Annotated in this window: 101 protein-coding genes and 4 tRNA genes (1 of these 105 running past the window's edge); 44 read left to right on the plus strand and 61 right to left on the minus strand. The window is 54.8% G+C overall.

Annotated features, from left to right (window positions below; all coding sequences use genetic code 11):
• Positions 1–233 precede the first annotated feature (233 nt).
• The 6 genes from thpR to TH5_RS10600 all read right to left on the minus strand — a co-directional run bounded on the left by thpR (position 234) and on the right by TH5_RS10600 (position 6,567).
• Positions 234–779: an RNA 2',3'-cyclic phosphodiesterase gene (gene thpR / locus TH5_RS10575; protein ID WP_114121844.1), complete on the minus strand. Its 546-nt coding sequence runs from the start codon at positions 777–779 to the stop codon at positions 234–236.
• A gap of 61 nt (positions 780–840) precedes the next feature.
• The gene (locus TH5_RS10580; protein WP_114121845.1) at positions 841–1,707 is read right to left on the minus strand and encodes a pirin family protein; all 867 of its coding nucleotides are present in this window, start codon (positions 1,705–1,707) and stop codon (positions 841–843) included.
• 50 nt (positions 1,708–1,757) lie between these two features.
• Positions 1,758–2,798 (minus strand): NADP(H)-dependent aldo-keto reductase, encoded by a 1,041-nt coding sequence (locus tag TH5_RS10585; RefSeq protein WP_114121846.1) that lies wholly within the window; start codon positions 2,796–2,798, stop codon positions 1,758–1,760.
• A gap of 144 nt (positions 2,799–2,942) precedes the next feature.
• A complete protein-coding gene (locus TH5_RS10590) occupies positions 2,943–4,061 on the minus strand; it encodes an FIST signal transduction protein (protein ID WP_062950973.1) in 1,119 nt (372 codons plus the stop codon).
• Positions 4,062–4,214: 153 nt separating this feature from the next.
• Positions 4,215–4,916 carry a J domain-containing protein gene (locus TH5_RS10595; protein WP_062950972.1) on the minus strand — a complete coding sequence of 234 codons (702 nt, stop codon included), beginning with the start codon at positions 4,914–4,916 and terminating at the stop codon, positions 4,215–4,217.
• A 904-nt stretch (positions 4,917–5,820) separates the two neighbouring features.
• Complete coding sequence (locus tag TH5_RS10600) at positions 5,821–6,567, minus strand: arylesterase (RefSeq protein WP_244204877.1); 747 nt, start codon at positions 6,565–6,567, stop codon at positions 5,821–5,823.
• 184 nt (positions 6,568–6,751) lie between these two features.
• Between TH5_RS10600 and TH5_RS10605 the strand changes: the two genes are divergently transcribed.
• Together TH5_RS10605 and TH5_RS10610 are read left to right on the plus strand one after the other, a co-directional pair.
• Positions 6,752–7,498, plus strand: coding sequence for an ABC transporter ATP-binding protein (locus TH5_RS10605; RefSeq protein WP_244204878.1), 747 nt, complete (start codon positions 6,752–6,754; stop codon positions 7,496–7,498).
• Positions 7,495–10,077, plus strand: coding sequence for an ABC transporter permease (locus TH5_RS10610; protein WP_114121848.1), 2,583 nt, complete (start codon positions 7,495–7,497; stop codon positions 10,075–10,077). Before TH5_RS10605 ends, TH5_RS10610 begins: the two co-directional genes overlap by 4 nt.
• A gap of 77 nt (positions 10,078–10,154) precedes the next feature.
• Here the strand turns inward: TH5_RS10610 and TH5_RS10615 are convergent, their stop codons facing one another.
• Together TH5_RS10615 and TH5_RS10620 are read right to left on the minus strand one after the other, a co-directional pair.
• Positions 10,155–11,771, minus strand: coding sequence for an acyl-CoA synthetase (locus TH5_RS10615; protein ID WP_114121849.1), 1,617 nt, complete (start codon positions 11,769–11,771; stop codon positions 10,155–10,157).
• Between the two features lie 163 nt (positions 11,772–11,934).
• Positions 11,935–13,467 carry a hypothetical protein gene (locus TH5_RS10620; RefSeq protein ID WP_114121850.1) on the minus strand — a complete coding sequence of 511 codons (1,533 nt, stop codon included), beginning with the start codon at positions 13,465–13,467 and terminating at the stop codon, positions 11,935–11,937.
• A gap of 252 nt (positions 13,468–13,719) precedes the next feature.
• On the opposite strand from TH5_RS10620, the gene TH5_RS10625 reads away from it, so the two are divergent.
• The gene (locus TH5_RS10625; protein ID WP_062950961.1) at positions 13,720–14,439 is read left to right on the plus strand and encodes a Bax inhibitor-1/YccA family protein; all 720 of its coding nucleotides are present in this window, start codon (positions 13,720–13,722) and stop codon (positions 14,437–14,439) included.
• A gap of 91 nt (positions 14,440–14,530) precedes the next feature.
• Here TH5_RS10625 and TH5_RS10630 read toward each other — a convergent pair whose 3' ends face one another.
• The 6 genes from TH5_RS10630 to TH5_RS10655 all read right to left on the minus strand — a co-directional run bounded on the left by TH5_RS10630 (position 14,531) and on the right by TH5_RS10655 (position 27,686).
• Complete coding sequence (locus TH5_RS10630) at positions 14,531–16,108, minus strand: hypothetical protein (RefSeq protein WP_114121851.1); 1,578 nt, start codon at positions 16,106–16,108, stop codon at positions 14,531–14,533.
• A 189-nt stretch (positions 16,109–16,297) separates the two neighbouring features.
• On the minus strand, positions 16,298–17,239 hold the full coding sequence (htpX, locus tag TH5_RS10635) for a zinc metalloprotease HtpX (RefSeq protein WP_114121852.1): 942 nt from the start codon (positions 17,237–17,239) through the stop codon (positions 16,298–16,300).
• 164 nt (positions 17,240–17,403) lie between these two features.
• The gene (locus TH5_RS10640) at positions 17,404–20,583 is read right to left on the minus strand and encodes an efflux RND transporter permease subunit (protein WP_114121853.1); all 3,180 of its coding nucleotides are present in this window, start codon (positions 20,581–20,583) and stop codon (positions 17,404–17,406) included.
• A 38-nt stretch (positions 20,584–20,621) separates the two neighbouring features.
• Positions 20,622–21,788 (minus strand): efflux RND transporter periplasmic adaptor subunit, encoded by a 1,167-nt coding sequence (locus tag TH5_RS10645; RefSeq protein ID WP_167443522.1) that lies wholly within the window; start codon positions 21,786–21,788, stop codon positions 20,622–20,624.
• A gap of 123 nt (positions 21,789–21,911) precedes the next feature.
• The gene (locus tag TH5_RS10650) at positions 21,912–22,565 is read right to left on the minus strand and encodes a TetR/AcrR family transcriptional regulator (RefSeq protein ID WP_114121854.1); all 654 of its coding nucleotides are present in this window, start codon (positions 22,563–22,565) and stop codon (positions 21,912–21,914) included.
• Positions 22,566–22,850: 285 nt separating this feature from the next.
• Positions 22,851–27,686 (minus strand): NAD-glutamate dehydrogenase, encoded by a 4,836-nt coding sequence (locus TH5_RS10655; RefSeq protein WP_114121855.1) that lies wholly within the window; start codon positions 27,684–27,686, stop codon positions 22,851–22,853.
• A gap of 371 nt (positions 27,687–28,057) precedes the next feature.
• Here TH5_RS10655 and fabI point away from each other — a divergent pair, with 371 nt between their 5' ends.
• Positions 28,058–28,816 (plus strand): enoyl-ACP reductase FabI, encoded by a 759-nt coding sequence (fabI, locus tag TH5_RS10660; protein WP_114121856.1) that lies wholly within the window; start codon positions 28,058–28,060, stop codon positions 28,814–28,816.
• A gap of 11 nt (positions 28,817–28,827) precedes the next feature.
• On the opposite strand, the gene TH5_RS10665 is transcribed toward fabI, so the two are convergent.
• The 6 genes from TH5_RS10665 to TH5_RS10690 all read right to left on the minus strand — a co-directional run bounded on the left by TH5_RS10665 (position 28,828) and on the right by TH5_RS10690 (position 31,287).
• Positions 28,828–29,985 (minus strand): calcium-binding protein, encoded by a 1,158-nt coding sequence (locus TH5_RS10665; protein WP_114121857.1) that lies wholly within the window; start codon positions 29,983–29,985, stop codon positions 28,828–28,830.
• A gap of 153 nt (positions 29,986–30,138) precedes the next feature.
• Complete coding sequence (locus TH5_RS10670) at positions 30,139–30,795, minus strand: DUF488 domain-containing protein (protein WP_244204879.1); 657 nt, start codon at positions 30,793–30,795, stop codon at positions 30,139–30,141.
• An 87-nt stretch (positions 30,796–30,882) separates the two neighbouring features.
• Positions 30,883–30,957, minus strand: a tRNA-Gly gene (locus tag TH5_RS10675).
• A 35-nt stretch (positions 30,958–30,992) separates the two neighbouring features.
• Positions 30,993–31,067, minus strand: a tRNA-Gly gene (locus tag TH5_RS10680).
• Between the two features lie 35 nt (positions 31,068–31,102).
• Positions 31,103–31,177: transfer RNA gene (locus tag TH5_RS10685), tRNA-Gly, on the minus strand.
• A 35-nt stretch (positions 31,178–31,212) separates the two neighbouring features.
• Positions 31,213–31,287, minus strand: a tRNA-Gly gene (locus tag TH5_RS10690).
• Positions 31,288–31,504: 217 nt separating this feature from the next.
• Here TH5_RS10690 and TH5_RS10695 point away from each other — a divergent pair.
• From TH5_RS10695 to TH5_RS10715, 5 genes are all read left to right on the plus strand, one after another.
• Complete coding sequence (locus TH5_RS10695; RefSeq protein WP_114121859.1) at positions 31,505–32,014, plus strand: prolyl-tRNA synthetase associated domain-containing protein; 510 nt, start codon at positions 31,505–31,507, stop codon at positions 32,012–32,014.
• A 134-nt stretch (positions 32,015–32,148) separates the two neighbouring features.
• Positions 32,149–33,075: a thioredoxin gene (gene trxA, locus TH5_RS10700; RefSeq protein ID WP_114121860.1), complete on the plus strand. Its 927-nt coding sequence runs from the start codon at positions 32,149–32,151 to the stop codon at positions 33,073–33,075.
• Positions 33,072–33,755: an LON peptidase substrate-binding domain-containing protein gene (locus TH5_RS10705; protein WP_114121861.1), complete on the plus strand. Its 684-nt coding sequence runs from the start codon at positions 33,072–33,074 to the stop codon at positions 33,753–33,755. Before trxA (TH5_RS10700) ends, TH5_RS10705 begins: the two co-directional genes overlap by 4 nt.
• A gap of 23 nt (positions 33,756–33,778) precedes the next feature.
• Positions 33,779–33,967: a Trm112 family protein gene (locus TH5_RS10710; protein ID WP_114121862.1), complete on the plus strand. Its 189-nt coding sequence runs from the start codon at positions 33,779–33,781 to the stop codon at positions 33,965–33,967.
• A gap of 14 nt (positions 33,968–33,981) precedes the next feature.
• Positions 33,982–34,368, plus strand: coding sequence for a gamma-butyrobetaine hydroxylase family protein (locus TH5_RS10715; RefSeq protein WP_114121863.1), 387 nt, complete (start codon positions 33,982–33,984; stop codon positions 34,366–34,368).
• A gap of 109 nt (positions 34,369–34,477) precedes the next feature.
• Here the strand turns inward: TH5_RS10715 and TH5_RS10720 are convergent, their stop codons facing one another.
• Complete coding sequence (locus TH5_RS10720; RefSeq protein WP_114121934.1) at positions 34,478–35,143, minus strand: OmpW/AlkL family protein; 666 nt, start codon at positions 35,141–35,143, stop codon at positions 34,478–34,480.
• 204 nt (positions 35,144–35,347) lie between these two features.
• A complete protein-coding gene (locus tag TH5_RS10725) occupies positions 35,348–36,505 on the minus strand; it encodes a UbiH/UbiF/VisC/COQ6 family ubiquinone biosynthesis hydroxylase (RefSeq protein ID WP_244204880.1) in 1,158 nt (385 codons plus the stop codon).
• On the opposite strand from TH5_RS10725, the gene TH5_RS25310 reads away from it, so the two are divergent.
• The 7 genes from TH5_RS25310 (at position 36,485) to TH5_RS10755 (ending at position 46,241) form a co-directional block, all read left to right on the plus strand.
• The gene (locus TH5_RS25310; protein ID WP_147250093.1) at positions 36,485–36,937 is read left to right on the plus strand and encodes a hypothetical protein; all 453 of its coding nucleotides are present in this window, start codon (positions 36,485–36,487) and stop codon (positions 36,935–36,937) included. The two genes, TH5_RS10725 and TH5_RS25310, sit on opposite strands and share 21 nt — an antisense overlap.
• Before the next feature lie 152 nt (positions 36,938–37,089).
• The gene (locus TH5_RS10730) at positions 37,090–37,428 is read left to right on the plus strand and encodes a P-II family nitrogen regulator (RefSeq protein WP_007088725.1); all 339 of its coding nucleotides are present in this window, start codon (positions 37,090–37,092) and stop codon (positions 37,426–37,428) included.
• 23 nt (positions 37,429–37,451) lie between these two features.
• Complete coding sequence (locus TH5_RS10735) at positions 37,452–38,780, plus strand: ammonium transporter family protein (protein ID WP_062950926.1); 1,329 nt, start codon at positions 37,452–37,454, stop codon at positions 38,778–38,780.
• A 345-nt stretch (positions 38,781–39,125) separates the two neighbouring features.
• Positions 39,126–40,364, plus strand: coding sequence for an ammonium transporter (locus tag TH5_RS10740; RefSeq protein WP_114121865.1), 1,239 nt, complete (start codon positions 39,126–39,128; stop codon positions 40,362–40,364).
• A gap of 190 nt (positions 40,365–40,554) precedes the next feature.
• Positions 40,555–41,763: an aminotransferase class I/II-fold pyridoxal phosphate-dependent enzyme gene (locus TH5_RS10745; protein ID WP_114121935.1), complete on the plus strand. Its 1,209-nt coding sequence runs from the start codon at positions 40,555–40,557 to the stop codon at positions 41,761–41,763.
• 47 nt (positions 41,764–41,810) lie between these two features.
• Complete coding sequence (locus TH5_RS10750; RefSeq protein ID WP_114121866.1) at positions 41,811–44,291, plus strand: DNA translocase FtsK; 2,481 nt, start codon at positions 41,811–41,813, stop codon at positions 44,289–44,291.
• 264 nt (positions 44,292–44,555) lie between these two features.
• Positions 44,556–46,241 (plus strand): methyl-accepting chemotaxis protein, encoded by a 1,686-nt coding sequence (locus TH5_RS10755; RefSeq protein ID WP_114121867.1) that lies wholly within the window; start codon positions 44,556–44,558, stop codon positions 46,239–46,241.
• Positions 46,242–46,325: 84 nt separating this feature from the next.
• On the opposite strand, the gene trxA (TH5_RS10760) is transcribed toward TH5_RS10755, so the two are convergent.
• From trxA (TH5_RS10760) to tsaE, 6 genes are all read right to left on the minus strand, one after another.
• Positions 46,326–46,646 carry a thioredoxin TrxA gene (trxA, locus tag TH5_RS10760; RefSeq protein ID WP_007088718.1) on the minus strand — a complete coding sequence of 107 codons (321 nt, stop codon included), beginning with the start codon at positions 46,644–46,646 and terminating at the stop codon, positions 46,326–46,328.
• A gap of 104 nt (positions 46,647–46,750) precedes the next feature.
• Positions 46,751–50,212: a double-strand break repair helicase AddA gene (addA, locus tag TH5_RS10765; RefSeq protein ID WP_114121868.1), complete on the minus strand. Its 3,462-nt coding sequence runs from the start codon at positions 50,210–50,212 to the stop codon at positions 46,751–46,753.
• Positions 50,209–53,343 carry a double-strand break repair protein AddB gene (addB, locus tag TH5_RS10770; RefSeq protein ID WP_114121869.1) on the minus strand — a complete coding sequence of 1,045 codons (3,135 nt, stop codon included), beginning with the start codon at positions 53,341–53,343 and terminating at the stop codon, positions 50,209–50,211. The genes addA and addB overlap by 4 nt, the downstream gene beginning before the upstream one ends.
• Positions 53,343–54,116 (minus strand): nucleotidyltransferase family protein, encoded by a 774-nt coding sequence (locus TH5_RS10775; RefSeq protein ID WP_114121870.1) that lies wholly within the window; start codon positions 54,114–54,116, stop codon positions 53,343–53,345. Before TH5_RS10775 ends, addB begins: the two co-directional genes overlap by 1 nt.
• Positions 54,116–55,213, minus strand: a complete 1,098-nt coding sequence (locus TH5_RS10780; RefSeq protein WP_114121871.1) for an aminoglycoside phosphotransferase family protein — start codon at positions 55,211–55,213, stop codon at positions 54,116–54,118. The genes TH5_RS10775 and TH5_RS10780 overlap by 1 nt, the downstream gene beginning before the upstream one ends.
• Positions 55,210–55,686, minus strand: coding sequence for a tRNA (adenosine(37)-N6)-threonylcarbamoyltransferase complex ATPase subunit type 1 TsaE (gene tsaE, locus TH5_RS10785; protein ID WP_114121936.1), 477 nt, complete (start codon positions 55,684–55,686; stop codon positions 55,210–55,212). Before tsaE ends, TH5_RS10780 begins: the two co-directional genes overlap by 4 nt.
• Before the next feature lie 230 nt (positions 55,687–55,916).
• Between tsaE and TH5_RS10790 the strand changes: the two genes are divergently transcribed.
• Both TH5_RS10790 and TH5_RS10795 read left to right on the plus strand, forming a co-directional pair.
• Complete coding sequence (locus TH5_RS10790; RefSeq protein WP_208638439.1) at positions 55,917–56,939, plus strand: NAD(P)/FAD-dependent oxidoreductase; 1,023 nt, start codon at positions 55,917–55,919, stop codon at positions 56,937–56,939.
• Positions 56,940–56,966: 27 nt separating this feature from the next.
• Positions 56,967–57,380 carry a GFA family protein gene (locus TH5_RS10795; RefSeq protein WP_114121873.1) on the plus strand — a complete coding sequence of 138 codons (414 nt, stop codon included), beginning with the start codon at positions 56,967–56,969 and terminating at the stop codon, positions 57,378–57,380.
• 20 nt (positions 57,381–57,400) lie between these two features.
• On the opposite strand, the gene TH5_RS10800 is transcribed toward TH5_RS10795, so the two are convergent.
• The gene (locus TH5_RS10800; RefSeq protein ID WP_114121874.1) at positions 57,401–58,195 is read right to left on the minus strand and encodes an SDR family oxidoreductase; all 795 of its coding nucleotides are present in this window, start codon (positions 58,193–58,195) and stop codon (positions 57,401–57,403) included.
• 50 nt (positions 58,196–58,245) lie between these two features.
• Positions 58,246–58,563 (minus strand): nuclear transport factor 2 family protein, encoded by a 318-nt coding sequence (locus tag TH5_RS10805; protein ID WP_147250094.1) that lies wholly within the window; start codon positions 58,561–58,563, stop codon positions 58,246–58,248.
• Positions 58,564–58,666: 103 nt separating this feature from the next.
• Here TH5_RS10805 and TH5_RS10810 point away from each other — a divergent pair, with 103 nt between their 5' ends.
• Complete coding sequence (locus tag TH5_RS10810) at positions 58,667–59,023, plus strand: winged helix-turn-helix transcriptional regulator (RefSeq protein WP_114121876.1); 357 nt, start codon at positions 58,667–58,669, stop codon at positions 59,021–59,023.
• Between the two features lie 26 nt (positions 59,024–59,049).
• Here the strand turns inward: TH5_RS10810 and TH5_RS10815 are convergent, their stop codons facing one another.
• Together TH5_RS10815 and lepA are read right to left on the minus strand one after the other, a co-directional pair.
• A complete protein-coding gene (locus TH5_RS10815) occupies positions 59,050–59,508 on the minus strand; it encodes a heme-degrading domain-containing protein (RefSeq protein ID WP_114121877.1) in 459 nt (152 codons plus the stop codon).
• A gap of 130 nt (positions 59,509–59,638) precedes the next feature.
• Positions 59,639–61,444 (minus strand): translation elongation factor 4, encoded by a 1,806-nt coding sequence (gene lepA / locus TH5_RS10820; RefSeq protein WP_114121878.1) that lies wholly within the window; start codon positions 61,442–61,444, stop codon positions 59,639–59,641.
• A gap of 534 nt (positions 61,445–61,978) precedes the next feature.
• Between lepA and TH5_RS10830 the strand changes: the two genes are divergently transcribed.
• Positions 61,979–64,021, plus strand: a complete 2,043-nt coding sequence (locus TH5_RS10830) for a sensor histidine kinase (RefSeq protein ID WP_114121880.1) — start codon at positions 61,979–61,981, stop codon at positions 64,019–64,021.
• Positions 64,022–64,142: 121 nt separating this feature from the next.
• On the plus strand, positions 64,143–64,598 hold the full coding sequence (locus TH5_RS10835; RefSeq protein ID WP_114121937.1) for a hypothetical protein: 456 nt from the start codon (positions 64,143–64,145) through the stop codon (positions 64,596–64,598).
• Positions 64,599–64,679: 81 nt separating this feature from the next.
• Here the strand turns inward: TH5_RS10835 and pheT are convergent, their stop codons facing one another.
• From pheT to TH5_RS10875, 8 genes are all read right to left on the minus strand, one after another.
• Complete coding sequence (pheT, locus tag TH5_RS10840; RefSeq protein ID WP_114121881.1) at positions 64,680–67,088, minus strand: phenylalanine--tRNA ligase subunit beta; 2,409 nt, start codon at positions 67,086–67,088, stop codon at positions 64,680–64,682.
• Positions 67,089–67,092: 4 nt separating this feature from the next.
• Entirely contained in the window at positions 67,093–68,163 is a 1,071-nt protein-coding gene (gene pheS, locus TH5_RS10845) for a phenylalanine--tRNA ligase subunit alpha (protein WP_114121882.1), read from the minus strand.
• 117 nt (positions 68,164–68,280) lie between these two features.
• Positions 68,281–68,637 carry a 50S ribosomal protein L20 gene (rplT, locus tag TH5_RS10850; RefSeq protein ID WP_062950441.1) on the minus strand — a complete coding sequence of 119 codons (357 nt, stop codon included), beginning with the start codon at positions 68,635–68,637 and terminating at the stop codon, positions 68,281–68,283.
• Between the two features lie 16 nt (positions 68,638–68,653).
• Positions 68,654–68,851 carry a 50S ribosomal protein L35 gene (gene rpmI / locus TH5_RS10855; RefSeq protein WP_007088699.1) on the minus strand — a complete coding sequence of 66 codons (198 nt, stop codon included), beginning with the start codon at positions 68,849–68,851 and terminating at the stop codon, positions 68,654–68,656.
• 248 nt (positions 68,852–69,099) lie between these two features.
• Positions 69,100–69,504, minus strand: coding sequence for a response regulator (locus TH5_RS10860; RefSeq protein WP_062950438.1), 405 nt, complete (start codon positions 69,502–69,504; stop codon positions 69,100–69,102).
• Positions 69,505–69,542: 38 nt separating this feature from the next.
• Positions 69,543–70,058: a translation initiation factor IF-3 gene (gene infC, locus TH5_RS10865; RefSeq protein ID WP_062950436.1), complete on the minus strand. Its 516-nt coding sequence runs from the start codon at positions 70,056–70,058 to the stop codon at positions 69,543–69,545.
• A 247-nt stretch (positions 70,059–70,305) separates the two neighbouring features.
• The gene (locus TH5_RS10870) at positions 70,306–71,322 is read right to left on the minus strand and encodes a glycosyltransferase family 9 protein (protein WP_114121883.1); all 1,017 of its coding nucleotides are present in this window, start codon (positions 71,320–71,322) and stop codon (positions 70,306–70,308) included.
• On the minus strand, positions 71,319–72,551 hold the full coding sequence (locus TH5_RS10875) for a glycosyltransferase family 4 protein (protein ID WP_114121884.1): 1,233 nt from the start codon (positions 72,549–72,551) through the stop codon (positions 71,319–71,321). The genes TH5_RS10870 and TH5_RS10875 overlap by 4 nt, the downstream gene beginning before the upstream one ends.
• 39 nt (positions 72,552–72,590) lie before the next feature.
• Here TH5_RS10875 and TH5_RS10880 point away from each other — a divergent pair, with 39 nt between their 5' ends.
• Positions 72,591–73,388: an alpha/beta fold hydrolase gene (locus TH5_RS10880; protein ID WP_244204881.1), complete on the plus strand. Its 798-nt coding sequence runs from the start codon at positions 72,591–72,593 to the stop codon at positions 73,386–73,388.
• 23 nt (positions 73,389–73,411) lie between these two features.
• Here the strand turns inward: TH5_RS10880 and TH5_RS10885 are convergent, their stop codons facing one another.
• The 5 genes from TH5_RS10885 to tsaD all read right to left on the minus strand — a co-directional run bounded on the left by TH5_RS10885 (position 73,412) and on the right by tsaD (position 76,676).
• On the minus strand, positions 73,412–73,762 hold the full coding sequence (locus TH5_RS10885; protein ID WP_114121886.1) for a Rieske (2Fe-2S) protein: 351 nt from the start codon (positions 73,760–73,762) through the stop codon (positions 73,412–73,414).
• Positions 73,759–74,172 (minus strand): EVE domain-containing protein, encoded by a 414-nt coding sequence (locus TH5_RS10890; protein WP_062950428.1) that lies wholly within the window; start codon positions 74,170–74,172, stop codon positions 73,759–73,761. The genes TH5_RS10885 and TH5_RS10890 overlap by 4 nt, the downstream gene beginning before the upstream one ends.
• Before the next feature lie 3 nt (positions 74,173–74,175).
• Complete coding sequence (locus TH5_RS10895) at positions 74,176–74,454, minus strand: YciI family protein (RefSeq protein WP_062950426.1); 279 nt, start codon at positions 74,452–74,454, stop codon at positions 74,176–74,178.
• A 101-nt stretch (positions 74,455–74,555) separates the two neighbouring features.
• Positions 74,556–75,563: an NAD(P)H-dependent glycerol-3-phosphate dehydrogenase gene (locus TH5_RS10900; RefSeq protein ID WP_114121887.1), complete on the minus strand. Its 1,008-nt coding sequence runs from the start codon at positions 75,561–75,563 to the stop codon at positions 74,556–74,558.
• Between the two features lie 54 nt (positions 75,564–75,617).
• A complete protein-coding gene (gene tsaD, locus TH5_RS10905) occupies positions 75,618–76,676 on the minus strand; it encodes a tRNA (adenosine(37)-N6)-threonylcarbamoyltransferase complex transferase subunit TsaD (RefSeq protein ID WP_114121888.1) in 1,059 nt (352 codons plus the stop codon).
• A 263-nt stretch (positions 76,677–76,939) separates the two neighbouring features.
• Here tsaD and hemC point away from each other — a divergent pair, with 263 nt between their 5' ends.
• Both hemC and TH5_RS10915 read left to right on the plus strand, forming a co-directional pair.
• The gene (gene hemC, locus TH5_RS10910; protein ID WP_114121889.1) at positions 76,940–77,893 is read left to right on the plus strand and encodes a hydroxymethylbilane synthase; all 954 of its coding nucleotides are present in this window, start codon (positions 76,940–76,942) and stop codon (positions 77,891–77,893) included.
• Positions 77,841–78,656 (plus strand): uroporphyrinogen-III synthase, encoded by an 816-nt coding sequence (locus TH5_RS10915; protein WP_244204882.1) that lies wholly within the window; start codon positions 77,841–77,843, stop codon positions 78,654–78,656. The genes hemC and TH5_RS10915 overlap by 53 nt, the downstream gene beginning before the upstream one ends.
• Positions 78,657–78,834: 178 nt before the next feature.
• Here the strand turns inward: TH5_RS10915 and TH5_RS25990 are convergent, their stop codons facing one another.
• Entirely contained in the window at positions 78,835–78,981 is a 147-nt protein-coding gene (locus TH5_RS25990; RefSeq protein ID WP_244204883.1) for a hypothetical protein, read from the minus strand.
• A 163-nt stretch (positions 78,982–79,144) separates the two neighbouring features.
• Between TH5_RS25990 and TH5_RS10920 the strand changes: the two genes are divergently transcribed.
• Together TH5_RS10920 and TH5_RS10925 are read left to right on the plus strand one after the other, a co-directional pair.
• Positions 79,145–80,245: a COG4223 family protein gene (locus tag TH5_RS10920; RefSeq protein WP_244204884.1), complete on the plus strand. Its 1,101-nt coding sequence runs from the start codon at positions 79,145–79,147 to the stop codon at positions 80,243–80,245.
• Positions 80,242–81,672 (plus strand): heme biosynthesis protein HemY, encoded by a 1,431-nt coding sequence (locus TH5_RS10925; RefSeq protein ID WP_114121891.1) that lies wholly within the window; start codon positions 80,242–80,244, stop codon positions 81,670–81,672. Before TH5_RS10920 ends, TH5_RS10925 begins: the two co-directional genes overlap by 4 nt.
• 90 nt (positions 81,673–81,762) lie before the next feature.
• Here the strand turns inward: TH5_RS10925 and purH are convergent, their stop codons facing one another.
• A complete protein-coding gene (gene purH / locus TH5_RS10930; RefSeq protein ID WP_114121892.1) occupies positions 81,763–83,340 on the minus strand; it encodes a bifunctional phosphoribosylaminoimidazolecarboxamide formyltransferase/IMP cyclohydrolase in 1,578 nt (525 codons plus the stop codon).
• 287 nt (positions 83,341–83,627) lie between these two features.
• Entirely contained in the window at positions 83,628–85,586 is a 1,959-nt protein-coding gene (locus TH5_RS10935) for a polysaccharide biosynthesis protein (RefSeq protein ID WP_114121893.1), read from the minus strand.
• 370 nt (positions 85,587–85,956) lie between these two features.
• On the opposite strand from TH5_RS10935, the gene TH5_RS10940 reads away from it, so the two are divergent.
• The 4 genes from TH5_RS10940 to TH5_RS10955 all read left to right on the plus strand — a co-directional run bounded on the left by TH5_RS10940 (position 85,957) and on the right by TH5_RS10955 (position 90,887).
• Positions 85,957–87,294 carry an RsmB/NOP family class I SAM-dependent RNA methyltransferase gene (locus tag TH5_RS10940; RefSeq protein WP_114121894.1) on the plus strand — a complete coding sequence of 446 codons (1,338 nt, stop codon included), beginning with the start codon at positions 85,957–85,959 and terminating at the stop codon, positions 87,292–87,294.
• A 126-nt stretch (positions 87,295–87,420) separates the two neighbouring features.
• Entirely contained in the window at positions 87,421–88,089 is a 669-nt protein-coding gene (rpe, locus tag TH5_RS10945) for a ribulose-phosphate 3-epimerase (RefSeq protein WP_114121939.1), read from the plus strand.
• A 177-nt stretch (positions 88,090–88,266) separates the two neighbouring features.
• Positions 88,267–90,579 carry an FdhF/YdeP family oxidoreductase gene (locus TH5_RS10950; protein WP_114121895.1) on the plus strand — a complete coding sequence of 771 codons (2,313 nt, stop codon included), beginning with the start codon at positions 88,267–88,269 and terminating at the stop codon, positions 90,577–90,579.
• Positions 90,576–90,887 (plus strand): hypothetical protein, encoded by a 312-nt coding sequence (locus tag TH5_RS10955; protein WP_114121896.1) that lies wholly within the window; start codon positions 90,576–90,578, stop codon positions 90,885–90,887. The genes TH5_RS10950 and TH5_RS10955 overlap by 4 nt, the downstream gene beginning before the upstream one ends.
• Before the next feature lie 8 nt (positions 90,888–90,895).
• Here TH5_RS10955 and TH5_RS25790 read toward each other — a convergent pair whose 3' ends face one another.
• Both TH5_RS25790 and TH5_RS25490 read right to left on the minus strand, forming a co-directional pair.
• Positions 90,896–91,156 (minus strand): DUF1674 domain-containing protein, encoded by a 261-nt coding sequence (locus tag TH5_RS25790; RefSeq protein ID WP_062950403.1) that lies wholly within the window; start codon positions 91,154–91,156, stop codon positions 90,896–90,898.
• Between the two features lie 77 nt (positions 91,157–91,233).
• Entirely contained in the window at positions 91,234–91,407 is a 174-nt protein-coding gene (locus tag TH5_RS25490) for a hypothetical protein (protein ID WP_167443524.1), read from the minus strand.
• On the opposite strand from TH5_RS25490, the gene TH5_RS10965 reads away from it, so the two are divergent.
• Both TH5_RS10965 and TH5_RS10970 read left to right on the plus strand, forming a co-directional pair.
• Positions 91,406–93,775, plus strand: a complete 2,370-nt coding sequence (locus TH5_RS10965; RefSeq protein WP_114121897.1) for a Tex family protein — start codon at positions 91,406–91,408, stop codon at positions 93,773–93,775. The genes TH5_RS25490 and TH5_RS10965 overlap by 2 nt on opposite strands.
• 187 nt (positions 93,776–93,962) lie before the next feature.
• Positions 93,963–94,268, plus strand: coding sequence for a hypothetical protein (locus TH5_RS10970; protein WP_062950398.1), 306 nt, complete (start codon positions 93,963–93,965; stop codon positions 94,266–94,268).
• Here the strand turns inward: TH5_RS10970 and TH5_RS10975 are convergent.
• Complete coding sequence (locus TH5_RS10975; protein WP_114121898.1) at positions 94,256–94,600, minus strand: hypothetical protein; 345 nt, start codon at positions 94,598–94,600, stop codon at positions 94,256–94,258. The two genes, TH5_RS10970 and TH5_RS10975, sit on opposite strands and share 13 nt — an antisense overlap.
• Positions 94,601–94,651: 51 nt before the next feature.
• Between TH5_RS10975 and TH5_RS10980 the strand changes: the two genes are divergently transcribed.
• The gene (locus TH5_RS10980; protein WP_007088675.1) at positions 94,652–95,257 is read left to right on the plus strand and encodes a superoxide dismutase; all 606 of its coding nucleotides are present in this window, start codon (positions 94,652–94,654) and stop codon (positions 95,255–95,257) included.
• A gap of 59 nt (positions 95,258–95,316) precedes the next feature.
• Here TH5_RS10980 and TH5_RS10985 read toward each other — a convergent pair whose 3' ends face one another.
• The 6 genes from TH5_RS10985 to TH5_RS11010 form a co-directional block, all read right to left on the minus strand.
• On the minus strand, positions 95,317–95,601 hold the full coding sequence (locus TH5_RS10985; protein ID WP_114121899.1) for a type II toxin-antitoxin system RelE/ParE family toxin: 285 nt from the start codon (positions 95,599–95,601) through the stop codon (positions 95,317–95,319).
• 5 nt (positions 95,602–95,606) lie between these two features.
• Positions 95,607–95,855 (minus strand): CopG family ribbon-helix-helix protein, encoded by a 249-nt coding sequence (locus TH5_RS10990; RefSeq protein WP_114121900.1) that lies wholly within the window; start codon positions 95,853–95,855, stop codon positions 95,607–95,609.
• Positions 95,856–95,967: 112 nt separating this feature from the next.
• Positions 95,968–97,467: an L-piperidine-6-carboxylate dehydrogenase gene (gene amaB, locus TH5_RS10995; protein WP_114121940.1), complete on the minus strand. Its 1,500-nt coding sequence runs from the start codon at positions 97,465–97,467 to the stop codon at positions 95,968–95,970.
• Positions 97,468–97,501: 34 nt separating this feature from the next.
• On the minus strand, positions 97,502–98,845 hold the full coding sequence (locus tag TH5_RS11000; protein WP_114121901.1) for an aspartate aminotransferase family protein: 1,344 nt from the start codon (positions 98,843–98,845) through the stop codon (positions 97,502–97,504).
• A 62-nt stretch (positions 98,846–98,907) separates the two neighbouring features.
• Complete coding sequence (locus TH5_RS11005; protein WP_114121902.1) at positions 98,908–100,095, minus strand: NAD(P)/FAD-dependent oxidoreductase; 1,188 nt, start codon at positions 100,093–100,095, stop codon at positions 98,908–98,910.
• A 77-nt stretch (positions 100,096–100,172) separates the two neighbouring features.
• On the minus strand, positions 100,173–101,234 hold the full coding sequence (locus tag TH5_RS11010) for a DUF1338 domain-containing protein (RefSeq protein WP_114121941.1): 1,062 nt from the start codon (positions 101,232–101,234) through the stop codon (positions 100,173–100,175).
• 179 nt (positions 101,235–101,413) lie between these two features.
• On the opposite strand from TH5_RS11010, the gene gcvA reads away from it, so the two are divergent.
• A complete protein-coding gene (gene gcvA / locus TH5_RS11015) occupies positions 101,414–102,331 on the plus strand; it encodes a transcriptional regulator GcvA (protein ID WP_114121903.1) in 918 nt (305 codons plus the stop codon).
• Between the two features lie 126 nt (positions 102,332–102,457).
• Entirely contained in the window at positions 102,458–104,173 is a 1,716-nt protein-coding gene (locus tag TH5_RS11020) for a methyl-accepting chemotaxis protein (RefSeq protein ID WP_167443525.1), read from the plus strand.
• A gap of 77 nt (positions 104,174–104,250) precedes the next feature.
• On the opposite strand, the gene TH5_RS11025 is transcribed toward TH5_RS11020, so the two are convergent.
• The 3 genes from TH5_RS11025 to TH5_RS25495 form a co-directional block, all read right to left on the minus strand.
• On the minus strand, positions 104,251–105,525 hold the full coding sequence (locus TH5_RS11025; protein WP_114121905.1) for a CynX/NimT family MFS transporter: 1,275 nt from the start codon (positions 105,523–105,525) through the stop codon (positions 104,251–104,253).
• A 318-nt stretch (positions 105,526–105,843) separates the two neighbouring features.
• Positions 105,844–106,749 carry a PhzF family phenazine biosynthesis protein gene (locus tag TH5_RS11030; protein ID WP_114121906.1) on the minus strand — a complete coding sequence of 302 codons (906 nt, stop codon included), beginning with the start codon at positions 106,747–106,749 and terminating at the stop codon, positions 105,844–105,846.
• Entirely contained in the window at positions 106,703–106,909 is a 207-nt protein-coding gene (locus TH5_RS25495; RefSeq protein WP_167443526.1) for a hypothetical protein, read from the minus strand. The genes TH5_RS11030 and TH5_RS25495 overlap by 47 nt, the downstream gene beginning before the upstream one ends.
• A gap of 137 nt (positions 106,910–107,046) precedes the next feature.
• Between TH5_RS25495 and TH5_RS11035 the strand changes: the two genes are divergently transcribed.
• Positions 107,047–107,943: a LysR substrate-binding domain-containing protein gene (locus tag TH5_RS11035; protein WP_062960495.1), complete on the plus strand. Its 897-nt coding sequence runs from the start codon at positions 107,047–107,049 to the stop codon at positions 107,941–107,943.
• A gap of 24 nt (positions 107,944–107,967) precedes the next feature.
• Here the strand turns inward: TH5_RS11035 and TH5_RS11040 are convergent, their stop codons facing one another.
• Positions 107,968–108,600, minus strand: a complete 633-nt coding sequence (locus TH5_RS11040) for a LysE family translocator (RefSeq protein ID WP_062950376.1) — start codon at positions 108,598–108,600, stop codon at positions 107,968–107,970.
• A gap of 198 nt (positions 108,601–108,798) precedes the next feature.
• Between TH5_RS11040 and TH5_RS25315 the strand changes: the two genes are divergently transcribed.
• From TH5_RS25315 to TH5_RS11075, 8 genes are all read left to right on the plus strand, one after another.
• Complete coding sequence (locus TH5_RS25315; protein ID WP_147250095.1) at positions 108,799–109,131, plus strand: hypothetical protein; 333 nt, start codon at positions 108,799–108,801, stop codon at positions 109,129–109,131.
• The gene (locus tag TH5_RS11045; RefSeq protein ID WP_114121907.1) at positions 109,128–109,739 is read left to right on the plus strand and encodes an RT0821/Lpp0805 family surface protein; all 612 of its coding nucleotides are present in this window, start codon (positions 109,128–109,130) and stop codon (positions 109,737–109,739) included. Before TH5_RS25315 ends, TH5_RS11045 begins: the two co-directional genes overlap by 4 nt.
• Positions 109,740–109,979: 240 nt before the next feature.
• Positions 109,980–110,276 carry an SCP2 sterol-binding domain-containing protein gene (locus TH5_RS11050; RefSeq protein WP_062950372.1) on the plus strand — a complete coding sequence of 99 codons (297 nt, stop codon included), beginning with the start codon at positions 109,980–109,982 and terminating at the stop codon, positions 110,274–110,276.
• Positions 110,277–110,299: 23 nt separating this feature from the next.
• Positions 110,300–110,971 (plus strand): DUF6134 family protein, encoded by a 672-nt coding sequence (locus TH5_RS11055; RefSeq protein WP_114121908.1) that lies wholly within the window; start codon positions 110,300–110,302, stop codon positions 110,969–110,971.
• Between the two features lie 54 nt (positions 110,972–111,025).
• The gene (locus tag TH5_RS11060; protein ID WP_114121909.1) at positions 111,026–112,333 is read left to right on the plus strand and encodes an OmpP1/FadL family transporter; all 1,308 of its coding nucleotides are present in this window, start codon (positions 111,026–111,028) and stop codon (positions 112,331–112,333) included.
• A 98-nt stretch (positions 112,334–112,431) separates the two neighbouring features.
• On the plus strand, positions 112,432–114,123 hold the full coding sequence (locus TH5_RS11065; RefSeq protein WP_114121942.1) for a long-chain-fatty-acid--CoA ligase: 1,692 nt from the start codon (positions 112,432–112,434) through the stop codon (positions 114,121–114,123).
• A 104-nt stretch (positions 114,124–114,227) separates the two neighbouring features.
• Complete coding sequence (locus TH5_RS11070) at positions 114,228–114,632, plus strand: MerR family transcriptional regulator (RefSeq protein ID WP_114121910.1); 405 nt, start codon at positions 114,228–114,230, stop codon at positions 114,630–114,632.
• Positions 114,633–114,679: 47 nt separating this feature from the next.
• Positions 114,680–115,343: the 5' portion of a thiolase family protein gene (locus TH5_RS11075; protein WP_114121911.1), read on the plus strand. The gene runs 473 nt beyond the window's last position; the window shows 664 of its 1,137 coding nt (coding positions 1–664); it begins with the start codon at positions 114,680–114,682; its stop codon lies beyond the right edge, outside the window.

The following is a 115,343-nucleotide window of genomic DNA, read 5'->3' on the forward strand; positions in this document are numbered from 1 at the left end:
AGGCTGGGGGCGTCTCGTGGCTGGTGGAAGCACGGGATTTGTCCGGCGTTGCCCGAAGCCCAGCATCGCTGGAAGTCGCCGTGGCGTGGGCCGTGAGCCTGATGGTCGTCTGTGGGACCCCAGGTTTGTTCGGGCTTCGTCAGTTGCGGGATGTCCGGTTTGGGGTTGGGTATTCTGCTATTGTCGCCATCATGCTTCCGTGGTCATTGGGGGGAAACGGGGCAATGGAAGCATTACCCGTTTGATCCGTTATAAGCCGCGACCACCCGGAATTCGGGGCCATCGACGGTTGAGTGGCTTTCGTAGAGGCAGAAGCGGTCGATGGTGAAGCTGCGGGAGGTCAGGCCGATATTGTCGGCCACCGCCTGTTCGACGGTCGCACGGGCGGCGTCGCGGTTACGACCAAGGGTGATGTGCGGGTTGAATTTGCGCATATCCATGTCCGGGCATTCTTCGAGCCGTAGCAATGCCTTTTCCACGCGGTTTGCAAGACTGTGCAATGCCGGTTGATCGGCGACACCGGCCCAGAAAATGCGCAGTTTGCGGGCGGATGCGAAGATGCCAAGGCCCTGCACGCGAAGATCGAAGGGTTCGAACGGGAGTTCGGACAGGGCCGCATCGATTTCTTTGGCCAGACCGGGATCGACATTGCCGATGAATTTCAGCGTGATGTGCATGTTTTCCGGGGTCTGAGCATCAAGCCCCCGGATCCCGCGCGCCAACGGGTAAAGATCGTCGGCAATATCAGCCGGGATTTCGACGCCAACAAACAAACGCATATTCGGAACTCACGCACGACAATCTGGCAGATGGGGATTTGAGTGGGCGACCGCCTGGTATTTATCCGGTCGAACGGCCCGGAAGCGGGATGATGTCATCCTCGCCCGGGATTTGCGGGAAGCGGCCCGCGGCCCAGTCCGCCTTGGCCTTATCAATCCGTTCCTTGGAACTGGAAACGAAGTTCCACCAGATATGGCGATAGCCGACCGGCAATCCGCCGAGCAGCATCACGCGGCAATCGGATTGGGCGACGATATCGGGAATTTCTTCGGGCGGGACATAAATGAAGTTTTCCGGTTCATACAGGTCGCCGTCGATGCGCAGGTTGCCGGAAACAACATAAAGGGCGGCTTCCTGATTTTCACCGGGCAGCAGAAGCTGCGCGCCGGCATCCATGCGGACATCAAGATAAAACAGCTTGGACTTGACCGGAACCGGCGCGGTTTTGCCAAATGCCTCGCCCGCGATCAGGCGCATATGCAAACCGGCATCATCAATGACCGGCAGGTCATCCCTGGCGATATGGAAAAATTCCGGATCGGATTCTTCTTCGTCTTCGGGGAGGGCTGCCCACAATTGCAGGCCATCGAGTTTATGATGGCTGTTGCGCACCGCATCGGTTTCGCGTTCGGAATGGGTGATGCCGCGCCCGGCACTCATCCAGTTCAGATCGCCCGGCTGGATTTCAAGAAGGCTTCCAAGGCTGTCATGATGGCGGATCGCACCTTCGAAAAGATAGGTGACGGTGGCAAGGCCGACATGGGGATGCGGGGCAACGTCAACACCCTGCCCCGGTTCGAACGATGCCGGTCCCATGCGATCAAAAAACACAAACGGACCGACAGACCGGACATCCCGATGTGGCAGGACGCGGCGCACGGACAGGGGACCAAGATTGGCTTCCTTGCCTGAGATCAAGATGGACATGCGCCGCCTCCTTCTAAATGTTCTTCAGACTAATCTGGTTTCTTCCTGCCTTACGGGCAAGGGTTCGGCCAGGTGGTCTGGATTTTCTCGATCTCGGCCAGAACGTCGTCGGACAGTTCGACATAGGCAGAGCCGATATTGGATTTGAGCTGTTCCATGCTGGTCGCGCCAATGATGTTGGCGGTCAGGAACGGGCGGGTATTGACGTAAGCCAGTGCCATCTGTGCGGGATCAAGCCCGTTATCCTTGGCGAGTTTGACATAGGCCATTGTGGCCTTGATGCCATTTTCCGTCAGGTAACGGCCGAAATATTGCGGCCAGATGGTTGTCCGCGCGCCTTTCGGGCGGGCCCCGCCAATATATTTGCCCGACAATGCCCCACCGCCCAACGGCGAATACGCCAGAAGACCGGCATCTTCGCGGATCGAGCATTCGGCCAGACCGACTTCATAGGTGCGGTTCAAAAGCCCATATGGGTTCTGCACCGAAACCACACGCGGCCAGCCTTTTTTCTCGGCCAGTTCAAGGAACTTCATCAAGCCCCACGGGGTTTCGTTCGACAGGCCGATATGGCGGATTTTGCCCGCCTGTACGAGGTCATGCAGGGCTTCGAGGGATTCCTCGATCGGGGTGAATTCCTCGTTCGCGTCATGGACGTAACCGAGTTTGCCAAAGAAGTTGGAATTCCGGTCCGGCCAATGGAGCTGATAGATATCGACATAGTCGGTTTTGAGGCGCTTGAGCGAACCGTCAATCGCCTCGTTGATCTGCGCACGGGTCAGGCGCGGACCACCCCGGACATAGGGAAAACGTTCGGCCGGGCCGACAATCTTGGTGGCGATCACCAAATCATCGCGGCGGCCGCGTTTTTCAAGCCAGTTGCCGATGATGGTTTCGGTTTTGGTGAAGGTTTCTTCCATCGCCGGAACCGGATACATTTCGGCGGTATCGATGAAATTGACTTCGTTACTGGTGGCGTAGTCAAGCTGTTCGAAAGCTTCGTCCTGGCTGTTCTGCTGGCCCCAGGTCATGGTGCCCAGGCAAATGACACTGACATTGATGTCAGTTCGTCCCAATCGACGATATTCCATAGATCAATCCCCTTTTGCGCCCTGATTGGGCGCACTTTATTTTCAATGGTATGAATATATCCCGGTCGCGGAGTGATGAAAGCTTTTAGCGCGAGTTTTCTTGCAACATCATGGAATTGCAATGAATTTTCGACGCATTCGACCCTAGATGAACAGGGTCAGAACCCCGGTATAGCTGTAAAAGCGATCATTGCAGACCTCGCCACTGCCGTAAAATCCGGTGAGCGGCAGATCACCGATTTCATCGCGGATGATCATCATTTCGCGGCTTTCGGTGCCAAACAGATGCGGCCCGCGGGCGACACAACTGCAATAAAGCGCACCACGCGGTTTGCCCGGCAGGCGTTTTTGCAAATCAGCCAGCATGCGGCGCAGATCCTGTTCGGCGGCAACACCGTCACGCCGGACAAAACGGATGGTATCGCCCACCTGCACATCACCACTGATGGCCATCAGATTGTTGTGCGGATCGACCCCCATCAGGTTGCGGACAACAAAATCGCCGGTGTCCGACCCCGGCACCATCAGGGCAACGTGATAGCGGCCCGAGGCGATGGAATGCTCGCTGCCATCGGCTTCCATTTCCGATTTGAAAACGTCGAGTGCCGGGCGGTCATCAAGGGTGGCGATAATTCCTTCGCGTCCCTCGGTCACGCGATGCACCGGCCCGACCGGGGTGCAGGCCTGACTGATGCCGACCTGTACCATTGTTTTGCCGGCAAACAGAACGCCCGACAGACCACCATTGACGACCCTGTCGGCAATTTGCGGGGCACCGCGTTCGCCCGATGCAATACCGCCCACCAGATAGGTTGAGCCCATGCGTGCCAGTTCGGACAGTGTTGCGAGACTTTCCGGGGCCGCCGGATCACCATGGACAAGACCAAAGATCGGTTGCAGGCGATCAATCGCGCGCTGCAATTCCGGCGCGTCAAGATCGGCATCGGTTTTAAGCGGTTCGAAAATATGGAAATCGTCCGGGTCGATCTGGGCGACCATCACGGAGGCCGCCGGAACGCCGAAATAGGCCCGGCCTGATCCGCAGACGCCAATCCCGACGGTGCCAACCCAGTGTTCAAGCGACAGGCGGGAGCGCAGGAAAGTCAGGATGCTGCCGAGATCGGCGGCCAGTGCCTCGGACACATATAAAAAAGCCAGTGCCTGTTGCGGCAATGGCTGTGTTTGCAATTGATCGGCCAGTTCGGTGGCGACTGCTGCCCAATTTTCCCCGCTGGCATGTGCCGCATGAAATTCAGCCGTCATGCATTCTCCCGCTTTTTGAAAACCTGCCTGATGATGTGGCGGTCCGTTTTCTTGGTCTTTTGGTTATCCAAGCTCTATCTAAGCATTCGGGGGGGCCATTCACAATGGGCTGACTAAAGATTTCATTCCCACTTTGGTAAAGCCTGTAACCTGTCAGGCAATATGTCGGCGCAACAGGTCCATGGCGGCATTAAGCTGTGTCATGCGTTGATGCGATCCATAATTGCTGTCGGGGTGGTGGATGGCGGCCAGAACGCGATATTTGGCGCGGATCGACTTTATGTCGGGCCGGGCATTGGGCGCAAAGCCCATGACATGCAGGGCTTCGTTAAAGGTTGTGACCCCGCGATCAAGTGGTTCGAACGCCAGATTATCGACGATGGCGCGCAGACGTTCGAGTTCCTCGCGCGATTGCAGAAGTTCGACCGGTGGCTCGTGCTGCCGCTTTTTCATCGCGTGGGCTTCTTCAAGCGCCTTGCGTTCGGCGGCAAGGATATCGGCCTTTTCAACGCGCATCTTGACCTCGCCCTTGTCAAAATGAAGCGCCATGTTGAGCGCCTTGCGCACCGCGATGATCGAATGCCCCGGTGGCAAACGCAATTGCAGCCTTGGTTTGCGCCGCCAGGGGCGGCCTTCGGCGGGGCCGGATTTCAGGACGATGGTTTCACGATCACCGGGGGGCGGATCACCCGGATCCTCGTAATCCTCAATCGCGCCCTGGGGCACAATCAGCATGACGGAACGCGCCAGATCGGCGGCATTCACACCGCGCTTGGTCGCCAGCGCCAGAACGGCATCACGGAAAACCGATGAACACGGAATGGTATAGGATTGTTTGACGGATTGTGTTGCCATCGCCCCTTATCGCCCCCTGCCCTATTTTTAGATGTAAAATCAGCCTGTTAGATGACGCTTTCAGATATTGCCGCTCGTGAAACTGCCTGTTGAGGCAAAGTGTAGCGGTCGGGGACTCGGCCTGCAACTGCGTTTGTAGGCAAAATTGAATCGCTTCCGATTCATCCACAGGGGAAAATCGGCGGTTTCTGTTTGATATTTTGAGAAGATGACCCAATTCAATACATTGATATTAAATGATATTTTTGGTTTTGCAGAAATTCGCCGGGCGCATCTTTGGTGTTTCATCAGCAAAAATCCGCTACGGCCTTTCGCGCACAAGGGAACGCGGCAATTTTCGGATAATTCATTGTTATAAAACGATTATACTGAATTTCCGGGAGTGCATTGCAGTTGGGTGGGCTCCCGGCATTTTCATCCATCCGGTGTGCCGGTCTGCTGTGTCGCGGTCATGCCAAAGCGTGTTACCTACGAATGCAGTTGCAGGTGGCAATATTCGAAACATAACCGAAAGTAAATGGTGTGTTAATTTCACACCTGATCAGGTGTTTTGAGCGGTTTTTGCCCGTTTTCGGGTCCGTTTTGATGATTTTGAACCCTCGTCCGCAACACATTAAATAATTGATTTAATTTGATTAAATTCGAATTTTCAGTTTCATCGCAATTGATCACGGCTATGGCGACAGTATCGTTTCGGTTTGTTTTCTAATTCTATCTACGAATGTAGTTTTTTGGTTGGATTTCGACGAAATTGCCGTGCCTGCGGGGTGGTTCCACACCCGTCCGGGTGCATTTTGGGCCCCATTACCACATTGTTATTGAACGATTTTTCAGAAATTCGTCCAAAAACGACAAAGGCTGTGACGGGCGTCACAGCCTTTGGATCGTCAGATGATCTGCAAAATCAGGAATCGGCTTCCAGCACGTTAATCACCTGGGGCAGGATGCGTTCAACGATCACCTTGACCCCATCGGCATTGGGATGGATGCCGTCATCCTGATTAAGGCTGGAATCGGCGGCGACCCCATCAAGGAAGAAGGGATAGAAGGCGAGCTGATATTCTGCCGCCAGTTCGGGGTAGATTTCATTGAATTCAGCCCCGTATTCCTTGCCCATATTGGGCGGCGCCATCATTCCGGCCAGCAGAACGGCAACATCGCGATCGCGCAGTTTTCCAATGATGGCATCAAGGTTTTCGCGGGTCTGGGACGGTTCGACCCCGCGCAGCGCGTCATTGGCACCCAGTTCAAGCAACACCACATCGGGATCATCGACCAGCGCCCATTCAAGGCGCGAAAGACCCGCAGCCGTCGTATCGCCGGAAACCGAACTGTTAACGACCTTGACGTTATGCCCGGCATCGCGAAGGGCGGCTTCAAGCCTAGGGGCAAAGCCATCCTCGTGCGACAGGCCATACCCCGCCATCAGGCTGTCGCCATAAAGCATCAGGGTTTGCGGGGCATTGTCGGCGGCATTGTCCGCTGCCTGGGCATCATGGATGCCAAGCAGGCTCATCGTGCCCATCAGAATGCCAAAGGCCAAACCCGCCGGGCGAAACAGATTCCGTGAAAGACGCCGAAACAGACCGGGCTTTTCCCGGGAAGTGAACTGGTTAACAGCCGGGTCTTGCCCGAACAGCGTATATGCCACAAATCTCACCTTATGTTTTGTCATCTTGCACAATCGGTTACCCCTTGGTTACCTGTTGGTCACCCATTGGTTACCTTGAGATAAACAAGTTTGAACTCAACTTTGAACCGTCGATACTTAATTCCGTACAGTTATTTAACCCGTTTGCCTAACCTTGCAATGCCTTAGCCCGATTGGACCTGTAATGAGTGTTACCGAAACTGCCACTATCGCGGATAAAACCACGGCCACGACCAAGGCCGGGCGTCAGCGCACCGTCGATGTTTCCGGGCTTAAGCTGAGCCTTAAGGGACCGGCGGGGATCGTTGATATCCTCAAAGGGGTCGATATCCAGATTGATGCCGGCGAACGTGTCAGCCTTGTCGGACCATCGGGGTCCGGCAAAACGTCGCTTTTGATGGTGATTGCCGGGCTGGAGCAGGCGCAGGAAGGCACGATCAATATCTGTGGCGAGGATTTGCGCAAGCTTGATGAAGATGGTCTGGCCCTTTATCGCCGCCATCATGTCGGCATCGTGTTTCAGGACTTCCACCTTGTGCCGACCATGACCGCCCTTGAAAACGTGGCCCTTCCGATGGAGTTCGCAGGACGCAAGGATGCGTTTGAACGCGCCGAGGCGGAGCTTAAGGCCGTCGGGCTTGGTCATCGCATCGGGCATTATCCGGGGCAGTTGAGTGGTGGCGAGCAGCAGCGCGTGGCATTGGCACGTGCGCTTGCGACCGACCCGGAACTGCTTCTGGCGGACGAGCCGACCGGCAATCTTGACGGGGCCACGGGTGAAACGATCATCGAATTGCTGTTTGATCTGGCGAAACGCAAGGGTTCGACTTTGCTTCTGATTACGCATGATCCGGGGCTGGCATCGCGGTGCGACCGGTCGATCATGCTGCGCGACGGGGAAATCGTTACGCAACAGGATACCGGGGCATGAGCAGTATTTCCCAATCCACCAACGGGGCGGAAAAGCTGTGGTCGATTGCCTGGCGGGTCTGCCGACGGGAATTGCGCGGCGGGTTTTCGGGCTTTCGCATTTTTCTGGCCTGTCTGGCACTTGGCGTTGGTTCAATCGCCGCGGTCGGAAACGTTTCGGAATCCGTTTTAAATGCGCTTGAGCGCGATGGCCGCACCCTTCTGGGCGGGGATGTCGAGCTTCGCCTTGTGCATATGCCCGCCAGCGAGGAACAGCAGACCTGGCTTTCGGAGAATACCGAACGGATGGGCGAGCTTGCGACCATGCGCGCCACCGCCTATGGCCCGGAGCAGCGCAGGCTGGTCGAGCTTAAGGCGGTTGATGATGTCTATCCCCTGTTTGGCGAGATGGAACTTGCCGACGGTATTCCGTTTGACGGTGCGCTTTCCAAAAAGGACGGTGTCTGGGGCGGTGTTGCCGAGGCCGGGCTTCTGGAACGGCTTAAGATCAATGTCGGTGATACGGTGCGCCTTGGCGATATCAATATCCAGGTGCGCGGCGTGATCGCGACCGAGCCCGACAAGGCCGTCGGCTTTTTCAATTTCGGGCCGCGTTTGATGGTGTCGATGGATGCCCTTGCGGATACCGGGCTGGTACAGCCCGGCAGCCCGATCAATTTACAGCCCGGCAGCCTGATCAATTATTATTACGCTTTGGATCTGAATGATGCGGAAACGCCAAAGGTGTTTCGCGACCGGCTTGATGCACAGTTTGAAGATGCCGGGTGGCGCGTGCGCGATGTGTCGGATGCCAATCCGGGCCTGCGGCGGTTTATTGAGCGGCTGACGCTGTTCCTGACGCTGGTGGGGCTTTCGGCCCTGCTGGTCGGCGGGATTGGGGTTGCCAATGCGGTGCGCAGCCATATCGAAAGCAAAACATCCGTTATCGCGACGCTTAAATCCATCGGGGCGTCGCATGGGCTGGTGCTTCGGATTTACTTCCTGCAAATCCTGATGCTGTCGCTTGTCGGGATTGGCATCGGGCTTCTGATCGGGGCGGTCACACCGGCGATCATTGCACCGCTTCTGGCCGGGCGTTTGCCGATTGATGTGACATTGGGTCCGGCATTGCCGTCGCTTCTGATTGCAACCGCATTTGGTGTTCTGACCACACTGGTCTTTGCCATGCCGTCGCTTTTGCGCGCGCGTGAAATTCCGGCAGCACGGCTTTTCCGCGCCAGCGCGGGATTGATGAATGGCAGTGCGCTTCGCAAGCGTGACCTGCCTTATGTTGGTGTGCCGCTTATCCTGTTGCTGCTGCTTACGGTCTTTACCGCGACGGATCGCGAGATCGCGCTTGGCTTTATCGCCGGGTCGCTTCTGGCGATTGCGGTTTTTGCCGCGGCGGGCAAGGCAATTGTATCGCTTTCAAAACGGATGACCGGCGGGCGGAATGCCTTTAGCCGACTGGCGCTGGCGAACCTGCACCGGCCGGGTGCGAGCACGGTGCCGGTTGCGCTGTCGCTTGGGCTTGGCCTGACGCTTCTGGTGACGATTTCGGGGATCGAGGGCAACCTTGATCACGAGATCAACGAGAATTTGCCGGACTCCGCCCCGGCGTTCTTCTTCCTTGATATCCAGCCTGATCAGATGGATCAGTTCAAAACGCAACTTCTTGAAAAAGATAACGTTTCGGATATCGAACAAACACCGATGCTGCGTGGGCGCGTGGTTGCGATTGACGGGGTCGATGCCAATGATGTTGGGCCGGGGGATGATCGCTGGTTCCTGCGCGGTGACCGTGGCCTGACCTTTGCGGCAAGCCCGCCGCCGGAAACCCAGATCGTGCGCGGTGAATGGTGGCCAGCCGATTATGACGATGCCGCCAAGCCGCTTGTTTCCATCTCGCGCGATATTGGCGAGGCATTTTCGCTGGAGCCCGGTGATACATTGACCGTCAATTTGCTGGGCCGGGATATCACCGCCGAGATTGCCAACTGGCGCGAAATCGAATGGCAGAGCCTTCGGATGAATTTCGCCATGGTGTTTTCGCCGGGCCTGATCGACAAGGCACCCTATAGCCTGATTGCGACGGCGCATATGCCGCGCGAGATGGAAGAACCGGTTGACCGCATGATCGGCATTGATTTCCCCAATGTGTCGGCGATCCGGGTGCGCGAGGCGCTTGAGGCCGCCAATGCCATTCTGGCCGGGATTGGAACGGCGCTTAACGCGACCAGTTCGATTGCGATTGTCGCCGGTGTTCTGGTCCTTGCAGGCGCAGTTGCCGCCGGGCGGCGCAAGCGGATTTATGATGCGGTTGTCCTTAAGACCCTTGGAGCGACACGCGGCAATATCCTTTATGCCTATGCGCTGGAATACGGGATTTTGGGCCTTGCGACCGGGGTGATTGCCGCCCTGTTTGGCAGTCTTGCGGCCTGGTCGGTTCTGGTGCTGATCATGGAAGCATCATGGACGTTCCTGCCGATGACGATCTTTGGCCCGATTGCGATTGGCCTGTTTGCGACCCTGTCGGCGGGCTTTATCGGAACCTGGCAGGCGTTGCGCAGCCCTGCGGCACCGCTTTTGCGCAACGAATAGTGCGCCGTACATAACAACGAAAAGGGCCGGTTCATTGCAAACCGGCCCTTTTCATTTTGATCTGGTATCGGCTGGAATTATGCCAGATCGCGAAGCGCACGACGAACGACCTTGCCGGTTGTCGTCATCGGCAATTGGTCCATAAAGGCGATTTCACGCGGATATTCATGTGCCGCCAGGCGGGTTTTGACGAAATCACGGATATCGGCTTCAAGCTCCGGACTTTGGGCAAAGCCATCGGCCAGCACGACGAAGGCCTTGACGATCTGGCCGCGCTGTTCGTCGGGCTTGCCGATCACACCGGCCATGCGCACGGCGGGATGGCCGATCAGGCAATCCTCGATCTCACCCGGGCCGATGCGATAACCGGCCGAACTGATCAGATCATCATCACGCCCAACAAAGCGGATATAGCCATCCGCATCCAGTTCACCCATATCGCCGGTCAGAAGCCATTCGCCGATGAATTTATCGCGGGTGGCTTCGGGATTGCGCCAATATTCCAGAAACATCACCGGATCGGGTGACCGAACCGCAATCCGGCCCATTTCCCCAGCAGGCAGCACATTCCCCGCCATATCGATCACCGCAACATCATGCCCCGGCACGGGGCGGCCCATGACGCCGGGTTTGGGTTCCATGATCGACTGACAGGAACTGACCACCATGTTGCATTCGGTCTGGCCATAAAACTCGTTGATGGTGACGCCAAACACCCGACGCCCCCAATCAAGAAGTTCCGCACCCAAAGTTTCCCCACCGCTTGCGATGGATCGAATATTGCATTTGAACTTTGCCGCCACATCATCCCCGGCGGCGCGCATCATCTTGAGCGCGGTTGGCGGCAGGAAGGTATTGCGCACGCCATATTCGGCAATCAGGCCAAAGGCGGCCTCGGCACTGAATTTTTCAAAACGATGGGCCACGACCGGCTTGCCGTGATGCCAAGCTGGCAGCAGGACATCCAGCAACCCGCCGATCCATGCCCAGTCGGCCGGGGTCCACATGACATCGCCATCCTGCGGAAAGAAATCATGCGACATTTCGACACCGGGCAAATGACCCAGCAGCACGCGATGGGCATGCAATGCGCCTTTTGGCTGGCCGGTGGTGCCGGATGTATAAATGATCAGGGCCGGTTCATCGGCCCGCGTCTTGACCGGTTCGAAATCGTCGCTGGCCTCGGCCGAGAGTGCCTTGAAATCAAAACAGCATTCAGGCGCGCCATCAATGACATAGACATATTCAAGCGCTGGCAAAAGATCGCGGATTTCAGCAATTTTACGCGCCCCTTCCCGATCGGTCACCAATGCCTTGGCGGCACAGTTTCCAAGCCGGTATTCAAGGGCCTCGACCCCGAACAGGGTAAAGAGCGGCACGGCAATGCCGCCCATTTTATAGGTGGCGATATGGGCAACGGCGGTTTCGGGGCTTTGTGGCAACAGAATACCAACCCGATCCCCGCGCCGGATGCCGTGACGGCGCATGACATTGGCGAAACGGTTCGACAGACGTTTGAGCTGGGCAAAGCTGTAATCGCGGCGTGAACCATCGCGCCTGCGATACATCAGCGCAAGACGATCCGGATCGTCTGCCCACTTGTCGCAAACATCGACACCAATGTTGAAATGGGTGGGTACGTTCCAGACAAAATCCGAACGCACCGACGCGTAATCCGCACGAACCGGCAGCATGTTTCCTCCCTGTATCCGCCACGTCTTTTTGATTTTTTGATTTCACGACGTTTTGGTCGGCGACATGCTAGTCGATGCATCCGCAAATATGAACCATTTTGTCATGCGCCATCAGGCACAGCCCGGTGTCATACCGAACGGTTCAATCTAAACGGAAAGGGCTCTAGCGTGCCGGATCAAGCAGGAAGGTAAAATTGGCCGGTTGGCCAGCATCGGTAAAGGCCGTGGCATGACAGCCAAGGCAGGTGCCATCGGCCTGATGCTGGATAAAGCTTTCGAGCGCGGTATTGGTCAGAAAACGCGGAATTTCCCCGACGCCAAACGGGGCACCACCACCATTACCGATCCATTGGGTTCCGAGCAGAAAATAGTTCTGCAAGACACTGCCTTCGAGTTTGCGCTGCCAGACAAAATTGGCTTCGGCCGTGCCGGAAAACAGCCGCCAGCATCGGACAATATCGGGGGCAGCAACCCCGTTCCCATCGGGGGCACGGGCATAGGGTGGCTGATCGGCCCAGCGCAGATCGGACCTGATGATCCCGTTTGCCGCACGATCCGTTTTACCTTCCAGCTCACCCCCACCATAGAAGATGTAATCGCGGTCGGTTTTTTCGGGTGCCAGACAGCCATCGGGGAAAAGATCATTGGCGATGATGCTGTTGGGGCGTCGGGCATTGTCGGCCAGCGGTGCATTGTCAGCATGTTCGAAGCTTGACCAGATCCAGCGATCCCCGTTACCGCTTTTGACCCGCTGGACAATATGCAACCCGACCAGTCCGACCGTGACATCAAGGCATCTGGCGGTGCCATCAAGCGTATCATCGGCAGCAAGTGCAATCCGGGCCGGGCGGGTATAGTAACGATCCTGATCCGCGGGGCTGGTAATGATCCGCCATGCGAATTTCGTCAGTTGCGCACCGGGTGTCAGCCAGGTCTTGTCACTGGCAAGCAATTCCGAATTATCGGCGACCTTTCCGCCAGCCGACAGGGTCAGCATCGGGAATTCCACCGACTGGCCGCTTTGGGCAAAGGTCAGACGCCCCTGCGCCGTCCCAAGACCATTCCAGCGGATATAATCAGCCGCAACATCATTGATCCGCGTGTCATAGAGGATGAAATTGCCCGACTGATCAATCAGGATATCGCCCGATGACTGGATAAATGCCGACAGCAGCAGATGCCCGTCAGGCAACCCGGCGCGGCAAGAGGCATTGGTCTTTGCGACATCACCAAACACATCATTCTTGGTGGCATAACTTTCCCAAAGCCCATGCCCCGCATCAGGTTGGCGATATCCGGTTGCAATCGGCGCACCGGCATCATCATGGGGCCATAGCAGCGAAACAAAGGATTGCCATGAAAAACGGTCAAAAGGACGCTGTGCCTCGTAAGCGACGAAGCGATAGATGAAATTGGCATCGAATTCGGGCACGTCGACCGGCATGGCGGCACAAAGTCCGCCCACGCCGGTTGTCGCGCAAAATTCATCTTCGGGATAAACCGCGTTGAAAACCGGTATCTCGTTGGCCTTTTTCGATGCGACAAAATTGGGATTCTGGGCGGATGCCGCAGACAGGGTGACAAGCAGAACGATGCTGGCAACCAGCAATCCGACAACAAGCCGCAGCAAAGTCACCGGTAAAGACCGATCCGGGTTTCCTGACATATCATTGATATCGAAAAACTTTTTTCGCATGCCCGATCAATCCGTAATCACAGCCGGCAGAAAAGCACGGTTCGTGAAACCTGATACGTGATTATAGGCCGAATTGACCAGAAAGTCGCGAGAGCACATCCCGCGCAGCCAAGTGAACAAGATCACAATATCGTCAGTCCGAAACGAAAGGTCATCGGCCAAACCGTTGCTTTTCACGGAAATCCTGCCATATTTTCAGCATCGCAGAGTTCTATGAACATTCTGCCCGTTATGGATCAAAGAGGGATTTCAATGGCTTTTGAAACGCGTCAACGCGGCTATGACGTCTCGGTTGGCCGGTCGGCGGCCGAGATTGATGAAGGTCTCCGCGCCTATATGCTGCGTGTCTACAACTATATGGCATCCGCACTTGCCCTGACCGGTATCGTCGCGATGGCTGTGTCGACCAGCCCTACCCTGATGCAGGCGATTTTCGGAACCGGCTTGCACTGGATCGTGATGCTGGCCCCGATCGGCCTCGTCCTGTTCCTGAGCTTCCGCATCCACAAGATGAGCTTTGGCGCTGCACAAACCACATTCTGGATTTATGCGGCTCTGATGGGTCTGTCGCTGTCGTCGATCTTCCTCGTTTACACGGGTGAAAGCATCGCACGGACCTTCTTCATCACCGCAGGCACCTTTGCCGCGATGAGCCTTTATGGCTACACGACGAAGAAAGACCTGTCGGGTTGGGGAAGCTTCCTGTTCATGGGCCTGATCGGGATTATCCTGGCCAGTGTCGTGAACATCTTCCTTGGCAGCACGATGCTTCAGTTCGTGATCTCTGGTGCTGGCGTTCTAATCTTTACCGGTCTGACCGCCTATGACACCCAGCGGATCAAGGAAAGCTATCATGCGCACGATGATCAGGCGACCGCAGGCAAAAAAGCCATCTTTGGCGCCCTGCAGCTCTATCTGGACTTCGTGAACCTGTTCGTAATGCTGCTTCAGTTCTTCGGTAATCGCGAATAGAACTGATCCCCGGCATTCGCAGTCGGAAAACCCCGCATCCGAAAGGCTGCGGGGTTTTCTTTTGCCTGCTTGGAACGTGACAGGAACCGGATTACGATGCCTTGGCTTCGCTGGTGCCACCGGTTGCATCAATCACCGATTGGCGCTGAGCGAGTTGGTGAAGCATGTTTTCAGCGCGGGTAAAGCTGCCCGAAGCCGCGCGCGCCGCACCACGTGCAGCGGCCTCGTCAAATGCCTCGTAGGCCTGCGAGAAATTCATCCGTGCCTGGGATATCAGCTTGATATCCTTTTCCGCGGCACCGGTCGAAAACTGGACACTGCCAAGCGCAAACATGGCCCGCCCCCAGAGATAGGGATGATCCCGTCTGGAGCAAAACTTGAGTGCGGCCTGAAAAACGGGGATCACCTGTTCGGCGGGGACGCCGATGCTGCCAATAGAGGACTGGGCGACAACGGATTCGGCCAGGCCATAAGCGATCTGCGCGTATAGCACCGTATGCGCCTTTGCATTCACCAGCCCCAGCGCCCGACGGTAATGGCCGCTGGCGGTTTGCGCCATTTCGATATCTTCGGTTTCCTTGGCGTGGATCATCATGGCCTCGCCCAGTTTGCCAATGGCAATTGCGCGGGAAACGGGCGTACCGGCCATCAGTTCAAAGCGACGTTCGAGAAGCTTCCACAGGCCAATGGCCGTCGCACCCGAACGCGCGTTCATGTTGCTTACCATCGACCAGTTCAGAAGCGTGCCATACAGAGCCAGAACGGCTGAGCGTTCAGGATTGATCAGGGCCAGATCACCGATCCCGCGCAGCATGTCTTCGGTTTTGATGACAGTTTCAACGACCTGTTGCTGGGTGACACGTTCATGCAAAAGACCGGCTGGCTGCTTGGCCTTTTTGACGTCTTTTGGTGGCTCTGCCGCCATGATCAAAAATTCGCGGACGATTGGTTCGATGGCGCGAATGGCGCTGACGCAATAGCTGCGTTCCCCGGTTTCAGCCAGCATGACAGCACCAAAGGCATAGGCGGTTGCCACCCCCTGCCCGACATCGGCAAAGTTTTCGCCGTTATTGATCCGTTCCTGAAGGTCTGCGAGGTGCGACGTAAGGCGTGCAACCTGCAAGGCGCGCTGATCATGGCCGCGCGCACGTGCCAGCAATTCGCAGGTCAGCAGGATATGCAGAGCGGCTGCGGTATCCTTATGCTGTGGCTGACGGAAGGTGTGAACCAGTGGCAGCAGCAATTCATAAAGCGGGGATGCCAGCAAATCGTTGCTGAAATGAACATCAAGCCCGCCGGTGTCCGGATTGGTCTGCCCCCAGAACACCGCCTGGGCATCCTGACGCCGGGCCAGATTTAACACACCGGTATGGGCTTCGCGCACGGCCTGAAAAGCATCGGCGATATCGGTACTGATTGCGACATGCCGGCCCAGCATCAATGCAGCGGTATCGGGAATATCGGAAAGGGTTCGTTTCAGCCAGTCACCGGCCTGATCGGGCAAAGGCGTTCCGGACGGATCTTCGGGAACGAAATGGGCAATGGCATAAAGGCATGGCTCGACACGTTCACCCGGCATATCGGCCGGAAGAGAACCGTCTTCAACCATTTCCCCGGTTGTAAAGATGGACTTGAAAACAAGCCCGACCATCGACCAGAAGCCCGCCATTTATCCCCTTCTCAAACGCCCTTCATCATCCGTGGCCGGAGGTTGACTTAGATGATCGTGATATAATCACTTGCGGCGACGGCGGCGTCAATAATACGCCACCCCCTTTCACACCATACCGAAGGATAAAATCCGACCGTGATGTATAGGGTTGGATGGGGAAATCCTGAAATTTTTTAGTATCTTAGATTAGTTCCAGGGACGACGACGCACCCGGCGATCCTTTGCCACCCCGGACCACGGACCGGACTTTGCCGGTGCAGTCGTTCCCGATTGTGGCGCTCCGGCCATTTCACGCAGTTTGGCGATACGGTTGGACATGCTCGGATGGGTTGAGAACAGACTGTCGACACCTTTGCCCGAAAGCGGGTTGGCGATATACATATGCGCGGTCGCCGGGTTGCGTTCGGCATCCATGTTCGGAATGGCATGAACGCCCTTATCAAGTTTGTTGAGCGCGGAGGCCAGCCACATCGGATGGCGGCAGATTTCAGCGCCGATCTTGTCGGCTTCGTATTCGCGGGTACGCGAGATTGCCATTTGCACCAGCATCGCACCTAGCGGTGCCAGAATGGCGACAAGGATCATCCCCACCCCGCCCAGCGGATTGTTGTTATCGTTTCGCCCGCCGCCGAACATCCCGGCAAACATGGCAAAGTTCGCCAAGGCGGAAATCGCCCCGGCGATGGTGGCGGTGATGGTCATGGTCAGGGTATCGCGGTTTTTGATATGGGCCAGTTCATGGGCCATCACACCGGCAATTTCATTGCGATCCAGCAACTGCATCAAGCCGCTGGTTGCGGCGACGGCTGCGTTTTCGGGATTGCGCCCGGTGGCAAACGCATTGGGCTGGGGATTGTCGATCACATAGACCTTGGGCATCGGCAGCCCGGCATTCTGTGCCAGTTCGCGCACCATCGATACCAGTTCGGGTGCCGCGTGGTCATCAACCTGTTTTGCACCGCGCATGCGCAGCAACATGGAATCCGCATTCCAATAGGCAAACACATTCATCGCGGCAGCAAACAGCAATGCGATGATCATGCCCTGCTGTCCACCGATCATCATGCCAACCACACCAAACAGTGCAGTCAAACCGGCCAGCAGCAAACCTGTACGCACATAATTCATGATCGACACTTCCTTTGACGAATACTTCGGCCAGAAGATAGGGAGAAAGTACGCCAAGGCAAGCATGACCGGAATGTGATGAGATCAATTTCACAGAAGAAAGAAACAGCCGGACCACGGGGTCGGGGGAACTTTATGGTCCGGCTGTTGTGCAACGGTTTTCGTTACTCCGCGGGCTGCTGCGCGTCAGCCCCTTCAAGTGAACGAACCTCGTTGCGTCGGCCCATCTTGCGCACCAGCACGTAGAACACCGGTGTCAGGATCAGACCGAAGATGGTCACACCCAGCATCCCCGAGAAGACGGCGATGCCGATGGCCTGGCGCATTTCAGAACCCGCACCGCTTGAAATCACCAGCGGGACAACGCCCATGATGAAAGCAAGCGACGTCATCAGGATCGGCCGCAGGCGCAGACGGCTGGCTTCAATTGCCGCCTGAACGGTTGTCCGGCCCTGATGTTCAAGTTCGCGGGCGAACTCGACAATCAGGATGGCGTTCTTTGATGCCAGTCCGGCCAGAACGAACAGACTGATCTGGGTGAAGATGTTGTTGTCACCTCCAAACAGATAGACACCAAAGGCAGCCGACAGCGTGCTCATCGGGACGATCAGGATGACCGCCAGCGGCAGGGTCAGGCTTTCGTACTGAGCCGCCAGAACAAGGAAGACCAGCAGAATACAAATCGGGAAGATGAAGATTGCCGTGTTACCCGCCAGAATCTGCTGATAGGTCAGGTCCGTCCATTCATAGGACATCCCCGGTGGCAATGTTTCTTCGAGGATTTTTGTAATCGCGGCCTCGGCCTCGCCACTGGAATAACCCGGTGCGGCGTTGCCGTTCAGATCAGCCGAACGGAAAGCGTTGTAGCGCATGGCGGTGTCCGGACCGAATGTTTCGGATACGGAAATCACACTGCCAAGCGGCACCATATCGCCATCCGCATTGCGCGTTTGCAGACGCAGGATGTCTTCCGGACTGGACCGATAGGGTTTGTCCGCCTGAGCGATCACCTGATAGGTGCGACCGAACTGGTTGAAGTCGTTGACATACATCGAGCCCAGATAAATCTGCATGGTCCGGAAGATTTCATCGACCGGAATGCCGAGCTGCTGGACCTTTGTACGGTCAAGATTGGCCTGCAATTGCGGGACATTGATATTGTAGCTTGAGAAGACACCGGTCAGTTCAGGTGCTGCCCATGCCTTGGCCAGTACCTGTTTCATGGCGTCATCAAGCGCACGATATCCCTGATCGCTGCGATCCTGTACCTGCAGTTTGAAACCGCCCACCGTGCCAAGACCCTGAACCGGGGGTGGCGGGAAGATGGCGACGAAGGCCTCGTCAAGGGCGGCGTATTTCTGTTGCAGCTTTCCGGCAATTGCCAGCCCCGAAAGATCATCGGATTTGCGTTCGGCAAAGTCGGTCAAAGCTACAAAGACGATGCCGGCACTTGAACTGTTCACAAAGCCGTTGATCGACAGGCCAGGGAAGGCCACGGCACTTTCGACACCGGGTTCCGCCAATGCGATTTCAGACATTTCGCGAATGACTTCTTCGGTACGGTCCAGTGTCGCGCCCTGCGGCAATTGTGCAAAGCTGACCAGATATTGCTTGTCCTGCAACGGGATGAAGCCGGACGGCAAAATCTGGAAACCCTGCCAGGTCAGAACCAGCAATCCGGCGTAAACCGCCATCATGATGGTTTTCATCCCCAGCAACCGTTTGACACCACCGCCATACAGTTCCGTACTGCGATTGAAGAACCGGTTGAACCAGCGGAAGAACCAGCCAAAGACAAAGTCCATGGCACGGGTCAGCCAGTCCTTTGGCGCATCATGCGGTTTTAGCAGAAGTGCCGACAGAGCCGGGCTGAGCGTCAGGGAGTTGATGGTTGAAATGATCGTTGCAATGGCGATCGTCAGGGCGAACTGCTGATAGAACTGCCCGGTCAGGCCACTGATGAAGGCAATCGGAACGAAGACGCCGGTGATCACAAGCGAGGTCGCAATGATCGGCCCGGTGACTTCGCGCATCGCAGCAACGGTTGCATCGCGCGGCGAAAGACCGCGTTCGATATTACGTTCGACGTTTTCGACCACCACGATGGCATCATCGACCACGATCCCGATTGCCAGAATAAGACCGAACAACGACAGCACGTTGATCGAGAACCCCAGCAACAGCATCAGGGCAAATGTCCCGATAATCGACACCGGCACGGCCAGCAGCGGAATGATCGAGGCACGCCATGTCTGCAGGAAGATTGTCACCACCACAACAACAAGGGCGACGGCTTCGAGCAGGGTTTTGATCACCGACTTGATCGAGCTTCGAACAAAGACGGTCGGATCGTAAACGATGCTGTATTCAAGACCTTCGGGGAAGTTTTCCTTAAGCTCCGCCATGGTTGCGCGAACGTTGCTTGAAATTTCAAGCGCGTTGGAACCCGGCGATGCAAAGATCGGAAGGGCGACGGCCGATTTGTTATCAAGCAGGGAACGCAGCGCATATTGCTGGGCTTCCAGCTCGATGCGTGCAACATCGCCAAGACGGGTTACGGTACCGTTTTCATCGCGATTGACGATGATTTCGCCAAATTCCTCGGGCGTTTCAAGGCGACCGTGGACATTGATTGGCAACTGGAACTGCACACCGGTATCATACGGCGCACCGCCAATGGTGCCGGCCGCGACCTGCACGTTCTGACTTTGAATGGCCGATACAACATCGCCCGCGGTCAGGCCACGTTCGGCAACCTTGTCCGGGTTAAGCCAGATGCGCATCGCGTAATCACCCGACCCGAACAGACCGACCTGCCCGACGCCCTTGATGCGCGCCAGCTGATCCTTGACGTTCAGGGTCGCGTAGTTGCGCAGATAAAGCATGTCATAGCGGTCATTTGGCGAGAGCAGATGCACCACCATCGTCAAATCCGGGGACTGCTTGGACACCGTCACGCCAAGCTGACGGACGATATCGGGCAGACGCGGTTCGGCCTGCGATACCCTGTTCTGGACTTTCTGCTGTGCCAGATCGGGATCGGTCCCGATTTCAAAGGTCACCGTCAGGCTAAGGCGACCATCGGTCGTTGCCAGCGAGTTGACGTAAAGCATCCCCTCGACCCCGTTGATCTGTTCTTCAAGCGGGGATGCGACGGTTTGCGCAATTTCGGCCGGGTTTGCACCGGGGAATTGCGCTTCGACCACGACGGTCGGCGGCACGACTTCCGGATATTCGGAAATCGGCAAATTCAGCATGGCAATTAAACCTGATAACAATATCAGGACGGATAGAACGCCAGCGAAAATCGGGCGATCCACAAAGAATCTGGATATATTCTGCATAACGGTCAGCCTAGTCTTTGCGCGCAGTCAAGCATCCGTCAGGATGCCGAGGCCTGCAGAATTTCAGGAGCAACAGGCATGCCGGGTCGAACTTTCATGATCCCGTTCACAATCACCATGTCACCGGGCTCCAGCCCGGATGTCACGATGCGGCGCCCGTCAACTTCGGAACCCAACGTCACCTGACGATAGGCAACCGTGTTGTCCGACTGGACCACGTAAACGAATTTACGGTCCTGATCGGTGCTGATTGCTTCTGGTGAAATCAGGATGACATCCTTTTGACCCGGCGTACCAAGCTGCAGGCTGGCGAAGCTTCCGGGCAGCAAGGCACCGTTGCTGTTTTCAAACAGGGCACGGGTGCGGATGGTACCGGTACGGGTATCAATCCGGTTATCGAAGCTGTGCACAAAACCGGAAATGGTTTCGCCACCGGCAACAGTCAGGCGAACCGGGATTTGCTGTGCGGCACCACTGACTTTATTGGCGTCATAGATGCTGGCGAAATAGGTTTGTTCGTCCAGATCGAAATCGGCATAGATTTTACCGGTCGAGACAATCGTGGTCAGTACCGGTGCGTTCGGGCCGGCATTCACCTGATTGCCGACGGTCAGTTCCACACGGCTGACGCGGCCATCAATCGGTGCCTTGACGAAGGCATGATCGAACTCGATTTCGGCAAGTTCAAGCTGTGCCAAGGCACGGTTAACCTGGCTTTGGGCGACCTGATGGGTATTGACGCGTTCATCAAAGACACGTTTGGAAACGGTGCCATTGGCCACCAGTTTTTCCGCACGTTCCTTTTCCTTGGCGGCAAGCGACAGGGTTTGGCGGGCAGCGGCCAGTTCGGCCTTGGCTTCGTCAACGGCTGCCTTGTATGTGCGGGGATCAATGACTGCGAGAATATCGCCTTCCTTGACGATCTGGCCGTCTTCGAAGCGGATATCGACAATCGCACCACTGACCTGCGGGCGAAGCTGAACTTCTTCAACCGCACTCAGCCGACCGGAAAAATTGTTCCAAAGCCGGACAGACTGGCTGCGAACATTCTGAACAGTAACAGGGGTGATTTGTGGTTCGGCCTGTGCGACGGCTTCGTCGGCACCGGCGGAACCTATGGTGCTAAGCCCGTAACCACCGGCAGCAATCGCAACGATTGCAGCTGTGGCTGGCAGCAACATTCTCAGTTTGGATCGTGATTGCATCTTTCCATTTCCCAATAGCGTGACCCGCGCATTCGCGGACAGAATAACGGGAAGATGCGTACCGATCGGTTTGTTTGCAAGTGCGAAATTGAAAAAATTTGCAGTCGTTCTAAATTTCGCGGATTATTCGGCGGCTGACAACGAGGCTTCTTTCGCCTTCATATCCCTGAATTCACAGCGCAAATCAAGGATTCGGCAGATGCCGACACGCAAATCAGACCGAACAGTATCTGCACTGTTAAAAACTTTGCCGTATGTCAGCAAACCGTGCACATACTGGAAAACAAGCCGCGCCAGTGTTGTAACATCGGCATCGCCCGAAAGCATGCCTTCACCCTTCAGGCCACGGATCATCGAGGCAAGATACTTGATCTGTTCCTCGGCAAGTTCGCGTGAACAGTCCTGAATTTCGATGTCTTCGGGGCCGACCTGGCCACCGGCGGTAAAGATGGGACAGACACAAACCTCTGTATCGCCCGGAATACCCTGCTTTTTCTGCTTGTTCATGATCAGGTCGATATAACGGTTCAACTGATCAAGCGGGGCAATTTCAGGGGAAAAGATGGATCTGAGTTCATCCTTGCCCTTATCCCAGTGATGACGGGCAGAGGCGGCAAACAGGGCGGCCTTGCTGTCAAAATGGTGATAGAATGCGCCCTTGGTGACCCCTGCATGCTTGCAGACATCACTGACACCAATATCGTGATAACTGCTGGTCCATAGCAATTGTATGGCGGTCTCCAGCAGCTTTGTCCGGGTCTCGGCAGCGTTCCTCATTTTCACACCATTCTTTTCGTTTTCTGTATTCAATATACGTACCGGTTGGTATTTTTCAAGGGTTTCCCTAGCTTCATTTGGTTTTCATCATATAAAAACGGCAGGAGGATGGCAGTAAATTAAATCGATTCAATCACTTCGCGGCCTGAGCCCTCTTTAAAAAAGTTGCCAACCAACTGGCATACGGGGGCTCCTGACATTCCGGGAGATATCCACACCCCGGTCGAAGACAAAAAAAGAGGGCGTCGAAGCGCCCCCTTTTGCAGAATGTGTTGCGAATATCGGTCAGCCGCCGATCATGGCCCTGATCTGACGGTTGGCAACCGTGATCATTGACAGGTCGATCTGCCCTGCGGCACGCAATTCGTCGATGAGCTGATCACACCGCGAACAGCCACGCTGATGATCATCAACCCATTTCCGGACCAGATCACCACCCACCGTGCCGTTCTTGCCAGAAGAAAGCACGACACGGGTCAGTTCGCGCTGATGACCGAACAGATCATCAATCGCGGCTGCACGGGCCAGTTTCTGCCAATGGGTTTCGGCTTCGATGGACTCGGCTGCTGCGCGCAGCAGGCCAAGCTGGAAGCGTGCACCGATGGCAAAATAGGTTGCCCCGACATCGATCACATCACGCCCGGTTGCCTCGGCGATGCGGACGATATCGCAAACCGCGACCATCTGCTGCATCGCGGCCACACGGCGCGCCAGATCTTCGGGCACACCCCGATCGATCAGGGATTGCGATTTCTGATCCAGGGTCGTGCGGAAGGCCGCATCGGCAGGAACGATATCGTCAAAGGCCTCGATCACCTTGGCAACCGCCGGACGGAACAGTTCGATCTTTGCCCCGACATTCAATTCCTCGCAATTGCGCAGGAACCACAGGGTCACATCTTCGACCATGCGGTTGATGTGGGAAAACATCGCGATCTGGACCTTGGCATCGACCTTGTTGTCGAGGGCTTCGATACCCGACCACAGTTTTCGCAGGCCAAACACCGCACGGGTAATCAGATAACCGCGCGAAACATCCACCGCCGAAAGCCCGGTTGCTTCCATCATGTCATGGACAAAGGTGCCGCCAACGCGGTTGACCAGACTGTTGGTGCCCACGGTTGCGATGATTTCGCGTTTCAGACGATGGTTGGAAATCGCCGCGCTGTATTTTTTACGTACAGCGGTCGGGAAATAACGCACCAGTTCTTCAACAAGGATCGGATCATCGGGCAGATCGGATTTAAGCACCTCGTCATACAGCCAGAGTTTGGCATACGGCATCAGAACCGAAATTTCCGGACGGGTCAGCCCCTGATGGGCGGCCGTGCGACGTGCGAGTTCCTCGTCATCGGGAAGATATTCGATTTCCCGGTTCAGACGACCTTCGCGTTCGAGCATCCGGATCAGGCGAACCTGCGCATCAAGCGCATCCCCGCCCCCGGCAAAGGCGTTCGAGATCGCCTGACTTTGCAGATAGTTGTCACGCAGCACCAGATCACCGACCTCGTCGGTCATCTCGACCAGCAGTTTGTTACGCTGCTTTTCGGTCATGTCGCCGGCGGCCACCACCTCGCCCACGAGGATCTTGATATTGACCTCGTGATCCGAGCAGTTCACACCGGCAGCATTGTCGATGGCGTCTGTATTCAAACGTCCACCGGCATGGGCATACTCGATACGGCCACGCTGTGTGCAGCCCAGGTTGGCACCTTCGCCAATGACCTTTGCCCGGATATCCTTGCCATTGATGCGAATGGCATCATTGGCACGATCCCCGGCATCGGCATTCGATTCCGCCGAGGATTTGATATAGGTCCCGATCCCGCCGAACCACAGAAGTTCGACATCGGATTTCAGGATGGCCTTCATCATATCGGCAGGCGTCACCTTGCCGGTGCCAAGATCAAGCAGCTTGCGGACCTCAGGTGAGGGATCAAGCGTCTTGGCCTTGCGGTCAAAGATTTCGCCGCCCTTCGAGAGGACCTTGGTGTCGTAGTCGGTCCAGCTTGAGCGCGGCATGTCAAACAGGCGCTTGCGCTCGGCAAAGCTTTTCGCCAGATCCGGGTCGGGATCGACAAAAATATGCATGTGGTTGAAGGCGGCAACCAGCTTGATCTGTTCGGACAACAGCATGCCGTTGCCAAACACGTCACCCGACATGTCGCCAACACCGGCAACGGTGAAGGGTTCTTTCTGGATGTCCTTGCCGATTTCGCGGAAATGACGTTTGACCGATTCCCACGCACCGCGTGCGGTGATGCCCATTTTCTTGTGATCATAGCCCTGCGAACCGCCCGATGCGAACGCATCGTCGAGCCAGAAGCCATAATCACGGGCAACGCCATTGGCGATATCGGAGAAGGTCGCAGTCCCTTTATCCGCAGCCACAACCAGATAGGGATCATCATCATCAAGACGACGGACACGTTCCGGCGGAATGATGTCGCCCCCGACAATATTGTCGGTGATATCAAGCATCCCCGACATCAGTGTTTTGTAACACGCAATGCCTTCTTCGAGGAATGCTTCGCGACCGCCATCCACCGGGGGCCGTTTAACAACAAAGCCACCCTTGGAGCCGACCGGCACGATGACCGCGTTCTTGACCATCTGGGCCTTTACCAGACCGAGAATTTCGGTCCGGAAATCTTCCTGACGATCCGACCAGCGGATACCACCGCGCGCCACCGGACCACCACGCAGATGGACAGCTTCGACCCGCGGTGAGTAGACAAATATTTCGCGCCAAGGACGCGGAAGCGGCAGATCTTCGACCATACCGGAGTTGAATTTTACCGACAGATAGGGTTTCGGATTGCCGTCCTTGCCATACTGGAAATAGTTGGTGCGAAGCGTTGATTGAACGAGGTTGAGGAACGCGCGCAGAATGCGGTCCTCGTCCGGGTTCATCACGTCTTCAAGACGGGTGATGATGTCACCTTCGATGGCCTCGGCTTCGGCGGCCACCCCCGGATCACGATCCGGGTCAAAACGCGCAATGAACAGATCAACAATCGTTGCCGCCAGACCGGCATTATTAGCCAGCGTTTTGGCCATGTAATCCTGCGAGAAGGCCGATCCCATCTGACGCATATAGCGTGCATAGGTCCGCAGGATGACGACTTCGCGCCAATGCAACCCGCCCAGCAGAACAAGACGGTTAAAGGCGTCGTTTTCAACTTCGCCATGCCACATGCGAATGAAAAGTTCCTGGAACTTGTCACGCACATCATGCAGATGGAATTCGCCGTCAACCAGCACCCCGAAATCGTGAATGCGGACATTCACATCGGTATCGCGTGGTTCGACCTTGAACGGGTTTTCGGTAATGACCTTGAGCCCCATATTTTCCAGCATCGGCAATACGTCGGAAAGCGGCACCGGCGCACCGGGATTGTATATCTTGAAGCGCAGTTCATTCTCGGCTGCTTCGATCGGACGATACAGGTTCACCCGCAAGTCCGATAATTTGATCACGTCCTCGATACGGTCGATATCAAGAGCCGCGGTCTCGACACCGAACCGATCACGATAGTCGCCCGTGAAGCTCTCGCCGTAACGACGATAAAGGGTCAAACCGCGTTCTTCGCCCATTTCACGCACCAGCACCTGACGGAGCGTATCAGCCCAGTCACGCGCGGTTTCGACAAGCTGACGTTCGATATCGGCGACATTGTATTCCGGCAGTTCACCCGGCGTGGTCTTGACCAGAAGGTGCAACCGCGCAAGGGGGCTATCGCCGATCAGGGTGTAATGTGCCGTGACCTTGCCATCAAAGGCCGCCTCGATCACTGACTGGAACTTCATGCGAAGCTTGGTCGAGAACCGGTCCCGCGGGCAGAAGACCTGACAGGATACAAAGCGTTCAAAGGCATCACGACGCACGAACAGTGCAATCCGCTGGCGTTCCTGCAGATGCAGGATGCCCATGCAGATATGATACAGATCATCAAGCTCGATCTGGAACAGCTCGTCACGCGGGAAGGTTTCAAGGATGTTGACCAATGCCTTGGCATCGTGGCTGGCAGGCGGGAAGCCGGCGCGCTTGATGGTTTCGGCAAGCTTCATGCGCAAAAGCGGAATGAGGCGCGGGCTGAGGTTATAGGCAACCGAGGTAAACAGGCCGACAAACAGATGCTGGCCGATGACCTTGCCATCGTCATCGAACTGTTTGACGACAATGGTATCAAGATGCACCGGACGGTGCACGGTTGACTGTTTGTTGGCCTTGGTCACCATCAGAAGGCTTGGCTGGGCGACAAATGCCTGCACCTCGGTCGACAGATTGCCGATCTGGCGCAGTTCGTCAAAGATATGGGTCCCTTCGCGGCGCAGAATCCCGAGCTGGCTTTGGGGATTCACGTCCACCTTGGCTTTCTTGCCCGTACCGCTGAACTTGTATTCGCGATAGCCAAGGAAGGTGAAATGGTCGTTATGGACCCAGCCAAGGAAATCCTGGGCTTCTTTCTGATCTTCTGCGGAAATGCCGGTTGGTGCGGTTCTGATGCCTTCCAGAACTTCGGCGACTTTTGACAGCATCGCCTGCCAATCCTCGACCGACAGACTGACATCGGTCAGAACATCTTCCAGACGGTCACGGATTTTCTGCAGAACGGCTTCGTCGGTCTGTTCGTCAATTTCAAGATGCATCACGGATTCACGCGGCGCATCCGAATTCTCGACCGCTTCGACTGACTGCAATTCACCACGATCATCACGCGCGATACGCATGATCGGGTGGATTACCAGATGAACTGTCAGGTCGAATTCGTGAAGGGCAGACGTCACGGAATCCACAAGGAACGGCATATCCGTGTTGATCATCTCGATCACGGTGTGATCGGATTTCCAGCCATGCTCTTCAAGATCGGGGTTATAGACCCGGATCTTGGCGGCATTGGCCGATGGGCGCTTTTGCGCAAATTTGTATAAAGTCAGTGCCGCGCCATAAAGCGAGTCGACGGATCGACCTGCCATGTCGTCAGGCGGTACATCCTTGTAAAAAAGGCGAACGAATGCTTCTGCATCCTTCGCCATCTTACCGGTCAAGCGTTGCTGGATCTGTTCGACAACCTTGTCGATGACTTCCCGTTTCGGGTCGTCGCTTCGGGCTTTCATGTCCAATTTCCCTTTTTATCGGTTCTGTTTGCCAGAACCGAAGTGCCGACCTTTGCGGGCGGCACTACACACCTCGGATGTCACATGTATTTGGGAAGACAACCTGAAGTTCCCCACACCCGGAAATGACGGAAAACTGCAGCTTCCTTCCAAGGCTACACATAGCGGATCATCTGCCTAAAAACTATGCTTCTGCACAAAAAAAAATCGTTCGCTCAATAGCTTCCGATCAACGGAACCCTGTATTCCAATTGGGGATTGTCACAGAATTTTACACTTTGCTGCGTCGCAAAATAATCTAAGCTTGGCTGGTGGCGCGAATCAGAAGGCCATTTCGCATTCGCAAAAATATTTTGGATCGGAGATGTCCCATGCTCGCAGGAAAGAAGGGCCTTGTTGTCGGAATCGCCAATGACAAGTCAATCGCCTATGGCTGTGCCCGAATTTTCAACCGCGAGGGTGCAGAGCTGGCAATTACCTATCTGAATGACAAAGCAGAAAATCATGTCCGGCCTTTGGCGGAGGGACTCGGTGCCCCGATCATCACCCCGCTTGATGTTCAGAACGAAGATCAGATGGATCGGCTTTTCGATGCGATTTCATCCCACTGGGGGAAACTGGATTTCGTCCTGCATTCCATCGCATTTGCCCCCGGCGATGACCTGCATGGCAGGGTGATAGACTGTTCACGCGACGGCTTTCTGACCGCGATGGATATTTCGTGTCATTCGTTTCAGCGACTGGCAAAACGTGCCGAACCATTGATGAAAGATGGCGGGGCACTGTTGACCGTCACCTATATGGGCTCGGAACGGGTTATTGATCATTATGGGGTTATGGGCCCGGTCAAAGCCGCGCTTGAGAGCGTGACCCGGTATATGGCTTCCGAACTGGGACCGAAAAACATTCAGGTCCATGCGATTTCACCCGGCCCCCTTCTGACACGCGCCGCATCAGGCATTGCCGAGTTTAACTCCCTGATGAACACGGCCCAAAGCCGATCACCCGGACGCAGGCTTGTCACCATCGACGAGATCGGCGAACTGGCAGCGTTTCTGGCCAGCGACCGGTCTCGTGGGATCACGGGCGATGTCATCCATATCGATGGTGGCTATAACATCATGGGCTAAGGTCAGGGCCCTTAACCGATCATGCTGTCCTCAAACACGATATTGTCCTCGGTGAAATCGGCAAGATCTGTATTTTCAATCAGGACACCATAATCGTAATGCCGCCCATCACTAAAATCGACATACAACCCGGCGTCCGTTTCCTCTGCATGCTCTAGAAAATCAGCAAAGTCATGGATGCCGCTTTTTTCCTGAAACTCGCTTCCGAGCTGAAGCCTGTCACCGTTGGAACCTGTTTCAAAATCGGCAATCCGGTCGCGTTCGGCACCACCTTCAAACACCCGCCACAAAAACGTGTCCGGACCATCGTCTTGCGGATATCTGTCGCTGTTGCCACGTAGGAAATCGTTGCCATCGCCGCCCTCGATGATGTCATGCCCATTTCCACCGTGCAGGACATCATGCCCGTCGCCACCACGCAGAACATCATCGCCGAAATGCCCCTGCAGAACATTCCGACCAGCATCGCCGATCAGCAGGTCATCATGGATTGTGCCGTATAGGTTTTCGATATCATAGACAACGTCGCCTTCAGCTTCGCCGCCCTGAAAAACACTGGTTTCAAGGTTAATTGAAACACCGCTATCGCCATTGTAGCGCAATGTGTCGCTTCCTGCGCCACCATCAACGTAATCAGCATCGGCACCGGGGCTTAGCATATCATCCCCGTCGCCACCCAGAAGGGTATCCTCGCCCTCGCGCCCGATGATGGTATCGCTCCCCCTGCCGCCCAGAAGGGTGTCATTGCCCGGATCATTGCCAAGATAATCGCCGTATAGATAATCATCCCCGTCACCGCCCAGCAGCAAATCGCTGCCACCGCGCCCCCAAAGCACATTGCTTGCAGCATCGCCGATCAAAGTATCGTCGAACGGACTTCCTTCAAGCACCTCGACACCAACAAGCCGGTCACCTTGCGCCTCGCCCCCATGGCCTGTTCCATCCTGCAGATCAACAATGACGCCTTGTGTTGCGGTATCGGTATCGTAGTTGGCGCTATCACGTCCGCCGGGACCACCGTCAAGCAAATCCGCCCCCGGTCCGCCTGTCAGCTCGTCGTCCCTGCCAGCTCCGTAAAGCTGGTCATCGCCCGCCAGCCCATAAATCGTGTCATTATCACTTGATCCGACAAGGCTATCATTGCCTTCTGTTCCGGTAACGAGTGCCATAACGCCCTCCTGCAACTGACAACATCAACTGCAGATTTAAATACATATTCCCGCACGTATCAATATTCGTAAAATAGAACGAAATATAAACTTCAATTATACAAAATGACCATTTTCAATAAATCGCCATAACGCGTTTTAAGACATGAAATATTAGAAATTATTTTGCCGTTTTCCGGATTTTATTGCGTCATCTGCAAGCGGAGCTGCTTTTACAATTTGCTTCTGAAGCGCCAGAACCAGTTCTGCATCGGGGTCCGGTGCGCTGGCCGCAAACAGATCTGCCGTGTCGCCGCCATTGATCGCAATCATGCGCTTTTCCGTTTCGGCCTGGGTTTCAACACGCCCATCTGAAACCAAGTGCCGCAAATCAAATCCAGCGGCCTTGAGCGCCGGCGCGATCAGCAATGTGCGATGGCAATCCAGCGGATCCTTTTCTGCGCACATCAGGCAGATGCGGTATTTGCCTGCGCCCGAAAGCAGACGATCAATCCCGGCTTTGAATTCCGGGCGCGCTGCCATCAGGTCGTAGTTCAGCCGACCGTCGGGATACAATGACGGGTCCTGCGGCTTTCCGCCCAGAACATCCCCCATGAAAACGTAAGCAATGCCGTTCTCGCGCAGGAACGGGCCAAAGGTATCGGCATCAAACGCCTTCCAGTAATTCGATCCCCGGAAAGTCCGGATATCGGCCACCGCCGTAATGCCCTGCCCCTTTAAAAGGGCAAGCAAACTGTCCCGGTCATGCCCGGCATAACCGACGGTCCAGATAATGTTGGCAGGGTCATTATTGTCTTGCTTGTCGTTCATTTTTCCAAAAAACGACATCTCACAGGGAACCGCAAGCCCGAAACAAAAAAGGCTGCCCCGAAGGACAGCCTTTTTGAACTTTCATCATGGAGCGGGCGAAGAGATTCGAACTCTCGACCCTAACCTTGGCAAGGTTATGCTCTACCCCTGAGCTACGCCCGCATCATCATGAAAGCATGATGAAGGAAACCACCTGATGGAGCGGGCGAAGAGATTCGAACTCTCGACCCTAACCTTGGCAAGGTTATGCTCTACCCCTGAGCTACGCCCGCATCATCATGAAAGCATGATGAAGGAAACCACCTGATGGAGCGGGCGAAGAGATTCGAACTCTCGACCCTAACCTTGGCAAGGTTATGCTCTACCCCTGAGCTACGCCCGCATCATCATGAAAGCATGATGAAGGAAGCCACCTGATGGAGCGGGCGAAGAGATTCGAACTCTCGACCCTAACCTTGGCAAGGTTATGCTCTACCCCTGAGCTACGCCCGCATTCATCAGTATTTCCTGCCCCTGTGGAGCGGCGCGGATAATAGCCCAACAAAACGTGATTGCAACCCTTTTTTCCATCAAATCGCCGCCACATCCAGAATGGCGGTTTTCCTTGACTTTTTACCCTTAAAACGGGGAAATCACGCCAACATGCTGCAATTTGCGTCCTAATTGCAATCTGACCATCTTCGCGCGACCCAGCCAGAAGGAAAACAGGATGAGTGATCCATCAACCGCACTTTTCGATTATCTCGAAAATCTTGGTATCGAAACCCGCACGCACGAGCATGTGCCGCTGTTTACGGTTGAGGATTCGCAAAAGCTGCGCGGGGATCTGCCGGGCCTTCATTCCAAGAACCTTTTTGTCAAAGACAAGAAGGATGCCCTGTGGCTTGTCGTGGCTGAGGAAAATACCGAAATCCGGATGAACCACCTGCACAAGACACTGGGCTGCGCGCGCCTTTCGTTTGGCAAACCGGAACTGCTGCTTGAAACGCTTGGCGTCATTCCGGGATCGGTCACACCCTTTGCCCTGATCAACGATCATGCGCGAAAGATCAACTTCGCTCTGGATGAGAAGCTGGCCAAAGGTGACATTCTTAACTTCCACCCCTTGCGGAATGACAGAACCACGACAATTCAGTCTGATGACCTGCTTCGATTTGTCACCAGTCTTGGCTACGAAATCAGAATTATCGATTTTAAAGAGAAAATAGATTCGTTCTGATTCCGCACAAATGCTCATAAAGCCTTTTACCGCGAAACATTAAACTATAAGATTTTCCTAATGTTATGCAGAAGCCTCTTGTCGAACGGCGGTTGAGGCATCATCTAGAATTCAGAATTAGTGAGTAAACGATAATGTCTATCATTCTTGACGCCACCGCCCCGAATGCCGCCCCCACCGCTGGACAGGACAAAGACCTGATCAAGGACAGCGGCATTGAAACCTTTGTCCAGGACGTCATCGAACCCTCGATGGAAGTCCCGGTTGTCGTCGATTTCTGGGCCCCCTGGTGCGGCCCGTGCAAAAGCCTGACGCCAACCATCGAAAAGGTGACACGCGAGGCTGGCGGGCGCGTAAAGTTGGTCAAGGTCAATATCGATGAAAACCAGGAACTGGCGATGCAATTGCGCATCCAATCGGTTCCGACGGTCTATGCCTTCAAAGGCGGCCGTCCGGTTGACGGTTTTCAGGGCGCGCAGCCAGAAAGCGAAGTCCGTGCCTTTTACGAGCGTCTTGCAGGCGGCCCGATCGAAAGCCCGATTGCTGCAATTCTGGATCAGGCGGCTGCCGCGCTGGCGGATGACGACCATGAAACAGCCCATGGCCTTTATGTTGGCGTACTTGAACGTGAACCCCAGAATGAAACAGCGATTGGCGGCATGATCCGCTGCATGGTCGCGATGGGAGAAGTTGAAGAAACCCGCCATTTTGTGGACAACATGGCCGAAGCAGATCGACTGAAGGCACCGATTGCATCTGCGATCAGCGCGCTTGAGCTGGCGGAAACCGGTTACAGCAAGGAAGACCTTGATGTCGCACGTGCCAAAGTCGCCGCCAATCCGGATGACCTGCAGGCGCAGTTTGATTTGGGCATGGCTTGCTTTGCCACCAACAAGCGCGAAGAAGCCGTCAACGCCATGATTGCGATCATTCGCAAAGATCGCAGCTGGAACGACGATGCCGGTCGCACCCAACTGATCAAGTTTTTCGAGGCATGGGGCCCAATGGACCCGGCCAGCGTTGCGGGGCGCCGCGCACTCTCGACGGTTTTATTTTCATGAGCATATGCGGTCCTTTCGATCCCAGTTTTTCGGATCTTCCAGATACATTGCCGGTCTTTCCGCTAAGTGGGGCGCTTCTGCTGCCGCGTGGCCATCTGCCGCTTAATATCTTTGAGCCGCGCTATCTGAACATGATCACCGATGCTCTGGGGCAGGACCGCATGATCGGCATGGTTCAGCCACGCCCGGACGGGCGCAACACCTTTTATATGGATCCGGACAATCCACCGGTCTTCCAGACCGGCTGTGCCGGCCGCATCACGGCATTCAGCGAAACCGATGATGGTCGTTTCCTGATCACCCTGACGGGTGTCTGCCGATTTAACATCGTCGAAGAACTTCCGATGCAGAGCGGTGGTTATCGCGCTGTACGAGGCGATTTTGCCCCATGGAAGGATGATTTGCTGCTGCCATCGGATTTGAAACCGATTGATCGTGACCGTCTCCGACAGGCACTAGAAAGCTATTTTGCCCAGCATTCTTTGCGATCCTGCTGGGATACACTTAGCGATACCGATGATGAAATGCTGGTTACAGCCATCGCAATGGGTTGCCGACTGAGCCCGCTTGAAAAACAGGCTTTGCTCGAATGCGCAAGCCTGTATGATCGCGGCGATATGCTGACAACCTTGCTGGAAATGGCAGCCCATCCGCGAGCACCACAGACCGCCAGCAACTAAACGTAATATGAAGGCCCAGAACAATGACCGCGACTCACAGCCCGGTAGACCCGAAACTGCTTGAAATCCTTGTTTGCCCGGTCACCAAAGAAACACTGGAATATGATCGCGAGCAGAACGAGCTGATCAGCGTCAAGGCCGGTCTTGCCTACCCGATTCGCGACGGCATTCCTATCATGCTGCCCGACGAAGCACGTGTCATCGAAGACTGATTGTGACGGTTTTCATGTCGGAAGACAGCTTTACCCCGCGTTTCAGCCCGGTTGAAATCAACTATCTGCGTGACGAACATATTCTGGAAGTTGTCTGGGATGATGGGCTGACGTCAAAATTCAGCGCCGAACTGCTGCGGGTTGAAAGCCCGTCCGCCGAGGTCCAGGGGCACCATCCATCCGAAAAGAAAATCATCCCCGGACGCCGTCATGTCGGCATCATCGACATTGTTCCGGTCGGAAACTATGCCGTGCGCATCACATTTGATGATCTGCATGATAGCGGCCTGTATAGCTGGCAGTATCTGCGTGACCTGCATGCCAGTCAGGATCAGCTCTGGGCTGATTATCTTCGTGCGCTAGAGATGCGCGGCCTGTCACGCGATCCTGTGCGCCGTTAACGGATTAGGACGCGCTTTTACGGCCCCATAACCAAGAACGGCCCTGCCAAACTGACAGGACCGTTCCTGGGATCAGACAACAAACCGGAAAGTTTGCCGTCGGCAGAGATTAGAAGCGGTAACCGACACCGATACCGAAAATCCATGGATCAAGGTCCACATCAACCTTGGCCGGGGATGCTCCGCCGAGGTCAGCAGTCACCGTTGTGTTCAGGAAAAGCTTCTTGACGTCAAAGTTCAGAGACCACGGACCGGAAATTGCGTAGTCAAAACCGGCCTGGAACGCATAGCCAAAGCCATCATCATACTTGACGGAGTTAGCGGCACCAGATTTCTCGTTATAGAACATGGTGTAGTTCAAACCTGCACCAACATACGGGCTGAAACGCTGATCCGAGAGGAAGTGGTATTGTACCGTCAAAGTTGGCGGAAGCAGATTAACCGAGCCGAGATCAACGTCAGGATTCTGCCATTTGACATCATGCTTGGTCGTTGCTGCGATCAGCTCGAGGGCAATGTTGTCGGTAATGAAGTAAGAAAAATCCACCTCGGGAACGTAATCATTGCTGACCTTGCCTTCCCCGGTAGTAATGTCACTGGTCGAGGTATCTTCGTCCGGCACCACACCAATAACACGGCCGCGAATCAGAATATCGCCCGCCTGTTTGGTTTTAAATGCTGCTTCCTGCGCCTGTGCGCCGGTTGCGGCGATCATCATCGTGCCAACAACAGCACAGCTGGCCACAGTGGCCATCAATTTCCGGGTAAGTGTCATGTTTATCCCCTGCATTCAAAAATACGTCACGGGGACACTGCACCTTCGCAAATGCGAAAAGCTTGACTCAAATCAACATGGACCGACGAAAAGCGACACAATTTTGAATTGTTTTTAACTGCGAGCAAATAACCAAACCAAGAAGCGATCTTTAATTCATAAAAATCGCCTTTTGGCATCGCCCCCCATCTGCATGAGAGAAAATTAAAGCGGCTTACCCTGCATCAGGCGTGGCAGAGTCCCCGCATACCCCATGGCATGAGACATAAAAGTCTTTTTGAGCGGCGGGATTTTCTGCACAACGGCGAGTCCGATATCACGCGCCCAGCTCACCGGTGCAACATCGTTGGAAAACAGCCGATTGGTCAAATCGGTAACCGCCAGCATCACGGTGTTGTCAAACCGGCGCCATCGTTCATATTCAGCCAGAACATCCGAACCACCGATATCGCGGCCAAGGCGGCGGGCTTCGACGAGAATTTCCGCCAGGGCGGCAACATCGCGTATCCCCATATTCAGCCCCTGCCCGGCAATCGGGTGCATGCCATGGGCTGCATCCCCGATCAGGGCAATACGCGGGTCGGTGTAGCGATAGGCATGCTGCAGGCCAAGCGGATAACAGAAACGCGGGCCGATGACTTCAAGATCACCAAGATAACCGTCAAATCGCCGATGCAGTTCATCGACAAAGGTTACCTCGTCAAGATTGACGAGATAATTGGCCAGATCGGTTGTCTCGGTCCAGACGATCGAACAGCGGTCATCGGTCATCGGCAAAATCGCAAACGGTCCGGCGGGCAGGAAATGCTCCACTGCAAGACCGTTATGAGGCACCTTGTGCTTCACCGTACAGACAACGGCACTTTGCTTGTAGCTCCATTCATAGGTCTTGATACCGGCCCATTTGCGCAACATCGAATTGCGCCCTTCGGCCCCGATGGCCAGGGAACCGCGGATAGACCTGCCATCAGCAAGCGTCATCGTCATGCCACCCTGATCACGGGCAATGGTTTCAATACGTGCCGGTGCAACCATTTCGACCAGATCGGTCTCGGTAATGGCGCGATAAAGCGCGCCGCGCGTAATCAGATTTTCGACAATATAACCAAGAGGCCGGTTTCCGACATCCTTGTGATCGTAATGCAGAAATAACGGGCTCGCGCCATCGGCAATCCTGATATCAAGGATCGGCTCGGCCTCGTCAGCCATGTATTTCCACGCACCGATGACATCAAGCACCGACCGGGAAGCCGCGGCAATCGCACAGGTGCGCCCATCATAATTGGCAGAAAGGATGGTTTTCGGGTCAGCCTGATCAATGACAACAGATCGAATACCGCCATGAGCCAAAGCAAGCCCCATCGCAGCACCATTCAGGCCACCACCAAGAATAATGACATCGGTCTGGATCGTTTCCGAAGCATCCATTATGCAAACCCTTACTTTCTTCTGTGGCCGCAGACATCAGAGACCGCCGCAAAGCCAGATCATTTTCCGACAGGTTATACGCAAAAACTGCCGAAAGGTGCTTCTGATTTAACCCGCGGACCTCTTGATCACAAGCCAGAGCGACAAATTGATCATCCAATTGGCGAAAGAACCCAGATTTTATCGGTCCTGATCCCCGATCATGCACCTTGGGTTATCCCGATAAAACCTGCAGACAGCGACATCGCCTTGACTAAAAACGGATTTTCCAGAGCGCCAAGGTTGATTAAAAAATATGCACAAATTTTAAACAGCGCCAAAATCTATGCACATTTTGTATTCTCCGCCCCATTCCGCCTTTGGTGAAAACTCACCCGTTAACCACAGTTAATCATTTTATTTCAATCACTTAAAAGATGAATTTTGAATCTGGCACGATTCTTGGTTTGAAGGTTGCGACTGCGAAATCGTGATTACCACGTCGGTACTCAACGGATATGCCGGGAGGTCGCAATATTATGAAACTCGTTACTGCTGTCATTAAGCCGTTCAAGCTCGATGAAGTTCGTGAAGCGCTTAGCGCGCTTGGCGTTCAGGGCTTGACGGTCACTGAAGTCAAAGGTTTTGGCCGCCAGAAGGGCCAGACCGAGATTTATCGTGGCGCTGAATACATGGTCAGCTTCCTGCCGAAAGTGAAGCTGGAAGTCGCGATCACGGATAATCTGGTTGATCAGGTTGTCGAAGCCATCACCAAAACTGCTCAGACCGGGAAAATCGGGGACGGAAAGATTTTCGTTCTTGATGTGAGCCAGGCGGTACGTATCCGCACGGGTGAAACCGGCGACGACGCCCTGTAAGTCCAGAGACAAGGGGAGACATTATGAACATTCCGATGAAGAAAACCGGCTTTGCCGCTCTTGCCGGGGCCGCTGCGCTGGCAATCACATCACCGGCCTTTGCTCAGGACGCGGGCGTTTCGGCCGAGACCCAATACATCCTCAACACCTTCAGCTTCCTGTTTAGCGGTGCGCTGGTGATGTGGATGGCCGCAGGCTTTGCCATGCTGGAATCCGGCCTGGTTCGTACCAAAAACGTATCGACCATTCTTTTCAAGAATATCGGCCTCTTCGCCGTTGCAGGTATCATGTATTACCTGATCGGCTACAACCTTATGTATATGGACGTTTCCGGCTGGATCGGTTCGCTCAGCCTGTGGAGCGCTGATGACGCTGCTGCACTTGGCGGCGATTTCTCAGGCGGGTATTCGGCGACTTCCGACTGGTTCTTCCAGATGGTGTTCGTTGCAACTGCTGCTTCGATCGTTTCCGGCACCGTTGCCGAACGTATCAAACTGTGGCCGTTCATGATTTTCGTCGTTGTCCTGACCGGCGTTCTGTATCCGATTACCGGTGCATGGACATGGGGCGGTGGCTGGCTGTCGGAAATGGGCTTTGCCGATTTCGCGGGCTCGACCATTGTTCACTCGGTTGGCGGCTGGGCTGCCTTGACCGGCGCAATCATCCTTGGTGCACGTAAAGGCAAATACGGTGCGGACGGTTCGGTTCATCCGATGCCCGGTTCGAACCTGCCGCTGGCAACACTTGGTACCTTCGTTCTGTGGCTCGGCTGGTTCGGCTTCAACGGTGGTTCGCAGCTCGCAATGGGTTCTGCTGCTGACGTCATCGCGATTGCCAACATCTATGGCAACACCTCGATGGCTGCTGCCGGTGGTGTTGTTGCCGCAGCAATCCTGACCCAGATCCTTTACAAAAAGGTCGACCTTACCATGGCACTTAACGGTGCACTGGCTGGTCTGGTCTCGATCACTGCAGGTCCGGACACCCCGACCATCGGTTCCGCCATCATCATCGGCGCCATCGGCGGTATTCTGGTTGTTGTTGCAGTTCCGCTGCTCGACAAACTGAAAATCGACGACGTTGTCGGTGCTGTTTCGGTTCACCTTGTTTGCGGTATCTGGGGCACCATGGCAGTTCCGTTCACCAATGACGGTGCATCGTTTGGTGTTCAGTTGACCGGTGTTGTTGCGATGGGTGCCTTCACCATCATCGCATCGGCAATCGTGTGGCTGATCCTGAAATTCACGGTTGGCATTCGCCTTAGCGAAGAAGACGAAGCACTGGGCAGCGATGCTGTCGAGCTTGGCCTCGAAGCCTATCCGGAATTCGGTAAAGGTTCGCAGCGCTTCTAAGCGATCAGATTTCCTGACGGGTGCCATGCCTGCATGGCACCCTGCCTGTCAGACCGACTGACCCGCCTTGGGATATCCCAGTGGCGGGTCTTTTGTATTCTGCCCATGCTGCCTTTTTAGGCACGATTATGATCACAAGACATGCAAACAGTCCGATCCGGCTGTTACCCCGCTGGATATGAGCGTGATCGATTTTCCCCCGGCAAAGACCCGTTTTCCATCGTCCCGATCAATCAGTTTGCCCTGTTGGCATAGAAATTGATGTTGGGGCCCCTGAACAAGAATCCGGCTGCGCCCCGCAGACCGGACCGTGAGGAAACGCATTTAACAAATGGGGGTTGCCCGATGGAGGCATTCCAGACCGCCTCGGACGTATTTTTCGTCCTGATGGGCGCTATTATGGTGCTCGCCATGCATGCCGGTTTCGCCTTTCTTGAAGTCGGAACCGTACGCAAGAAAAACCAGGTAAACGCACTGGTTAAAATCATCGTCGATTTTGCCGTTTCCACCATTGCCTATTTTTTCATCGGCTATGGCGTTGCCTATGGTGTTGATTTCTTTAGCAATGCCGCGGTTCTTAGCGGATCTGCGATGGTTGACGGACAGCATCTTTTTGCGTCCAGCGGCTATGATCTGGTTAAGTTCTTCTTCCTGCTGACATTTGCGGCCGCAATCCCCGCAATCATTTCCGGTGGCATTGCCGAACGGGCGCGGTTTTATCCGCAGCTGATTGCCACCGCCATTCTGGTTGGCATCTTTTATCCGCTGTTTGAAGGATTGGTCTGGAACAACAATTTCGGCTTCCAGGATATGATTGAGGCCACCTTTGGCGCACCTTTCCACGATTTTGCAGGTTCCATTGTTGTCCACGCGGTTGGTGGCTGGATCGCCCTTGGTGCCGTTGTATCGCTTGGAGTCCGGCGCGGGCGTTACACCAAAACCGGCGGACTGGTTGGTATTCCGCCATCCAACATCCCGTTTCTGGCACTGGGATCATGGGTACTTTGCGTTGGCTGGTTTGGCTTCAACGTCATGTCGGCCCAATCGATTAGCGGCATTACCGGGCTGGTCGCGGTCAACTCGCTGATGGCAATGGTTGGCGGCATTCTGACGGCACTGGTTGCCGGACGTAACGATCCCGGTTTCGTTCACAACGGTGCACTTGCAGGACTGGTTGCCGTTTGCGCCGGGTCGGATGTCATGCACCCGATAGGCGCACTGGTCACTGGCGGTATTGCGGGCGTTCTGTTCGTCTGGGGCTTCAACCAGTGCCAGACCAGATGGAAGATCGACGACGTGCTGGGTGTCTGGCCGTTACATGGCATGTGCGGCCTGATGGGGGGCGTCGCATGTGGCATTTTCGGGCTTGAAGCCCTTGGCGGCATGGGTGGCGTTTCATTCGGCGCCCAGCTTGCCGGATCATTGATCGGAGCAAGCTTTGCCGCAATCTCGGGATTTGTGGTTTACGGCACGATCAAACGGACCATCGGCCTTCGACTGTCCGAAGAAGACGAGTTCGATGGTGCAGATATATCCATCCATAAAATCGGCGCCTATCCCGAGGATGATCTGCGCGCAAGCTGATCTGCCAATTCTTTGCCCATATTTTCTGTCAAAAGCCCGGAAAGCGCATCTTTCCGGGCTTTTTCGTTATTCGAACCCTTGCCCTTAAATCTTTCTTTGTATTTTTGGCATAGGGGTAAAGTCAGGGGAGATTGCCCACATTTTAGAGACATCACATTCTGACGCCTGTCGATATGTGATGGAACCAATCATGACCGGAATGCCGAACGCGATGTTTAACCAGCGCCTTGATCAGTTGCCCGCCTATCCATTTCCGAGGCTTGCCGCCCTGTTAGAGGGGATTGAACCCGGCAAGACGCCCTTGGTGATGTCGATTGGCGAACCGCAGCACGAACCGCCCGCGATGATCACCGAGGCGATGGTGAAATATGCCAGCCTTTGGCATAAATATCCGCCTGGCAATGGCACGCCAGAGCTGCGCAGCGCCATCAAGGGATGGCTTGATCGCCGTTATAACCTGCCCGATGGCATGATTGATCGTGACGCCCATATCCTGCCCGTCGCGGGAACACGCGAAGCCCTTTATCTGATCGCGACCTGCGTCATTCCGCAGGATCAGCCCGGCCCGAAGCCCAAGGTGCTTCTCCCCAATCCGTTCTATCAGGTCTATTGCGGTGCCGCGGTTCTTAATGACGCGGAAATGGTGCCGCTGGCAGCAGATCCGGAAACGGATTTCTTGCCTGACCTTGATCAGATCGATATCGAAACGCTTGAAGCCTGCAGCCTGTTTTTCCTGTGTTCACCAGCCAATCCGCAAGGGTCTGTTGCATCACGGGACTATCTTGAACGTATCATCGCCATGGCACAGGAACATGATTTCGTTCTGGCGATGGATGAATGCTACGCCGATATCTATGATCGCGAGGCCCCGGTTGGCGCACTTGAAATCTGTGCGGCACAGGGTGGCAAAATGGATAATGTGGTTGTTTTCCACAGCCTGTCGAAACGATCCAGCGCGCCGGGGCTCCGTTCCGGCTTCGTCGCCGGCGACCCGGTAATCATCAAACGTTTCAATGCATTGCGCAGCTATTGTTCGGCCACCATTCCGATGCCGATCATGGCCGCATCCGCCGAACTTTGGGCCGATGACGCACATGCATCGCAAAACCGCGACCTTTACCGCGCCAAGATTGATGTGGCGCAGGAAATCTTTGGTAACCGGTTTGGCTTCTATCGTCCGCCGGGGGGCTTTTTCCTGTGGCTTGATGTCGGTGATGATGAAGCTGCCACCCGCAAAATATGGGCAGAGGCAGGCGTGAAAGTCATTCCGGGCAGCTATCTGTCGATCACGGATGCCGATGGCAACAACCCCGGAAAACGCTTTATCCGCATTGCGCTTGTCCATGACCTTGAAACCACCCGCGAAGGGCTTCGGCGTATCGCCGATGCGCTGAGCTGAACCACGATTACCTGACCAATAGCGACGAAACGACAACGGATACCCCGATGAGCAGTCAGTCCAACCTTCTCGCACGCAGCACCGCCTTCATGCCGGGCAGTCTTGTCAATCTGCTGAAACGAAGCGGATTGCAAATCTGCGGGCTTGTCCTGGTTGGTGCGGCAGTTGCCGTTTTCATGATGCTGATCGGCTTCCATCCCGGTGATCCGTCCTTCAACCATGCCGCTGATCGTAATGTGATCTTTAACCCGCTTGGCACATTCGGGGCCTATACCGCTGATCTCTTGCTTCGCACACTCGGTCTGGCTTCTGCCCTGCTGACGGTTCTGCTTCTTGGCTGGGGTTTGCGGCTGATTGCGGTTCGTCCGTTTAACTGGATGTGGGTACGTTTTCTGGTTCTGCCTCTCGCCCTGTTGCTCGTCGCGACGGCGGCTGCGGCCATTCGTCCGGGCATGCATTGGCCTCTCACGGTCGGGTTTGGCGGTTTTGCGGGTGATTTGCTGCTGTCCAAGCTTCAATACGGTTTCGAATTGATTGGTGTGCCAGGTGCGCGTCCGCTGATTGCGCTGATCGCGATGGTACTTGGCCTGTTCCTGACCATGTTCTGCATGGCCTATCATATGTCTGAATGGCAGAAGGTCGGATCGGTCCTGTCGCGTATTGCTGGCGGTATTATTTCAGGAATTGGTCGGGCCATCCCCGGTAATTCGACGGATGATCGCCCGGGTGAACGTACAGCCGCCCGTAATCCGCGGATGCGTCAGGAACCGTCACTTGATAAGGGGAAACCCGGCCTCGGTGCTGCGATCAGTACCCGCCTGCAAGCGGCAACATCGTCAAATAACAACAACGACGATGATGATTTCGATGATGATTACAACGAAGCGGACCACGCCCCGCCGGTTCATATCGTCGCCGCACCGGCAGCAAAATTGCAGCCCGGCGAAAAGGCATCGGCCCAGCGGCAAGCATCGTTCGATCTTGGATCAGACGATTACCGGTTCCCGCCGCTTAGCCTTTTGCATGAACCCGACCCGGCAGACGCACCCCAGATCGATCAGGAAGCGTTGGCACAAAATGCCCGCCTTCTAGAAACCGTTCTTCAGGACTTCGGTGTTAAGGGCGAAATCGTTCAGGTTCGCCCCGGTCCGGTTGTTACGCTTTATGAACTTGAACCGGCAGCAGGCGTTAAGTCATCACGCGTAATCGGTCTGGCTGATGATATCGCGCGCTCCATGAGCGCGATTGCCGCCCGTGTAGCGGTTGTGCCGGGGCGCAATGTGATCGGTATCGAATTGCCGAACGCGCGCCGCGAAACCGTGCATCTGCATGAAATTCTGGCATCCAGCGATTTTGAAAAGAATACCGGCAAGCTCAATATGAGCCTTGGCAAGGATATCGGCGGTACGCCGGTGATTGCCGATCTGGCGAAAATGCCGCACCTGCTGATTGCCGGTACGACCGGTTCGGGCAAGTCGGTTGGTGTGAATGCGATGATCCTGTCGTTGCTTTATCGCCTGAAACCGGAAGAATGCCGTTTCATCATGATCGATCCGAAAATGCTGGAACTGTCGATTTACGACGGTATTCCGCATCTTCTGACGCCGGTTGTGACCGATCCGCACAAGGCGGTTGTGGCCCTTAAATGGGCGGTGCGCGAAATGGAAGATCGTTATCGCGCCATGAGCCAGGTCGGTGTGCGTAACATCGCGGGCTATAACAAACGCATCAAGGAAGCGGCGGCCAAGGGTGAGCAACTGACGCGGCGCGTTCAGACGGGCTTTGATCCGGAAACCGGCAAACCGATCTTTGAAGATCAGGAACTGCCGATGGAGCCGCTGCCGTTTATCGTGGTTATCGTCGACGAAATGGCCGATCTGATGCTGGTGGCGGGTAAGGATGTCGAGGCATCGATCCAGCGCCTGGCACAGATGGCGCGTGCGGCCGGGCTTCATCTGATCATGGCAACCCAGCGCCCATCGGTCGACGTTATTACCGGTACGATCAAGGCGAACTTCCCGACGCGTATTTCCTATTCCGTGACATCGAAAATCGATTCCCGGACCATCCTTGGCGAAATGGGTGCCGAACAGCTTCTGGGTCAGGGGGATATGCTTTATATGGGCCAAGGCGGCCGATTGCAGCGCGTCCACGGTCCGTTTGTATCGGACGAGGAAGTCGAAAGCATCGTTGCCCATCTGCGCGATCAGGGTGACCCGGCCTATCTTGAGACCGTTACCGAAGAACCCGAAGAAGACCCGGTCGCGGCCTATATGGCCGGGGGTGGCGGTTCAGACGGTGGCGGGAATGGATCGGATGATGATCTGTATAATCAGGCTGTCGGCATTGTCCTGCGCGAGAAAAAGGCATCCACGAGCTTCATCCAGCGCAAATTGTCGATCGGCTATAACCGTGCCGCCCGCATCATCGAACAGATGGAAGAAAACGGGATTGTTTCATCCGCCAACCATGTCGGCAAACGCGAAGTCCTGATGGAAAACATGGACGGGTCGCCCTACGAGTACTGATCCGCCTGCAACCAAAAACATCATCAACAAACGAAAGAGGGATGTCATGTGCATCCCTCTTTCGTTTGCGAACCTTGCCTCAGGACTGATTTCACTGAGGATTCTTTATTTTATCACGGGTTTTCTGATTTCGATCAGGAACAAATGGCAAAACTCTTTTTATAAAACCACACATCTGCACAACCTTATGTTGCAGTTATGCTGGTCTGACAGCTTGTGCTGACTGCAGTTTCCCGCCGTTAACATCCAAATACGGAGAACCCGATGAAACTCTCCAATTTCTCGCTTTCCGCCAAATTGCGGATGGTACTGGTAATGACGGCTTTTGCCCTGGGCGGTCTGGCGATCATTGATCTTGTGACCCTGCGATCTGCACTGGTCGAAGAAAAGAAAGCCAATGTCCGGCAAATCGTCGATATGACCCGTTCGACCTTTAGCCATTATGATCAGCTCGCCAAATCCGGTGAGATCACCCTTGAAGAAGCACAAACCCGTGCAACTGAATTCATTCAGAATGCCCGTTACGCCGGCAATAACTATGTGTTTGTACTGGGCCTTGATACCAAGGTCATCCTGCATCCGATCCAGCCAAAACTGAACGGCCAGAACGGCAAACAGGTGATTGACGTCAACGGTGTTCCGATCCTTGATGAAATGGTCAAGGCAGCCCGTAATCCCGAAGGCGGTTTCCTGACCTATGAGTGGAACAAACCGGGGCATGACGGGGTATTTCCCAAACTGGCCTATGCCGAAACATTCAAGCCGTGGGGCTGGGTGGTGACAACCGGCGTTTATATCGACGATGTTGACGGGATTTTCTGGCAGACGGCCATCAATGATATCGCTGTGGCGATTGCCATGCTGATCGTCATCGGAATGGCCGGACTTGCGATTGACAGATCAACAACCCGACCCTTGCGAATGATCACCGAGGCGCTCAACAAACTGGCCCAAGGCGATACCAGCGTCACCACAAACGAAACAGATCGACGTGATGAAATCGGTGCCCTGGCCCGCTCGCTTGACGTTTTCAGATCAAACCGCGAACAGGCCGAAAAGCTTGAACAGGAGCAGAAAGATACACACAAGGTCCAGATTGCCCGCGCAGAAAAGATCGAAAAGCTGATTAAAAGTTTCGAGACCGAAGTCGAAGGCAATCTGTCGACGGTTCACAGCGCGTTGGAGCAATTACGCACCACGGCAACAGGCATGGCCAGCCAGTCCGACGCAACCACCGGGCGCGCGGCAAATGTTGCAGCAGCAACCGAACAGGCGGCGGCCAATGTGGATACCGTTGCCGCCGCCGCAGAACAGCTTGCGGCATCGATAGATGAAATCACGTCACAGGTTTCGCGGAGTTCGGACATCGCCCAATCGGGTGCAACCGAAGCCGATGAGGCAAGCACGATTTTTGCCGAACTGGGAACAGCGTCCGACAAGATCGGCGAGGTGGTTGAACTCATTCAATCAATTGCTGAACAGACAAACCTTCTGGCGCTTAACGCCACCATCGAGGCCGCACGTGCCGGTGATGCCGGCAAGGGCTTTGCGGTTGTGGCCGCCGAGGTCAAAAACCTTGCCAACCAGACCACACGCGCAACCGAAGATATCGCAGGCCAAATCGGTGGCATTCAGGAATCGACGCAGAATGCACTTGGCGCAATCAAGCATCTTTCCGGTCGGATGAAGGAATTGAACGAGGTCGCGGCCAGCATTTCCGCAGCAGTCCGTGAACAGGATGCCGCCACTGCGGAAATCGCCCGTAACGTCGCCGAGGCAGCAACCGGAACCAAGGACGTCGCGCAAAATGTTATCGGTCTGCGCGAGGCGGCCGAGGAAGAACGCGAGGCATCCGGTCAGGTTCTGGCGGCATCCGGCAGCCTGAACAACAAATCACAGAATCTGATGACACAGATAAAGCAGTTCCTGAACGATATCAGGGCAGCGTGATTATTAACGCCAATCTGACAAAAAAGGCGGGCTGTATGACACAGCCCGCCTTTTGATGTTTTAAGATCGTCACCGATCAGATGATCAGATCGACTGATTGATCCAGTCAACCAGAGCGCTTTTCGGCAGCGCGCCAACTTTCATCGCTGCAACTTCGCCGCCCTTGAAGATCATCAGGGTCGGAATACCGCGCACACCGTATTTCGCCGGGGTGTTCGGGTTTTCGTCGATGTTTACCTTGGCAATCTTGAGCTTGCCGCCCAGTTCGCCAGCTATTTCGTCCAGATACGGCGCGATCTGTTTACACGGGCCACACCATTCCGCCCAGAAATCGACGAGAACCGGGTCGTTGGAACCCAGAACGTCGGAATCGAACGAAGTATCGGATACTTTAATCGTGGTCATACTATCAGTTCCTGGTTGTTACGAGGCCAAGTGGGGTAAACCGCTCACCTCGATCCGCTGTATGGAGGCAAAGGTAGGCAGCACTGACGCAAACGTCAAGCGCGTTACAGTCTCATGATGTGTTCGGGCAGCTCTACCATCCATGGTCCATTGGTCCAAAGGATGAAACAGCGAATGCGTTTGTCCGGATACATCTGGCTTAATGCGGCCCGGTAAATCGACATCTGCCGACGATAGGCACGTGGTGTCCCCTCGACATCGCGCGGGGGCGGACGATTTGTTTTAAAATCAACGATCATGACCTCGTTTTCACGCACAACCAGACGGTCAATCTGGGCGGAAACGACGTCCCCGCCGACGATCCCGACCAGCGGCACCTCGGCCTTTGATCCGGCATCAAAAACAGGTGCAAATTCGGGATTTTCAAAAATCGCGATTGTTTCATTGGTGATTTCGCGCTGCTGGTCTGCATCAAGCGCATGAACCGGCTGGGCAAGGAACCGTTCGGTAGCTGCCCGCCTTTTGGCTTCAGGCAGATCCGGCAGCAATTCAAGCAGTTTGTGGATCAGAAGCCCGCGTTTGAAGCTTTGACCCTGATCCCCGCCCAATGGCGATTGCACAGACGGTTCTTCTTCCAGCGGGCGGCTGGGTGCCAGTGGCTTGGGCGGAAAGGCCTCGATCGGGGCGATATCGCGAATCAGGGTCCGTTTGGGCAAATCTGTCGCACCGATTGCGGTTTCGACCTTGTCGGCCCGGGGTGCTTCGCGCTGATCGGTTTCCCATACCCAGCCATCACCGGCCCAGCCGGACCCGGAAAAATCGGAAAAATCAAACGGCTCGGACCGGGCGTAGCCCTCCATCGCCTGCTGGCACAGATTGTACCAGCAATGATCGGGTGCCTTGCGCTTGCCCTGCCAGCCGCAGATATAAAGCCGGTCCTCGGCACGGGTCAGGGCCACATACAGCAGGCGATTATATTCCTGATCGCGCTTGATCGCGATACCATCACGCAGGCGGGACACCACATCGGTTTCCAGTGCCACACGCGGCAGCCAATACATCAGGTCGCGATCTTCCTGCCAGAACAGGTTGGGGGCCTGAGTCGGCACCTGCATGGTATCGGGCAGGAACACGATGGGCGCCTGCAGGCCCTTGGCCCCATGCACCGTCATGATCCGGACCTCGTCACGCCCGCTTTGTTCAAGGTCACGCTTGATTTCGGCATCGCCCGCCATCAGCCAGTGCAGGAACCCCTGCAAGGTCGGGGCGTGATCGGCTTCGTATCCCATCGCGAGGTTAAGGAATTCGTCAATCGGGTCGTTTGCTTCGATCCCGAGCCGCCCGACCAGACGTGCCCGCACCCCACGCGCATCATCACCGCGCCCGCCCAGAAGTTCGGCAAACAGTTCGAACGGACGTTCGTAGTCCACACGTCCCAGCCATTTCGACAGGAATTGATAGGCCGAAAGGAAAGCCGGATCGGCATTATCACTGCCTGCCTTTTCGCGCAAAGCCAGCCAAAGAGTACGCGGACGGTTATGGGCGATTGCAAATAGCTGATCATCGTCAAACCCGATCAGCGGGCTTTTGAGGACCTCGGCCAACGTCAGGTCGTCTTCGGGCATCAAAAGGAACCGGCCAAAGGCGATCAGGTCCATCACGGCAAGCTGATCGGTGATCTGCATGCGGTCAACACCGGCGACCGGGACATTGCGTTCCTTTAACGCCTTGACGACCTCGTCGACAAAGGCGGTACGACGCCGCACCAGGATCATGAAATCACCCGCCCGTACTGGACGATCACGCGATATCAGTTTCTCGCCCGTATCGATGGCATGGCGGATACGCCCGGCAATGACTCGCGCCAGTCTGATTTCCGGGTCTTCAAGGCGCACGATGCGGGTTGGTGGCGTCCATGGGTCTTCGGCGTCACGTTCCTGCGGTTCGACCGCGGGCCATAATTCAATCCGGCCGGCCTGCCCGACGCGGAACGGGCTGTGGCTGACATCAGCACCATCATCGCCGACACCCTGCTTTGCGATCATCCCGGCAAAGACCCGGTCCACCGTGCCCAAAACCGCATCGGTCGAACGGAAGGATATGTTCATCGGGACTTCGCGCCATTCGGCTTCGATTTCGCGTGCCCGTTCGCGGAAATAGGCCCGCATCTGGGTGAATTTTTCGGGATCTGCGCGCTGGAAGCTGTAAATCGACTGTTTCGCATCCCCAACGGCAAAGATTGTGCGTGGCTTTTCATCATGTTGCCCGGCACCGGCAAAGAATTCCTCGGCCAGAATGCGCACCACTTCCCATTGTTCGGGGTTGGTGTCCTGTGCCTCGTCAATAAGGATATGATCAAGACCTTCGTCCAGTTTGAACAACACCCACCCGGCAATCCCGGCCTGTTGTTGCAATAACCGCAGGCTGGTCAGGATCAGATCATCATAATCAAGGCGGGCATGCAGGGCCTTTTTGGCCGCATAGCGATCCAGCATCGCATTGCCGATGCTGATCAGGGCCGCCGTCGCCCCGGCCAGGGCTGCGGCCTTGCGCAATCGGTCGACTTCGATCAGGCGCGCGCATTCCGCTTCCAGCGCATCGGCCCCCATCGGGTGATTTTCGGCGGCCTTTTTCGTAATCAGCTTGGCGCGTGGTTCGCCCGCCGCGGTAAAGAAGACACCGCGATAATCGGAAAATACCGCCAGCCGATCCTCGATACCGGTTTTTTCAAGAAACTGGGCAAGTGCAGGGACGCGGTCCTGATCTATTTTGGTCCCGGCCTCCAACGCAGCCAAGCCGCGCATCAGGCCATCGCGGTCAAACGCATCATCAGACAGGGCCTTGCGCAATACTGCATCTTCGTCCTGCCCGACCGGAACGCCAAGGGCTGCATAAACCGCATCACGCATCCGGTTTGCACCACCATGATGGGCCAACATGCGTTTCAAACGGCCACGTTCACGCGCCAGTTCCCCCATGACTTCGCCAAAGGCACCTTCGCGGACCTGTCCGGTCACGACCGACAGGGCATCCGCCAGATCGTCGTCCCGGCCATTTCGGGCAAAGGCCAGTACTTCTTCCTGAACGTCGGCCATGGTTTCGGCCGCGGTGCGGTCATCCATGATTTCAAAATGCGGTGCCAGCCCGGCTTCGAGCGGGAAGCGGCGCAATAATGACTGACAAAAAGCATGGATCGTCTGGATTTTCATCCCGCCCGGCGCATCAAGAACCGATGCAAACAGGCGACGCGCGCGACGCGTTTCATCGCCACTGGGTGCGGTTCCGGCCAGATTGAAAAGATCGTCATGAAGTTCACGATCTTCCATGGTGGCCCAATGACCCAGCCGTTCATTGACGCGGTTGGCCATTTCCGCCGCGGCGGCCTTGGTAAAGGTCAGGCATAGGATGCGATGGGGCTCGGTCCCCGACAGCATCAGGCGCAGTACCCGATCCGACAGAACCTTGGTCTTGCCGGCCCCGGCCGATGCCGACACCCAGACCGACGCCATCGGATCGGACGCATTGCGTTGCAGGATATTGGGATCGGTGCCGCGAATTTCGGTCATGCGTCACCATCCTTGTTCTCGTTGCCGTCCGCCGTCTCGACATCCTCGCTGCCCATCCATTCGCGAAGACGCGCCAGATGGACGTAATCGGAATATTTCGGCGCATGATCCGGGTGCGGCACACTGAGATAAGGCGTTTTTTCATCTGCGAAGGCCTTGGCCAACACATTCACCCCCGCAACCGCATCACGCGCCAGTTCTGCCGGCGTGGTTTTCATGCGTTTGGTGTCAATTTCGCGGATTTCACCCGCCGGATCACCGCCGGAAAGTTTCCAGAACGCCATGGAAGCCGGTGGACCAGCCGGAACATCCTTAAATCCGCCATCCTGCGCAATGGCGGCTTCAAGCGGCAATTGCGGAGCGAAGCCACTGGCAACATCGGCTTGGCTCGGCGGCATCCCGGTTTTGTAGTCAATGATCGCGATCCCGCCATCGCGCAGCACGTCAATCCGGTCCGCCCGGGCATAGACTTCGAACCCTGTCGCGGTTTCCAGCGTACCGGATTGTTCGGTATAGGATTTGCGCACATGATCACGGCGGGCGGCCTCCGTCTGGATGAACCAGCGGGCAATCCGTTCGAACCGCGGCCACCAGAACGCCCAAAGACCCGGACGGGCAGCAAGCGGCTTGAACACTTCACGTCCGATCATGATCAATTGATGTTCGCCATCCGGTGGCAGATGATCGGGATATTTCGAAATAAACTGATCAAGGGCATCATGGATAAGATTGCCGTAATCCGCTGCACCGGGATCTTCATCCACGCCATCGAGTTTGCGCAAACCAAGGATATGCCGGGCATAGATCGCATATGGATCACGCATCCATGTTTCAATCTGGGTAACCGACAAGCGCTGCGGCCGGGCCGAAACCGGTGGCGTCGGCGCGGGTCGGCCAATTTTGCGGCGCATGTCATCGCGCGGTTCATCGAGCAGATCGGCCATCGCACGCCATGCATGGGCGTCGGGTTTCTCCATTGAAACGCCCGACTTCCGAAGAATGTTTTCAATCCGTAACAACCAGCGGGACGGCACGGTCGGCGTGCCTTCAACGCGCAAGGCACGGGTCATCACAACGTCTGGTGCACAAAATAGCTGCTGAAAATCATGGGCCGACTGACCAACGCGATGTTCTGGCGCAGGCAAGCCAAAATTGCGCCGCATCGGACGGCTCATCCACGGATCGGCACCGGCTTCGGGGGGCCAGACACCTTCGTTCAATCCACCCAGAATGGTCAGATCGGCCTGTTGCATCTGGGCTTCGACCGTTCCCCAGATAAACAGGCGCGGATGTTTGCCAAATTTCGGACGAACGGCACGCTCTGCCATCAAGGCATCCAGAAAGGCCGCGTACCGGATACCCGGCATGGGGACGAAATCGGTTAATGCCTGAAGCAGTTCATGGACAAAATCGGCAAGGGCCTCGCCCGCTTCGCCGCGCCATAGGCGCTCCGCCCCGTCCTGCACATCGCTTGCCGCTAAGGCCTCGGCAGTCTGAATGTGACAGCGCAAGGCACCAACCGGTGAGATCGATTTTTCATCCATCAGATCAAGCAACGGTGCCAAACAGGTTTCAAACCGCGCGATCAGGTCGGAAAGCCGTGCATGATCATCACGGAGACGTTCAATCCGCGGGGTCGCATTATCCGCACCAGACGCGGTGATGCGATCAATCGTCTCGTCACGCCAACCATCCAGCGCCACCTGCAATCCGTCCAAACCCGGACCGGGACGTGCGCCGCGCAAAACATATTGTTCCATCTGACGGGTCAGGACACGGAACTGTTCGGGCGGCAACCCTGCCGCACTTAGCGGATGTTTGAGAAGCTCCAGCAAGGGCACCGGGGCAAACTGTTCCTGCACCGCACGCACGACAAGGCGCAGATAAATGGCAGGTGCAGTGTCATGCAAGGGGATACCGGCCGAGTCATCAACCTCAACCTCCCAGCGGCGAAGTTCGGTTGCCACGCGTCTTGCCAGTCCCCGATCCGGTGTTACCAGTGCGCATGTCTTGCCCGGCACTTCAAGTGCATCACGCATCAGAAGGGCAATTGTAGCGGCCTCTTCGCGGGCGCCGGAACAATCGACACGCAGCACACCGTCAAGCACATCAGGTGCAAAATTACCAACATGGCGCCACTGATCGGTGGTTTGCGCCGGGCGCAGAGCTTCGCGGGCCAAACGCCGACGTTCTTCCTGCGCGGGGTTCGCCGCCGGGACCGAGGGCCAAAGCAGAACCGTCGCCGGATCACGCCCGATATGACGCAATGTCGTACCCAAAAGATGTTGCGGATGGGTGGCATCCTCGCCAATCGCCTGCCAGTCATCCCGCGCCAAACCCGTCATCAGGCCCGGCAGGACCACACGACCATGCGGCATGTTCAAAACCGCGCTCATCAGATCGCGCAATGCCGGAAACGGGCCGGTTGAGCCTGCGACAATAATTGGTGTCGCGGGCGGGTTTTCGCGCCAAAGCGTGATCTGGGCGGCAATCAGGGCATTGCGGCGCATGGCCCGGTCGCTGACCTGATAGGTTTCGAGAATGGCGGGCCAGTGCAAGGTGAGGATTTGCAGGAATTCCAGCGTCAATTGCCAATGTTCGGCAAATTCGGCAGGCACCAGCCCCTTAAGATCATCAAATTTGCAATTTTCGGTCTGCACCTGATCAAGAAACCGCGCCAGTTCGCCCGCAAGACGGGCGGCCTGATCCGCGGTTGGCTTATCGCCCTTGTGATCGGGCCGGTTCATGATCAGGCGGGTTAACAGCAATTTTCGTTGTAAATCCGGAATGGATGGCGGCAGATCAAGGGCTGCCTGCTCCCCACCGGCACCATAGATTGCCAGTTCATCCTCGTCTGCCTCGCCCAGCGCGCGGATGGTTGGCAGCATCGTCACCGCCCCATTCGATTGACGCAGAAACGCATCGCGCATCACCTTGGCCGAACGGCGATTGGGTACCATCAGGACATAGTCGGACAAGGCAACGGGCTGGCTGGCCGTTTCGGCAATCAGCTGTTTTGCAATCAGATCGGCAAAGGGGGCACCGGGCGGGATATAAAACAGGTTTTCCGGCTGTGCCGCCGGTGCGGCAAAGGTATCGGCGGCGTCCATATAATCGAACAGATCCGCCATCAGCCGCCCCCGGCTTTGGCTGCTTTGGCCATTCTGGCGGCACCTTCATCCGCCAAAGCTTCTGCGATGACGATTTCAGCATCGGCCAATGCTTCTGGCGTGCCGATATGGAAATAATCCCCGTCATGGACCAGACCAAAGCAGCGCCCCGATGCCAATGCCTTGTCGTAAACCAGATTTGATGAAAACGCGCCATCAGGAGTATTTTCAAACAGCTTCGGCGACAGGATTTGAACACCGGTAAAGAAATACGGGGCAGACGCAGCATCGCCACGACGCTTCAACCGGCCATCGACCTGCCAGAAGAAATCACCCGCACCGTCATAACCAAACGCCCCTTCGACCGGATAGATCGCAAGCAACGCATCCATATGATCCGGATCGAATGCCTCTGTCAGGCGATCAAAAAGCGGCTCCGTCCCCTCGGTCCAGAAAACATCCGCATTGGCAACCAGCACGGCCTGATCATCCAACATTGGCAGGGCCTTTTTCACCCCACCGCCTGTTTCAAGCAAGTCTTCCTCGGGCAAACAAAGAACCCGCGGCAGGGTCCGGGTGGCGACGTGGTCTACAATCATCTGACCCAGATAATGGCTGTTGACCACCGCCTGATCAAAACCCGCCAAAGCCAGCTTATCCAGTACATGATCGAGCATCGGCTTACCAGCAACCGGCACCAGCGGCTTTGGCATATGATCGGTGATCGGACGCATGCGTTTGCCAAGCCCGGCAGCCAGGACCATTGCTTGCGCCTTTGCGTTCTTATCACTCATCAGGATGCCCCCTGTTCGGACGATTGCTGTCGGCTTAAAAGTGACGGGGCCATTCGTGCCTCAGCCGGGATATGATGTCCAATCCATGCGGCTAGTTCAGGCAGATTTCGGTCTGCATCGCGCAGGATCAATTCCCAGCACCGCGGGATGAAATCGAAATACCGTCGCTTGCCTGCCTTGATCGCCAACCAGCCAAACCGGCCCAATATCCTGAAATTCCTTACCATATTGCAGGCTGCATAAGACATTTCGAAATCAGAACGATCAAGATTTTCAAAAGCGGCGTAGTATCGATCCTTCAGGCTGTTTTCAAGTTCGACACCAATATCATGACGTACATCGCGCAAAAGCGACACCAGATCATAGGGCCGCGGGGCAATTGCTGCGTCCTGAAAATCAATGATGCCGCAATCTTCGCCGCCCTCGTCATTTTCAACCAGCATCAGATTATCAACGTGATAATCACGGTGAATGATCACCTCGCCGGATTTCCAGCAGTTCGGCAACACGACCTCAAGCATGGCATCAAACTCGCTAATGGCACGGCTGCGCTTTGCAACATCCGTCACGATCAATGGCAAATAATCGGCCTTAAAGCTTTGCAGCATGCGCTTGAAATTGTCTGGTCCGTATCGGACCAGCCCGGAATCCGCACTTTCAAACCGGGTATCACAATATTGGTGCAGGGTGATGAGCTGATCCACCGCACGCAGATAAAGTGCCGGTTTGGAGGCTTCGCTCAGATCAAGTGCGCGGGTAAAGGTCAGATCGCCAAAATCCTCGATCAGGACAAGGCCAAGCGCAACATCGCTTGCATATATCGCGGGGATACGCCAACCCGCTTGCGAAAGCAGTGATGTCGTTGCAATAACCGGCGTGACCGAAGCCGGACGTTCCGGGTTTTCATAAATACCGTGCGGATCGACACTGATCGCGTCCGGCGGAAAATCCATCAGAAGGGCGGTCTGCCGCCCATTATCCAGACGGTAATATTTACGCGCCGATGCATCATCAACCAGTGCGACGGGTTGAATATCAGCCCAGCCATTGTCGCGCAGAAATCTGTCGATGGCATCCTGACGTCCGATCGCGGTCATGATGCGCCCCCCGGCAGATTTGCAATGCGTTTTTCCCAATCCTTGCCATGCGGGACCAATTGAAAAACGCGCGCATCAGGATTCGATCCGGGTTCGATATGAATATCAAGCCGGTCTTGCGGCGTCAGATATTCCAACCTATCAGGCCATTCAATCAGACTGACACCATCGGCAAAGGCATCCTCGATATCAAGTTCGTGGATTTCTTCGGGATCGGAAAGTCGGTAAAGATCGAAATGCCAGACCGGGACCGGATCAAGTTCATAAACCTGAACCAGCGTGAAGGTCGGACTTGGAACTTCTTCATGCGGATTACCGGCAAGCGCGCGGATATAGGCGCGGCAAAACGCGCTTTTCCCCATCCCCAACGTCCCGTGCATCAGGATCACGTCACCGGCTTTTGCCAGGGCGGCAAGCTGTCCGGCAAGGATTTCGGTACCTTTCTGATCACTGACAGTGACTGTCTTGCTCATGATATCCGTCGAATAATTGTGTTCTGATCCTAGTTGTAGGGTGATGGACCCACCCTTCGCAATGATTTTACATGCATCGGATAACGCAGGCAGCAGTTTGCCAAACAACCTGCAAGAAAGGCCGGTTTACGTTGCGATAAAGGGTCCCAAATGCTATCTCGCACATGTATAGATTGGATAAAGAATTACCGCCTCCTTTATCGACCTGATGTTATTTGGATGGAATGAACATGTCAGACGCGTCGCACAGCACCGATATCGCCATCATTGGCGCCGGCCCTGTCGGTCTTTTCGCCGTTTTCGAAGCCGGAATGCTCGGGCTTAAAACCCATGTTATTGATGCGCTTGATATGGTTGGCGGACAATGCAGCGCGCTTTATCCGGAAAAGCCGATTTTCGATATTCCGGCCCATCCGCAGATTGCCGGTCAGGACCTGATTGATCAGCTTGCCAAACAGGCCGCCCCGTTCGAACCGACCTATCATCTCGGTCAGCAGGTCACAAAGCTCGAGAAACGTGATGATGGTCGTTTCACGCTTGAAACCTCGGTCGGGACGACCATTGATGCCGGTGCGGTTGTTATTGCCGCGGGTTGCGGTGCCTTTGGCCCGAACAAACCGCCGATGGAAGGCCTTGAAGATTACGAAGGCAGCGGCGGCGTTCAGTATTACGTCAAACGCCGCGCCGATTTCGCCGGTAAGAAGGTTGTGATTGCCGGTGGCGGGGATTCGGCTGTTGATTGGGCGCTTTCCCTTCATGACATCGCCGAAAAGGTCATGGTTGTTCATCGTCGCCCGAAATTCCGCGCCGCACCGGACAGCAGCGCAAAATTGCAGGCCCTGGCCGAAGCCGGAAAGATCGAGATGGTCATTCCCTATCAGCTCAAGAGCCTTAAGGGTGACAATGGCAAGCTTTCCCATGTCGTCGTTGCAACGCTTAAGGGCGAGGAACTTGCACTGGAAGCAGATCACCTGTTGCCGTTCTTTGGCCTTGCCATGGAACTGGGTCCGATTGCCGATTGGGGGCTTAACCTTGATCGCAACCATATCGGTGTGACGCAGGCCACCATGGCCACTTCCGTTCCGGGCATCTTCGCGATTGGCGATATCGCGACCTATGACCACAAACTGAAACTGATCCTGTCAGGCTTTGCCGAGGGGGCAAGCGCCATCCATGCCGCGCGCAGCTACCTGTTCCCGGACAAGGAATTCCATTTCGAATATTCCACCACGACGGGCGTTCCAGCGGAATAAGCCCTGATCAAAAAGGAAAAGCGCACCATGCCCACCACCAGAACCACCGATCTTCATACCGGCGGCTGTCTGTGCGGCACGGTGCGCTTTTCTGTTTCGGGCGAGCCAACGGGCGGCAACCACTGCCATTGCGGCATGTGCCGCAAGGATAGTGGATCAGGCGTTTCAACCTTTGTGACCTTTCCGACTGCAACCCTGAAATGGGATGGCAAACCGGCCGAGTTTGAAAGTTCGCCCAACCGGTTTCGCGGCTTTTGCCCGAAATGCGGATCAAGCCTTACCTGGCGGCACGGCGACTATAACGACTTCCTCGATTTCCGGCTTGGCAGCTTTGACGACCCGACGCCTTTCAAAGCCAAAAAGCATCTGTGGATGAGTACGGCCTTACCGAGCTTTGCCGAAATTGACCCTGACATCGAACATATCGATCAATCCAGCTAACCGGGCAGCATTGTATTTTCCTAGACGGTCGGGACCGTGCCGCCATCAATGGTATATTCCGCACCATGAATCGACGACGCCCGATCTGATGCCAGAAAAGCAATCAGTTCTGCCACTTCTTCCGGCTGCGCCGGACGTCCTAATGGAATACCTCCCAATGCATCCAGGATACTTTGACGTGCGGCTTCCTGGCTGATACCGCCGCCTTCTGCAATCCGTTCGACCATCGCCTTTGAGGCATCGGTATAAATCCATCCCGGCGCAACTGCATTGACCCGAATACCTTTGGGGCCGACTTCCTTTGACAGAACCTTGCTGTAAGTCGTAAGCGCGGCCTTTGCTGCGGCGTAGGCGGTTGTTGCGTCAAATAACGGCAAACGCCGCTGAATTGAGGATGTATGCACAACAACACCGCTGCCACGCGCGATCATTTCGGGCACCAGACACCGATCCAACCGCACAGCCGCCATCAGGTTAAGGTTCAATTCCTTTTCCCAACCGGCATCGTCGATCACGGCAAAGCCACCAGACGGGTTTGACGACCCACCCAGAACGTGGATCAGGATATCAACTCCTCCCATGCGTTCTTGTGCAGTTGCGGCGAGTTTTTCGACGCCGGCCGTGGTCGAAAGGTCCGCCTGCACATAGCAATCGCTGTCGATATCATCGGGTTTTTCGCCCCGCGCCGCCGTAAGCAGGGTTCCGCCACCCGCCATCATGCGTTCAAAAACGGCTTTTCCTGTACCTTTGGTACCGCCGGTCACGAGTATGCGTTTTTGCGCAAATTCCTGCGCAGGATCTGGAAGCTGAAACATTTTCGGGTCGCTTGTTTTGTTGGGAAAATTGCGTCAAAAGTCGCAGTCGATTAGCCGATCAAAAGCTTTTCGATCCTGCCATTCGCAAGTTCGAACCGGTAATCAAGCTCAATCGGACTGTTGGGGAAGTCACCGCTGACCTTGGCTTTCACGGCAAATTTTTCATCTGCATGAACAACGTCAATCGGCTCGGCCACAAAGTTGTATTTTGCTTTGACGTCCGCCATCCACTTCCCGATTTCAGGTCGTCCCTGATGGCGTTGGTTTTCGTCTTCGACAATTGCAGTGTCATTGAAAGCCGCCGCCTTCTGCTCAACGCTATTGGCGGGATCAAAATATGCGGTGATCGGTTCGGGGAGTTTGATCATGTCGTTTGTTCCTGTCTGCTTGCTTGTCAGACAGGTATTTTTCAAACAAACTCACATTTTGGGAAGTACGTACTTTAAAGTAAGTAACTAACAGGTTCCAAGCATGGCCAAAGCCTACACCCCGGTCACCGCGGCATCAGATGTCGAAACAATCTTCAAGATGCTCGAAGGCCGATGGAAGCTGATTATTCTTTTCCATCTGTTCGGTGGCAAGGTTCAGCGCTATTCAGATCTGGAAAAACTGATCCCCGGCATTTCGCAGAAGATGCTTGCCCAGCAGCTTCGCCAGCTTGAAGCCGATGGCATAATCGAACGCAAGGTTTATCCGGTGGTTCCGCCCAAGGTCGAGTATAGCATGAGTGAGTGGGGGCAATCACTTTGCCCGGCACTTGATGCATTGCTCAAATGGGCCGAGGCACGCCCCAAGGATTCCGCGTTACCAGACACCAACAATCAGTAACGACAATATGTCTCGGACAAATCTGATCAGACAGAAACCCCAAGAAAATCTTCCAGAACGCCAACGATCATGCCGTGATCCTCGTGCGAGGCAAGGCCGGATACGGTGATTGCCGCGATCACACCAACGCCTTTGACGCGAACCGGAAAACTGCCGCCGTGGTCGGCATAATCGGCAAAATCAATCCCGTGATCGGCAAGTGTCTTGCCCTTGGCCTTCAACGCCAATCCGAACTGCATTGATGATTGATGTTCGCGAAGTGTCAGATTGCTTTTGCGCCGTGCCCAGGAATCGTTGGCAGGCTTCGCCCCCAGAAGGGCTGCGTGGAACAGGGTGCGATCCGAAGTCCGGATGTCGACGACAACTGGGACATTCTGTGCCCGTGCAACCGCCACAAGGGCCGATCCGATTTCCCACGCCGTTTCCTCGTCAAAGCGATCAAAGACAAGGATGGCTTCCTGGCGTTGAAGAATTTCAAGATCCATGGCGGGCTCCTGCAACAAAACGGTATGAGAACCTATCCATAGCGCATGGCACGAATTGCCGAAAGCCCTCAAAGAAAAAGGCTGCATCCACAATGGGATGCAGCCTTTGTTTCGATACCGTAATTTCGCTCTACTTATCGTCGCTCATCTTAAGGGCGTTGATAAAGGCCGACTGTGGAATTTCGACCTTGCCGAACTGGCGCATCTTTTTCTTACCGGCCTTCTGTTTGTCCAGAAGTTTGCGTTTACGCGAAACGTCACCGCCATAACATTTGGCCGTCACGTCTTTACGCATCGCAGAAACCGTTTCACGTGCGATCACCTTGCCGCCGATGGCGGCCTGAATGGCGACCTTGAACATCTGGCGCGGGATAAGGTCCTTAAGACGTTTGCAAATCTCGCGGCCCCGATGTTCGGCAGCAGTCCGGTGAACCATCAATGCAAGCGCATCGACCGGCTCTTCGTTGACCAGAATGGATACCTTGACCAGATCGCTTTCATCGTAGCCGGCCAGTTCGTAATCAAAGCTGGCATAACCGCGCGAAATCGATTTCAGGCGATCATAGAAATCAAACACCACCTCGTTCAGCGGCAGTTTGTACACCGCCATCGCCCGGTTCCCGACATAGGTCAGGTCCTGCTGAATGCCGCGACGTTCGGTGCAAAGCGTCAGAATGCCGCCAAGATATTCGTCCGGCACCATGATGGATGCCTTGATCCAGGGTTCTTCAATGGCCTTGATCTTGGTGACATCGGGGAAATCCGCCGGGTTGTGCAGCAGAATATCTTCGCCCTTGGTCATCGAGATTTTATAGGAAACCGACGGTGCCGTGGTGATCAGATCAAGTTCAAACTCACGTTCAAGACGTTCCTGAATGATTTCAAGATGCAAAAGCCCAAGGAAGCCACAGCGGAAACCAAGCCCCAGTGCGGTCGAGTTTTCCGGCTCGAACTGGAAGGATGCATCGTTAAGGTGCAGCTTTTCAAGCGCATCGCGAAGCACATCATATTCGCTGGTATCAACCGGGAAAATGCCACAGAACACTACCGGAATGGACGGTTTGAAACCGGCAAGCGGTTTTGCGCAGGGACGTTTTTCTTCGGTAATCGTGTCGCCGACTTCGCATTCGGCAACGGTTTTCATACCGCAATTGATAAAGCCGACTTCACCCGGCCCCATTTCATCAAGCGCAAGCGGCTTGGGCGTGAACACGCCAACACGGTCAACCGTGTGGGTAACCTTGGCGTTCATGAAGCGGATTTTCTGGCCTTTTTTCAACGTGCCTTCTTTGACACGCACCAGAATCATCACGCCAAGATATGAATCGTACCAGCTATCAACCAGCAGGACTTCAAGCGGTGCCGCCGGATCACCCGTCGGAGCAGGTAAACGATGCACCAATGCTTCAAGCACATCGGGAACACCAAGACCGGTTTTGGCCGAAATCATCAGCGCGTCACTGGCGTCAATGCCAATCACTTCTTCGATCTGTTCCTTGACGCGGTCCGGTTCTGCGGCAGGCAGATCAACCTTGTTCAGAACAGGCACGATTTCGTGGTTGTTATCAATCGCCTGATACACGTTGGCCAGCGTCTGCGCTTCGACGCCCTGGGCGGCATCAACCACCAGAAGCGATCCCTCGCACGCGGCAAGCGAACGCGACACTTCATAGGCGAAATCGACGTGACCCGGCGTATCCATCAGGTTCAGGGTATATTCCTGACCATCCTTGGCCGTGTATTTCAGACGCACGGCCTGGGATTTGATAGTGATCCCGCGTTCGCGTTCGATATCCATCGAGTCGAGGACCTGCTCGGACATCTCGCGATCGGTAAGACCACCGGTAAGCTGAATCAGGCGATCGGCCAGGGTCGATTTACCGTGGTCGATATGCGCGATAATCGAAAAGTTTCGAATGTTCTTAAGATCGGTCATATGGCTGCTTCTGGCACTGGGCGATGGTTATGTCAAAAATTCGGTTCGGTTTTTGCCAAAACTTGATCGCATTTCACATCGATCATTTATCACAAAGCCGGTGTCACGCCGTTTGCACCATCCCGGTCAGCCAGCCCTGCACAAGGCAGCGACATCTGGAAAGGCACGGCAGTAAAAGTTGTGCTGCCGCGGAGCAAGCGGGCGATACCGGCAATTTCGGATCGTCTTGGCCGTCCTGGCGATAAAAACCAATCGCCAACAGCGGGTTTATAGGGGTTTTTAACTTCAATTAGAAGCACTGTGTTTGAATTCGGTTCTGCGAATTCGCCTTCACCCTGCACCGAATTTGCATGATCGTCCCTTCCTGATGGCAACAACATGCCCCGAACAAGAGCAAGTTGCTGTCACCGCGCGATTTTTTATATGAGATCATCCGCATTATTGCCGGTTGAAAGCTTTTCAACCCGACCAAAAAAACATAGGCTTTGATCACGGGGCAGTTAGGCAGGATCAGGCAAGGATGCAACAAAGACAATGTTTCTGACATCCATCGAGCCGTCATTGTCCCGACGCGGGTTAAGCAAACTGCGAAAGCGTCTGGCTGCGCTCACGATGACCGGCATGGTGATCCTGCTGTTTTCCTTCTTCTTCATCCAAAAAACGCTTTACGACAGCGCGATTGATCAGGCGCGGGCGCAAATGATGGCCGTAACCTATCATCTGAGTGCCGTTCTTGCGCAAAACAGCACAATCGACCTGCAACGCGTCATTGATGAAAATCCCGATCTTTCCGTTGGCGTTCTGGATAATGACCGCAATCAGATCAATGGCACCATCCCGCCTCATTTAGTTGATGATCTTTTTGATGAAATAGACAAACAAAAAGCCTCCCGCGGCAGTTTGTTATGCATGCATGGCAATACCGTAATGCTGCTGGCATATAGTATTCTGCCACAGCTTGACCGCATCGTTGTCACCTACATTCCCCGGCACATTTTATTGGGCAACTGGCGCGAAGCGATCATGCTTCACGCATCGTTGTTTCTGATCGTTCTGCTGATTATGGCGGGACTTTCTGTCTGGCTTTGGCAGCGTCTGAAACGACAGCATTTGCGCGCTGCCGATCTGGCCGAACATTTCAACGATTCAGAAAACACCCTGTCTGATTGTGGCTGTGCAATTTTAAGCTGGTCGACAAAGGATCCGGCGGGAACTCTTACGTCCCGGCTTAACTGGCCGGAAATACTCGGACTTGCCTTTGCCGACATCAAGCCAACAGCCGAGGCATTCCTTTCGCAGCTTAGCGACGCATCAAGGGCACAATTGCGCGCACCCCTGATCGAAAACCGGTGGCAGGACAAACGTATCGGCACCATGGTGGATTTACGCACATCTGCCGACCAGATGCAGCGCTTCTATCTGATGGCCCAACACCGGACCGAAGAAGACGCTGAAACCGTCACTGTCCTGTTGTTGGAAACCGCACCACAGCAGGAACTTTGCCATCCGTTCGAAACCTACCTGCATCATACGCCGGAACCTTCTATTGCCCTGGATACGAATGGTATTCTGCGCGGTCTGAGCCCGGCACTGGCCGAACTCGCTGGCAAGCAGGTTTATGATTTGATTGGAAAACCATTCGAAGCCCTTTTTCTTCCGGAAGACAGGGAGATGGTTCGCGCAAGTTTCATGGATCAGGCGTCTGGCGAGTTTCAGGAAAGCGAACTGGTTTTTCGTATCCTCGATCAGCGTGGAGAAAATCGCTGGCTTGCCTGGCACGGCATCGGACCGTTTGAAGGCATGACCTTCAGCAGTGCACGGGATGTAACCCAGTTTGTCGAAAATGCGAACAAGCTGCGTGATACCCTCGATCAGCTCAAACGCACCAATGAAGATCTTGAACAGTTCGCCTATGTCGCGTCCCATGACTTGCAACAGCCATTACGCATGGTTGCAAGCTATACCCAGCTTCTGAAACGTCGTTATGGTGGGTCACTCGACCAAGAGGCTGACGAATATATCGACTATGCAGTCGATGGCGCAAAACGCATGCATAAACTGATCAGTCATTTGCTGGAATATGCCAAGACCGGTAGCAGCGACGATGAAATGACCCAAATCGACTGCAATCAGGTGCTGAATGAAGCCCAGGCCGATCTCAAAGCCATTATTGTTCAGGAACAGGCCACCATCACCCATAATGACCTGCCTGTAATCAATGGTGATCGCATCAGTCTGTCACGTCTGTTTCAGAACCTGCTGTCGAATGCCATCAAATACCGTCGTCCCGGTGTGCCACCTCATATTGATATCCGCGTCATACCCGATCCGGAGACCCCGGGATTTTGGCGTTTCTCAGTTCGCGACAACGGAATTGGCATTCATCCGGAACATGCTCAGCGTATTTTCCGCCTGTTTCAGCGCCTGCATAAAGATGAATTCAGCGGTACCGGCCTTGGCCTTTCTTTATGCCGCAAAATTGCCGAACAGCATGGCGGCAGGATATGGCTTGATACCTCCCGCCCCATAACTGATCCCGGGGCAACGTTCATTTTCACGTTGCGGGGAACGCTCTAGAACTACCGCAAGCCTGCCGCAAAATTACCGATGGCAAGCATCTTGCTTGGAAAATCCGCAGAAGGACGGGGCCGGTAAAAGCTGCCCGCTTGAATGCCCATCGACCGTTACGGAGCATCATATGACCGATATTAATTTCCGGATCGCCATCGCACTAAGCGGAGCCCTTTTGCTAGCTGCCTGCGGTTCCGACATGAGAACCATGCCCGACAATCACATGCAGAAACTGGCCTATATGTTCGCCGAGCGGGATGTTAATGCGCCTTTGCCGCGGGGATGGCGTCAGCTCAATGGCACGGAAATCAATTATCGTTTCGCCAACGAAACTTATGCTGTTTATTCCGTTGACGAGGACGAAGAACTTCTGGTGATGCATCTTTCTGATAACGGAACCGGTCGACTTGACGCCGATGATGACCGCGAAAGCTGCACGTGGAACAACCTGGTCGATCAGCTCAACATCGAATGCGATGATACTGACATGGAATGGCGCATATACACCAATGGTCCGGACATGATTGCCATCGACCTTGATGAAGATGAATTTGCCATCCTGCGCAAACGCCCCGGCGGATAAGAACCACTTTTCGCACCCCTGCCACAAAAAACGGGCCATCCAATGGACAGCCCGTTTTTCATATAATCTTTCAACTGCACATCAGGCGCGCAGGGAACCGCCTGTTGCCTTTTCGACAGCGGCAACAACCTTCTTGCAAACCCCGTCGATTTCCTCTTCGGTCAGGGTTGCCTTGGTCGGCTGCAGGGTGATCGAGAAAGCAACCGATTTCTTGCCATCCTCGATACCTTTGCCTGCATAAAGGTCAAAGATCGTAACATCCGAAATCAGGTTCCGGTCGACACTGCGGGCTGCCTTGACGATGGCCTCGGACTGAACATTTGCATCCAGAAGGAAGGCAAAGTCGCGCTCAACCGACTGGAAGCTTGATGCATTCAGCAAAGGTCGTCCCGTTCCCTTTTTCTTGGGCATCGGTACATTTTCAACAAACAGTTCAAAGGCAACAACGCGCCCCTTAACACCCAGTGCTTTCAACACTTTCGGGTGCAGTTCGCCAAAATAGCCAAGGACATTTTTCGGGCCCAGCTGCAATGCCGCCGACCGACCAGGGTGATACCATGATGGTGCCCCTTCGGCATTGACCTGTACGTTGGCCGATGCCGTACCAAGCGCTTCAAGCAGCGCTTCTGCGTCTGCCTTAACATCAAACAGATCGACATCACGGCGCGAACCGGTCCAACTGCGCGGCGTGGTTGCCCCTGATCGCAAACCGGCAGCTACCAGACGCTGATCTCCCGGCTGATCACCAAAGAATTCTGGCCCGGCTTCAAACAATGCCAGATCGGCAAAACCGCGCGACTGGTTACGACCAACTGCCGCGATCAGATTTATAAGGACGTTCGGACGCATCACATCCAGATCCGAACTGATCGGATTGGCAAGAAACAGGCCCGGCTTGAGATCGGTAAACAGTTTTGCCCATCGCGAGTCGGTGAAGGACCAGGTAACGGTCTCAAACATCCCGCGCGACGACAGTATCCGACGGGTCAAGCCAACCCGTTTCTGGAACGGGCTAAGGGCCGGAACCGGCAGGCTGGTTTCACGTTCCAGCGGCACCGTCGGAATTTTGTCATATCCGACAATGCGCAAAACTTCCTCGACCAGATCGGCTTCGCCGATGACATCCGGACGCCAGGTTGGTGCAACCGCCGTGATAACAGGCGCGGCCCCGCTGACCTCAAAACCAAGCGATTTCAAAATCGCAATCGCCTGATCGGCGTCAACCGAAACACCGCCCAGCTCCCGAATGCGATCAATACGAAGATCGAAGCTGTTGCGAGGATTAGGGACCTCGCCCGCCTTCACGACATGGGAAACTTCACCACCGCAAATCTCGGTGATCAGACGGGTCGCAACCTCGATACCCCAGGAAATCGACTGCGGGTCGACACCGCGCTCGAACCTGTAACGGGCATCGGAATTGATCTGCAGTTTGCGGCCGGTCTTTGCGACACTGATCGGATCGAACAGGGCGCATTCAACGAACACATTGACCGTCTCATCAACACAACCGGTTTCTTCGCCGCCGATGATACCACCAAGACCAAGTGCCCTTGCCTGATCGGCGATAACGACCATGCTGTCGGAAAGCGTGTATTCCTTGTTATCAAGTGCCGCAATTTTCTCGCCATTGGTGGCATAGCGGACATTGATGTCACCCGACAGCTTGTCGGCGTCAAACACATGCAATGGACGGGCGAGGTCGTGCGTTACAAGGTTTGTAATATCAACAAGTGCCGAAATCGGACGCAGCCCGATGGCTTCGAGACGGGCCTTCAGCCACGCCGGGCTTTCGCCGTTTTTAACACCGCGGATATAACGACCATAGAATGCCGGAACCGCCGCATTCTGCGCAATATCGGCCGAAATCGAAACACCGACTGGGCTGTCAAAAGTACCGGCAACCGCCTGCTGGCGCGGGTCATCCTTTAGTGTGCCAATGCCGGCAGCGGCCAGATCGCGGGCAATTCCGCGCACACCGGTGCAATCCGGCCGGTTCGGGGTCAGACCGATTTCAATGATCGGATCGTCCGCGCCAAGAACCGTTGCGACCTGCGCACCGATTTCGGCATCTTCGGGTAGTTCAATAATGCCGTCATGATCTTCGCCAAGGCAAAGTTCACGGGTCGAGCACATCATTCCCTGGCTTTCGACGCCACGGATTTTGCCCGGTTTGAGTTTCGAACCGTCAATCGGGATAATCGCGCCCGGTTGAGCCAGGGCAACCTTGATGCCGGTTCGGGCATTGGGTGCACCACAGACAACCTGAATGATTTTTTCACCGGTATTGACCCGGCACAATTTCAGGCGATCCGCATCCGGATGCTGGCCCGCTTCTTCGATATAGGCAACCCGGATATCCCTAAGCGCCGCCGCACGATCCGTGACACTTTCGATCTCCAGTCCGACATCGGTGAGCTTTTCGGCAATCACGTCGATCGAAGCATCGGTTTCAAGATGCTGTTTCAGCCAGTCGAGTGTGAATTTCATGGTCTTAGCCTCTCACCATATTCGGTACATCCAGCGGCACGAAACCATAGTGTTTCAGCCAGCGCAGATCGGTATCGAAGAAGGTGCGAAGATCGGGAATGCCATATTTCAGCATCGCGATACGTTCGATCCCCATGCCAAAGGCAAAGCCCTGATATTCATTCGGATCAAGCCCACAAGCCGCCAGAACGCGCGGATGAACCATGCCGCAGCCAAGGATTTCCAGCCAGTCGTCGCCTTCACCAATCTTGAGCTCCCCACCCTTGCGCGAACAGCCAATGTCCATTTCGGCACTCGGCTCGGTGAAGGGGAAGAAGCTCGGGCGGTAGCGAACCGGAACTTCGTCCAGTTCGAAATAGGTTTTGACAAACTCCAGCAGGCACCCTTTCAGGTGACCCATATGGGTTTTCTTGTCGATCACCAGTCCCTCGACCTGATGGAACATCGGCGTATGGGTCATATCGCTATCTGAACGATAGGTGCGACCCGGCGCGATGATGCGGATCGGCGGGGTTTTGTTCTGCATGGTTCTGATCTGCACCGGCGAGGTATGGGTCCGCAGCACAAGGCGTGAACCATCTTCCTGCTCGGGCAGATAGAAAGTGTCCTGCATTTCGCGCGCCGGATGTTCCGGCGGAATGTTCAGGGCCGTAAAGTTATGGAAATCGTCTTCGACATCCGGACCTTCGGCAAGAGCAAAGCCCATCTCGCCAAAGATCGAAATGATTTCGTCCATCGTCTGGCTGATCGGGTGAATACGACCAGCAGTCTCGTCCATGCGCGCGGGCAGGGTCACATCGATCCGCTCGCCAATCAAACGCGCATTCAATGCTGCATCTTCAAGACCGGATTTGCGGGTGTCGATCGCCTCGGCAACCTGATCTTTGACAGCGTTCAGCGTCTGGCCGAATTCACGGCGCTGATCCGGGTCCATCTGACCAAGGTTTTTCATCAGGCCAGTAATGCGGCCCTTTTTGCCAAGAGCGCTGATACGAACATCTTCAAGAGCCTGTAAATCGGCTGCTTTTTCGACTTCGGCCAGAACCTCTTCGCGCAATGCTTCGATGTTTTCCATAACTTCCGACGCTTTGCTTAAAGTGAATTGGGATAAACAAAAGAAAAGGGACGGCCAATATGGCCGCCCCCGATCAAATCAGGCAAGTGCCGATTAAACCTTTTTACAAAAGGTTTATTAGCCGAGTGCAGCCTGCGCCTGGGTAACCAGAGCTTTGAAAGCTTCCGGTTCGCGCACAGCGATGTCGGCAAGCACCTTGCGGTCCAGTTCAACGCCAGCCTTCTTCAGGCCGTTCATGAACTGCGAGTAGCTCAAACCGTTTTCACGAGCACCGGCGTTGATACGCTGAATCCACAGGCTGCGGAACTGGCGTTTCTTAACGCGACGATCGCGATATGCATACTGCAGACCTTTTTCAACGGCCTGCACTGCAGTGCGGTAAGCATTCTTGCGGCGACCGCGGTAACCTTTGGCAGCCTTGATAACCTTGCGGTGACGGGCGTGAGAAGACACGCCCCCTTTTACACGAGCCATTTAACTCTCCTTAGCCTTAACCGTACGGCAGGAATTTTTTGACGATGCGGGCATCTGCGTCACAGAGAATCTCCGTGCCACGTGCCTGGCGCTTCATCTTGGTGGGTTTCGCAGTCAACAGGTGACGCTTGTTAGCGACATTGCGACGAACTTTACCCTTTGCGGTCAGGCTAAAGCGTTTTTTAGCGCTCGCTTTGGTCTTCATCTTGGGCATTTTTCTATCCTTGCATAAGCAATGAAACACGAAATTCCCCACGGCGGCTGGGCATGCCCTGAAAGATCAATGATCTTTCCAGCCTCACCACCTGTTTTGGGGACGGGTGGTTATAGACTCCACCCCTTCCTTTTTCAAGGACCTTTTCGCGCCGGTTCTCTTGGATTTTTAGGCTTCTCACCGATCATCACGAAACATCTGTCAGGATTGAGCCAAAACCGGCCCATCCGTGCCCCGTGATCAAAAGATTAAATCGCTGTTTTGATGGTATGAACCCGGCCGATCCACTTTTCGATTCGGCTTAACAGCTTTTCACGATTGATCGGCTTGAGGACAAAATCATTGCCACCCGCAGCGACACCACCCCGCAGGTCTTCTTCCCCCTGACGGGCTGTCACATAGATGATGGCACAAGCAAGATCGGGGAAACGTGTCCGAACCCGGATTGAGGCCTCGAAACCATTCATACCCGGCATCATGATATCCATCAGGATAATCCGGGGCTTTCTGGTCTTAAGAGTTTCAAGAAGTTCCTTGCCAGAGGAAACGCCAACAAAACTGTAACCGCCGCTTTCGACGATCCGCTTTAGAAGCACGAGACTTTTGGGGTCGTCATCGACTCCGACGATCAGAAGATCATTCCCGGCTGCCATGGCATTCCCTCTTGCTTGGAAAGGCAAAACGCCGCGGATTAACGCGGCGCCAGCACCATAATCATTATGCGGCCTTCCATCTTTGGCATCTGTTCCGTTTTGGCAAGATCTTCAAGATCCCCTGAAAAACGCTGCAGCATGCCAAGACCAAGGTCCTGGTGAGCCATCTCACGTCCGCGGAAACGCAACGTGACTTTCACCTTGTCTCCGCCGCCAAGAAACTTCTGTGCCGCACGGAGCTTCACATTGTAGTCATGGGTATCGATGTTCGGCCGGAGCTTAATTTCCTTAACCTCGATAACCTTCTGTTTCTTCTTGGCTTCGTTCTGTTTCTTGCTTTGTTCGTACTTGAACTTGCCGTAGTCGATCAGCTTACAGACGGGAGGCTCGGCATTCGGAGCGACTTCGACAAGGTCGAGTCCAGCTTCCATCGCCATTTCAATGCCTTCACGAACCGTCATCGGATCAGACATGTTGCCTTCAGCGTCGACAACACAGATGGCACGAGCTTTGATATCCTCATTGACGCGCGGACCGTCCTTGGTCGGCTGCATCGGTTTACGTGGTCGTGCTATGGATAATCTCCTTTGGTAATCAAACAAAAAGCACAGAAACAAGTCTCGCGTAACACAGTAAATCGCCGGGTTGCACGTCCCGTCACGCATACTGTGAAACGGACCTTTGCCTAGCATATCGGGCCGCAGTCAGAAAGCAATGATTTTAGCCTTCTGCAACAGTATTCAAAGCCTTGCAGCCTGCTGAACACAATGACAGACGAACGAGATGGCAGAAACCGCTATATTAATCGACAAGATCAAGACGATGGCGGACCTCGTCCATCACCCGGTTAACTGTCAATTCCCGCAAATCATTTTCACGTACAATACTGACAGCATTGTCTGTTGTTCCACGTGGCGCGCTCTTTTTCGGGTCTGAGTCGCGTGAAAACAATACAATAGAAGGTGCCCCGGCGGCGGCGGCAATATGCATCGGACCGGTGTCGTTCCCGATAGCCAGAACGGATCGCGCCGCAAGCCCTGCAATATCCAGGAACCCGGTACGCCCCATCAGATTGCGCGCCTTGGGGCACATGCTGTCAATTTTGCTTAGAACGTCAGCTTCCTTATCTGTTCCGATAAGCACAGGCGTAAGCCGATAATCTGCAATCTTTTTTGCCAGCAAGCCAAACCGTTCGGCGGGCCATCGTTTATCTGGTCTGTGAGGTGCCCCGCCAGGACAGATCAGAACAAACGGGCTTCGAACGCCAAACCTTTCCAGATCGATATCCGATCCGGCAATAAACGGCGGTGGAACGTTTTCAATCCCGGAACGGTGCAGCTGATCTGCCAACCGGTCAATGGTATGCAGGCTATCACGGTCCGGATTATCGTGTGGGTGCGAACATCCCCGGGCAATCCCTGACCATTCGGGCGCCTTACCCGGCCAGAACAGGCGATAATAGAATCCACTACGATCGGATGTTTGAAGGTCATAGATCCGGTCAAAATTCCCGTTTCGCAGGAAGCGGCGCAGCGCCAGAACCTCACGCACCTGATAAAGCTTTGGACGTCGATCAATCGCAATCGCATCAAAATAGCCTGTCGATTTTATCAGATCGACATACAGCCGGGTTGTCAGCACCGTTATATGGGCGCGTGGATGGGCCGCCCGGATCGCAGCGAAGGCCCCCATGGCAAGAATGATATCCCCCAAGGCAGAAAGCTTGATGACAAGGATGCGTTCCTGCTTGGCATCGGGCACCGAACCCGCGACAATTTCAGCATCTTGCGGCATGGCCGAAGTGATCGTTTCTGTCATGCGGCGTTCCTGATCGCGCCTTTCAGCGCCTTTTCGTAAACCGCCAGCGTTTTCTCTGCCATCTGGGTAAGCGAGTAGTGCTCTATGACGTGTCTGCGACCTTTTTGCGCCAAAGCAGCACGCTTTTCTGGCGTCAATCGCAATACCTGCGTTAATGCAACAGATAATTGATCGACTTCATTTGGCGTAACCAGCCAGCCGGTTTCACCGGGCAAGACCGTCTCCATGGCACCACCATGGGCTGTCGAGACAACCGGGCGCCCCATTGCCTGCGCTTCAGAGGGAATGCGTCCGAATGCTTCCGGTTGTATGGAAGGGCAGGCAACGACATCCGCCAGCATGTAGGCGGCGGGCATGTCAGCACAATGATCAACGATATGCACAATATCTTCCAGGCCAAGCTTCTTGGTCAAAGCCAGCACTTCATCGCGATAAGCCGTGCGCCCCTGATCGGAACCAACCATCAGACAACGTACATTCCGATGACCAAGGGCCTCGAATACTGCGGGCAATGCCTTGATCAGGAAGCAATGCCCTTTCCAGCGCGTAATGCGTCCCGGCAGCATGATGACATATTCTTCCCCGGTCAGGCGCCACTGGTTTGACAATGCAATCAGGCGTTCCTGGCTGACATTTTCCGGATTGAACAAATCCGTATTTGTCCCGCGCGGCACGATATTCAGGCGCGCAGGGTCCATTTTATAAAACTTGCGGATGTGGTCGGCGATATGATTGGAAATGGCGATGACCTGATCGCCCATCGTCATGATCGCATTGTATCGCTTCTTGAACAGGTTGTTGTAACCGGAATAAGTGCCGTGGAATGTCGTGACAAATGGAATCCCTGCCTTACGCGCCGCGAAATAAGCACTCCAGGCCGGCGCACGCGAACGTGCGTGAATAATATCAACGCCCTCGGCACGAATAAGATCAACCAGCGCATCAACATTGCGGCGCATGGTAAACAGATTCTTTGACTTCAGTGGCAGGGTGATATGGCGGGCACCAAACCGGTCAAGCTCACGCTCAAGCCGCCCGCCCTGCGAGGCGACCAGCGCAACACCACCCCCATCGACAATGGCGCGCGCGATATCAACCGTACCGCGCTCCACACCACCGGTATCAAGTTCCGGCAGAACTTGCAGAATCACCGCCGGGCGATAATCCGCACCTTGCGCCTGCTGTTCCGGGCGATAAACTGACTGGGTCTTGATTTCTGACGCGCTCATGCAATTCCAACCACTAACACCCAAGGATACCCTTCCCGGATGACAAATGACATGCCGACGCCTCAGTATCTCGAGCGGCCTGACGGATTAAAAATCGCATACCATGCGACTCTCGGCAAGCTGACAGAAGTACAAGGCCAACAAAAGCCTGGCGTTCTGTTTCTGGGGGGCTTCATGTCCGATATGACCGGCACAAAGGCCACCCATATCGAGGCCCATTGCGTACAGCAGGGGCTGGCTTATACCCGCTTTGACTATTCGGGTCACGGACAATCGGCAGGCATGTTCAAAGATGGAACCATTGGACAGTGGGCACGCGATGCCATTGCCATTATTGACGAAATCACCACAGGTCCGCTTGTTTTGGTTGGATCATCTATGGGTGGCTGGATCATGCTATTGGCGGCACTGGCGCGTAAGGAACGCGTTGCGGGTCTTGTGGGTATCGCAGCAGCGCCCGACTTTACCGAAGACCTTATGTGGGCGCAATTTACCGATGCCCAGAAATCGGAAATCGTCAAAAACGGAGCTCTGATCGAGCCAACCGAATATGGCGACGATCCCTACACGATCACGCACACCCTGATCGAAGACGGCAGAAATCAGCTACTTCTGCGAAACCCGATCAAACTTGAATGCCCGGTGCGCCTGATCCAAGGCATGCAGGATCCGGATGTCCCGTGGCAAACCTCAATTCGTCTGACAGAAGCACTGGTTTCCAAGGATGTCCGTGTAGATTTGATCAAAACCGGTGATCATCGCCTGTCCGAACCGGATCAGCTTGATGTCATCACCAAACATCTCGACGATATTATCGAAAAGGTGACGGTCGGCTAGGACCGTCACCATGACGCAGAATTTCAGGCCAAAACGACTTTCTCGTTCTCAATCTTTACGGCGACGGGTTCCAGCATATCCCCCTCGCAGGGGCCGGCAACACAAAGGCCGTCTTCAAGATTGAAACGCGCACCATGCGTCGAGCAGATGATTTCATTGTGAAGATCGCTGATGAACTCATCGGGCTCAAGTTCAAGCGGTACGCCAATATGGGGACAACTGTTGACGTAACCGAAAACCCCTGCACCATCTCGCACGACAAAAATCCCGGCCCGACCAGAATTTCCGTCAAGCGATATGCCCTTGGCCCCGGTCGCATCCAGATCGGAAAGCGCGCATAACACTGTTCCGGGGGGTGGCAACTCAACCGTCATGCCGAAACACCACCCATCTCGCAAATCGCTTTCCAGGATGCATCATCTATCGGCATCACGGACAAGCGGGATTGTCGGAGCAACGGTAATTCGGCAAATCGCGGATCAGCTTTGATGTCGGCAAGCGTCACCGGATTTGGTACCGGTTTGACGGTTTTGAAATCAACCTGAACAAATTTGCCGGTGGCGTCGGTTGGATCGGGATAGGCTTCGCGGACCACTTCGACAATGCCGACAATCCGTTTTTCATTCACGGAATGATAGAAAAACGCCAGATCGCCTATCTGCATTGTCTTAAGGTTTTTTGCCGCTTGGTGGTTCCGAACCCCATCCCACCCTTCGACACCTTTTTTGACCTGATCGTCCCACGACCAGCTTCCCGGCTCGGTCTTGATCAGCCAATGCGCCATGGCTCAGAATACCTTTTTGAACGGACGAATAATCACGGATTCAAACAGACCTGCCTTGCCGTATGGGTCATTGGCAGCAAATTCTTCGGCTTCGGCCTGGGTATCAAACTCGATAATAAAGACCGAGCCGTTCATCCCCTCAAGATCGGGATCAAGCGTCGGGCCTGCCGCAACGATCCTGTCCGCAAAACCGTCCTTGATATAGGCAAGATGCGCATCCCGGTTCGCTTTACGAACGGCAAGATGACCCGGTTTGTCGACACAACGAATGTAAAAATGCATGGCAGCGTTCCCTGTCAAAATTGGTTTTGATACCGGTAAATTGACAGAACCTGCTCGAAGGCTCAAGCCGAACAAAGGCTGATAGCGTGGATGTGACCGGATTATTTTCCGGTTTCAAGCTCATCGCGAAATGGGCGCTGCAACAATGCATTGATCGTGCTTCGCAGGTCCGCATCATGGTTGGCGACCTGATCCACGGCACTGCAGATCGGCATTTCAATAGCGTATTTCGACGCAACAGCCGTAATTGACGCGGCAGTATGCACACCTTCAGTCACGGAACGACGTTCAGCCAAAATATCCTCGGCCTTGCCACCCTGACCAAGGGCAAACCCGAAGGTGTAATTGCGAGATAACGTGCCGGTACAGGTCAGCGTCAAATCACCAAGTCCCGCCAGCCCCATCATGGTTTCAATCCGGCCCCCCATCGCCACCGCCAATCGCGACATTTCGGCAAGACCGCGGGTAATCAGGGCTGCGCGCGCATTGTCGCCAAGCTCAAGCCCTGCAACAACGCCGCTTGCGATTGCCAGAACGTTTTTGATAGCCCCCGCAACTTCAACACCGACAACATCGGTACTGAAATAGGGGCGAAACGCCGACGTGCCGATCAGTTCCACCAGATCCTTGCCCAAATTCCTGTCTGAACAGGCAAGTGTAATCGCCGCGGGCAGACCTTTGGCAACTTCCTGGGCAAATGTCGGCCCGGACAGAACCGCAACCGGAACATCGCCAAGTGTTTCGGTCACGACCTGCGCCATAAGCGCACCGGTCCCTTTTTCGATCCCTTTCGCGCAAATAACGGCAGGAAGCGTTTCGGGCCAATGCGGGGCAAGCTTTGACAAAGTGCTTCGAAGATGCTGTGCAGGCGTAACCAGAAGAACCGCGTTTGACTCTCGCAATCCATCAATCGCGACTGTTGCCCTTAATGCTTCGGGAAGCTTTATGCCGGGCAGGTACACGTCATTTTCACCCGATGTGTCGATCCGTTCTGCCAACGCACGGTCACGCAATACAAGCTCAACATCAGCGCCAGCCCGCACAGCCTGAATGGCCAGCGCAGTACCCCATGCGCCACCGCCGACTACCGTTATGCGCTTATCCGACATAGTTCTTTTCGACCCCGATAATAAATATTCGAACAGTTTGGCGTTTGGAAAAGATCAGGCTTTCACGCCCGCACCCGGACGTTTTGGTGCCTCCGGATCAAGCGGCCAACGCGGGCGCGGCTTGAAATCAAGATCATCATGCTGCCCTAAACGAAACCGTTCCAACCCGGCCCATGCAATCATCGCTGCGTTGTCGGTGCATAATTCCAATGGGGGCGCCACCAATGTCATGCCTGCCTGATCGGTCAATTCCGTCAAACGGGTCCGCAAATATTTGTTTGCCGCAACCCCACCGGCAAGCACCAAAGTCTTGCCCGTCGGATAATCACGCATAAACTCGAAAATTGCGTTTCGTGTGCGATCAATAAGCGTGTCACCGACTGCCCGCTGAAACGATGCCGCCAGATCAGCTTTGACTTCAGCAGTTTGTTGTTCGATCGGGAACCCGTCCAGATAGGTACGGACCGCAGTTTTAAGACCCGAAAACGAAAAATCACAGCCCGGACGACCGCGCAACGGACGTGGCAGACCGAAACGATCCGGGTTCCCGGATTCTGCCGTTTTCTCAAGCGCGGGACCGCCCGGATAACCAAGTCCCATCATTTTCGCGGTTTTATCGAATGCTTCACCCACCGCGTCATCAATCGTCGTCCCGATCCGCTTGTATTGACCAACACCTTCAACGATCAGGACCTGACAATGCCCCCCGGAAACCAGCAACAGCAAGTAAGGAAATGCAACATCATCGGTAAGACGTACGGTAAGAGCATGACCTTCAAGGTGATTGACGGCCAGAAACGGCTTCTGCGTGGCAAAGGCAATCGCCTTGGCGGTCATGGCCCCCACCATCACCCCACCAATCAGACCGGGGCCGCCTGTACAGGCCACGGCATCAAGATCGGCAAAATCAACACCCGCATCATCCATCGCTTCGGCGACAAGACGGTCAAGATGTTCAAGATGCGCGCGTGCCGCAATTTCCGGAACAACACCACCGTAAGGACGATGATCGTCAAGCTGCGAAAGCACCCTGTTGGACATAACCTCGCGCTTGTCATTCACGACAGCTGCCGCCGTTTCATCACAACTGGTTTCGATACCCAATACGATCATTTCTTGCAAATCCGGCAATAAGTCGCGTCAGATTGACGCATCCTGTGTGGGAAAACTGTGGCAGTGATGTAGCCTAAACAGCACCCGCTTTCCACCCCAAGGCAATGCATTTGCCCTATGCAGGAAAAGCGTCAGAGAAAAAACACTACCACATAAGTCAATGAAACAGGGACATTCATCATTATAATCCGATCCGGTTTGGGTAAGGTGGCATGCGCTACCGCCCTTGTTTTCAATCGGTTTTATGACTACAACTCGGGCTCATGACAAACACATCTGATACCGTAAAACTCCGCATCGGCACACGTGGCTCTCCCCTGGCGATGGCTCAGGCGCATGAAGTCCGCGACAAGCTTGCGAAAGCGCATCCCGAACTCGCCGCCGAAGGCGCGATTGCCATTACCGTTATTACAACGACGGGCGACAAGATTCTTGATCGCGCATTGTCGGAAATCGGTGGCAAGGGGTTGTTCACCAAGGAAATCGATGATGCCCTGATGGGCGGCGAGATTGATCTTGCTGTTCACAGTATGAAGGATGTGCCGACGGTGCTGCCAGATGGCATGATTTTGCCAACGATCCTGCCGCGCGAAGACGTGCGCGATGCGTTTATTTCTCTGAAATACAAAAGCTTTGCCGAAATGCCTGCGGGATCGGTGATCGGGTCGGCATCGTTACGCCGTCAGGCCATGATCCTGAACAAATATCCCGACCTCAAGGTCGTGACGTTCCGCGGCAATGTCCAGACCCGTCTTCGCAAACTTGAAGAAGGACAGGTAGATGCCACGCTGCTCGCGATGGCCGGGCTGAACCGACTTGGCCGGCCGGAGGTCGCAACCGCCCCGATTTCAGAAGACGACATGCTGCCTGCTGTCGCTCAGGGGGCGATAGGTATTACCATCCGGGAAAATGACACCCAGACGCTTGACTGGCTTTCGGCACTTAACTGCCCGGCTTCTGCCATCTGCGTCACGGCCGAACGCGCTGCGTTGCGTGCGTTGGACGGTTCATGTCGCACGCCTATTGCCGCCCTTGCCGAATATCTGCCTGATGGCAAGATGCGTTTGCGGGTCAGCATTGTACGACCGGATGGCAGCGAACGGCTTGATACCGAAAGGCTGATTGATAAGCCTGATTTGACGAGTGCCGCCACCGCCGGAACCGATGCAGGTAACGAACTTAAAAAGCGTGGTGGACCGGACTTTATTACCAGCTAGATCCGGCATGCGCGATTTGGAGGTCTTGGACAGGGACGATATGGGACCACTGATCCTGAATACCCGACCGAAATCAGATTCGCAGGAACTTGAAGCCGCGCTGCTGGAGCGCGGCTATCGCATGCTTTCGGCCCCCATGTTGCGCATTGAATTTCCATCGCATGCAGACGGCCTTGATCTGGTCGGCGTACAAGCGTTGATCTTTACCTCGGCCAACGGGGTACGTGCCTTTGCAAAACAGTGCGACAAAAGACATTATCCGGTGCTCTGTGTTGGCGACGCCACCGCGCGGATGGCGCGCCAGGCCGGTTTTGCCGACATCCACAGCGCAGATGGTGATATCGAAGATCTGGCGCGATTGATTGGTGATCAAATTGACCCGGCAAAAGGGGGCCTTTTCCATCCCGCGGCCCGCAAGGTTGCCGGTGATCTTGGTTCACTTTTGAAAGACCGTGGCTTCAATATTCGACGCCAAACCGTCTATGATGCCACGCCCTCCGATCACCTGCCCAACGATGTCATAACAGCAATTTCTGCGCATCATATTGATGCAGTTTTATTTTTCTCTCCCCGCACGGCAGAAAGCTTTGTTAAGCTGATTGAAAGACACAAGCTGGAAAAAGATCTGGTCGGTACAAGTGCAATTTGTCTTAGTTCTGCGGTGAAAGATCGCCTTGGCGTCCTTACATGGCATAAGACAGAAGTGGCAAAACACCCGACACAGGAATACCTTCTTTCGGCACTAGAGAACGCTTTCGCCTGACTTTCCGCGCCAAGTGGTGTCTCGGAACAACCGCAAACTGCAATGGTCCGATCGTGAAAAAACCAGAAACGCCAAAATCCGACGCTTCCGCAAAACCGGCCGAGACAAAAGCCGACTCGTCCGAAACCATTTCGATAGACAGTAAAGGCAACGCAAACCTTGCCAAAAACTCTGCCGATCAGAAATCGGGAACGACGCCCAATGCAGCAGAAAATGCGAAACCTGCATCTGCCTCAAACACTGATGCGAACAGCACCACAAACACAGACAAAACAAAGTCAGACACCAAACCCGCAAGCGCAAAGCCCGAAATCAAACCGGGCATGAGTCAAAAGTCAGCTTCTGATAAAAATGTCGCGGACAAAGCTAGGCCGGCAGCAAAAAAACGGGGTGGCAGTGCCATTCTTTTGTTTGTGCTTATTATAGCCGGTGCGCTGGTAATCGGGTGGCTCACGCGTGCCCTTTGGTGGCGTGATGCGGAACCTATATTGAACCAGTATGTTCCGGCCGAAATTCTTTCCGAAATCACCCCTGAGGGCATGGCGGAATCCACACCCGTTGCTGCCACCACAGATGAAGCGGCAACTGACAGCACGTCTCGATCTACGTCGGCAAACAACGACACAGACACATCCGGCACCTCGCCAGGCGCCCCGGAGCGGGACGACGCGATGATCGGCAATGAAGATGGCCTGGCGCAACAACCCGACAATATACCCTCGGCCAGCACTGGCAATTCGACAGGTACGGACGAAGGTACAGTGGTTGTCGATCCTGCTTTGACCGAAAGACTGTCCCGTCTCGAAGGTACGATCAATGCCCTGCGCGAAAGGCTCAATAGTGAACGCAGCGATACGCTGAACAATACTGTTGCCAGACGAATGGCAGAGATCGAAACCCGCACGGCTCCGATTGAGGAACTGGCAAGAGTTGAATCCGAACTGTCGGGTGTTGCTGCCGAAATGCGTGATCTTTCGGCGCGCCTCTCCACCATGGAGGAAGAAGTTCGAGCAACCGCCGGACTGCGTGTTGAAAGCCGCGGGCAGGCCATAGCCATGGCCGTCACGCTCCTTCGCGATGCGTTGCAACGCGGTGGGCCGTTCATGATTGCACTTAACCAACTGGAACGCAGCGGATCCGATGATCCGGTTATTGCGGAACAGATTGCTGCGTTAAAACCACTCGCAGACCATGGCGCACCAACAATTGAAAAACTGCGCCAATCTTTCCCTGCAATGGCACAACAGGCGGTACAAGCAGCAAGCGATGACCATTCCGGCAGTATTCTTGCAGCAACCTGGGCAAATATCAAAAAGCTGATCCCGGTTCGACGTGTTGATGTCGCAGGCGAAGCTTCACTTGATGGACGTCTGGTGACTGCCGAGGCTGCTCTTGAAAGCGACGATCTTGATGCCGCTATTGCCGCTCTGGATGGTGTCGAAGGCGAAAACGCAAAAGCTGCTATTGCTGAATGGCTGGAAGATGCCAAAAGCCGTCAGCTTCTGAACCGCGCAATTGCCACACTCAGTGCTCATGCGATCAATCTTCTGACAGGCGATGAGTCCCTCAGTGCGGGGGATAGCCAATGATACGTCTTGGCCTGTTTATTCTGATCACCATCATTCTCGTCACCTGTACCGTCTGGTTTGCCAATAACCCAGGCACCATGACGATTGTATGGCTGGGCTACCGGTTTGATGGGTCCATCGGCATGGTTGCTCTTGGCCTGTTGGCGCTGACAGGGCTTTTGGTCATTCTCTGGCGCTGCTGGTCGGCAATTGCAAATTCACCAAACTGGCTTGGTCGCATTCTGGGCAGCCGACGCCGGAAGAAGGGTCAACAGGCCTTGACCATGGGATTGCTCGAACTGGCATCGGGGGACGTGCGACAGGCGCTAAAACACACCCGTGCTGTTGACCGGTATCTTGAAGATGACACCCTGACCCGACTTCTGACGGCACAAGCCGCAGAACTGGATGGCAACAATGATGCCGCCAAGCGTCAGTTTGAAGCCATGCTGGAAAAACCTGACTCTGCCTTCTTTGGATTGCGGGGATTGCTCCAACTGTCACTGAAATCCGGCAATCGATCCGAAGCACTTGATTATGCAGAACGCGCCCACCGCCTGCGCCCGCGCAACCCGTCAGTTCTGATAACATTATTTGATCTTTTGCTTGGGGCCAAACGCTGGGATCGGGCGCTTACGCTTTTGGTCGATGCCCAAAAAGCTGATATCTTCAACGAAGATGAACTGGCCCGTCGCCGAGCACTTCTGATTACTGCCAAGGCTGAAGACGCAATAGCCAGCGGCGAAAATGCGGAAGCTGTCAAACTTCTGCGCAAGGCGTTGAATGCCCGTCCGAACTTTACCGGTGCGGCAGTTCTTCTGGCGCAGCTTTATGCTGATATTGATCAGGCTGCAAAGGCTCGCGAGATTGCCCTGCAAAGCTGGCGCACATCACCATCAGCCGCACTTGGCAAAATTTATCTGACCAACCTTTCCGGAGATGCCCTGGCCAAGGTCAAAGGCGTCGAGAAGCTGATTGCAACCAATCCTGACCATGTGGAAAGCCAGCTTTTGATCGCCGAAGCTGCCCTTGATGCCGATTTGTGGGGTATGGCACGCAACAATCTGGAAAAGGCCATCGCTCAAAAGGCACAGGCACGTCATTACCGGATGTTAGCCGATCTGGAATTCCGCGAGAAGAAAGATACCACCAAGGCACGTGAATTGTTGGTAAAAGCAAGCCACGCCAATCCTGATCCGGGCTGGCGGTGTGGTGCATGTGGCGCGGAAACGGATAAATGGGCCGTTACCTGTCCGTCCTGTCATTCATTTGGCAGCATTGACTGGCGTGCACCAGTACGGGTTCACAATAACGAACCTTCATCTGATCCGCACAAACCGAAAGAACCCGCTGCGATCCGGCAGGATGGCGCAATCATTGACAATCCCGATCCGGCAGACACGGAAATCGCTGGTAAAAATCGCAATCAGCCGTCACCAGTAGTCTGATCGCAAAACCGAACCGCGGAACATAACCGAACGTAAAAGGCCGCAGACAATTTCGTCTGCGGCCTTTTTCTTGTGATTGTCTAGTTCGGATCAATGACGGAAATGACGCATGCCAGTAAAGACCATGGCAATGTCATGTTCATCGGCCGCGGAAATGACTTCTTCGTCACGCATGGAGCCACCCGGCTGGATCACGGCGGTTGCCCCGGCCTTGACCGCTGCCAGAAGGCCATCGGCAAACGGGAAGAATGCATCAGACGAAACCACCGAACCCTTGGTACGCAGTTCGTCTTCACCAGCATTCTTGCCAGCTTCTTCTGCTTTCCATGCCGCAATGCGCGAGCTGTCAACACGGCTCATCTGACCGGCACCAACACCAACGGTCTTGCCGTCTTTGACATAGACAATGGCGTTTGATTTGACGTGCTTGCCAACGCGGAAGGCAAACAGCAGATCATCAAGCTCTGCCTCGGTTGGCTTGCGCTTGGTGACGACTTTAAGCTCGTCACGCTTTACACGACCGGCATCACGGTTCTGAAGAAGATAACCACCTGCAAGCGAACGAAGCGTCATGTCTTCGCCTTCCGGGTCGGCCATGCCACCGGTAACCAGCAGACGAAGGTTTTTCTTTGCCGCCAGAACTTCCTTGGCCGCGTCATCGGCATCCGGGCAAATCACGACTTCTGCAAACAGCTTGGCGATTTCTTCGGCAGTGGCCTTATCAAGGGTACGGTTAACCGCGATGATGCCACCAAAGGCCGAAACAGGATCGCAAGACAGCGCCTTGTTATAGGCTTCAATCAGGGTTTCCCCCTCCGCAACGCCGCAGGGATTGGCATGTTTGATGATCGCAACAGCCGGTTTTTCATCAAACTCGGATACCAGTTCGAACGCCGCGTCGGTGTCGTTCAGGTTGTTGAACGACAGTTCTTTGCCCTGAAGCTGGGTTGCGGTTGCCACACCCGGGCGGTTCTTGCCATTGGTGTAGAATGCCGCCTGCTGATGTGGGTTTTCACCGTAACGCAGGGTCTGTTTCAGTTCGGCGGAAACATTCAGGCGCTGCGGGAAGGTTTCACCAAGCTGACCGGCAAACCAGCTGGAAATGGCAGAATCATAGGCACCCGTCCGGGCAAACGCCTTGGCCGCCAGAATGCGGCGGGTTTCTGCCGCCGTGGCACCGGCATTGTCTTTCATCTCGACAACAATGCGGTCGTAGTCAGAGGGATCGACAACGACCGTCACCGATTCATGGTTCTTGGCCGCAGAACGGATCATGCTCGGTCCGCCGATATCGATATTTTCGATGCAGGTATCGAAATCGGCCCCCTTGGCAACGGTTTCTTCGAACGGATAAAGGTTCACACAGACCAGATCAATCGGCGAAATGTCGTTGTCTTCCATCGCCTTCATGTGGCTGGAAAGAGAACGGCGGCCCAGAAGGCCGCCGTGAATCTTCGGATGAAGAGTCTTGACGCGACCATCCATGATTTCGGGAAAACCGGTGTGATCAGCAACTTCCTTTACAGGAATACCAGCAGCTTCGATGGCCTTGGCAGAACCACCGGTAGACAGGATTTCAACACCCTGTTCATGAAGAGATTTGGCAAATTCGACCAGACCGGTCTTGTCGGAAACGGAGATCAGCGCGCGCGCAATACGAGCAGTCATCGGGTTCGCTTTCAATACATCGTCAATGATGAAGGCCCCGGACCCATTGATGATATATCGGCCTACTCCGTATCGCTACTGGTGCATACGGCGTAATGACGTTTGCGGGCAATCGGCTTTATGATGAATGAAAACCAATGATTTTCATTCGGGCCGACACATGATCAATGAGTCCGAACCATGTTTCGCGCGGAGCTTTATCATGCACGCGCCAAAATGTGGACCCCGAAATGTTGCATGGCCGCAGGCCAGACCGCGCAGATGTCCGCGCAAGATCCATTATCAGATCACTGACCGCTTGCTGCCTTATCCAGTTTTTCGGGTTCGCTCTTGGCAAAGAAGGATTTCACGCCAATTTCTGGCGGTTGAAATTCCGGAACAAGACGGCTCATCAATTCCAGGGTCTTGTGCGTATCACGGCTTGCAGCACTTTCACCGAGTTCCTCGAACACCTGTTTGATCAAGGCATAATCAACAACACGTGGGGCTGCCAACATAACGCCATCGGTTTCAGTCGGTTCGGGCGGTTCACCGTCATGAAACAGTTCTTCATAAAGCTTCTCTCCCGGGCGCAAGCCTGTGACCTTGATGTCGATGTCCTTGCCTGGCCGCAAACCCGATAGCAGGATCATCTGACGCGCCAGATCGATGATCTTCACCGGTCGTCCCATATCAAGAACGAAAATCTTGCCGCCCTCTGTAACGCCATGTTTACCAAGCTCGGCAGCCTGCAAAACAAGCTCGACTGCTTCGGCAATCGTCATGAAGTAGCGCGTGATGCCTTCGTCCGTTACGGTCAGCGGACCACCAGCCTCCAGCTGGCGACGGAACAATGGTACCACCGACCCTGTCGACCCCAGAACATTACCAAACCGGACAGTCACAAACCGCGTCGGCCCACGCTGATCCGCTGGCAAAGTTTCAAGCGCCTGACAATAACATTCTGCCAGACGTTTTGACGCGCCCATGACATTCGCCGGGTTTACGGCCTTGTCCGTTGAAATCAGAACCATAGTACCCACACCGGTCGAACGGCAGGCTTCTGCAACATTTCGGGTACCAAGTGTATTGGTCAGAATGCCTTCATTGGGATTATGCTCGACCAAAGGCACATGTTTATAGGCTGCGGCATGGAAAACGATTTCAGGTTGCTGCTCGGCAAAAACCTGTTCAATGCGGGTCCGGTCACGGACATCACCCAAAATGCTCTCACGCGGAATATTCGGATATTTTTCCGCCATTTCCATGTCGATGGCATAAAGATTGTATTCTCCCGCATCCAGCAGAGTAAGGCTTGCAGGGCCATAGGCAGAAATCTGTCGAACGAGTTCCGATCCGATCGAGCCACCAGCGCCTGTCACCAGGACTCGCCGTCCGGCAATCATCTGACGGACCTTGTCACGATCAAGTCGGGCCTGCGGCCGACCCAGCAAATCTTCAATCGCAACCGGACGGATTTGCAGCGGATCGGCAAGCCCCTCACGCAAGTCACTCAGCTTCGGCAGGCGCGCCAGGGTCATACCGTGCTGATCAGCAATTTCGACCCATTTGGTGATGTCATCATGACGCAATGCATCACCGGTTAAAACCAGACGGCGCGGCAAACCACGTTTGCTTTTCGCAAGCTTTCCCAAAGCCTCTTCGAGCTTGTCTGCGGTCGCCAGCACATCAATGCCATGCATATTCCGCCCGACACGGCTATCGGTCAGGGAAACAATACCGATAACGTCAAACGGGGTGTTCGCCGACCGAAACGTTTCACGTATAAATGCCTCGGCCTCGTCTCCGGCTCCGATCAAAAGGACCGGCACACGATGGGTTCCTTGTCGCACCATCGCACGAGCGGTCGTCTTGTCCTTCGCAACCCGGTAAATCAGCCTTGACCCACCAAGCATCGCCATCAACAGGAACCATTGAATAATCGGCGTTGATCGCGGCAACCATTCAAGCCTGGCGGTAAGAAACAGCACCAAAAACAGGACACCAACAGCAACCGTTACCGCCTTGGCAATCCGCATGAGATCATTCAGTGATGCATAGCGCCAGATGCCACGGTAAAGTCCGAAAACCCAGAATGTAATTGCGGCGATGACGGTAAAAACCGATACTGAAAACAGGATGTTCTGCGGATTGTAAAAAACCACACCTTCTCCGACCCGCAGATACAACGCTGCCGGCAACGAAATTGCCGCCATCGTCACATCATGGACAAAGGCAATATAGCTACGTTGAAATAAACGCGACATGCGGTCCCTAGAAGGAATTCTTGTGTGGTTCATAATACCCGCAAGCCTTTGGTACGGGAACGGCTTTTCTTTTCGCGTCCACTCTGTGACAAGTCAAGCTATCCTAACAAACCATAACTTTCATAATGAACTGGCCCCCTGTGGAAACGCTAAAACCATGGTGCTGGGCATTCCTTGCGAACCAACATTGAATATCTCTTTCGAATGATCCGTCTGGATTACCGGCCACCTCTCTACATCGCAAGGTTTTTCAATGTCGTTGAAAAACACCAAGCAGGCCAGCCATGCCGGAAATCCTGCGGTTAAGTGCTTTACAGCCCTATCAAGGGCGCTTACTTACAAGCCATAACCCGAAACTGGAGATAACCTTTTGACAGAACGCCGCGCTCGCACGGATAACCGCCATACTCAACCGGCCGATCTTCCCGATCCGCGGATGCTGGCGCTCAAAACCCTGCAGGAACTGCGCGGAGGCGAAGTCACACTGGACGAACTTCTTTCAAAACATGGATATGGTTTGCCGTCACTTGATCGCAATTTTTTGCGTCAATTGCTTGGCACCACACTGCGTCATCTGGGCGAAATCGATGCGATTCTGGCCCCGCGTTATCAGGCACCGCAGGATCGTGGGGCTGCACGGCTGACCAACATCCTGCGTCTGGGCGTGGCCCAGCTGTTTTTCATGGAAACATCGGATTACGGTGCAGTCGATAGCACGGTAAATCTGACCCGTGACGCGGGTTTGCATAAATATGTAAAGCTGGTCAATGCAGTACTGCGTGGCCTGCAGCGCGATGGCTTTGAATGGCCGGAAAATGTCGAAGCCTGGCAACTTAACGTCCCCGCATGGCTGCGCGGCTCCTGGAAAAAGGCCTATGGGGCCGAAATTGCACAAGGCATCGCCGAAGCCAGTCTGGATTACGCCATGCTTGATCTCTCCATAAAGGATCAGGCGGAAGCCGCCGACTGGGCCGAACAGATGGATGGCATGGTTCTGCCGACCGGCACAGTCCGCCTCGAAAGCGGTCGCCGTATTCGCGACCTTCCGGGCTATAAAGACGGAAAATGGTGGGTTCAGGATGCCGCGGCCTCCATCCCGGCCAAGCTGTTTTCGGCCTATGAAGGCAAAACCATTTATGACCTTTGCGCCGCACCGGGTGGCAAGACGATGCAACTGGCATCCAAGGGTGCCAATGCGATTGCGGTCGACAAGTCCGAGGGTCGCCTGAAACGCGTATTTGAGAATCTTGAGCGAATAGAACTTGGTGCCGCGATTGTTACCGGCGATGCCACCGATCTGGCACCCGATACGCCGCGTGCCGATGCGGTTCTGCTTGATGCCCCCTGTTCGGCAACCGGCACCATTCGCCGCCATCCCGATATCCTGTTGCGTCAGAACGACAAACTGATGCGATCGCTTTTGCCGATCCAGACCAAGCTGCTTAATCAGGCCGACAAGCTTCTGAATGTTGGGGGCGAGCTGATCTATTGCACCTGCTCGCTTCAGCCGGAAGAAGGCGAACATCAGGTCAAATCCTTCCTGGCCGATCATCCCAATTACGAACGAAAACCGATTACCGCCGACGAACTCGGTGGTTGGAGTGAGGCCATCAACGAGGCCGGTGAATTGCGCATTCTACCGCTATATATGCAGGAATACGGTGGAATTGATGGCTTCTTCTGTGCTCGACTGGTCAAGAAATCCTGATCAGGCCCTGCCCCGGAACATGACAGGGCTGCCATTCGCGCCGCTTGGGTGACAGGACCGCGTTTTTGGGGTATGAGAACCGCGAAATTCCCATATCCCAACCCGCTTCAGGACCTTTGCCGCGCCATGACCGCATCAAACGCCATTAAAATCGCACCTTCGATCCTTTCCGCCGATTTCGCCCAGCTGGGTGTTGACGTCCGCGCGGTTGATGCCGCCGGGGCGGATTACATCCATATCGATGTCATGGACGGTCATTACGTGCCCAACATCACCATCGGCCCGGATGTGGTCAAGGCACTGCGCCCGCATAGCGACAAGGTGTTTGACGTTCACCTGATGATCGCACCGGTCGATCCCTATATCGAAGCTTTCGCGAATGCCGGTTCCGACATCATCACCATCCATGCCGAAGCAGGCCCGCACCTGCATCGTTCGCTGCAACTGATCAAATCGCTGGGCAAAAAAGCCGGTGTATCGCTGAACCCGTCAACGCCGGAAAGCGTGATCGAATATGTCATGGACATGGTTGACCTTGTTCTGGTCATGACCGTGAACCCAGGCTTTGGCGGCCAGAAATTCATTCCAAGCCAGCTTGAGAAAATCAAACGCATCCGCAAGATGATTGAAGCGACCGGCCGCGATATCGACCTTGAAGTCGATGGCGGCGTGAACCCGGAAATCGCCCCGCAGGTGATCGCAGCCGGCGCAAACGTTCTGGTTGCCGGATCGGCAACCTTCAAAGGCGGCCCGTCGGAATATGCCAACAATATCAAGGCAATCCGCGGCGCATAATCTGCCTTTACAGCATTGCTAAAAACGGCTCGGGGCCGGAACCATCCATTGGTTCCGGCCCCGAATGCATTTTGAACACATTCAAATCATCGCCCGATCTGTTTGATAAATTTTTTCTATCACCCCATTAGGTCTGCATACTTGACCTAATTTCCGATCTGGCAAATAGATGCCGACATGAACGAAATATTTATTGGAAAAAAATCATCGGCCGCTGGTGGCTGGGGTGCGCTGAAAAGTTGCGGTAAGCAATTATTGCAAAGCGGCAGTCCCCTGACCGGTGCACGCACGATGCTTAAGGCCAATCAGCCTGACGGTTTTGATTGCCCGGGTTGTGCTTGGGGCGATCCCGAGCACGGGTCATCCTTTGAATTTTGCGAAAACGGCGTCAAAGCCGTTTCCTGGGAAGCGACCGAAAAGCGGGCGACACCGGCATTCTTTGCCAAGCATACCGTAACCGAACTCCGCAAACTGAGCGATTACGAGCTGGAACTGAACGGCCGCATCACCCATCCGATGCGCTATGACCGTCAAAGCGATACCTATCAGCCGGTCGCATGGGAAGATGCCTTTGCCGAGATTGGTGACATCCTCAAAGGATTGGATAGCCCCGATCAGGCCGAGTTTTATACATCAGGCCGTGCCAGTAACGAGGCAGCTTATCTCTATCAGCTCTTTGTGCGCATCTTTGGCACCAACAATTTCCCTGATTGTTCAAACATGTGCCACGAAGCAAGCGGCGTTGGTTTGCGTCAGGCAATCGGCGTGGGCAAAGGTACGGTCCTTCTTGAGGATTTCGAAAAGGCCGATGCCATTTTCGTCCTTGGGCAGAATCCGGGTACCAATCATCCGCGCATGCTGGTCGATTTGCGCCGGGCGGCAATGCGTGGTGCAAAGATCGTGGTCTTTAACCCGATCAGGGAACGCGGGCTTGAACGGTTTTCCGACCCGCAGGACAAACTTGAAATGCTGCATGGCGGTTCGACCGAAATCGCCAGCCACTATTTCCAACCCTGCCTGGGTGGGGATATGGCCGCCGTCCGGGGTATGAGCAAAGCGATCTTTGCCGCTGATGACGAAGCCACCGCCAAGGGCGCGCCATCTGTGCTTGATCACGCCTTCCTCAATGAGCATTGCGACGGACTGCGCGAATACCGGACCGCGGTCAATGCCACCAGCTGGTCGGAAATCGAAGACCAGTCGGGCCTGAGCCGACAGGAGATCGAGCAGGCGGCCGCTGTCTATCTGTCTTCTGAACGTGTCATTTGCACCTGGGCGATGGGTATTACCCAGCACCTTCATTCCGTGCCAACCATTCGTGAAATTGCCAACTTCATGTTCCTGCGCGGCAATATCGGCAAACCGGGCGCTGGTTTGTGTCCGGTGCGCGGACATTCAAATGTGCAGGGCGACCGCACGGTGGGCATCAATGAAAAACCATCCGACGCCTTCCTTGATGCTTTGGAAAAGGAATTCGGTTTCACGGCTCCGCGCAATCACGGTCACAATGTTCTGGCTGCCATCGGTGCGATGCTTGATGGCAGTGCCAAGGCCTTTATCGGGTTGGGCGGGAACTTTGCCCGTGCGACCCCTGATAGCGCCCTTGTCGAAAAGGCGATGAAAAGCCTTCGTCTCACCGTCAATATCGCGACCAAACCCAATCATTCGCATCTAATGCCCGGGGAAACGGCCTTTATCCTTCCCTGTCTGGGCCGGACCGAGATTGACCTTAATTCCCAAGGTCAGTCACAGGTGGTCAGTGTCGAAGATTCAATGAGCATGGTGCACGGATCGGCGGGTATTAACCACCCGGCATCGCCGCATCTTCTGTCCGAGGTTGCGATTGTCGCTGGCATTGCCGAGGCAACGGTTGGCAGCAGCGTGGTATCCTGGGCCAGCCTTGCCGATGATTACGAACGCATCCGCAGCCATATCGAAGCAACCATTCCGGGCTTTGCCGATTACAACACGCGCCTTCGCAAGCCACGTGGTTTCCATCTGCGCAATGATGCCGCCCATCGGGAATGGAACACCCCAAGCGGCAAGGCAACATTTGCCAGTACCGCCCTGCCCCGTCAGACGGTCCACCAACAGGCCCGTCAGAACCAGAAGGCCGATGGCGGCAGATCGCAATTTGCCTTGCAGACATTCCGGTCACACGACCAGTACAATACGACCGTTTACGGCCTTGATGATCGCTATCGCGGGGTTTACGGCGAACGCAAGGTCATCTTTATCCATCCCGATGATCTGGCCATGCTGAATGCCCGGTCCGGCGACCGTGTTGACGTAATTTGCGAATATGATGACGGGATCGAACGGATCGCCAATGATTTCCGGTTTGTGTCCTATGACATTCCGCGCGGCAGTGTGGCGGGCTATTACCCGGAACTGAACGTTCTGGTGCCGCTTGGCAGTGCCGGTGATCAAAGTGACACACCGACATCCAAATCGATCATGGTGTCATTTCGCACGGAAAAATCCGCGTGAGTGCCCCACTCCAAAATCATGGGGAAAAAGATAACGCACCAGATGCAGCACATTTTCTGCATCTGGTCGAGCGCATCTTGGCCAGCAACCCGGAACTCAGTCCGGTTCAGGGGGCAATTCTGGTCGCCGCCCGACAGGATATCGCCCGTGACAGCAAAACATTCGCCCGATTGTTCGGGATGGCCCACGCAATCGTTCTGCGTGAACTAAATGCACTTATCCAGACAACCGGGCTTGTGACCCAGACAAAACGCGACACCCGCACATTGCGCACGCATTATCAGCCGACATCCTTATCCGACGTATAAGGTCGATCTTAAAAATCGATGCAGCGGCCCTTGTTTTCCCAATCGCCAAAACGGGTTGGCTCGGGGCCTTTGGGCCCCCCGATTTCGCGCGCCTTGGCAGCAGCTTCCTTGGCTGCCTTTGCTTCGGCCAGTGCATTGATCGCATCCTGTGACAGAACAGGTGCCATGTCTGCACCGGCAATGGCTTCGTTCTTTTCTTCCGAGGTTTTCGGTTCGGCCTTTTCTTTTGGCACCTCGTGAATGACGGTCTCGCGGAACTTTCCGGCCATCCTTGTTCTCCGGTTGTCGGGGGCTGCCCGATTGAACTGTTATCCCAGAAATAGCCCGCCTGCACCGTCTGGGCAAGTTATAGGGCCGCAATATCTGGCAGGATTTCCAAAATCCATTCGATTTCAGCCGCTTGGGATTTCAACGAGAAAATCCACCAGATATGCAGACAGCCATTTATCCGAAACTGGCTCTTTCCCCCCTGCACGAAAGCCGCTATTTCAGGCAGACGAGCAAACCAAGGAGAAACCATGCGTCCAATTCCCCAGCGTATCGCCGAAGAGCTTTCGGTTAGACCCGAACAGGTCATTGCCACCATCGAGATGCTCAATGAAGGGTCAACCGTTCCATTCATCGCCCGTTACCGCAAAGAAAAAACCGGCGGTCTTGATGATACCCAACTTCGTACGCTGGAAGAACGCCTGCGCTATCTGACCGAGCTTGAAGAACGCCGTTCAAGCGTGCTTGAAAGCATCCGCGAACAGGAAAAACTGACGCCGGAACTGGAAAAGGCCATCAACGAGGCAGATACCAAAACCCGCCTTGAAGATTTGTACCTGCCCTATAAGAAAAAGCGCCGCACCAAGGCCCAGATCGCCCGTGAAGCCGGGCTGGAGCCGCTGGCGGATGATCTGTATGGCAATCCGAACTTTGATCCGGAAACCGAAGCCGCCAAATACGTCGATGCCGAAAAAGGTGTTGAAGACACCAAAGCCGCCCTTGATGGTGCCCGTCAAATCCTGATGGAACGCTTTGCCGAGGATGCCGATCTGGTGGCAAAGCTGCGCGACCTTTTGTGGAATGACGGCGAAATCAGCGCCAGCGTGATTGATGGCAAGCAGGCCGAAGGTGCCAAGTTTTCCGACTATTTCGAACATTCCGAAAAAATCAAAACCTGCCCGTCGCATCGCGCGCTGGCCCTGTTCAGGGGACGCAACGAAAACATCCTGCAACTTAAACTGACCCTGGGGGCCGCCGATGAAGACCGCCCCCGCACCGAGCAGGGCCGGGCCGAGATCATGATTTCCGCCCATGTCGGTATTGCGGATCGTGGCCGCGCCGCCGACAAATGGCTGGTGGATACTGTTCGCTGGACCTGGCGGGTCAAATTGTCGCTATCCATCGAACTTGATTTATTCGGCACGCTGCGTGACAGCGCCGAAGAAGACGCGATCAAGGTCTTTGCCGATAACCTCAAAGACCTGTTGCTGGCAGCACCCGCCGGGCAGAAGGCCACCATGGGTCTTGATCCGGGGGTTCGTACCGGCGTCAAGGTTGCCGTGATTGATGCCACCGGCAAGATGGTTGATACCGCAACCGTTTACCCGTTCCAGCCACGCAACGACGTCGAAGGCGCGCTTAATACGCTGGCGGCCCTAGCAGCGCGCCACAAGATCGAACTGATCGCCATTGGCAATGGCACCTATTCGCGTGAAACCGACGATCTTGCCGGTCAGTTGCTCAAACGCTTCCCGGCCCTTAAGGCAACCAAGGTCATCGTCAACGAGTCCGGCGCATCGATTTATTCCGCATCGCAATTTGCCGCAGAAGAATTCCCCGATCTGGATGTGTCGCTGCGTGGGGCGGTATCCATCGCCCGCCGCCTGCAGGACCCGTTGGCAGAACTGGTGAAGATCGAACCAAAATCCATTGGTGTCGGTCAGTATCAGCACGATGTATCGGAAACCAAGCTTGCCAAATCGCTCGATGCCGTGGTCGAGGATTGCGTGAACGGTGTGGGTGTTGACCTCAATACCGCGTCTATTCCGCTTCTGACCCGTGTTGCCGGACTTTCGGAAACACTGGCGCGTAATATCGTCGGTTATCGTGATATCAATGGGGCGTTCCGGTCACGTGCAGACCTTCGCAAGGTCGAACGCCTCGGCCCCAAAGCGTTCGAACAATGTGCCGGTTTCCTGCGCATTCGTGGCGGAGAAAACCCGCTGGATGCATCGGCTGTTCACCCGGAGGCCTATAAACTGGTGGAACGTATCAGCACCCGTTCCAACAAACCGCTGGCAGAGCTGATTGGCGACTCGCCCTTCATCAAAACCCTGCGCCCGGATGACTATGCCGATGATGTGTTCGGGGTTCCGACCATCCGCGACATTCTGGCCGAGCTTGATAAGCCCGGCCGCGATCCGCGCCCGGAATTCAAAACTGCGAAATTCACCGACGGCGTGAACGAGATCAAGGACCTCAAGACCGGTATGAAGCTTGAGGGTACGGTCACCAACGTCACCAATTTCGGAGCATTTGTCGATATTGGCGTGCATCAGGATGGTCTGGTTCATATTTCGCAACTGGCGGACAAATTCGTTTCCGACCCGCGGGAAGTCGTCAAGGCAGGCCAGATCGTGTCGGTTACCGTCATGGAAGTCGATGCACCGCGCAAACGTATCGGTCTGTCGATGAAATCCGCACCGGACTACGAAGGTACCCGTGAAAAGCGTACCGAGTCCCGTGGCAACCACAGCAGTCACGCCCATCAGGCACGCGGAAACACCGGGCGAAATAACCCGCCGCGCGGCGGGAATCATCAAGGCAGTCAGGGCAATGCCGGAAATGACGGCGGCGCGATGGCCGCTGCCCTAAAGGCCGCAATGGAACGCCGAAAGTAGCGATTTCATAAAAATTTCGCGCCTATTCTGATTGTAGAAAGCCCCCTAACCTTTTGTTCAGGGGGCTTTTTACGTGTGACAGATGGAAAATCGAAACATTCGGCACGGAAATGCCGCATTTGCGCCCCCATTTTCCCGTCTTCACCGCGCATCTTTGCTTCACCAAAAAGAAGCGCGAGGAAACAACATGTTTAGATCTTTGCGCAGCAAGCCGGTTGTAATCGCCCTCGTCGGAGTTTTGACAGTGACGACAGCCGCACTGGCTGCAATCCGTGTCGCACCGAAAGCGACCACCGACAGTGTCACCATCCATGCTGATCAGGCAAAAGGCGAAGTCATCCTGTCCTTTCAGGACGGATCGATTGCGCTGAACAAAGATTGCGGCTCTTTCCCGTGCCGTATCGATATTTCCCGCCTGCAAAAAGGGGAATACGACGTGATGATCCGCAATGGCACCGATATTCAGAACATGGTCAGCCTTTATAAGGAATAGCAGGCTGACCGGTTATCCGGCTCGGGGTACATGACGCCCGATAGCAGAAGCCTGTCGGGCAGACATTCGCAGAATTCAAAATATTTTCGCATCCATGGAACGATGCGCGCCTCAGCTTGTTTAAAGGGTATGGAATATCGCAAAGCCATCCAAGGCATTGCGCGCTGCTTCCTTTGACCTAGATAAAGGCCGAGGATTAAGACCACGAGGTTTTCCATCATGCCCGTTTCCGAACCCGCCAAAAGACAGTGATCATCCATAGCAACAAGTTTTCCAACAGGTTGCATGGGATTTTCACTTTTACGGCAGGTGGTAATGGGGATATGTTGCATCAGCCCTGTGCTGACCGCACAAACCAATAACGAAAGTCGAGGATCTGTATCATGGCTCTTGAACTCCCTGCACTCCCCTATGCCTATGACGCGCTTGCACCGGTCATGTCGGCTGAAACCCTTGAGTTTCACCATGACAAACACCACAACGCCTATGTTGTGAACGGCAACAAGCTGCTCGAAGGTTCCGGCCTTGAAGGCAAGTCGCTCGAAGAAATCGTTGTTGCATCCTATGGTGATGCATCCAAAGCCGGCCTGTTCAACAACGCTGCCCAGCACTGGAACCATATCGAGTTCTGGCAGATGATGAAGAAAAACGGCGGCGGCAACATTCCGGGCGAACTGGAAAAGAAAATCGTTGAAGATTTCGGCTCCGTCGATGCCTTCAAGGAAGCCTTCATTCAGGCTGGCGTCACCCAGTTCGGTTCGGGCTGGTGCTGGCTGGCACTCGATAAATCCGGCAAACTGGTCGTGACCAAGACCCCGAACGCGGAAAACCCGCTGGTTCACGGTCAGACCCCGCTGCTCGGTTGCGATGTCTGGGAACACTCCTACTACATCGATTACCGCAACGCGCGCCCGGACTATGTCAAAGCGTTCATCAACGATCTGGTGAACTGGGAATATGTTGCAGAACGTTTCTCCAAAGCTGGCTAATCAAGACCGGCTTTGACCATGAATTAAAGAAAGCGGCTCCTTCGGGGCCGCTTTCTTGTTCAGAACTCATCGGGCCATCGCCGCGCAGTATGCAAGACAGCGATTATCGTGATCGTATTTCCATCCAGACCATAAGCAACAAGGTAAGGCGTACCATTGACGATCATTTCGCGTGTTTGCTCCACACGCCCGACACGACCTATGAACGGATGGGTAACGAGTTGCGACACTGACCCTGATATCAATTGATAGGTTTTGCGAGCCGCCGTCGGATTACGTTCGTCAATGTAATCAAGAATGTCACGCAGATCATCGACAGCCCGACTATCCCATTGAATACGCATCCGGATTATTTTTCAGCGAAGCGTTGTTCAAACCCGGCAAGCACATCGTCATGCCCGATCAGTTTCGCACGGCCTTCGGCAATACTGCGTGCACGATCTGCAATCAGGTTGATCTGCCATTCCTGATGATCGGCATATTGCCGAAGAGCGTCATTGATGATGCTTGAACGCGTCTGGTCGAACGCATTGGCAAGCTTATCGAGCCGTTTTCGCAAATCGGCATCAACACGCACTGCCATTGTATCTTTGCTCATGATCGGCCTTTTGATTGCGACGTATTACAACGTATTATATCGCATTCAGGGGTAAATAAAAACCCCGCCGGCGAACCGACGGGGTTTGATATCAAGCTGATTGAGCGCCGGATCAGATATCGAATTTAATCCCCTGCGCCAGCGGCAATTCGCGGGAATAGTTGATCGTGTTGGTCGCACGGCGCATATAGCCTTTCCATGCGTCCGAACCCGATTCACGTCCGCCACCGGTTTCTTTTTCGCCGCCAAACGCGCCGCCGATTTCCGCACCGGACGGACCGATATTGACGTTGGCAATACCGCAATCCGAACCAACAGCCGACAGGAACAATTCGGTTTCCCGCAGATCGGTCGAGAAGATGCAGGATGACAGCCCCTGTGGCACGCCGTTCTGAAGCGCAATGGCTTCTTCAAGCGTTTCATAGGTCATGACATACAGGATCGGCGCAAAGGTCTCGTTGCGCACGGTTTCGGTCTGGGACGGCATTTCAACAACCGCCGGGGTGACGTAATAGGCGTTCGGATACTGATCGGCCAGTGTACGTTCACCGCCATGCACTTTCCCGCCATCCTTTTTCGCATTGGCAAGGGCAGTCTGCATGTTGTTGAAGCTGTCCTCGTCAATCAGCGGACCGACAAGCGTACCATCGGCAAGCGGGTCGCCAATCTTGACCGACTTGTAGGCAGCAACGATTTTCGGCAGCAATTCGTCTTTGACGTCTTTATGGACAATCACGCGACGCAAGGATGTGCAACGCTGGCCACAGGTCCCAACCGCCGAGAAGACCACCGCACGCACGGTCATATCAAGGTCGGCAGACGGGGTAACGATCATCGCGTTGTTGCCACCCAGTTCCAGGATGGTACGGCCAAAACGTTCCGCTACACGCGGGGCAACTTCGCGGCCCATGCGGGTCGAACCCGTTGCCGAAACAAGTGCCACATCATGGCTGTCGGTAAGGGCTTCGCCAATACGGCGATCACCGATAACGACATGATGCAGGCCTTCTGGCGCATCGCCAAATTTCGCCAATGCCTTTTCAAAGATTTTCTGGCAGGCAAGTGCGGTCAGCGGGGTTTTTTCCGACGGTTTCCAGATCACCGAGTTTCCGCAGACCAGTGCAAGGGCAGTGTTCCATGACCAGACGGCAACCGGGAAGTTAAACGCGGAAATGACGCCAACAACACCCAGCGGATGCCAGTTTTCCATCATCTTATGGCCCGGACGTTCGGACGCGATGGTCAGACCGTAAAGCTGACGCGACAGGCCTACGGCGAAATCGCAGATATCGATCATTTCCTGAACTTCGCCAAGACCTTCCTGATAGATCTTGCCGCATTCAAGCGATACCAGACGACCCAACGGTTCCTTGGCCGCGCGCAGTTCTTCACCCAGAAGACGGGCCAGTTCACCGCGGCGCGGACCGGGCACCTGACGCCACTGGGCAAATGCCTTTTTCGAACGCGCAATGATGTCGTTCATTTCCGACGGGTCGGTCTCGGCAACAGCCGCAATTTCAGAACCGTCAACCGGGGTCTGAACCTTAAGCGTACCATTGGAAATCTCGGCCTCGGACAGGCCCAGTTCGGTCAGAATGTTTTTGAAACTCACGGTTAAGCTCCCTTCTTTTTGAATTTTACGGCGATCACGACCGGTCATCCGCATCCGATACCGCTGCCAGCTTTGGCAGCAACTTGCCGATGATCGCAAAAGCTTCATCGACCTGTTCGAACGGAATGGTCAGCGGGGCCAGAAGGCGCACCACATTGGCGTGTTCACCACTTGGCATCAACAATAGCCCGCTTGCACGAGCCAGTTGCAATAATGTTTGCAGACGTTTCGGCGACGGTGCCCCGTCATCTGCAATCAGTTCGAAGGCGCGCATCGCGCCAATACCCCGCATCGCGCCAATCACATGCCCACCGGGCAAATCGCGCAACCAGGAAATATGGGTGGCGTATTTTTCGCCAAGCTGCTTGGCACGGTTCAAAATGCCGTCTGTTTCCAGCACCTCGAACACACCGGTTGCCGCCGCACACGCCACCGGATTGCCGGAATAAGTCCCGCCCAGACCACCGGGCATCAGGGCATTCATCACATCCTCCGCCCCCGTAATCGCAGCCAGCGGAAAACCACCGCCAATACCCTTGCCCATCACGATAATATCGGGGCAGACATTGGCATGCTCGATGGCAAACATTTTACCCGTCCGGCCAAAGCCCGACTGGATTTCATCAGCAATCAGAACCATGCCATTGGCATCGCAAAGACGGCGCAGTTCGACAAGAAATTCCGCGTCACAGGCCCTGAAACCACCTTCGCCCTGCACGGGTTCGATCACCACGGCACCAATGCTGCCCGGATCGACCGATACGGCAAATAATTTGGCAATTGCGTCCATTGCATCGGCCACCGATACACCGGTTTCACGGCAGGGATATGGCAAATGGTAAACCGGCCCCGGAAGCGGCCCAAGCCCGGTCTTGTAGGGTTTGGTTTTACCCGTCAGCGCAAGGGTCGCAAGGGTGCGACCATGAAACGCCCCTTCAAAGGCCAGAACACCCGTCCGGCCTGTAAAGGCACGCGCAAGTTTCAGGGCATTTTCCATCGCCTCCGCCCCGGAATTGGTCAGCATTGATTTCGCCGGACCTTCGATCGGGCAGTTTTCCGCAAGCCAATCCGTCACCGCGACATAAGGTTCATGGGGCAACGCGTTAAAGCAGGAATGGGTAAAACGTTCGCACTGCTCGGCCACACGGGCCATCACGACCGGATTGCGATGCCCGGTATTCAGCACCCCGATCCCGCCAACGAAATCGATATAGCGATTGCCGTCAATATCCCAGATTTCGGCATTCAGTGCCCGATCCATATAGACCGGATGCACATTGCGAATACCGTTTGAAACGCTGTGTTTCTGGCGTGCCGTGATGGTGGCGGCGTCCATCACGGCATCTTGTGTCTGGTTGGTCATATCATCACGGGGCATGTGGGGTTGCTCCGGCTTTCATCGTTAAGATATTGATTTCGAACATTCGTTACGAAACCGATTTAAATTACATTCAGTTCCAGAACCGGGGCATTGTCGCGGATGCGCTCATACCCGAATACGGACATATCAAGGGTCTGGTAGTGGCCTGCGACGATCAGTTCCGAAAGACCACGGCCAACTGCCGGGCTTTGCTGCAAGCCATGGCCCGAAAAACCATTGGCAAAGAAGAAGTTCTTTACCTCGGGATGCGGACCGATAATCGCGTTCTGATCCAGCAGGTTATAGGAATAATGCCCGGCCCAGGCATTGACCATCTTGATCGCCTCGAACCGTTCGCAACGCTCGTAAAGTCCCGGCCAGATGATATCGTCAAACAGGCTGTAATCGACTTCGAAGTCCCAGCATTCCGGGTCACGATCCGCGGGCGGTGCAATCCCGGTAATGAAAAGATCACCTTCGGGACGTACATAAAGGCCACTTGGATCAATCAGCATCGGGCAGGACGCGTTAATGTCGGCCGCATCACGGCAATCAAACACAAAGATGCACCGTTTGCGCGGCTCGACCGGGATCTCCAGCCCCGCCATGCGGGCAACTTTTGATCCACCGGTTCCCGCGGCGTTGACAAGCACGCCACACCCAAACCGCCGTCCGTCTTTCAGAACCACACCCGTGACCTGATCGCCATCACGCAGAACCTCGACGACTTCGCCGTCGATATAATCGGCCCCCTGACGGCGGGCCTGTTTGCGGAAGGATTGCATCAGGGAATAGGCATCAAACCATCCCTCGCCGGTACGGCCCCAGCAGGCCGCCGCCAGATCGGATATATTCATCCACGGATATTTGGCCGCCAGTTCGTCGGGTTCCATCCAGACGATATCAGCCCCCAGCTTGGTCTGGGTTGCGTGATTCTGCCGCAGGATATCGCGCCCGGATTCGGTCGCCAGAACCAGATAGCCCTTTTCATGGAAGGAAATATCGACTTCGGGATCAAGATCACGTTTCAGGTTGCGCAGGAATTCAATGCCAAAACCCGACATTTCAATATTGATCGGGGTCGAAAACTGCTGACGGATCGAGGCCGCCGACAGGGTTGTCGAACAGAATTCATAATTCGGGTCTTTTTCAATGACCAGAACCCGGCCCTTGAAATCATCCCGCCCGGTCAAAAACCATGCGGCGGAGCTTCCGATAACAGCCCCACCAACAATGATGACATCATAATTTTCGTCCACTGATCCCATGATCGCCTGTCACCCGATAGAATGTTTTGAAACCGGAACGGTATAATCCGTTCCGGCATTCCGGCCTTTTTGCTTCCTTATGCCGCCTTGCTTCCGGCGGTCATTTTAAAGATGCCCTGCGCATTGCTGCTGTCAAATCGCAGATCAAGTTTTTGTTCACCGGTCGTCTCGTCACGCACGTGATCACGGCTGATGAATTCATAGAAGGAACCGGGCACATCGCGGGTCACCAGATCGCCATTGGCATCGCGCATCTGACGCAGGACACGGGTTGCCTTGAATGCGGTCTGACGCACCGATCCGGTGCTGGAAATTTCGACCTTCTCCTTCATCGGACGGCCTTTGGCGCGCTGTTCGTCGGCGACCGCCTCGATATCGTCAACCCGATCCGTTGCATGGTTGAATGCGTTGCCTTCGGTTGAAATCCACGCCATTTCGGCCGACTCTGCCAAAAGGACCTCATAATCGGCCTCGGATACCGGGCCGTGCTGCGCGCCGAAACATTTGACCAGAACCGGCAGAAGCTTGGTCGCATCGGCAAAGCCGATATTGCCGTTAGCAGCCAGTTGATCCAGCAGGACCTTGGCACCGGGTGACAGCGGATCAACCGATTTGCCAACCGTATTGGCAACCGCCTGCTGAAAGGCCGAGCTGAATTCTTCGACATGAAGCTCGGATACAAAAAACTGCGCGATCAGTTCCGGCTCATCTGCATGGCAAAACGCCCGACCCGTCATTTTCAAACGCGACAGCGGGTAAAGACCAGCAACATCAAATCCAAGCGGGGCAAGGATGCGCGCGATGGCAACATGACCGCGCGGCAAATCCCCGGTCGCCGGGCCATCGACGGTACGAATGGCACCATGATCGAAAATGATCGGCTCGCCCGCGGCCAGTTTATCCTCGGAATAGGCTTTGCCTTCGGGAACGGCTTCCAAAAGACCATCAAACAGGATCATGTTAAGCGCCTGCGCCATCGTCAGGCGGCTGACTTTTCCGGCATCATTCGCAGGATCGGCCAAAAGCCGGTCATTCACATCAATCATCCGAAACAGATAATCGGCTTTTTCCGCACCAAGAACAGCCTTGAGAACGGCACCAAGCTGGCTGTCTAGCGGGGATTTAACTAGCTGGGGCATTTCTGCCTCTCCTTCCGTAATATTATCAATTACCCGATCAATTTTACTGTCCGGAAGGATCATGTGGTGGCACGAGGGGTTCCGAACCATTGAAATGCTAAGGCTTGGCAGGAATTCTAACAAACGATATATTCGCACCATATCATTCCATTTGGTAATGAACTTGGGGATCAAAACACATGCGTCGCGTCCTGCCGTCCCTGACAGCCCTGCAATTTTTCGAAAGCTCCGCCCGGCATCTCAGCTTTACCCGTGCGGCCGAGGAACTGAATGTGACGCAAAGCGCCATTAGCCGCCAGATCCGCGCACTAGAGGAATATCTGGGCCGGGATCTTTTTCGCCGGGTAAAAAAACGCCTGAAACTGACGGCGGCGGGCGAAGCCTATGCCGCACAGGTGCGCGACCTTCTCGACCGGGCAGAAGCCGCAACCCTGCAGGTCATGGCTTATTCCGATGCCGGCGGGATGCTGAATGTCGGGACATTGCCGACCTTTGGCGCACGCTGGCTGGTGCCGCGACTGGGGGATTTCAAAACCACATGGCCCGATATCCAGCTTAACCTGATCACCCAGACCCGCGAATTCAATTTCAGCCGCGAAGGCATCGATATCGCCATCCATTTTGGCGAAGACAACATGCCCGGCTGCGTGTTTCACCGCCTGATGGGCGAAACCCTGATTGCGGTTTGCGCGCCCAAAATCCTTAAGGAAAACGACGATCTGCCGATTGCGCGCGAACGGGTCCGCAATTGCACCCTGTTGCAACATTCCACCCGTCCACGCGCCTGGCAGGACTGGTTGGCCGCCACCGGTGTTGCGGTTGTGGATGAACTTGCCGGTCCCCGGTTCGAACATTTCCACATGGTGATTCAGGCCGCCGTTGCCGGATTGGGGCTGGCCCTTCTGCCGGAATTTCTGGTGCGCGAAGAACTTGATAACGGGCGGCTTGTCGCCCCGTTTGACGTCTCGATCCCCAACCGGCATGCCTATTACGTTGTTTATCCCGAAGAAAAGGAAAACAACTTTGCGGTTCGCGCCTTCCGCGACTGGATCATCGCGACATGCAGGGCGGAATCAGCACAATCAACCGCCGCATGACACCAACTGATCATATATCCTGACAACGAATTTCATTGCCGATTGAATTCGCCAACCCTAAAGTTCCCACCCATATGTATAAGAACCGCCATCCGCGCGGTCAGACCGGGGTAAGGGGAATTGGCTGTGTCGCAACTGGAAAATCGTCTGGCGCTTTATAATGTTCTGCCCAGAACGTTTGGCGCTTTGCGCAAGGCATCCGGACTGATCCACGATCAATCCGCCAAGCGCGCCGAGGGCTTTTACAAAACCATCAGCCAAAGTGACGATCTGAAAGCCACCCCGCTTTCGGATGCGACCATCGCATCCCTGACGAAATCATTGCAAAATCACTGGAAAAACCTGTTTGACGGCAAGATTGACGAGGCTTTCGTCATCCAGGCCAGCCAGATCGGCCAGGCCCACGAAGCCCACGGCATTACCCCCAAACTTTACATCGCGACCTATAATGCGATCACCGATGCCCTGATCGAGGCGATCATTACCCGCCATCGATGGAACGCCGGTCAGGCGGCAAGCATTGTCACCTCGCTCACCTCGGTGATGCTGCTTGATATCGAACTGACGCTGACCGCCTATTGCGATGCCAGTGCTATCAAACGCCATAACGCATCGGAAAATGCCTTCGCCGATCAGCAGCTTGATCGCACGATGGATCTGTCCGTTGCGATCAATCAAAGTGCCGTATCCAATGCCCGCATGATGAATGTCATCGAGGATGTCGACCGCAAGGCACAATCGATTTCGGCCGCCATTGATCAAATGGTTTCAGGCATCAGCCACATTGCCGAGAATGGCCGCGCTGCTGCCGATAACGCGACCGATGCCATCACCGCCACACGCAATGGCCAGCAAACCGTCAAGGAAGCGGTTGGCAGCATGGATGACATTGCACACGCGGTTTCCGATGCATCAGGCCGGGTCGACGCCCTGGCCGAGGCATCCGAAAAAATCGGCGAGATCGTCGCATCAATCGAAGCAATTGCTGCCGAAACCAACCTTCTGGCGCTCAACGCCACAATCGAGGCCGCCCGCGCGGGCGAAGCCGGCAAGGGATTTGCCGTCGTCGCGGGCGAGGTCAAGGCCCTTAGCCAGCAGACCGCCCGCGCGACCGAGGAAATCCGCAGCCGCATTGTCAATCTGCAGGGCGAAACACAGGGTATTGTTGATGCCATGGCGCGCGGCAATGATGCCGTATCACGCGGCCAGAATGTGATGAATGACGTTGCTCGCGAAATGGGCGACATCGGCACCAAGATGGAAGACACGACGCGTCGTATCGCCGATATTTCAACCATCCTTGATGAACAGAACAAGGCAACCGATGCCGTCCGCGATGGCATTACCGGCATCGCCGGGCAAACCGGCGGGCAGGTTGCAGCCATCCGGTCCGCCATTGGTGTTATCGGACAGGTCGAAGGCCTGATCGAAACACAGGTTTCCGAACTGGTTCAGTATGAAATTCCAAACCGGACCATACGAAGTGCCCGCGCCGAACATGCCGTCTTCTTCAAATCCGTTGCCGAACTTTTGGCCGGACTGGGCAGCAGCTCCGATATCCATATGGGCGATGCCAAAACCTGCCGGTTTGGCAAATGGTATGACAGCCCAGCATCAAAGCCGTTCCGCCATCTTCCGTCTTTCGATGCAATCCGGGCACCGCATCTGGCTCAACACGAAGCCGGTCATGCGGCGGTCACTGCCTTCAAGAACCGCGACATTATTGCCGCGGAAAAGGCCTTCGCCCGCATGGAAACCGCGACCCATGACGTCCTGCAGAAACTCGATCAACTGGCAAACGAAGCACGCAATATCACCCCACTTTCCGAAGCCGTCGAGTAACTCACTCCCGCTCAAAAGAAAGCCCGGACGGTCTAATGTCCGGGCAATCGAGTCTGATAAAAGCGATACGTGAAACGTTATCCGCCGATCTTTTGTGCCGATCCCGCACGAAGGGCTGCAATCATCTGAATACACACAATCGCAAACAGGAAGGACAAGGCCGCCTCCCAGTTGCCAAGCACATCATGCAGGGCCCCAAACAAAACCGGGCCGACCGCGGCCAGCAAATAGCCGACCGACTGGCACATACCCGACAACCGTGCCGAAGTCTGCGGGTCCGCGCCGCGGATACCCACCAGCGTCAATGCAATACTGATCATCGCCCCCTGTCCAAGCCCCATGCAGAACGCCCAAAGATAGGGAAGCTCGGTCGTGGCAAAAACAAACCCCGGAATACCGATCATCAGCGGAACATGCAAAATGACCATCGCCAGTTTCTTGTTGGCGATTTTCGAATAGATCAGCGGTGCGGCAAACGCGGCCGGGATACCAAACACGTTAAAGATGGTCAGAAGGGTTGCGGCCTCTCCCTCGGAAATGCCGCTATCGATGAAGACCTTCGCGACCCAGGCCGTGCCTGTATAAAACATCAGCGACTGGCACCCGAAAAACAGGGCAAGCCACCATGCCTCGACATTTTTCCACAGCGAAACCTGTGTGACAGAAACGGGTGCAGGTCCCTTGTGGCGGTAACGCAACATTGGCAGCCACAATAGAAAGGCAAGGGCTGCAAACACCGCCCAGATCCCCAATGAATACCGCCAATCACCATCTGCCGCATTTCGTATCGGAATGGCAACGAATGCTGCAACAGTTGCACCTGTCGACATTGTAAAGGTGTAAAGTGCGGTGATCAGCGCAACACGGGTCGGGAAACTGCGCCGCACCAGCGACGGTGTTAGCACGTTTAAAACAGCAATCGCCGATCCAAGAATGATCGTGCCAACGATCATGATGCCATAGCTGCCGGTCGCACGCAGGCCCTGCCCCACCGCAATAAACAGCAGCATGGTCAGAAGCGTTGCCTCCAACCCGAACCGCTGCCCAAGGCGTGGGGCGAAGATCGACAATACGCCAAAACTAAGGACCGGGATCGTCGTCAGCAGACCAAGCTGCACGCCCGAAAGCTGCAGATCAACGCCGACAATCTCGGCAAGCGGCCCCATGGCAACGATACTGCCACGCATGTTCGCCGCCAAAAGCAACAAGGCCAGCAAAAAGCCGATATGCGGACCAAGGTGACGAAATCCTCGCGCTGCAGGATCGGCGGATCGAATGTCTTCATTCTGCTGCGTTGGGGACACAGCAGACAAGGTTTCAGACGGTGCAACACCGTCCTGATTTTGGGTCATCGGAATACTCCGGCAAGGGTGGTGGCGGGGAAAGCCTGAGTATCACGGGCCTGAAAGCCCGAAATTGCGGAAACGAGCTGCAAAACTACGGAAGCAGTACGAGAACCTGTCTGATTTTGTCCGCGACATGGGGACATAATATATGTGTCACCCGTGGCACTTTTGGCAGATTTTCGAACGTTTCCAGAATTTTGCTTTGTTTGGCCGCATGCTAGCCGCAGAAACCGGGTCGCTCAACGCAAATCCGACAATTCGGGATTGCCGGCAAGGCAAAACAAGCCCTCCCCGCCGGTCACCCTTGTAAAAACGAAGCTGCCCTTACACAAATAATTCCCCGGATGCCGCAAGCACCGCACCACCAGACAATTTGATGAAATCACCATCCAGCTCGATGCGAATCACACTGGGCCGGTCCATTTCAACGCCCTGTATGATCCTGACCGATGCGTTCACATCCGCATAACCGTACTTCGCCAATTGCCAGGCCAGCGGCCCCGCGGCACTGCCCGTTGCCGGGTCCTCGACAATACCGGCAATCGGATTGAAGAAACGCGCATGCGCGGTCATGCTTCTGTCTTCCGGATCAAGCGAGAACAGATAAATCCCCTCCGCCCCAACCGTTGCCAGAATATCGCGAAGACGGCGCACATCGGGTTCCACATTGGTAATGACAGATCGGCTACGCATCGGGACCAGAAGATGTGCCGTGCCGGTGTAAACGGTTTGCACCGGTACATTGCCAATACCAATGTCGTCACGCGAAATACCAAGCACCAAGGCAAGCGCATCCAGATCAGAAAGAACCGCCCGGCCTTCTGCTGGTGCCTGATCCATGGTCACAGTAATCCCGTCTTTTCCTTTCAGGACTTCAACAGGCAGATCACGACCACCGATTTCCTGGGTAAATTCCCTCTGACCGGCGGGTAGCAAACCAAGATGACCAAGCAGCCACCATGCCCCCAAAGCATTGTGACCGGTTCCGCCAACCTCGACCCCCGCACCGGTAAAGGAGCGAAGTTTCCAATCCGCACCGCCGGCAGTTTTCGGACGCATCAGGAAGGTCGTTTCAGACAAATTGAACTCGCGCGATATCGCCTGCATCACGGTGGTCGATAAATCATCCGCATCCATCACCACCGCAAGCGGATTGCCGCCAAGCACCGATGACGCAAAAACATCAACGATATGATACGGATGAGTTTTCGTCGTTTTCGCGATGCTCATCATGTTCTCCTGTATTTTGAAAATGACGGTAGCCCGTAAAAACACCGCACGGGCGCAATGGCAGATCGTCAAGCATCCGGGGCGTGAAACCTGCCAAGGGATCGGGATCGGCCGGTGGCGCAAAGAACATCTGAAAAAGACCGCACAGGAAATCCTTCATTTCACCTTCCACCTTTAGATGAACTAAATCTTCTGCTCTGCCGATCCGGGATCAGCGGGCATTGCATGATTGACATTCATGCAGATCGTGTGAATGGTTCAATTCATGGATTTTGAAACGATTTTAGATTTTCTAAAATGAAACGAACGCCACTTCCCCCGTTAAACAGTCTGCGCGCCGCCGAGGCGATTGGCCGAAACGGAACACTTCTGCGCACGGCCGACGAACTCAACGTCACGCCAGGTGCAGTTAGCCAGCAGCTTAAAACGCTTGAACAATTTCTGGGGCTGGAGCTTTTTGCCCGAACCGACAAGGGCATGATCCCGACCGAAGCGGGTCAACGATTACTGCCGGGATTAAGCGATGCATTTACCCGCATCCGCGACAGCATTGCCGCAGCAACCCGACAGGACGAAAACGTTCTGACCGTGACAACCGGGGTGATTTTTGCCGGAAAATGGCTGGTGCCGCGTCTTGGCCGGTTCCGTGACCGCCATCCGGAAATTGATATCCGGATTTCAACCGACAATCGGCTGACATCGTTTGATCGTGACGATGTTGACATCGGGGTACGGTTCGGCCGCGGTGGCTGGGAAGGATTGCGGGTGCACAAGCTTCTTGAACAGCAGATGCTGCCGGTTTGCGCCCCATCACTCAAGGACCGCTTTCGCGAGCCGGCCGACATCGCGCGCGGGCCCCGCATTGTCGACCGCCTCAGTTTTTTCGCCTGGCAGGACTGGCTCAATGCGGCCGGAACGGATGAACCACTTTCGGGGCAGGAAATCACATTTTCCGACGGATATCTCGCACTTGAAGCCGCAATGGCCGGACATGGTGCAATGCTTGGCTGGCCCGTCATCATTCAGGACGCATTGCGCAATGGCGATCTGATTGAACCGTTCAAAATCTGCGCCCCGACGCCCTATGCCTACTGGCTCGTGTCATCGGAATCCCGCTGGAACCGCCCAACGGTGCGGGCGTTCCGGAACTGGATCATCGAAGAAGTAAAAAGCTTTGCGTCGCAGACAGGCTAACCGGGCGATCAAAAACTCGTTTGATCAAACCGGCAATATGCCAATGATGACCCGCATCGCAATCACGACAAACAATATCGCGATGATGCGTTCGATCCACATCGAGTGTGCGCGCAGCCATGGCAAAACCGCGCCATGCGACAAACCGACCGCAACAAGGCAGTACCAGGCCGCATCAATCCCCGCCGCGGTGAAAGCCAGCAGGAATTTACCGCCCCATTCAAATTCCGGGGACACGAACTGACTGAACAGGGCCAGGAAAAACAGCGCGATCTTCGGGTTCAGAAACGCGATCATGAAACCGTCACGCGCCGCCTGCGTCATTGTTTCGGCAACCTGCCCGCCCTGCTCGGACTCGAACCGCGCACCCGATCCTGCCGCACGCCATGCCCTGATCGCCAGATAGATCAGATAAAGTGCGCCAAGAACGCTGACGATATTGCGAAATGCCGGAACCGTCTGGAAAAGTATGCCAAGGCCGGTCATGGTGATGACGGCATAAAAACCGACGCCCAATCCATGCGCCACCGCACATGCAAATCCTGCCTGACGGGATTGTCCGACGGAATAACGCAAAACAACCGCAAGGCTGGGACCGGGTGTCATCGCACCCAGAATGCAGATTGTCGCAACAGACAACCACGCGGCAAATGTCATGACGTTTCCCTTGGTATCTTGGCGGTTTTGTTATCGCGCTTATGAGCGCCAACAAGCTATCGGGATGTTTGAACCGTTTCAACGCAAATGATGTTTCAAAATCGCATCAATCACCTGCGGAAACGCGTTCTGAATCAAGGCATTCCCGAATGCCTTTTTGTTACCTTATCTGCCGCACTCTCTCCTTAAAGCGGCCCAATGCCTTCCTTATTGCCCGATCAGACTGCTTTCATCGGTGGTTTATCCATTTCCCGAAATACCGCCGCGATAAAACAAAAAGGGAAGGACATGAGAGAGATGCGACACATAGCCATTACATTGGCCGTTGCGAGCACATTGGGATTATCGGCCTGCAGCGGTTTGGGTGATAGAGACCAGAAAATGCTGAGCGGTGCCGCCATCGGCGCTGGCGTTGGCGTTGTTGGTACAGCAGTTACCGGTGGATGTATTTCCTGCGGCGCTGTGATCGGCGGGCTGGTCGGCACGGGTGCCGGCTACATTCTTCATGAAAATGAGGAGCGCCGGAAATGACACATTCAAAATGGACCCGACGCGTTATGGCGATTGCCATTTCGGTCGGAATTGCCGCACCTGTCGCAATTCCGACGACCGCCTTTGCAGATCCGCCGTCCTGGGCACCTGCACACGGTTATCGGGCGAAACAAAAAAACAAGCATTATCACCACAAGAATTATGACCGTGGTTATCGGTCCGACATGTTTGTTTCGGATGGCAATTTCCTGCGATGCAACCGCGATGTGATTGGCGCACTGATCGGTGGCGGCGCAGGGACTGCAATCGGATCGACAATCGGCAAAGGCAGCGGTCGTGACGCGGCAATGATTGGCGGCGCCATCCTGGGCCTGCTGGGTGGATACTCCGTGGGGCAAAGCCTTGATCAGGCTGACGTTGCCTGCACGGGATATGCATTGCAGCAAATTCCCGACGGGCAGACAGCGCGCTGGATCAACCCCGATTCGCAACGCCAGTTCAACATGACGCCAACCCGGACATGGCAGAACACGGCTGGCCGTTACTGCCGCGAATACACGGCAACAACTGTCATCGGCGGAAGGCAACAGCAAAGCTACGGCACAGCCTGCATGCAGCCTGACGGCAATTGGCAGATTGTATCCTGAGATCCTGGCTCCGGATTACGACTTATACGCGTAATCGTATCCTGATATCTCCCAAAAGACCCGGAACTTCCGGGTCTTTTGCTATTTCAGGGAACAATAAGGCAGTTGATTATTTATCCAAATCAGTGACTTAATAGGCGCAGAAGTATCCATATAGTAATTTGTTTTACGTTAACGTCACTTTGCGTTACAGTGCTGACATAAACAAAAAAACAACATCAGCTTCACAGGGAGGCGTTCGTGGAGGATATCCTCGAATCCGTAAAACAGAAACTTCCGCAATTGCGCGGTCTTAATGCCGTGGTTGCCTTCGATTGCGGAGAGGACGGGCATATCGTCATTGATGCCACCGGTCCGGAACCGGAAATCAGCGATGATGATATCAGCGACGCGGACTGCATCCTGAAAATCAAGAAAGCCAATCTGGAAAAGATGATTGCCGGCAAACTTGATCCGATGCTCGCCTTTACAATGGGCAAGCTCAAGATCAAGGGCTCCATGGGAGTCGCGGCAAAACTTTCATCCATGCTGGATTGATTTCTATCGTCAGGGGAACAGGGATGCGGCACAGCTTTATCAAAAGCACCGTTCTTTGCACTTTGGCCGCCGGCCTGATCGGAAGCCTTGGTGCAATCTCATCGGCACATGCCGACGAAACGCTGAATTACCAGGTCTTGAAGGATGGTGAACCCATCGGCTTTGAAACGGTCGAAATCACCGACACGCCCGATGGTTATACAGCCGCCATCACCACACGCACCGATGTGAAAGTCCTTTTCCTTCAATTCCAGTATGGCCATTCACGCCTTGAAAAATGGCGGAACGATCAACTTGTGTCCGTTGATACCGACACAAATGATGACGGCACCCCATATGTCTACAAGGCTGAATACGAAGGTGGCTGTTTCGAGGTCGCCGGCAAGGGTGTTGCGAAACGCGATGCCTGCGATGGTGCATGGCCCCTTACGCTCTGGCGCGAGGACGTCACCACGAAAACAAGCCTTTACAGCGTAATCAATGCCGAACCTTACGCTGTGACAACCCGGAAAACCGGGACAGAAACACTTGCCATCAATAACCGGGAAATACCCGCCACACACTATGTCATGACCGGGGATGTCCAACGCGATCTCTGGTATGGCGACGACGGCAGGCTTCTGAAAACAAGTTTCAAAAGAAAGGGTTACGACATCGACTTTATCCGGGTCGATGCCAAAGACCTTCAAAAATAAAAGCGGGCGCAAAAAGCGCAAATTCCAAAACCGTTTAGATCCAGGGAGATACCCATGACGTCCAAATTCAAGAAAGGCTGCCTGTGGGGGGCAGCTTCCGGAACAGCACTCATCTGCGCCCTTGCCGCAAGCGGTAGCGCGCATGCATCAGGTTTTCAGGTACGCGAAACCAGCGGCACATTACAGGGTTCCAGCTTTGCTGGTATGTCGACGCTCTCAACCGATGCATCGACCATGTTTTATAACCCCGGTACCGTCGGGCAATATAAGGAAACGAGCTACAGTGTTGGTGGCACGTTGATTATGCCTGTCGCGAAAGCGAAAAACATTGAGGCATCCGGAGGCCTTGTCACAAACACTCAGACCTTCAACAACGGCAGCTATAAAGATATGGCGCAAGATGCCTTTGTTCCCAACGCACATGCTGTCTGGAAACTTAATGAACAGTTAAATCTGGGTGTTTCAATTACGTCACCATGGGGACTGGTCACTGACTATGAACCTGATTTTGCAGGGCGCTTTTATGGCACAACCTCCAAAATCCAGACCATAAATATCAAGCCTGTTCTTGCCTATAGATTTGATAACGGGTTGTCGATCGGTGCTGGACCTCAAATTCAGCAGATGGATGCGTCGCTCGCCCGATCGGTTCCAAATCTTGCTGGTGCGGGCGAAGGAAACAGTGAAGTAAGTGGTGATTCAGTGGATGCCGGCTGGGCTGCTGGTATCAACTGGGAAGTGATTGATGGCACGAAACTCGGTCTTTCCTACAACTCTGAAATCAAGCACGAACTTGACGGCAAAATAGACTTTGATACAGCCGCCAACGCACTTGGCTATACAGACAGGAATGCAACGGCAGAAGTCATCACACCAGAATCAATCACCTTTGGCGTCTCCCAGAAGCTGAGCAGTCAGTGGACCGTTATGGCAGACGCCCAGTGGACCAACTGGAACTCCATCGACACGCTCACCTTCAACTATGATGGCGATATTAGTCCACAAGCCGGAACGCAAAGCTCAACCTCTGACGAATACAAGTGGGGTAGCGCTTGGTTTGCATCACTTGGCGCAAGATACCAGTATGACGATAACTGGTCCTTTACGGGTGGCGTCGCCTTTGATGAATCGCCAATAAAAACCGAATATCGCAATGTGAGATTGCCTGATTCCGACCGGTATTGGGTCTCACTTGGTGCCGCATACAAGGTTGCAGACTGGGCGGCCGTAAGCCTTGGATATACCCACGTCTTCGCAAACTCGGCACGGGTTGACGAAACGGATACATTCCTTGGCAGCTATGCAGCCGACTACGATGCGCACGTCGACATCATCGCTCTACAGGCGAATTTCAAGTTCTGATCGGTTATACTGTTCGATGCGGGATGGCAGTTTGCCATTCCGCACCGGGCGGTTTTTTTTGCCCGCAAAGTGACGTTAACGTAATGGAGTTAACGCGTATGAACCAAATAAACGTCCAAGACGCGCCTGTCCTGCAAAATGGTGTCGATGTCAGCTCGCCGGTGCGCATGCGCCCGGTTCACGAGATTTTTGATGATGCCGCAAAGCGTTTTGCCAAGCGCCCATGTCTTGATTTCCTTGGTCGTATTTACGACTACGAAGACATTTCCAGACAGATTGATCGCGTCGCAGAAGGCTTTCATCAGCTTGGCGTGCGTAAAGGTGACAAGGTCGGCCTTTGCCTGCCCAACACCCCCTATTACGTGATCTGCTACTATGCCGTGCTGAAATGCGGTGGTGTCGTTGTCAATTTCAACCCGCTTTATGCCAAGCGCGAGATCGCCTACCAGATCGAGGATTCCGGTTGCCGCCTGATGGTAACGCTTAATCTGAAGCAGATTTATTCCAAGGTTGCCGATTGCCTTGACGTAACCTGTCTGAAACGGATCGTCGTCTGCGAGATGAGCGATATCCTGCCGCCGGTCAAAAGCGTTCTTTTCAGCCTGTTCAAGCGTAGTGAGCTTGCCGAAATCCCCAAAGATCTGCGTCATATCCCCTTCTCCCGGCTGATCGACTGCAAACCCATAAATTTCGGTGCCGACGTGACGGTCAACGACCTGGCGGTATTGCAATATACCGGCGGCACAACCGGCCGCCCCAAGGGGGCAATGCTGACCCACGGGAATCTCAGCGCCAATGTCGATCAGCTGACACGCTGGATGCCCGATGCAAATCCCGGCCATGAAGTCACACTGTGTGTGCTGCCATTTTTCCACGTCTTTGCCATGACCGTGGCGCTTAACACGTCGATCAATCTTGGCGCGGAACTTGTTTTGCAACCGCGCTTTGAACTTGATGCCCTACTAAAGGCACTCGACAAGAAAAACGTTACGATCTTCCCGGGTGTCCCGACAATCTATACCGCGATCAATAACTCACCTGAAACGCCAAAGCATGATCTGTCTTCAGTCCGCTGCTGTATTTCGGGTGGTGCGCCGCTTCCTGTTGAAGTCAAACACCGGTTTGAAGAAATCACCGGCGCCAAAGTAGTCGAAGGTTATGGCCTGACCGAAGCAAGCCCCGTCTGCACATGCAACCCGATAAAAGGCATCAACAAAGAAGGATCGATAGGTATCCCGATGCCCGGCGCCGAAATCCAGATCAGGTCGCTTGACCGACCGGATCAGATCATGCCGACCGGTGAGAAAGGCGAGGTTTGCGTTCGCGGCCCGCAGGTGATGCCAGGATACTGGCAGAACGACGCCGCAACCAAGGAAACCTTTGTCGATGGCTGGCTCAAGACCGGCGATGTGGGTTATGCCGATCAGGACGGATATATATTTCTGGTTGATCGACTGAAAGACGTTATTTTATGCAGCGGTTACAATGTCTATCCGCGCGCCATTGAAGAAGCGCTTTACCTTCATGAACAGATCGCCGAGGTCACGGTTATCGGTGTACCGGATCAATATCGCGGTCAGGCACCAAAGGCCTTTGTCCGCCTGAAAGACGACGCCGCAGGCGTGACCGCAGAAGATCTTCGGATGTTCCTTGACGACAAGATTTCGAGAATCGAAATGCCACGCGAAATCGAGATCAGGGAAGAACTTCCAAAAACCATGGTCGGCAAATTGTCGAAAAAAGAACTGGTCGAGGAAGAACGCCTAAAACGCGAAGGAAAAGCACAATAATTCAATACGTTAACGTCATGTCACACATAACGGAAAAAATCAAAGTGACGTTAACGTAAACTAATTGACGTAAAGATAAAAATATATACCATAAGGGCGATCAAATGACGAAAATTGACGACCGGTTTTATACCGTTCCCGAACTGGCCGAAAATCTGGGGGTTACGCCACGCACCATCCGGTTTTACGAACAAAAGGGTCTCGTAGCACCACAACGTGCTGGCACGACAAGGATCTACACCCGGCAGGACAGGGCAAGAATGCTGATCATCCTGCGGGGCAAGAGGCTGGGCTTCACGCTGAAGGAGATTGCAGATTATCTGGATCTTTACGGCGCAGACCCCACCCAGGCAGAGCAGATCAAGATGCTGCTGACCCGCGTCCGGGAACGGATAGACGCCCTGGAAGATCAACGCCAGGCACTGGACGTCACTTTGGACGAATTGCGCGAAATCGAACAACAATCGATTGATGCGCTTAAAGAAAAAGGACTCGATCCGGTAGCGTAACAATTGCTTTCCGGAATCGCTGACAGCTCAGGAAGGAATACTTCGCCATGACCAATGCCGTTATTGCCGGATATGTCCGGTCGCCTTTCACCCCGGCACGTAAAGGTGCCCTTGCCAAGGTCCGTCCTGACGATCTTGCTGCACAGGTTGTCAAAGGTCTGGTGGAAAAAACCGGTATCGATCCCAACACGATCGAGGATCTGGTTCTGGGCTGTGCCTTCCCCGAAGGCGAACAGGGACTTAACGTCGCCCGCCTGATCACTTTCCTTGCCGGTCTGCCGCGTTCTGTTGGCGGTGTCACGGTCAACCGTTTCTGCGGATCGTCCATGCAATCGATCCATCAGGCAGCAGGTGCCATCGCGATTGGTGCCGGTGATGCCTTCATCTGTGCCGGTATCGAAAGCATGTCGCGCGTGCCGATGATGGGCTTCAACCCGATGCCAAACCCGGCCCTCTATAAGGAAATGCCCGAGGCATATATGGGCATGGGCGACACCGCAGAAAATGTCGCGACCAAATACAGCCTTTCGCGCACCGATCAGGAAGCCTTTGCCGTAGAAAGCCATAAAAAGGCCGCCGCAGCACAGGCAGCAGGCAAATTTGGCGATGAAATCATCCCGATTGAAGGCCCCGATGGCACAATCGCCGAAGATGGCTGCATTCGCGGCGACACCACAGCCGAAGGCCTTGCCGATCTGAAACCGGCCTTCA

Origin of the sequence: Thalassospira xianhensis MCCC 1A02616, assembly GCF_003326475.1 — a bacterium.
Lineage (GTDB): Bacteria > Pseudomonadota > Alphaproteobacteria > Rhodospirillales > Thalassospiraceae > Thalassospira > Thalassospira xianhensis.

Bases quoted from the DNA above. Each gene is read 5' to 3' on its own strand.
- TH5_RS25315 (WP_147250095.1), top strand. From the start codon at position 108,799: ATGCCTTCCTTATTGCCCGATCAGACTGCTTTCATCGGTGGTTTATCC.
- rplT (WP_062950441.1), bottom strand. From the start codon at position 68,637: ATGGCTCGTGTAAAAGGGGGCGTGTCTTCTCACGCCCGTCACCGCAAG.
- TH5_RS10950 (WP_114121895.1), top strand. From the start codon at position 88,267: ATGAACGAAATATTTATTGGAAAAAAATCATCGGCCGCTGGTGGCTGG.
- TH5_RS10835 (WP_114121937.1), top strand. From the start codon at position 64,143: ATGACCGATATTAATTTCCGGATCGCCATCGCACTAAGCGGAGCCCTT.
- TH5_RS25990 (WP_244204883.1), bottom strand. From the start codon at position 78,981: ATGCCCGGTTTGATTTCGGGCTTTGCGCTTGCGGGTTTGGTGTCTGAC.
- TH5_RS10915 (WP_244204882.1), top strand. From the start codon at position 77,841: ATGCAGGTAACGAACTTAAAAAGCGTGGTGGACCGGACTTTATTACCA.
- TH5_RS10640 (WP_114121853.1), bottom strand. From the start codon at position 20,583: ATGCAGAATATATCCAGATTCTTTGTGGATCGCCCGATTTTCGCTGGC.
- pheT (WP_114121881.1), bottom strand. From the start codon at position 67,088: ATGAAATTCACACTCGACTGGCTGAAACAGCATCTTGAAACCGATGCT.
- lepA (WP_114121878.1), bottom strand. From the start codon at position 61,444: ATGACCGATCTTAAGAACATTCGAAACTTTTCGATTATCGCGCATATC.
- TH5_RS10805 (WP_147250094.1), bottom strand. From the start codon at position 58,563: ATGATCAAACTCCCCGAACCGATCACCGCATATTTTGATCCCGCCAAT.
- TH5_RS10630 (WP_114121851.1), bottom strand. From the start codon at position 16,108: ATGGCGGGCTTCTGGTCGATGGTCGGGCTTGTTTTCAAGTCCATCTTT.
- TH5_RS10725 (WP_244204880.1), bottom strand. From the start codon at position 36,505: ATGGGGCTTGCTTTGGCTCATGGCGGTATTCGATCTGTTGTCATTGAT.
- TH5_RS10810 (WP_114121876.1), top strand. From the start codon at position 58,667: ATGGCCAAAGCCTACACCCCGGTCACCGCGGCATCAGATGTCGAAACA.
- addA (WP_114121868.1), bottom strand. From the start codon at position 50,212: ATGACCGAAATTCGCGGCACCGATCCCAATATCCTGCAACGCAATGCG.
- TH5_RS10585 (WP_114121846.1), bottom strand. From the start codon at position 2,798: ATGGAATATCGTCGATTGGGACGAACTGACATCAATGTCAGTGTCATT.
- TH5_RS10935 (WP_114121893.1), bottom strand. From the start codon at position 85,586: ATGTCGCGTTTATTTCAACGTAGCTATATTGCCTTTGTCCATGATGTG.
- purH (WP_114121892.1), bottom strand. From the start codon at position 83,340: ATGACTGCTCGTATTGCGCGCGCGCTGATCTCCGTTTCCGACAAGACC.
- tsaD (WP_114121888.1), bottom strand. From the start codon at position 76,676: ATGATCGTATTGGGTATCGAAACCAGTTGTGATGAAACGGCGGCAGCT.
- rpe (WP_114121939.1), top strand. From the start codon at position 87,421: ATGACCGCATCAAACGCCATTAAAATCGCACCTTCGATCCTTTCCGCC.
- TH5_RS11045 (WP_114121907.1), top strand. From the start codon at position 109,128: ATGACACATTCAAAATGGACCCGACGCGTTATGGCGATTGCCATTTCG.
- thpR (WP_114121844.1), bottom strand. From the start codon at position 779: ATGCGTTTGTTTGTTGGCGTCGAAATCCCGGCTGATATTGCCGACGAT.
- TH5_RS11030 (WP_114121906.1), bottom strand. From the start codon at position 106,749: ATGAGCATCGCGAAAACGACGAAAACTCATCCGTATCATATCGTTGAT.
- trxA (WP_114121860.1), top strand. From the start codon at position 32,149: ATGTCTATCATTCTTGACGCCACCGCCCCGAATGCCGCCCCCACCGCT.
- TH5_RS11000 (WP_114121901.1), bottom strand. From the start codon at position 98,845: ATGCCCCGTGATGATATGACCAACCAGACACAAGATGCCGTGATGGAC.
- TH5_RS10780 (WP_114121871.1), bottom strand. From the start codon at position 55,213: ATGACCGCGATCGGACGTCAGGATGCCATCGACAGATTTCTGCGCGAC.
- TH5_RS10650 (WP_114121854.1), bottom strand. From the start codon at position 22,565: ATGAGGAACGCTGCCGAGACCCGGACAAAGCTGCTGGAGACCGCCATA.
- TH5_RS10665 (WP_114121857.1), bottom strand. From the start codon at position 29,985: ATGGCACTCGTTACCGGAACAGAAGGCAATGATAGCCTTGTCGGATCA.
- TH5_RS10880 (WP_244204881.1), top strand. From the start codon at position 72,591: ATGACAAATGACATGCCGACGCCTCAGTATCTCGAGCGGCCTGACGGA.
- addB (WP_114121869.1), bottom strand. From the start codon at position 53,343: ATGGCGGATCTGTTCGATTATATGGACGCCGCCGATACCTTTGCCGCA.
- TH5_RS11040 (WP_062950376.1), bottom strand. From the start codon at position 108,600: ATGACATTTGCCGCGTGGTTGTCTGTTGCGACAATCTGCATTCTGGGT.
- TH5_RS10795 (WP_114121873.1), top strand. From the start codon at position 56,967: ATGCCCACCACCAGAACCACCGATCTTCATACCGGCGGCTGTCTGTGC.
- TH5_RS10970 (WP_062950398.1), top strand. From the start codon at position 93,963: ATGTTTAGATCTTTGCGCAGCAAGCCGGTTGTAATCGCCCTCGTCGGA.
- TH5_RS10800 (WP_114121874.1), bottom strand. From the start codon at position 58,195: ATGTTTCAGCTTCCAGATCCTGCGCAGGAATTTGCGCAAAAACGCATA.
- TH5_RS10695 (WP_114121859.1), top strand. From the start codon at position 31,505: ATGAGTGATCCATCAACCGCACTTTTCGATTATCTCGAAAATCTTGGT.
- TH5_RS10705 (WP_114121861.1), top strand. From the start codon at position 33,072: ATGAGCATATGCGGTCCTTTCGATCCCAGTTTTTCGGATCTTCCAGAT.
- rpmI (WP_007088699.1), bottom strand. From the start codon at position 68,851: ATGCCCAAGATGAAGACCAAAGCGAGCGCTAAAAAACGCTTTAGCCTG.
- TH5_RS11025 (WP_114121905.1), bottom strand. From the start codon at position 105,525: ATGACCCAAAATCAGGACGGTGTTGCACCGTCTGAAACCTTGTCTGCT.
- TH5_RS10985 (WP_114121899.1), bottom strand. From the start codon at position 95,601: ATGCGTATTCAATGGGATAGTCGGGCTGTCGATGATCTGCGTGACATT.
- TH5_RS10740 (WP_114121865.1), top strand. From the start codon at position 39,126: ATGGAGGCATTCCAGACCGCCTCGGACGTATTTTTCGTCCTGATGGGC.
- TH5_RS10895 (WP_062950426.1), bottom strand. From the start codon at position 74,454: ATGCATTTTTACATTCGTTGTGTCGACAAACCGGGTCATCTTGCCGTT.
- TH5_RS11070 (WP_114121910.1), top strand. From the start codon at position 114,228: ATGACGAAAATTGACGACCGGTTTTATACCGTTCCCGAACTGGCCGAA.
- TH5_RS10755 (WP_114121867.1), top strand. From the start codon at position 44,556: ATGAAACTCTCCAATTTCTCGCTTTCCGCCAAATTGCGGATGGTACTG.
- TH5_RS10975 (WP_114121898.1), bottom strand. From the start codon at position 94,600: ATGCAACATATCCCCATTACCACCTGCCGTAAAAGTGAAAATCCCATG.
- TH5_RS11035 (WP_062960495.1), top strand. From the start codon at position 107,047: ATGAAACGAACGCCACTTCCCCCGTTAAACAGTCTGCGCGCCGCCGAG.
- trxA (WP_007088718.1), bottom strand. From the start codon at position 46,646: ATGACCACGATTAAAGTATCCGATACTTCGTTCGATTCCGACGTTCTG.
- TH5_RS10990 (WP_114121900.1), bottom strand. From the start codon at position 95,855: ATGAGCAAAGATACAATGGCAGTGCGTGTTGATGCCGATTTGCGAAAA.
- TH5_RS10625 (WP_062950961.1), top strand. From the start codon at position 13,720: ATGGCTTTTGAAACGCGTCAACGCGGCTATGACGTCTCGGTTGGCCGG.
- TH5_RS11060 (WP_114121909.1), top strand. From the start codon at position 111,026: ATGACGTCCAAATTCAAGAAAGGCTGCCTGTGGGGGGCAGCTTCCGGA.
- TH5_RS10790 (WP_208638439.1), top strand. From the start codon at position 55,917: ATGTCAGACGCGTCGCACAGCACCGATATCGCCATCATTGGCGCCGGC.
- TH5_RS10925 (WP_114121891.1), top strand. From the start codon at position 80,242: ATGATACGTCTTGGCCTGTTTATTCTGATCACCATCATTCTCGTCACC.
- TH5_RS25490 (WP_167443524.1), bottom strand. From the start codon at position 91,407: ATGGTTTCTCCTTGGTTTGCTCGTCTGCCTGAAATAGCGGCTTTCGTG.
- TH5_RS11010 (WP_114121941.1), bottom strand. From the start codon at position 101,234: ATGCCCCAGCTAGTTAAATCCCCGCTAGACAGCCAGCTTGGTGCCGTT.
- TH5_RS25790 (WP_062950403.1), bottom strand. From the start codon at position 91,156: ATGGCCGGAAAGTTCCGCGAGACCGTCATTCACGAGGTGCCAAAAGAA.
- TH5_RS10775 (WP_114121870.1), bottom strand. From the start codon at position 54,116: ATGAGTGATAAGAACGCAAAGGCGCAAGCAATGGTCCTGGCTGCCGGG.
- infC (WP_062950436.1), bottom strand. From the start codon at position 70,058: ATGCAGCCGACCAAGGACGGTCCGCGCGTCAATGAGGATATCAAAGCT.
- TH5_RS10620 (WP_114121850.1), bottom strand. From the start codon at position 13,467: ATGCGAAAAAAGTTTTTCGATATCAATGATATGTCAGGAAACCCGGAT.
- TH5_RS10735 (WP_062950926.1), top strand. From the start codon at position 37,452: ATGAACATTCCGATGAAGAAAACCGGCTTTGCCGCTCTTGCCGGGGCC.
- TH5_RS10580 (WP_114121845.1), bottom strand. From the start codon at position 1,707: ATGTCCATCTTGATCTCAGGCAAGGAAGCCAATCTTGGTCCCCTGTCC.
- TH5_RS10720 (WP_114121934.1), bottom strand. From the start codon at position 35,143: ATGACACTTACCCGGAAATTGATGGCCACTGTGGCCAGCTGTGCTGTT.
- TH5_RS10610 (WP_114121848.1), top strand. From the start codon at position 7,495: ATGAGCAGTATTTCCCAATCCACCAACGGGGCGGAAAAGCTGTGGTCG.
- TH5_RS10890 (WP_062950428.1), bottom strand. From the start codon at position 74,172: ATGGCGCATTGGCTGATCAAGACCGAGCCGGGAAGCTGGTCGTGGGAC.
- hemC (WP_114121889.1), top strand. From the start codon at position 76,940: ATGACAAACACATCTGATACCGTAAAACTCCGCATCGGCACACGTGGC.
- TH5_RS10885 (WP_114121886.1), bottom strand. From the start codon at position 73,762: ATGACGGTTGAGTTGCCACCCCCCGGAACAGTGTTATGCGCGCTTTCC.
- TH5_RS25310 (WP_147250093.1), top strand. From the start codon at position 36,485: ATGAGCCAAAGCAAGCCCCATCGCAGCACCATTCAGGCCACCACCAAG.
- TH5_RS10870 (WP_114121883.1), bottom strand. From the start codon at position 71,322: ATGACAGAAACGATCACTTCGGCCATGCCGCAAGATGCTGAAATTGTC.
- pheS (WP_114121882.1), bottom strand. From the start codon at position 68,163: ATGGAAAACATCGAAGCATTGCGCGAAGAGGTTCTGGCCGAAGTCGAA.
- TH5_RS10715 (WP_114121863.1), top strand. From the start codon at position 33,982: ATGTCGGAAGACAGCTTTACCCCGCGTTTCAGCCCGGTTGAAATCAAC.
- TH5_RS10830 (WP_114121880.1), top strand. From the start codon at position 61,979: ATGTTTCTGACATCCATCGAGCCGTCATTGTCCCGACGCGGGTTAAGC.
- fabI (WP_114121856.1), top strand. From the start codon at position 28,058: ATGCTCGCAGGAAAGAAGGGCCTTGTTGTCGGAATCGCCAATGACAAG.
- TH5_RS10875 (WP_114121884.1), bottom strand. From the start codon at position 72,551: ATGAGCGCGTCAGAAATCAAGACCCAGTCAGTTTATCGCCCGGAACAG.
- TH5_RS10670 (WP_244204879.1), bottom strand. From the start codon at position 30,795: ATGAACGACAAGCAAGACAATAATGACCCTGCCAACATTATCTGGACC.
- TH5_RS10730 (WP_007088725.1), top strand. From the start codon at position 37,090: ATGAAACTCGTTACTGCTGTCATTAAGCCGTTCAAGCTCGATGAAGTT.
- TH5_RS11065 (WP_114121942.1), top strand. From the start codon at position 112,432: ATGAACCAAATAAACGTCCAAGACGCGCCTGTCCTGCAAAATGGTGTC.
- TH5_RS10710 (WP_114121862.1), top strand. From the start codon at position 33,779: ATGACCGCGACTCACAGCCCGGTAGACCCGAAACTGCTTGAAATCCTT.
- tsaE (WP_114121936.1), bottom strand. From the start codon at position 55,686: ATGAGCAAGACAGTCACTGTCAGTGATCAGAAAGGTACCGAAATCCTT.
- TH5_RS10815 (WP_114121877.1), bottom strand. From the start codon at position 59,508: ATGGATCTTGAAATTCTTCAACGCCAGGAAGCCATCCTTGTCTTTGAT.
- TH5_RS10860 (WP_062950438.1), bottom strand. From the start codon at position 69,504: ATGGCAGCCGGGAATGATCTTCTGATCGTCGGAGTCGATGACGACCCC.
- TH5_RS11005 (WP_114121902.1), bottom strand. From the start codon at position 100,095: ATGGGATCAGTGGACGAAAATTATGATGTCATCATTGTTGGTGGGGCT.
- TH5_RS10900 (WP_114121887.1), bottom strand. From the start codon at position 75,563: ATGTCGGATAAGCGCATAACGGTAGTCGGCGGTGGCGCATGGGGTACT.
- TH5_RS10965 (WP_114121897.1), top strand. From the start codon at position 91,406: ATGCGTCCAATTCCCCAGCGTATCGCCGAAGAGCTTTCGGTTAGACCC.
- TH5_RS10645 (WP_167443522.1), bottom strand. From the start codon at position 21,788: ATGCAATCACGATCCAAACTGAGAATGTTGCTGCCAGCCACAGCTGCA.
- TH5_RS25495 (WP_167443526.1), bottom strand. From the start codon at position 106,909: ATGAAGGATTTCCTGTGCGGTCTTTTTCAGATGTTCTTTGCGCCACCG.
- TH5_RS10615 (WP_114121849.1), bottom strand. From the start codon at position 11,771: ATGCTGCCGGTTCGTGCGGATTACGCGTCGGTGCGTTCGGATTTTGTC.
- TH5_RS10980 (WP_007088675.1), top strand. From the start codon at position 94,652: ATGGCTCTTGAACTCCCTGCACTCCCCTATGCCTATGACGCGCTTGCA.
- htpX (WP_114121852.1), bottom strand. From the start codon at position 17,239: ATGAATTATGTGCGTACAGGTTTGCTGCTGGCCGGTTTGACTGCACTG.
- TH5_RS10750 (WP_114121866.1), top strand. From the start codon at position 41,811: ATGAGCAGTCAGTCCAACCTTCTCGCACGCAGCACCGCCTTCATGCCG.
- TH5_RS10605 (WP_244204878.1), top strand. From the start codon at position 6,752: ATGAGTGTTACCGAAACTGCCACTATCGCGGATAAAACCACGGCCACG.
- TH5_RS10590 (WP_062950973.1), bottom strand. From the start codon at position 4,061: ATGACGGCTGAATTTCATGCGGCACATGCCAGCGGGGAAAATTGGGCA.
- TH5_RS10595 (WP_062950972.1), bottom strand. From the start codon at position 4,916: ATGGCAACACAATCCGTCAAACAATCCTATACCATTCCGTGTTCATCG.
- TH5_RS10655 (WP_114121855.1), bottom strand. From the start codon at position 27,686: ATGAAAGCCCGAAGCGACGACCCGAAACGGGAAGTCATCGACAAGGTT.
- gcvA (WP_114121903.1), top strand. From the start codon at position 101,414: ATGCGTCGCGTCCTGCCGTCCCTGACAGCCCTGCAATTTTTCGAAAGC.
- TH5_RS10745 (WP_114121935.1), top strand. From the start codon at position 40,555: ATGACCGGAATGCCGAACGCGATGTTTAACCAGCGCCTTGATCAGTTG.
- TH5_RS11055 (WP_114121908.1), top strand. From the start codon at position 110,300: ATGCGGCACAGCTTTATCAAAAGCACCGTTCTTTGCACTTTGGCCGCC.